Genomic DNA, 115343 nt, shown 5'->3' on the forward strand with positions numbered 1-115343 from the left:
TATTAATTGCTTCTGCAGTAATCGTTTTATACGTAAGTATTCGTTTCCGTCTTACGTACGCAGTATCTGCAGTAATCGCATTATTACATGATGCCTTCGTTATGATTGTTGTATTTAGTCTTTTCCGAATAGAGGTAGACTTAACGTTTATCGCTGCGGTATTAACCATTATTGGTTACTCTATCAATGACTCAATCGTTACGTTTGATAGAAACCGTGAATTATACAAACAGAAAAAACGAGTTCGCGATTTAAAAGATTTAGAAGAAATCGTAAACTCAAGTATTCGTCAAACAATTGGTCGTTCAATTAATACTGTTTTAACAGTGTTGTTCCCAGTAATTGCACTACTTATTTTCGGTAGTGAATCACTGCGTAACTTCTCACTTGCGTTATTAATTGGATTAGTTGTAGGTACGTACTCTTCTATTTTCGTTGCTTCTCAAATTTGGTTAATGCTTGAAAACCGTCGTTTGAAAAAGGGCAAAAACAAGAAGAAGGTTGAGAAAGAAGTATCTGAACCACAAGTATAGAAAGGTGATGCCTCATTAGGAGGCATCTCTTTTTTCGTTTGTGGATACAATAAGATAGCAACTTTTTACAGAAGAAAGATGGAAGAAAGATGGAAGAAAGTGGTGATGTTATCGTTGTTTTTGATACAATAAATCGGGATAACAAGATAGGTTAAGAAAAGAAGGGATTTTAATTATGGAAAAAGATGAACGTTTTAAACAGGCCGAGTTTGGTGCTATTGTCGGAATCGTTGGTAATATTATATTAGCGATTGTAAAGGCGGTAATTGGTTATATCGGGAACAGTAAAGCACTATTAGCGGATGCTGTGCATTCTGCATCAGATGTAATTGGTTCGCTAGCTGTACTTTTTGGATTGCGAGCAGCAAAGCAACCACCAGATGAAGATCACCCGTACGGTCATGGTAAAGCGGAATCGATTTCAGCGATTATTGTTGCAGTATTATTATTTATTGTGGGCATCGAGATAGCGATTTCGTCTATAAAAGCTTTTTCGCAAGAACTAGAACCACCGAAAGGAATTACGATTTTTGCTGTTATTCTTTCGATTGTCGTGAAAGAAGGAATGTTTCAATATAAATTCCGATTAGGGAAGAGGGTAAATAGTGATGCAATTATTGCAAATGCATATGAGCACCGTTCGGATGTATTTTCTTCAATTGCAGCTTTAATCGGTATTTGTGCAGCTATTATCGGTGGTAAGCTAGGTTTAGATTGGCTTGTATATGCGGATCCGGTTGCGGGGTTATTTGTTTCACTCCTTGTTGCAAAGATGGCGTGGAGTATTGGGGCGGAAGCGATTCATGCAACGCTTGATCATGTACTTCATGAGGAAGATGTTATTCCGCTTAGAGAAGCTGTCCTGCAAGTAAATGGTGTGAAAAAAATCGGTTCTTTATATGCGAGAGAACATGGTCACTATGTTATTGTCGATATTAAAGTTTCTGTAGATCCATACATTACTGTAGAAGAAGGACACCGCATTGGAAAACATGTGAAAGAAATGCTTATGAAACAAGATAATGTACAAAATGTGTTTGTACATATAAATCCGTATTCTCCAAATTAAATATCATTAACATTTTAGTATATAGATATTGCATCGTAGTTTGCATTATATTGTCACCCCTTAATCTGTCTTGTATAATAAACAGGTTAAGGGGTGATTTCGTGTTACAACCGAAGACGCGTTGGAAAGAAAAAGAATATAATGAAGAGCGAGTGAGTGAATTAGCAAAAAAGTTACAACTATCACCACTTGTCATTTCGTTATTCCTCGGTAGAGGATTAGATACAGAAGATAAGATTTTAGATTTTTTAAATACAGAAAATCAAGAATTTCACGATCCGTTTTTATTAGAAGGAATGGATAGAACGGTAGAACGTGTAAATAAGGCGATTCAAAATGGAGAGCAAATATTAATATTTGGTGATTATGATGCGGACGGAGTAAGTAGTACAACGGTTTTATATCTTGCTCTGCAAGAATTAGGTGCAGAGGTAGAATTTTATATTCCAAACCGTTTTACAGAAGGTTATGGACCGAACGAAGAAGCGTTTCGTTGGGCGCATAGTGCAGGGTTCTCACTTATTATTACTGTCGATACTGGTATCGCAGCGGTACATGAAGCGAAGGTAGCGAAGGAACTTGGAATAGATCTTATTATTACGGATCACCATGAGCCACCGCCAGAATTACCAGAAGCACTCGCGATTATTCATCCAAAACTAGATGGCGGTGTGTATCCGTTTCATTATTTAGCCGGTGTAGGTGTTGCGTTTAAAGTTGCACATGCACTATTAGGTCGTGTACCAGAACATTTATTAGAAATTGCAGTAATCGGTACGGTAGCCGATTTAGTATCACTTCATGGCGAAAATAGATTGCTAGTGAAGCGCGGTTTAAAACATATGCGAATGACGAAAAATATTGGTTTAAAGGCATTGTTTAAAGTTGCTAACGTTTCGCAAAGTGAAATTACAGAAGAAAGCATTGGATTCTCAATCGCACCGCGTATTAATGCAGTTGGGCGTTTAGAAGATGCTACGCCGGCTGTACACCTATTATTATCAGATGACCCAGAGGAAGCGAAAGAACTGGCTGAAGAAATCGATGAGCTGAACAAACTTCGAAAAGATATTGTAAAGCAAATTACAGAAGAGGCTATCGCTGAAGTGGAAAATAAATTCCCGCCAGAAGAAAATAAAGTGTTAGTGCTTGCAAAAGAAGGCTGGAATCCAGGTGTAATTGGAATTGTCGCTTCTAAATTAGTTGAACGTTTTTATCGTCCAACAATTGTATTAAGCATTGATCCTGTCAAAGAAACAGCAAAGGGTTCAGCACGTAGTATCGCGGGATTTGATTTGTTTGCAAACTTGTCGGATTGTAGAGAGTTATTACCGCACTTCGGAGGGCATCCGATGGCCGCAGGAATGACGCTACATATGAATGATGTAGATGAGTTACGTCGCCGCTTAAATGCGCAAGCGGATGCAATTTTAACAGAAGCGGATTTTATTCCAATCACAGCAGTTGATACATTTTGTAAAGTGGAAGATGTAACGCTTGCAGCAATTGAGGATATGCAAAAGTTAGCGCCATTTGGTGTTGGAAATCCGAAACCACGTCTTGCAGTGAAAAATGCTGAATTAGAAAGTATTCGTGCAATCGGATCAGATGGTTCACATTTGAAAATGGCACTTCGTGACGGACAGGCAACACTGGATACAATTGGATTCGGATTTGGTGCGTATGCAAAAGAAATTTCTCCAGTTGCTAAGGTATCTGTAATAGGAGAGGCATCCATTAATGAATGGAATAATTTTAAGAAGCCACAATTAATGGTACAAGATATTGCTGTAGAGGCATGGCAATTATTTGATTGGCGTAGTATGCGTAATGTGGAAGCAAATTTAGCAGAACTTCCGAAAGAAAAAATAACAATGGTGTATTTTTCTGAAGAGGTATTGAATAAGTTTTCTTTAGAAGACTATAAAGAACATCTTGTGCATGCATCAGAGGTAACTCATTTAGATGATCAATACATCGTGTTACTCGATTTGCCAAAAGGAACAGATGAATTGCGTGATTTATTTAAAGTAGGATTCCCATCTAGAATCTATACGTTATTTTATCAAGAGAACAATCATCTATTTAGTACAGTCCCAACGAGGGAACATTTTAAATGGTACTATTCTTTCTTAAACCAAAAATCACCATTTTCTTTAAGACAATATGGGGAACAACTATGTCGCCATAAAGGTTGGTCAAAAGATACAGTAAATTTCATGACACAGGTGTTTTTTGAGTTAGAATTTGTTACAATAAAAGACGGTGTCATTTTTATGGCCGAACAAAAACAAAAGCGTGATTTAATTGAATCGAACACATATCGTGAGAAAATGAACCACTTACAATTAGAAAAAGAATTGGTTTATAGCACATATCAGCAACTATATACATGGTTTGAAACGATTCGTAATCATAAATAAGTAGAACAGTTAGGGTAAAGGATTTGTATTTACAAACCTTTTATATCTGAGGAGGATTCAGAAATATGGATTTCAAGCAACATATCGCAATTGTACCGGATTATCCGAAAGAAGGTATTGTGTTTAAAGACATTACACCTTTAATGAACGACGGTAAAGCATACAAAGCAGCAACAGATGCAATCGTTGAGTATGCAAAAGAAAGAGATATCGATGTTGTAGTAGGACCAGAAGCTCGTGGTTTTATTATCGGTTGCCCAGTTTCTTATGCATTAGAAGTAGGATTTGCGCCAGTTCGTAAATTAGGAAAATTACCACGTGAAGTAATTACAGTTGACTACGGCAAAGAATATGGTACAGATGTTTTAACAATCCATAAAGATGCAATTAAACCAGGTCAACGCGTATTAATTACTGATGATCTATTAGCTACAGGTGGAACAATTGAAGCAACAATTAAGCTAGTTGAAGAACTTGGCGGAGTTGTAGCAGGGATTGCATTCTTAGTAGAGCTTACTTACTTAGATGGTCGTAAAATGTTAGATGGTTACGATGTATTAGTATTAGAAAAATACTAATCACTATATAGGTAAAACTACGGTGATAAAAAGTACCCGTGAATCTCTTGGAGAGGAGCGGGTACTTTTGTATAATTGAACAAAAAAATAAGGTGAAATGTCAGTAAAATCTTTTCCTTTTCACAATTCACAATCATTGGGTTATAATGATAGAATATAATTTATTCTATTTAATAAATACAAAGTCAATTTTCAATAAAAGGTGATTCGATGGCAAATGAGCAAGTACTAACAGCTGAACAGGTACTCGAGAAAGCAAGTCAATATTTAGCGGTTGAAGATATTGAGCTAGTGGCACGTGCTTATGAATATGCACGCGATGCACATAGCGAACAATATAGAAAATCGGGTGAACCATATATTATTCACCCAATTCAAGTTGCAGGTATTTTAGTTGATTTACACATGGATCCAGCTACAGTATCGGCAGGTTTCTTACATGATGTAGTGGAAGATACAGAGATTACATTAGAAGATATTGAGCGAGAATTTAATAAAGAAATCGCTATGCTTGTCGATGGTGTTACAAAGCTCGGAAAGATTAAATATAAATCTCATGAGCAGCAACAAGCAGAAAACCATCGCAAAATGTTTATCGCAATGGCTCAAGATATTCGAGTTATTTTAATTAAACTAGCTGATCGTCTTCATAACATGCGTACATTGAAACATTTGCCTCAAGAGAAGCAGCGTCGCATTGCTAATGAAACGTTAGAAATCTTTGCACCTTTAGCACATAGACTCGGAATTAGTACTATTAAATGGGAGTTAGAGGATACGTCACTTCGCTATTTAAATCCGCAACAATATTATCGTATTGTAAATTTAATGAAGCGTAAACGTGCAGAGCGTGAAGAATATTTAGATGAAGTAATGACTGGTATTCGTGAGAAATTAAAAGAAGTTTCCATTCAACCTGAGATTTCTGGAAGACCAAAACATATTTACAGTATTTATCGTAAAATGGCATTGCAAAATAAACAGTTTAATGAAATTTACGATTTACTAGCTGTACGTGTCGTTGTAAATAGTATTAAAGATTGTTACGCGGTGCTTGGAATTATTCATACTTGCTGGAAGCCAATGCCAGGTCGTTTCAAAGATTATATTGCAATGCCGAAAGCAAATCTATATCAATCTCTTCATACGACGGTAATTGGACCGAAAGGTGATCCGCTAGAAGTGCAAATTCGTACGAAAGAAATGCACGAAATTGCAGAATTCGGTATCGCGGCACATTGGGCGTATAAAGAAGGAAAGACCGCAGAAACAACAGGTACATTAGAGAAGAAACTAACTTGGTTCCGTCAAATATTAGAATGGCAAAATGAAGCTTCTAATGCAGAAGAGTTTATGGAGTCATTAAAAATTGATTTATTCTCTGACATGGTATTCGTCTTCACACCGAAAGGCGATGTAATGGAATTACCACTTGGATCTGTTCCAATTGACTTTTCTTATCGTGTCCATTCAGAAATCGGGAATAAAACAATTGGTGCAAAAGTAAATGGGAAAATGGTGACCCTTGATTATAAATTAAAAACGGGTGACATCATTGAAATTTTAACATCAAAACATTCGTATGGCCCAAGCCAAGATTGGGTGAAACTTGCTCAAACATCTCATGCGAAAAATAAAATACGTCAATTCTTTAAGAAACAGCGTAGAGACGAAAATATTGAAAAAGGCCGTGAACTTGTTGAAAAAGAAGTACGTGGTCTAGAGTATGAGATGAAAGAAGTGTTAGCTCCTGACAATTTAAAACGTGTTGCTGAGAAGTTTAATTTTGCAAATGAAGAAGATATGTTTGCAGCAGTTGGATATAGCGGAATTACAGCGTCGCAAATTGTTACGCGACTAACGGACAAGTTCCGTAAGCAGCGTGAAGAAGAAGAAATTGTTGAAGTTAAAGAAGTTCGTAAACCGATGAAAATTCGAAAATGGGATTCTGGTGTAAAGGTAAGTGGTGCTGACAATTTATTAATTCGTTTGTCAAAATGCTGTAACCCAGTTCCAGGTGATGATATCGTTGGGTATATTACGAAAGGTCGGGGCGTATCGATTCACCGTCGTGATTGTGTAAATATTCATACAGAAGAAGCTGTAGAGCGCTTATTAGAAGTAGAGTGGGAAGGTAGCCCTGAAAAAGAAATTGAATACAACGTTGATATCGAAATTTCAGGCTATGATCGCCGTGGTTTATTAAATGAAGTATTGCAAGCTGTTACAGAGACGAAAACATACATTTCAGCTGTTTCTGGTAGAAGTGATCGTAATAAGATGGCAACGATTAATATGTCGATCTCGATTCGTAACTTACAACACTTGAAAAAAGTAGTAGAACGCATTAAACGTGTTCCTGAAATTTATGCAGTACGACGCATGATGCATTAATAGGGAGTGTAGAAAAGATGAGAGTTGTTTTACAACGATCAAAAGAGGCGTCTGTCACAGTAGATGGTGAGATTGTAGGACAAATTCCATTCGGTTTAACATTACTAGTTGGCATTACGCATGAAGATACTGAAAAAGATGCAACATACATTGCGGAAAAAATCGCGAACTTACGCATCTTTGAAGATGAGAGCGGAAAGATGAACCATTCTGTACTCGATGTAGAAGGACAAGTTCTATCAATTTCGCAATTCACATTATATGGCGATTGCCGCAAGGGAAGACGTCCAAACTTTATGGATGCTGCGAAACCTGACTATGCAGAGCATTTATACGATTTCTTTAATGAAGAAGTTCGTAAACAAGGATTGCATGTAGAAACAGGGAAGTTCGGTGCAATGATGGACGTTTCTTTAATCAATGATGGTCCGGTGACCTTAATTGTAGAAAGTAAATAGTATGGCCCAAGAAGAGAGGATTATATAATCCTCTCTTTTTTATACTTTGTTGTATGTTTTGTTCATTTATCCCGCTATTTGTGGGCAGTAAGAACCCCACCTCAAAATTCAGCGGAAGCAAAGAAGTTAGGTGGGGGTCGGGCTGCCCGTAAAAGCCCGATTGGTGAGGGCTGATAATCAGTGGGGGATGAACAAAACCCCCACTGATTAAAGTTTCACTTTATCATAGGATTAATTCGAAGGGGAATAAAAGGAAAAGAAGGTGTAGCATGCTTCAAGAATTCAATATAACTTTACGTTGTATGCTAGAGTTATGTGTTCTTGGGATTGTTGGATACTGGGGATTTCGGGTAGGAACAATAACGGCTATAAAAATTACACTTGCTATTATTTTTTCGATTGTTGTTGCAGTCATTTGGGAGCTATTTGGAGCTCCGCATGCAGAATGAGAAGTACAAGGTATATTGCATGTATTGTTAGAGATTATCATGTTTGAAGCGGATGTTGCAGCGTTGTATCATTTGAAGCATCCTATGCTGGCGAGTGGATTGGTAACTATTATTGTTATAAATCGAATGCTGATGTTGATTTGGAATCAATAGCTTGGGTTATCCATTATATAGTATAATGTAAAAAATGGTAAAAACATTCGGATGTATGTGTGAAAAGGGGAGATAGTATATGAATTGGTCAATCTTTAAAGATTTGAAATTTTCATTGCGATTTAGCTTAGCTATTTTTTTACATGCATTAGGAGTTACTTTCGCAGTGCTAAGTTACAGTACTTGGGCAGTATTTGTAATAGCAGCAATGGTTGTAACAACCTTTATGATTCAAAGAGCGGATTATTTATATAAAAGTGGTATGGAATAACGTTATTCGTTTATACGTATAACTACCTCATCAATATGGAACAATAAAAAGTAAAACATCCATATTGAATGTGAGGGATATACGTATGCGTATGAATGAAAAAGGGCATTCTGTTACAAACGGTGCAAATCAACTGTTTAACGTGAATTTTCATGATTTTATTTCAAAAGAACAAAACAATACTTCGATGGAGCTTGCTTCTGAGTTTGGAATTTCTCTTCAAGATGTAAAGCGTCTTAAGAAGCAGATTGAACGCTCTTAGAACACTTGACAATCGTACTCAACAAACGTATAGTAATTTTATATTTACATATGAATATAACCGTTGATAGAGAAGAGTAAATGAGATACACATGGAAAGAGAAGAGATGTCTTAGGCTGAAAACATTTCTACATGATGACTGATTGAATGACACTCTAGAGGTTTCAACTTGAACGGCATATATGCTTAGTAGGGATGAACGCACATTTAAGCGTTATTAAAAAAGTGGAAGCATACGTGCTTCAATTAGGGTGGCACCACGGGTATAATACTCTCGTCCCTACTGTTCAAACAGTAGAGGCGGGAGTTTTTTTATTTTTATTAAGATTAAAACAATTTGAGGAGGAACTGAATATGTCTATTCAAATCCCACGCGGAACGCAAGATATTCTTCCAGGCACTGTTGAGTTATGGCAGTATATCGAAGGGCAAGCACGCGAAATTTGCCGTCGTTACAATTATAAAGAAATTCGCACACCAATTTTTGAACACACTGAGTTATTTTTACGTGGTGTTGGTGATACGACAGATATCGTACAAAAAGAAATGTATTCATTCCAAGATCGTGGTGAGCGCAGTTTAACATTACGTCCAGAAGGTACTGCACCTGTTGTACGTTCTTACGTTGAAAACAAAATGTTCGGTGACGCAACGCAACCAACAAAGTTATACTATATCGGTCAAATGTTCCGTTACGAAAGACCACAAGCAGGTCGCTATCGTCAATTCGTACAATTCGGTATTGAAGCAATCGGTAGTAACGACCCTGCAATTGATGCAGAAGTAATTGCACTTGCTGTAGAGTTTTACCGCGGCATGGGCTTAAAAAATATTAAAGTTGTATTAAACAGCTTAGGTGATGCAGCGAGCCGTCAAGCGCACCGCGATGCATTAATCGCTCATTTTGAGCCACGCATCGGCGAGTTCTGCTCTGATTGCCAATCTCGCTTAGAAAAGAATCCACTTCGTATTTTAGACTGTAAGAAGGACCGTAACCATGAATTAATGGGTACAGCACCATCTATTACAGAATACTTAAACGAAGATTCAGCAGTATACTACGATAAAGTTCAAGAACTATTAACGATGATGGATGTTCCATTTGAAAAAGATCCAAACTTAGTGCGTGGTTTAGACTACTATCAACACACTGTTTTTGAAATTATGAGTGAGGCAGAAGGTTTCGGTGCTATCACTACATTAAGCGGTGGTGGCCGTTATAATGGACTTGTACAAGAAATCGGTGGACCAGAAATGCCAGGTATCGGTTTTGCGATGAGTATTGAACGTCTAATTATGGCGCTAAAAGCTGAGAACATTGAGTTACCAATTGAACATAGTATTGATTGTTACGTTGTAGCTCTTGGTGAAAAAGCGAAAGACCATGCTGCGAAAGTTGCGTTTGATCTTCGTAAAGCTGGATTATCAGTCGAAAAAGATTATTTAGATCGCAAAATGAAAGCACAATTTAAATCAGCAGATCGTTTAAATGCGAAATTTGTAGCTGTATTAGGGGAAGATGAGCTAGATAAAGGCATCATTAACTTAAAAGATATGGCAACAGGCGGACAAGAAGAAGTAGCATTAGATGTATTTGCTTCATACGTAGCAGAGAAATTAATATAGGGGGAACTTACAGTGGCTGAAAGAACACATGCATGTGGAAAAGTAACAGTAGAAGCTGTTGGACAAACAGTTCAATTAAAAGGTTGGGTACAAAAACGTCGTGACTTAGGTGGATTAATCTTCATCGATTTACGTGACCGTACAGGTATCGTGCAAGTCGTATTTAACCCAGAAACATCAAAAGAAGCGCTAGAAGTAGCAGAAACGATTCGTAGTGAATACGTATTACACGTAGAAGGTACAGTTGTTGAACGTGGTGAAGGCGCAATTAATGACAATATGGCAACTGGTCGTATTGAAGTACAAGCAACGAGAGTAAACGTATTAAATGCAGCGAAAACAACACCAATCATTATCGCTGATGATACAGATGCATCAGAAGATGTGCGTTTAAAATATCGTTACTTAGATTTACGTCGTCCTGTAATGTTTAACACATTCAAAATGCGTCACGACGTAACGAAAACAATTCGTAACTTCCTAGATACAGAAGACTTCTTAGAAGTTGAAACTCCAATTTTAACGAAGAGCACACCAGAAGGAGCTCGTGACTATTTAGTACCAAGCCGTGTACACGACGGTGAATTCTATGCATTACCACAGTCACCACAATTATTTAAACAACTTCTTATGGTCGGCGGATTTGAGCGTTACTATCAAGTAGCACGTTGTTTCCGTGACGAAGATTTACGTGCGGATCGTCAACCAGAATTCACGCAAATTGATATCGAGGCATCATTCTTAACACAAGATGAAATTTTAGAAATGATGGAGCGTATGATGACGAAAGTCATGAAGGATGCAAAAGGTGTAGAAGTTAGTGCACCATTCCCTCGTATGAAATATGCTGATGCAATGGCTCGCTACGGTTCTGATAAGCCAGATACACGCTTTGAAATGGAACTAACAGACCTATCTGAATTTGCAGCAGATTGTGGATTTAAAGTATTTACAAGTGCTGTAGAAAGCGGCGGACAAGTAAAAGCAATTAATGCAAAAGGTGCCGCAAGCAAATACTCTCGTAAAGACATTGATGCATTAACTGAATTCGTAAAAGTATACGGTGCAAAAGGTCTAGCTTGGCTTAAAGTGGAAGAAGACGGCTTAAAAGGACCGATTGCGAAATTCTTCGGCGAAGAAGATGCAAAAGCGTTAATGAGTACATTAGAAGCTACTGCTGGCGATTTATTACTATTCGTAGCAGATAAGAAAAGCGTTGTTGCAGATAGCTTAGGTGCACTTCGTTTACGTTTAGGTAAAGAGCTTGAGTTAATAGATGAAAGTAAATTTAACTTCCTATGGGTAACTGATTGGCCACTTCTTGAGTACGATGAAGATGCAGATCGTTACTTCGCAGCTCACCACCCATTCACAATGCCATTCCGTGAAGACGTTGAGCTATTAGAAACAGCACCAGAAAAAGCACGTGCACAAGCATATGACCTTGTATTAAACGGTTATGAGCTTGGTGGCGGATCACTTCGTATTTACGAGCGTGACGTACAAGAAAAAATGTTTAAAGCACTTGGATTCTCACAAGAAGAAGCGCAAGAACAATTCGGATTCTTATTAGAAGCATTCGAATACGGTACACCACCACACGGCGGAATCGCATTAGGTTTAGACCGTCTTGTTATGTTACTTGCAGGTCGTACGAACCTTCGTGATACAATTGCATTCCCGAAAACAGCAAGCGCAAGCTGCTTATTAACAGAAGCTCCAAGCCCAGTTGCAGAAGCTCAGCTTGAAGAACTGAACTTAAAATTAAGCTTGAAAGAAGAGAAGTAAGAATAGGGTCTAGATGGTTATACTATAGCCGTCTAGACTTTTTTTGAGAGGAAGTTTAAAAAGTCCGGTTTAGATAACTGTCGCATTTCGTCGTTGCTTCGCCAGTCCGGTGCTCGAGTAGTAAAGCTACACTGCGCTCCTCCTGGCATCAGCGCCTCGACCTGCTCGGTTATCTAAATCCTCCTTTTTAAACGTATATTGAGAGGAAGTTTAAAAAGGTCCGGTTCAGATGGCAGTTGCATTTCGTCGTTGCTTCGCCAGTCCGATGCTCGAGTAGTAAAGCTACACTGCGCTCCTCCTAGCATCAGCGCCTCGATCTGCTCCGCCCTCTGAATCCTCCTTTTAAAACGTGTATGTAGGAAGAAATAAAAGTCCAGTTTATATTATGTTTTTGTTTGAAATATGTATTTTTAGGAATTCTATAACTTTTTCTATACAAATAGTCGGAAAAACGCTAGAATACATGGTAGACCATTTTTGTAATAGGAGTGTAGAGCTGAATGTTACATCAATTTTCACGTAATGAATTAGCCTTCGGTAAAGAAGGACTTGAAATATTAAAAAATAGTACAGTCGGTATTTTAGGAATTGGCGGCGTAGGATCATTTTCAGCTGAAGCGTTAGCGCGTTCTGGTGTAGGACGTCTCGTATTAGTTGATAAAGACGTTGTAGATATTACAAACGTAAACCGTCAAATTCACGCTTTAGTATCTACTGTAGGGCGTTCAAAAGTAGAATTAATGAAAGAGCGTATTGCAGACATTAATCCGGAATGTGAAGTAATTGGATTAGAAATGTTTTATACAGATGAAACATATGAAGAGTTCTTTAAACACGGTTTAGATTTCGTAGTGGATGCATCTGATACGATTACGTTCAAAATCCATTTAATTAAACAATGTTTACGTCGTAAAATTAAAATTATCTCATGTATGGGTGCAGCAAATAAAATGGACCCAACTCGTTTCCGTATTGCGGACATTTCTAAAACACATACAGATCCGATTGCGAAAGTAATTCGTACGAAGCTTCGTAAAGAGGGTATTAAAAAAGGTGTAAAAGTTGTCTTCTCTGACGAAAACCCAATCGTAATTCGTGAAGAAGTACGTAAAGAAATCGTACCAGACGAAAATGCAAAAATTCGTAAGGCGAAATTACCACCTTCTTCAAATGCATTCGTACCATCTGTGGCAGGCTTAATTATGGCAAGTCACGTTGTACGTGAGCGTATTAAAAATGTAGAAGTGAAGCGTGTAGGGCAAGAATAAAAGGAAAGCATATATCCATTTCGGATATATGCTTTTTCTATGTTTTAAAGAATTATTGATATTTGCATCACTACTAGTTCAAATGTAAGTAAGGTTAATAAGTAATGATCATATTTATCTGATTTATAGGCGGATGTATTTTTTAGACTGTTAATGGTGAAAAGAGCTAAAGTCAGGACGAGAAGGCCAAGAGTTATTTTGAAAATTATTAATGAAATAGCAATCATATCCCTTTAAAGGGATATGGTTATAATGACATTACAGTAAAAATTATCTAATATATTTTGGGAGTTTCCTTGTATGACAGGGAGAAATGTTATTGTCAATTTTTGTCGTTAAATCGATATTTTTTGTCGAATCGTTGATATATTGCAAGTTGTGATAGATATATTTGAAAAATCGTTGATATATTGCAAGTTACGATAGATATATTCGAAAAATCGTTGATATAATTTCATTTACCGATATATCTATATACGGTTCACCGAAAACAAACAAGGATGTCACTTAATCAAAAAAGTGACATCCCTGTTTTTAATTCTCTGCAGAATAAATAATATCTAAATTCCCGTTTTGATCGGTTTTGAAAATGGGAGCAATTTGTTCTTCTTGTTCTTCAACTGAAACAAGTTTTCGAGCACGATCCATAATTCTAACAAGCATTGCATAATCTTCTTCGATTGCTTGTTGTTTTTTTGTGAGTACCGCTAATTTTGCTTCAAGTTCATGATTCGTTTTTTGCAAGGAAGTAAGCTGATCTTGTAATACCTCATTTTCAGTTTGCAACTTTGCGGTTGAAGGGTTATTATGTTCCATGTTTTGCAAAAATGAGATGACATTTTGCATTGTAAGTTCCTGTTGACTTGGCGTGATATTTTCTGAAAACTCGGCATCGATTACGAGCTGCCGAGTTTGTGTAAACTGCTCTTTTTCTATTTTAGCTTCAGAACGTTTTAATTCTTTACGTTGTTTTTTTGCAATCTGTACCGCATCTTCGTAATTCGCTCGTACTTCAGCATTCCATCTAAAACCGCAAGCTGCTGAAGTGCGGTTCAAAGCATCGCCAACTTCATCGAATGCTTTGATTTGTGTACTGCCGCTACGAATATGTCGTAAAACAGTTTCTGCTAAAAGGAGATCGTCTTCTCTTGTCCATGCATCTTGACGTGTTTTCATAAGCGAAGCCTCCGTAATGGTGACGTTTTCGTTTATGTTACCCTTTATTTTTCGTTTTATTCGAACTTTGTAATCTTTCATAAACAGTAGAAAGTGCTTGCTCAAATTTCCCTGTTGTTTTCGGTTTATAATATTGCTTGTTTTTTATTTTATCAGGTAAGTATTGTTGGTGTACCCAGCCATTTGGATGGTCATGTGGATATAAGTATCCAATGCCTCGACCTAACGATTCAGCGCCTTTATAGTGACTGTCTTTTAAATGACCTGGAATGTCACCTGTTTGACTGTTACGTAAATCGTGCAATGCAGCATCAAGTGCTTTATAAGCTGAATTTGATTTTGGTGATAAGCATAGCTCGATAACGGCATTTGCAAGTGGTATGCGTGCCTCTGGGAATCCAACTCGTTCAGCTGACTCGATCGCTGCAAGTGTGCGCGGTCCAGCTTGCGGGCTAGCAAGTCCGATATCTTCATATGCCATAATAAGAAGGCGTCTACCGATACTTTGTAAATCACCTGCTTCAATAAGGCGTGCTAAATAATGAAGTGCTGCATTTACATCACTTCCGCGCACTGATTTTTGAAATGCCGATAATACGTCATAATGAGCATCTCCACCTTTGTCATGAACGAAACTCTTTTTTTGTAAGCATTCTTCTGCGATTTCTAGCGTGATTTCCGCACCTTTGTCGTCAGTTGTAAAGCTAGATAAAACAGCTAATTCAAGTGCATTATAAGCTGAACGCATATCTCCGCCTGATGCATTTGCAAAGTGATGTAATGCTCCATCCGTAACAGTTACATCATATTCCCCAAGCCCTTTTTCTTTATCTTCAAGAGCTCGTTTTAAACCAATTAAAATATCATCTTCTGTTAGTGCGTGTAACTCGAAGATTTGACATCTGCTTCGGATAGCAGAGTTTATCGCATGGAATGGATTACTCGTCGTTGCACCGATTAAAGTAAGGAGTCCACTTTCTAAATGAGGTAATAGAAAGTCTTGTTTCGCCTTATCTAACCTGTGAACTTCATCTAAAATTAAAACGAGGTGTCGATGCATCTTCGCTTCTTGTACGACAACTTCCATATCTTTTTTATTGTGAGTAACAGCATTTAATAGGCGAAACGGTGTTCCAGTACTTCCCGCAATTGCGCTAGCTATTGATGTTTTTCCTGTACCTGGAGGACCGTATAAAATCATAGATTGAAAATGATTTGCTTGGACCATTCGCCATAAAATCTTTCCTTCACCAACTAAATGCTGTTGTCCAATAATTTCTTGAATATTTGTAGGGCGCATTCGATGTGCGAGTGGTTGTTTCATTTTTACCGTCTCCCTTACTATATAATTTCATTCTATCGTATCATTTTTTTTAGTGGAATTTGAAATAGGATGCTGTTTTATGGGAAAGATGAATATGAATATGAATATTTTCATTTTTCTTTCAATTTTAATAATTTCCGAGTTTTTCAATGCGATTTTATGTTATCATTTTGATACACAAGTTGAAATTTCTTATAATACTATATTATGCTATAATTTCATAGGATTTTAAATTGTGTTCTTTTATAAGGTGAAACTTTAATCAGTGGGGGTTTTGTTCATCCCCTACCTAACTTCTTTGCTCCAGCCGAATTTTGAGGTGGGAGTTTTACTGCCCGCAAATAGCGGGATAAATAAGATATAACCAATAGAAGTGAAAATTTGAAAAGAGGTGCAAAATAGATGAAGATTTCAACAAAAGGCCGCTACGGCTTAACAATTATGATCGATCTTGCAAAAAAGTTTGGTGAAGGTCCGATTTCATTAAAATCAATCGCACAGGCACATGACTTATCGGAACATTACTTAGAACAATTAATTTCACCACTTCGTAACGCTCGTCTTGTAAAGAGTACGCGTGGTGCATATGGCGGATATGTATTATCTGATCAACCGGCTAACATTACAGCTGGGGATGTAATCCGTGTACTAGAGGGTCCAATTAGTGTTGTAGAAATGATAGAAGAAGAAGAACCAGCACAGCGTCAATTATGGATGCGTGTTCGAGATGCGGTGCAAGAAGTATTAGATAGTACAACTTTAGAAGATTTAGTGCGTTATGAGGAAGAAAATCACGGGGGCTATATGTTTTACATTTAATTCCTTGTGAAACGATTTGGAAAGAAGGAGATTTAATGGAACGCATTTACTTAGATCATGCTGCGACATCTCCGACTCACCCAGAAGTGGTCGAAAAGATGATTCCATATATGACAGAAACATTCGGAAACCCGTCTAGTATTCACTTTTATGGACGTCAAGCGCGCCATGCAGTAGATGAGGCGAGACGCGTGTGTGCAAAAAGCATCCATGCGAAACCGAATGAAATTATATTCACGAGCGGTGGTACAGAAGCTGATAATTTAGCGCTTATAGGTGTAGCACGCGCAAACCGTCATAAAGGTAACCACATTATAACGACGGAAATTGAACATCATGCGATTTTGCATACGTGTGAATTGCTTGAGCGTGAAGGGTTTGAAGTGACATATTTACCTGTCGATGAAACGGGGCGTGTTCAACTTTCTGACATACAAAAGGCATTAACAGAAGAGACAATTCTTGTATCTATTATGTTTGGGAATAATGAAGTAGGGACGATGCAATCGATTGCGGAAATAGGAAAACTGCTAAAAGAGCATCAAGCTTATTTCCATACAGATGCGGTACAAGCTTACGGTTTAGTAGAAATAAATGTGAAAGAGTTTGGGATTGATTTATTATCAATTTCAGCGCACAAAATTAACGGGCCAAAAGGCGTAGGGTTCTTATACGCTAGTGCAAATTTGAAATTTGAACCGTTATTAATAGGCGGAGAGCAAGAAAGAAAACGCCGTGCTGGTACTGAAAATGTACCTAGTATTGTCGGACTTCAACATGCGATTCTTTTAGCTGAAAAAACTCGTGAGCAAAAAAATGCCCAATATGAAGAGTTTAAAGATATAATGGTATCTGTCTTCAAAAATGAAGGCATTACTTTCGAGGTAAACGGAAACTTGGAATATCGCTTACCACATGTGTTGAATATCAGTTTTACAGGAATGAACATTGAACCATTTCTTGTGAACTTAGACTTAGCTGGCATTGCAGTATCAAGTGGTTCTGCTTGTACAGCTGGTTCGATTGATCCATCACATGTATTAGTGGCGATGTTCGGAAAAGACTCCGATCAAATACGTTCATCCGTACGCTTTAGTTTCGGTCTTGGAAATACGAAAGAGCAAATTGAAAAAGCGGCGTACGAAACAGTGAAAATCGTGAAGCGATTAACACAAAATTAGCATGGGAGGTGACATGATGAACAAACTACCTCACGAAACACGCGTTGTCATCGGGATGTCCGGTGGCGTCGATTCATCTGTAGCAGCTCTTTTATTAAAAGAGCAAGGTTATGATGTGATCGGAATTTTTATGAAAAACTGGGATGATACAGATGAGAATGGTGTCTGCACAGCAACAGAAGATTACAATGATGTAATTGAAGTGTGTAACCAAATCGGTATTCCGTATTATGCAGTAAACTTTGAAAAACAATACTGGGACAAAGTATTTACGTACTTCTTAGATGAGTACCGAGCTGGTCGTACACCAAACCCAGATGTAATGTGTAACAAAGAAATTAAATTTAAAGCATTTTTAGAGCATGCAATTGCGCTTGGTGCTGATTATGTAGCGACAGGCCATTATGCACGTGTTGCTTATATGGACGGCGAATATAAAATGCTTCGCGGCGTTGATGACAATAAAGACCAAACGTATTTCTTAAATCAATTAAGCCAAGAGCAATTATCAAAAACAATGTTCCCATTAGGTGAATTAAAGAAACCGCAAATTCGCGAAATGGCGACAGAAGCTGGTTTAGCGACAGCGGCGAAGAAAGATAGTACTGGTATTTGCTTCATTGGCGAGCGTAACTTTAAAGATTTCTTAAGTAACTATTTACCAGCGCAACCAGGTGTGATGCAAACGTTATCTGGTGAAGTGAAAGGAAAACATGACGGTTTAATGTACTATACAATTGGACAACGTCATGGCCTTGGTATTGGTGGTAACGGTGATCCATGGTTCGCTGTTGGGAAAAACTTAAAAGACAACATTTTATATGTTGATCAAGGATTCCATAATGAACTTCTATATGGTGATGAAGTTATCGCTACGAATGTAGGATGGGTAAGTAACAAAGCAAAAGAAACAGAATTTAAATGCACAGCGAAATTCCGCTATCGTCAAGCAGATAATAAAGTAACGGTTCAAATTGTTGATGAAAATACAGTTCGTATTCTTTGTGATGAGCCAATTCGTGCGATTACGCCAGGCCAAGCAGTTGTTTTCTATGATGGAGATGAGTGCTTAGGCGGCGCTACAATTGATGAAGTATATCATAGTGGTAAGAAATTAGATTATTTAGGATAAAACGAGAAGCCTCTGCCGATTAGCGGTTAGAGGTTTCTTTTACATAAAGCGAATTTTCGTTCGCTTGGAAAATACATTCTTTGTTATAATTTGTTGTAGAGGTGAAGGACATGTCAAACAAACTTGAAACAGGTATTCAATATATGCAAGAAGGAAACTGGGAAGAAGCAGCTAAAAATTTTACAGAAGCAATCGAAGAAAATCCGAAAGATGCGCTTGGATATATTAACTTTGCGAATTTATTAGATGTATTAGGTGATAGTGAACGAGCAATTTTATTTTATAAGCGTGCATTAGAGTTAGATGATAAATCTGCGGCTGCTTATTATGGCTTAGGAAACGTATATTACGGTCAAGAGCAATTTGCAGAGGCAAAATCTGTATTTGAACAAGCAATGCAATCGGGCTTACAGTCAGCTGATGTAACATTTATGTTAGGTATTACACATGTGCAACTTGGAAATGATCGTCTTGCATTACCGTTTTTACAAAGAGCGACGGAATTAGATGAAGACGATGTAGAAGCTGTTTTCCAATGCGGACTTTGCTTCGCGCGACTAGAACATATTCAAGAGGCAAAACCTTATTTTGAAAAGGTATTAGAAATGGATGAAGAGCATGCAGATGCGTATTATAATTTAGGTGTTGCGTACGTATTTGAAGAAAATAACGAGAAAGCTCTTACTTTATTTAAGAAAGCAACTGAAATTCAGCCAGACCACTTTTTAGCTGGTAATGGTATTCGTTTATTAGAGCAAGAAGCTGAATAAAGTGAAATGATAGTTTAATGCGCAGTTACCCCTCATCTAAAGATTGTGAAAGAGGTGGGGGATGTACTGCTCATTAAGGTGAAAAGAACTCGGGAAGGAGAGGAAAGATGGGAAATCAACATGCCATGGATTTGTTTGAGGAAGAGAAAAAATTTATAAAAGCGCAAGTTCTTCATACCATTTTCCACAACGAAGAAAACCTCTATTCCGTTGTCAGTATGAAAATCATTGAAACGAATGAAACATACGACGAAAAAAAAGTAATGATAAACGGTCATTTTCCCCGTATGCATGAAGATGAAGTGTTTACATTAACAGGTCACTTTAAAGACCACCCGAAGTATGGGAAACAATATTTAGTTGAAACGTTTAAGAAAGAATTGCCGCAAACAAAAGCAGGTATGGTGCAATATTTAGCGAGCGATTTATTTAAAGGGATTGGAAAGCGTACGGCTGAAAAAATCGTAGATCACCTTGGTGAGCATGCCATTTCTAAAATTATGGATGATCCTGATGCGTTAAATGGTGTTGTTAACAAACAAAAAGCACAGGAAATATATGAGACAATTGTGGAGCATCAAGGGTTAGAGAAAGTAATGAGCTTTTTAAATGGTTACGGTTTTGGAACGAAGCTTTCTATTAAAATTTATCAGCAATATAAAGAAATGACATTAGAAGTGATTCGTAATAATCCATATCAACTTATTGAAGAAGTGGACGGGATTGGTTTTGGACGAGCAGATGATATAGGACGTGCGTTAGGTATATCGGGTAATCATGATGACCGTGTACGTGCGGGATGTTTTTATACGTTAGAGAATGTTTCACTGCAGCTCGGCCACGTTTATATGGGGAAAGATCAACTTGTAAGAGAAACGATGTCACTTTTAAATAATCAAGAAGGTAGAGTGACTGAGGAAGACATTATAGGCTGTGTTGAAATGATGCAAAGTGAAGGGAAAGTCATCATTGAAGGAGAACGAGTGTACTTAGCATCGTTATTTTACTCTGAAAAAGGTGTTGTAAAGTCTATTCGTAGGCTTATGAATCAAGAGGAAACCCCTTCATTTCCTGAAGCAGAAATGTTAAAAACATTAGGTGAAATTGAAGAACAGCTGAAGGTGCAGTATGCACCGTTTCAGCAAGAAGCAATTCAAACGGCACTTCATAAGCCGATGATGTTATTGACAGGTGGACCAGGAACGGGGAAAACAACAGTTATTAAAGGAATTGTTGAAATGTACGCGTCCTTGCATGGGGTATCATTAAATCCGAATGAATACAGTGATGATAATCCATTTCCAATATTATTAACGGCTCCAACAGGAAGAGCAGCGAAGCGAATGAGTGAATCTACCGGGCTCCCTGCTTGTACAATTCATCGTCTGCTTGGTTGGACGCCAGAAGGGTCTTTCCAGCGTAATGAAACCGATCCAGTTCAAGGGAAGTTACTCATTATTGATGAGTTTTCGATGGTAGATATTTGGCTTGCAAATCAGCTATTCAAGTCACTTCCGACAAATATTCAAGTTATCGTTGTAGGTGATGAAGATCAGTTGCCATCTGTAGGACCTGGACAAGTGTTAAAAGATTTATTAAATGCAGGAGCCATTCCAACGGTAAAACTTACAGAAATTTATCGTCAGGCGGAAGGTTCGTCTGTTATTCAGCTTGCCCATGCGATAAAAGACGGAACACTTCCACCGGATTTAGCGCAAAATAAAAAAGATCGTTCATTTATCAGCTGTGCAGGGGCTCAAATTGTTGAAGTTGTAAAAAAAGTATGTGAAAACGCGAAGACGAAAGGGTTTAGCGCAAGAGATGTCCAAGTGTTGGCACCTATGTACCGCGGACCAGCAGGTATTAATGTGTTAAATGAAGCTCTTCAAGAAGTGTTTAATCCGAAAAAAGAAAAAAGTAAAGAAATTGCCTACGGTGACGTTGTGTATCGAAGAGGTGATAAAGTACTTCAATTAGTCAATCAGCCGGAAAGCCAAGTATTCAATGGTGATATTGGAGAAATTGTTTCGGTGTTTTATGCAAAAGAAAATGTTGAGCAACAGGACATGATTATCGTTTCATTTGATGGAATCGAAGTAACGTATACAAAGCCGGATTTAAATCAAATTACCCATGCATATTGCTGCTCGATTCATAAATCACAAGGTAGTGAATTTCCAATAGTTATTATGCCGATTGTAAAGAGCTACTACCGTATGTTACGTCGTAATTTAATTTACACGGGCATTACAAGAAGTAAGAAATTCCTTATTATTTGTGGGGAGGAAGCGGCTTTTCAATCCGGTGTAAATCGCCTTGACGATGCAATGCGTCAAACGACTTTAGCTGGTCGTTTGCAAGAATCGCAAGGAGAGGTGCAGATGGTAACGGTTAATGGCGAGGAAATGGACGTGGAAAACATTTCACCGTATGATTTCATGTAACGAGGTGAAATTATATAGTGAAACTTTCAAACGTATAACGTTGAAAGGCTCCAGCAATGTATAAATGAATACGGTTTGGACATAATGGCGAATAGAATCTGGGAGACTGTAAGGAGATGAAAGCCATATGTTTATTTGTCCAAATTGCAAAGGGAAAGACATCGGAAAAATAGGTGTCAACCAATTTTATTGCTGGAATTGTTATATCGAATTATCGGTTTCAAAGGGGAAAATCCATACGCATCAAGTAGAGGAAGATGGTTCATTAAGCTCTCTTGATGATTTATTTGATGAGAACGAAAGAACGATCGGATAACGAAAAGGGGGATTTACTTTGAATCTACGCAATTCATTAATCGCATTAGGTGTTGGAGCTGCAGCATATCAATATGCTCGCAAGCAAGATGTATTTTCAAAACGCAATATGAAAAAAGCACGTAAGATGATTAAATCTTATTTATAAACGTAAAAAACTCCCTTCATGATAAGGGAGTTTTTTTATGCGCTCGTATGCAAATATAAAAGTCCAATTTCAGAGAAGAGATAAGATAGGCCGTAACACCCAACACCAAGCATTCCGTAATGAAATAATTGCTTCGCCCTCTCTTTTCGTGAGGAACGAATAAAGAAACCTTTCCAAATACCAAATCCGATACAAACCCATTCAAGAATCATAAAAAGTGCTGATAATACGAGCATAAATAAAACCATTATGAGTCCTCCTGATTATATTGTTTCATGCTGCATTCTCAGGGATGGTTGTCCTTGTTATGTTATGTATATGTACGTCTTTACAAAACAGTATGGTCTGTATGAAAAGATTTTAAAAGTTTTGCACATAACCTACCCTATTTATTTTCAAAATAAAGGTGGAGGAGGTTTTTCGTGTGAAGAATCTTAAAATCATTTGGATATACCGTTTAGGATTATTGTTACTTGTATTTCTTTGTTTGCTTGTCTTCTTAAAGATCAAGCCACTATGGGCGCCGATTATTTTTGTATGTAAAGTGGCGATTACACCGTTTCTTATCGCTTGTTTTATTGCGTATTTATTGCATCCTTTAATTGAAAAAATTCATAAGGAAGGGATGCCGCGCACACTCGCCATTTTGCTCATTTACATCCTGTTCTTTGGCGGGATTGGCTATGGGATTTATAAAGGAACGCCAGTTGTTATTAAACAGTTACAAGAAATTAATGAACAATTTCCGCAGTTTACAAAAATGTATGATTCTTGGATGGATGGCGTTACAGAACAAACAGCGAATTTCCCATCATTTATTCATGAAAAGGTAAAGCAAATTTTCGTTGGTGTAGAAATGAAGATACAAACGCTTTTAAATAAAGTTATGAGCACAGCCCGTGGTGTACTGGATTCATTGCTCATTATTTTCTTGATTCCGTTCATTGTATTTTACATATTAAAAGATTACGGTGAGTTTTATCATATCTTTTGGAAACTAGTTCCGAGTAAGTGGCGTAGTACGGGTCAAATGCTTGCGAAAGAAATTGATAAATCACTCGGAAGTTATATTCGAGGACAGTTATTTGTTTGCTTAGTATTAGGGGGAGTATCTGTTCTTTCCTTTTGGTTTATCGGTATGAAATATCCATTGCTGCTCGGCATTATTATTGGGGTAACGGATATAATCCCATACTTTGGTCCTATTTTAGGGGCGATTCCCACGTTGATGATTGCGGCAACGGTATCAACGAGTTTACTCATTAAGGCGGGGATTACAATTGCTATTTTGCAATTTTTGGAAAGTAACATTTTATCGCCTTACATCGTTGGTAAGTCGCTTCGTATGCACCCCGTTATTATTATGCTTGCATTACTAGTTGGAGGAGAGATAGCCGGGATTGTAGGATTGCTAATATCGGTTCCGATTTTAGCAGTTATTCGTACAGTGATTGTTCATGTGAGGCCTCTTTGGAAAAGAGAAGATGTTTAAAATGAAGCCCTCTATTTAAAAAATAGAGGGCTAATCATATGATTATTTAGGGAGCTGATTTTTTATTTTTTGAACAAAAGAGCTCACATCAGTTGTTTGAATATGTTTTATTCTTTTCCATTCCGTATCATACATAAATACAATTTGATTGCTGAAAAGGCGCTTCTGTTCTTTTAGATTAGAAATTTTTGCGAAAGAGTACTCTTCAAATATTGGTTTTTTGCTTACGCCAGGACCATAAAAGAAGAGCCTTTTGTTCGTTAAGATTAACAGTCCTGGCCTTGCGACGGAATGATATATAAATATATTTAATGAGCATGCTGCATAAAAAAGGATTTTTTCATCAGTTGTTAGCATTTCTCTAGCTTGATTCAATAAAGTTGTCATTGTAATCGCTCCTTTATTGTTAATAATTTAATTATAACAAATAATGTAATATTTAGAAATTTGTATAAAGTATTTTTTGTGAGGAGATTCCTATTTAGTAATAAATGCATAATATATTGAAAGGCTGTTAAGAATGAATAGTAGAATAACTATGAGTAATAAACAATTGATACAATATAAATGATTATCTACATTGACAAACTTAAGAGAATTCTATTATATTTAGTCATATAATACATTAAATCAATGACGGAACAAGTACGTTACAGTCCATTTGTAGAGAGAAGCTTCCACTGGCTGAAAGGAGCTTTAAATGAAGGGTAACAGAAAGCTAATCCTGAGAGCAGCTAATCACTGCCGTCTTGCCACGTTACGGCACCATGAGGTGATGAATTGATTGTTATAATAATCAATTCATAATTAGGGTGGTATCGCGAGTTAACTCTCGTCCCTTTTATAGGGGCGGGAGTTTTTTATATTTAAGGAGGAAAATACAATGAAACAACTAACAGGCGCACAAATTCGTCAAATGTTTTTAGACTTTTTCCAAGAAAAAGGACATGCAGTAGAACCTAGTGCATCACTAGTTCCACATGAAGATCCATCTCTTCTATGGATTAACAGTGGTGTAGCAACATTAAAAAAATATTTTGATGGACGCGTAATCCCGCAAAATCCACGTATTACAAATGCTCAAAAATCAATTCGTACAAACGATATTGAAAACGTAGGGAAAACAGCTCGTCACCATACATTCTTTGAAATGTTAGGGAACTTCTCGATCGGTGATTACTTCAAAGAAGAAGCAATTACTTGGGCTTGGGAATTTTTAACGAGCGACAAGTGGATTGGATTCGATAAAGAATTACTATCAGTTACAATCCATCCGGAAGATGAAGAAGCATTTACAATTTGGAATGAGAAAATGGGTGTTCCAAAAGAGCGCATCATCCGCTTAGAAGAAAACTTCTGGGATATCGGTGAAGGACCAAGTGGACCGAATACAGAGATTTTCTATGATCGCGGGGAAGCTTACGGTAATGACTTTAGTGACCCAGAATTATATCCGGGCGGAGAAAACGAGCGTTACTTAGAAGTATGGAACCTTGTATTCTCTCAATTTAACCATAATCCAGACGGTTCATATACACCACTTCCTAAGAAGAACATTGATACAGGGATGGGTCTAGAGCGTATGACATCTATCGTTCAAGATGTACCTACGAACTTTGATACGGATCTATTCATGCCAATGATTGGTGCAACAGAATCAATTTCTGGTGAGAAGTATCGTAATGGAGACTTAGAAAAAGATATGGCGTTTAAAGTCATTGCTGACCATATTCGTACAGTAACATTCGCTGTTGGTGACGGTGCTCTTCCATCTAACGAAGGCCGTGGTTATGTATTACGTCGTTTATTACGCCGTGCTGTTCGTTATTCTAAGAAATTAAACATCAACCGTCCATTCATGTTTGAATTAGTACCGGTTGTTGGAGAAGTAATGAAAGACTTCTATCCAGAAGTACTGGAAAAGAAAGATTTCATCGCAAAAGTTGTGAAAAATGAAGAAGAACGCTTCCACGAAACACTTCATGATGGTGAAGCAATTTTAGCTGAAGTTATTGCAAAAGCGAAAGAAGAAAAAACAACTGTTATTTCTGGCGTAGATGCGTTCCGTTTATACGACACGTACGGTTTCCCAATTGAATTAACAGAAGAATATGCAGAAGAAGCTGGTATGACAGTTGACCATAAAGGTTTTGAAGCTGAAATGGAAAAACAACGTGAGCGTGCACGTGCTGCTCGTCAAGACGTTGATTCTATGCAAGTTCAAGGCGGTGTACTTGGTGAAGTTAAAGTAGGGAGCGAATTCGTTGGTTACGGTACAGTTGCAACAGAAAGTAACATTGTTGCACTTGTGAAAAACGGTGAGTATACAGATAGCTTACAAGCAGGTGAAGAAGGGCAGTTAATGCTTGATGTAACACCATTCTATGCTGAGAGCGGCGGACAAATTGCAGACCGTGGTTACCTTCTTGCTGATGGCGTGAAAGTTGTTGTAAAAGATGTACAAAAAGCACCAAATGGTCAAAACTTACACAAAGTAGTTGTGGAAGAAGGTACATTAACGAAAGGTGCGGCTGTAAAAGCTGTTATCGATACGAAAAACCGTAGTAGCGTTGTGAAAAACCATACAGCAACTCACTTACTACACCAAGCGTTAAAAGATGTACTTGGAACGCATGTTAACCAAGCAGGTTCTCTTGTAACTTCTGAACGTTTACGCTTTGACTTCTCTCACTTCGGTCAAGTACAAGCTGACGAATTAGAAAAAATTGAGCGTATCGTAAACGAGAAAATTTGGGAAAGTATTAACGTTGAGATTTCTCAAAAATCAATCGAAGAAGCGAAAGAAATGGGTGCAATGGCATTATTCGGTGAAAAATACGGTGATGTTGTACGCGTTGTACAAGTAGGCGATTACAGCTTAGAGCTTTGCGGTGGTTGTCACGTTGATAACACAGCTTCTATCGGTATTTTCAAAATCGTTGCTGAGTCTGGTATCGGTGCAGGAACTCGTCGTATTGAGGCGGTAACTGGTAAGTCTGCATACGAATTAATGAACGATCAAGTAGGTTTATTAAAAGAAGCAGCAGGAAAAATGAAAACAAATCCGAAAGATATTTTAACGAGAGTTGATGGCTTATTTGCTGAAGTGAAACAACTTCAAAAAGAAAATGAATCTCTTGCTGCAAAATTAAGCAATATCGAAGCTGGAAACTTAACTGATTCAGTAATGACAGTTGATGGCGTAAACGTATTAGCAGCGAAAGTAAATGTTGCAGATATGAACAACTTACGTACGATGATGGATGACCTTAAAAATAAATTAGAGTCTGCAGTTGTTGTATTAGTGTCTGTAAATGACGATAAAGTAAACATTTTAGCTGGCGTAACGAAAGATTTAATTAGCCAAGGTTACCATGCTGGTAAACTTGTGAAAGAAGTAGCTTCTCGTTGTGGCGGTGGCGGTGGTGGCCGTCCTGATATGGCTCAAGCGGGCGGTAAAAACCCAGCACAAGTTGAAGAAGCTTTAGCATTTGTACAAGAGTACGTTAAATCTGTTTCAAAATAAAGAGATAGTAGTGTACAATGGTAGGGAGAGGAGAAGTTCTTCTCCCTATACTTACTATATAAGTGAGGTGCTTGAAATGGACGGTTTTGATAAAACAATGAAGTTTAGCATTCAAGATGAAAAACAGAGTGTCCATGTAAATGATGTACTTTTAACTGTGTATGATGCACTTCAAGAAAAAGGCTATAATCCGATTAACCAAATCGTCGGTTATTTATTAAGTGGAGATCCAGCATACATACCTCGCCATAAAGATGCACGAAGCATCGTTCGCAAACTTGAACGTGATGAGATAATTGAAGAGCTTGTGAAGTCTTACTTGAAACATCATCGTGAGGAGTAGTTTATGCGGATATTAGGTTTAGATGTAGGTACAAAAACAGTCGGAGTTGCAATGAGCGACGAAATGGGCTGGACAGCACAAGGATTGGAAACAATTAAGATTAACGAAGAACGAGGTCACTTTGGTTTTGACCGTATTTCTGAGTTAGTAAAGCAGTACAATGTGGACAAAATAGTAGTAGGTTTACCTAAAAATATGAATGGTACAATTGGCCCACGTGGTGAAGCGTGCCAGCAATTTGCAGAAAACCTACGAGAGCTGTTACAATTAGACGTTGTAATGTGGGACGAGCGTTTGTCGACGATGGCGGCGGAGCGTCTACTCATTTCAGCTGATGTAAGCCGTAAGAAGCGAAAGCAAGTAATCGATAAGATGGCTGCAGTCGTAATCTTACAAGGATTTTTAGATAGTAAATAAGAGGTGACCAAAATGGAAGAAAATCAAATTACAATTGTAGACGAAAAAGGTAACGAACATTTATGTGAGATTGTTTTCACTTTTGATGCTGAAAAATTTGGCAAAAAATCATATGTAGTCTTCTCTCCAATCGGTGAAGTAGACGAAGATGGAGACCAAATTTATGATGCAATGGCTTATGAGCAAAATGAAGAAGAGGGCGGAACTTTACTTCCAATCGAATCTGAAGAAGAGTGGGAAATGGTACAAGAAATGTTCAACACTCTAGCTGATGAGCAAGAAGCTGAATAATAAGTACTGAGAAGATGGACGATATATAGTCCATCTTTTTTTATATGTAAAATGAAAGATTTTTTGTCGAAACTGTGTAATCCTTTGTAGTATAATGAGACGGATTGTAGAAAAATAAAATATCTGTCAAAAAATGATAGGTAAGTTTATTGTGATTTTTCATCGTGTTGTATAGAAAGACGTACATATGGCCTACAATTGAATAAGGAGGAAGAGTTTTGATAGAGAATCAAGTGAAAAAGAAGCGTAGACGCATTTTTTTATTTTCGATTATTGCACTGCTTTTAGTTTGTGGTTCAGTCTATGCGTATATTTCATCGGCATTAGGACCAGTTGATAGCGGGAATAAAAAAGAGATTGAAGTAGAAATTCCGAAAGGATCATCTACTAGTAAAATTGGTGAAATTTTAGAAGAAAAGGGTGCTGTGAAAAACGGTACAGTTTTTAGCTTTTATACAAAGGCTAAATCAAAAAACTTACAAGCTGGTACATATTTATTAAATCCTTCAATGAGTGCCTCAGATGTCATTGAACAAATGTCATCTGGTAATGTACATCGTCCAGCTCTGTATAAAGTGACGATAAAAGAAGGAGCGCAAGTAACTGAAATTGCAGAAACGGTTGCGAGTGAATTAAAGTGGAATAAAGATGATGTTACGCGTCAATTAAACGATAAAGCATTTATTCAAAAAATGCAGCAAAAGTATCCGAAGTTATTAACGGATAAAATCTTTGATAGTAATATTAAATATCCATTAGAAGGGTATTTATATCCTGCGACGTATTCGTTCTATAAGAAAGATACAACGTTAGAAGAAATCGTAATTCCAATGCTTGAGAAAACAAATGCAATCATTGTTCAAAACGAGGCGAAAATGAAAGCGAAGAACTGGGATGTTCATCAGCTTTTAACATTGTCTTCACTGATTGAAGAAGAGGCGACTGGTTTTACAGATCGCCAAAAGATCTCTAGTGTCTTTTATAATCGCTTAGCAAAAGGTATGCCGCTTCAAACAGATCCAACGGTATTATACGCGCTTGGAAAGCATAAGCAACGTGTATTATACGAGGATTTAAAGGTGAATTCACCGTATAATACGTATGTTGTAAAAGGATTACCAGTTGGACCGATTGCGAACTCTGGTAAACATTCAGTGGAAGCTGCGTTAGAACCTGCGCAAACAGATTATTATTATTTCTTAGCTGCACCAAGTGGTGAAGTGTACTATGCGAAAACATTAGAAGAGCATAATGCATTAAAGCAAAAATATATTACGAAAAAACAGTGAAATGGGGAGGGATAGCGAAAAAGGTCGCACATCCCTCTTTTTTGTGGTAAAATATATCGGGTTAAAAACTGGCAGAAGAATCGTTTTTAATATCAAAACGGGACGTACAAGCTAAGGGTAAAGCTGGCTTGTATTTTTATTGCATTCTATGTGTGAAAAGACGTCATAGAGGCACTTCTCCATGTAAATAAGGAGGACCATTTATGGAGGATGCAGTTAACGAGTACCTATTATCATTTATTGATCCAAAAGATAAATTAATTCTTGAAATGGAAGAATATGCAACAGAAAATCATGTGCCGATTATGGATAGACTTGGAATGGAATTTATGCTGCAATTTTTACGTTTAATTGGACCGAAAAGCATTTTAGAGCTTGGTACAGCAATTGGCTATTCTAGTATTCGTATGATGCAAGCTATTCCAAATTCACGTATTGTGACAGTTGAGCGCAATCGTGAACGATATGAAAAAGCACTTGAATATATAGAACGTTCCCCAGTAAAAGAACGTATTTCAGTTATATACGGTGATGCGTTAGAGACGGGTGAACAAGTAAAAGAACACGGAACATTTGACGTTATTTTTATTGATGCAGCAAAAGGACAATATCGTCGCTTTTTTGACTTATATGAACCGTTATTAAACCCTGGTGGCGTAATTATTTCAGATAATGTTATGTACCATGGTCTTGTAACGACAAAAGAGAAAATTGAAAATAGACGTACACGTGGTTTAATCCGTCGTATTAAGACGTACAATGAATGGCTTATGAACCATGAAGGATATGATACAACGATTTTCCCAATTGGAGATGGAGTAGCTGTTAGTAAAAAGAGAGGGTGACCAAGGTATGAAGAAACCTGAATTGTTAGTAACGCCAAGAGCGGTGGCGGATATCGAACCTCTTGCGAAAGCAGGAGCAGATGCAGTAATGATCGGTGAACAAAAGTTTGGTTTACGTTTAGCAGGGGAATTTTCACGTGAAGATGTAAAAAAATCTGTTAAAATTGCACATGAAAATGGTGTGAAAGTATACGTAGCAATGAATGCTATGTTCCATAATGATAAAGTAGAAGAATTAACAGATTACGTTGCATTTTTAAACGAAGTACATGTAGATGCAATTGTCTTCGGAGATCCAGCGGTATTAATGGCTGTTCGTGAAGTAGCACCAAATATGCAACTGCACTGGAATACAGAAACGACAGCAACAAATTGGTTCACTTGTAACTACTGGGGTCAAAGAGGAGCGAAGCGTGCTGTATTAGCTCGTGAGCTTAGCTTAGATGAAATTGTTGATTTAAAAGAAAATGCTGAAGTGGAACTTGAAGTGCAAATTCACGGTATGACTTGTATGTTCCAATCGAAGCGTTCGTTAGTAGGAAACTACTTTGAGTATCAAGGACGTAATCTTGACGTTGAAAAGAAAAAATATGAAGAGAATATGTTTTTATATGACCCAGAGCGTAACAATAAATATCCAATTTATGAAGATGAAAATGGTACTCACATTATGAGTCCGAATGATATTTGTTTCATCGATGAATTAGAGGAACTAATCGAGGCTGAAGTTGATAGCTTAAAAATCGATGGTGTACTAAAAAGCTCTGAATACATTATTGAAGTAACGAAGAAATATCGTCAAGCGATTGATTTGTGTGTGGAAGATCGTGATGCGTATTATGACGTGAAAGATGATCTATATAAAGAAATAGAAGAAATGCAACCAGTAAATCGTCCATTAGATACAGGATTCTTCTTTAAAGAAACGGTTTACTAAACGAGGAGGGTGTAGGAAATGACTGTACAAGAAATTTCACGAGTGATCGATGGTAAGCGCGTTATTGTGAAGAAACCTGAACTGTTAATCCCTGCGGGTAACTTAGAAAAATTAAAAGTAGCTATCCATTATGGGGCAGATGCTGTATATTTAGGTGGACAAGAATTTGGTCTTCGTTCTAATGCAGGTAACTTTACGCTAGAAGATATGGCAGAAGGCGTTGAATTTGCAAAGAGATATGGAGCGAAAATATACGTAACAACAAATATTTTCGCACATAATGAAAATATGGACGGGCTAGAGGAATATTTAAAAGGGATTGAAAAGGCTGGTGTAACGGGAATTATCGTTGCAGATCCGCTTATTATTGAGACGTGTAAACGTGTAGCGCCTTCTGTTGAGGTGCATTTAAGTACACAACAATCGCTATCCAACTGGAAAGCAGCACAGTATTGGAAAGAAGAAGGTTTACATCGTCTTGTATTAGCTCGTGAAGCAAGCTATGAAGAAATGAAAGAAATTAAAGACAAAGTGGACATTGAAATTGAAGCATTCGTCCATGGTGCAATGTGTATCGCATATTCAGGAAGATGTACATTAAGTAACCATATGACAGCGCGTGACTCTAACCGTGGTGGTTGTTGTCAATCTTGTCGCTGGGACTATGACTTAGTTCAAACGGTATCACAACATAAAGATGCAAAAGAGCTTCCTTTATTCCAAGAAGAAGATGCTCACTTTGCGATGAGTCCAAAAGATTTAAATTTAATCTTGTCAATTCCGAAAATGATTGAAATTGGAATTGATAGCTTAAAAGTTGAAGGACGTATGAAATCTATCCATTACGTAGCGACTGTAGCAACTGTATATCGCAAAGTAATTGATGCGTATTGTGCGGATCCGGATAACTTTGAGTTTAAACAAGAATGGTTAGATGAGCTTGATAAATGTGCAAATCGTGATACAGCTCCTGCATTCTTTGAAGGGGTTCCAGGACATCAAGAGCAAATGTTTGGAAATCATAGTAAGAAAACAACGTATGATTTTGCTGGTTTAGTGTTAGATTATAATGAAGAAACGGGCATCGTAACGCTTGAGCAACGTAATCACTTCAAACCAGGACATGAAGTGGAGTTCTTTGGACCAGAAATAGAAAACTTTACGCAGACGGTGGAGAAAATTTGGGATGAGGATGGAAACGAATTAGATGCAGCGAGACATCCGTTGCAAATCGTAAAATTCAAAGTGGATCAACCAGTGTATGTGAATAATATGATGCGCAAAAACATACTTCAATAAGAAAGAGTGGTAGTCGAATGGGGACGAATAAGCCTGTTGTAATTGGAATCGCTGGTGGTTCAGGATCAGGAAAAACAAGTGTAACGAAAGCGATTTTTGACCATTTTAAAGGTCATTCCATTTTAATCTTGGAGCAAGATTATTATTACAAAGATCAAAGCCATTTACCGATGGAAGAGCGTTTAAAAACAAATTATGATCATCCGCTTGCGTTTGATAATGATCTGTTAATTGAACATTTGCAGCAGTTGCTTGCATATGAGCAAATTGATAAGCCTGTATATGACTATACATTGCATACGCGTTCAGAAGAAATTATTCCAGTTGAGCCGAAAGATGTAATCATTTTAGAAGGAATTCTTATTTTAGAAGATCCACGTCTTTGTGAGTTGATGGACATTAAGTTATTCGTTGATACAGATGCAGATCTTCGTATCCTGCGCCGCATGCAGCGTGATATTAAAGAGCGCGGTCGTACGATGGATTCAGTTATTGATCAATACGTAACTGTTGTGCGTCCAATGCACAATCAATTTATTGAGCCTTCTAAGAAATTTGCGGATATTATTATCCCTGAAGGTGGACAAAACCATGTTGCAATTGATATTATGGTGACAAAAATTGCAACAATTCTTGAACAAAAAGTAAATTTGTAATAGCATAGTAAAAGATATACGATAGGAAGGGATTTTTTCCCTTCCTATCGAATACAATGAAGCATGCAACCTCATCTATATATAGGTGAGGGCATATTTATATCAACTTTCCATACATATCTTCTTTAAAAGAAGAATTGGAAATACGGGGTTGTATGTGACAACTCCGCTAGTGCAAGGGTACTAGAAACCTCCGCTAACAATGGAAGCGGAGGAGTTTTCATATGGAACTCCTCTTTTTTCGGGGGATTGGTATATAAAAGGAGTGGAAAATATGTCAACAGAAAAAACATACCCTATGACGCAAGAGGGTAAGCAAAAATTAGAGAACGAAGTTGAGCAATTAAAAACAGTAAGACGTAAAGAAGTAGTAGAGCGTATTAAAATCGCGCGTAGCTTCGGCGATCTTTCTGAGAACTCTGAGTACGATGCAGCGAAAGATGAGCAAGCGTTCGTAGAAGGACGTATTACACAATTAGAAAACATGATTCGTAACGCAGTTATCATCGAAGATAATGGCGAAGAATCTACTGTCGTTACATTAGGTAAAACAGTAACATTTAAAGAATTACCAAATGGAGATGAAGAAGCTTACACAATCGTAGGTAGCGCGGAAGCTGACCCATTCGAAGGAAGAATTTCTAACGATTCTCCAATCGCAAAGAGCTTATTAGGTAAGCAAATTGGTGAGAAGGTAGCAATTCAAACGCCAGGCGGAGAAATGCAAGTAGAGATTATCTCTGTTAAATAATAAAAATCACTCGTGTAAAAACGAGTGGTTTTTTTATTTGTATAAAAGGTTAAACACCTCGTCCAAACTATAATAGACGAGGTGTTTTTTTATGAAAATAAGACAGAGAATTACAGTTGTTTTAATTTGTTTTATATGTGTGATGTTTTTATTACTTTGTCGTTTACTCCAAATACAGATTATAGATACTGAATCTTTTACTGATCGAAATATTAATTTAATCGAAAGAAGCGTTACACAACGAACACAATCACTTACAGTAGATAATGGAAGAGGACATTTTACAGATCGGAATGATAAAGAAATTGGTGAAGAGAAATACCCAGTTTTAATTATTTTTCCTTTTTTACAAATAAAAAATGACATGTTAAAGAAAATTGCGCATATCATTGGTGTGTCGAGACAAGAGATCAAAATACAAATGAAAGATAAAAAAAATGCATTTATACTCCAAAGAGGAAATGAGCCATTTCCTTTAGTACGAGAGCAGATGGAGAAGATTAATCAATTAAATGTATTGGGCATTGTAGCGGCTGAAGTTCGATTAAAACAAACTGGAGGGACAAATCATTTAGTGGGTGAAGTGGGGGAGAATGAACGAGAATTCCAAAAGCGATATGGAGAAGTAGAAAAAATTTCAAAACAAACCCCAATTGGTATTTCCGGATTACAGCAATCTTTTGATGAATTTTTATTAACTGATGGAGAGGCAAAAGTATTGTATCAAGTGGACCGGCAAGGAGAACCGATTTTTGGAAAACAGGCGAAATACACTTCGCCAGGAAATCCATTTTATCCAGTTACAATTCAAACTACTTTACATAAAGAGTTGCAGCAAGAAGCAGAAGAGACAATTGAAAAAAGTGAAATAAAGAAGGGGGGATTAGTATTACTTGATGTAAAAACAAATGAAATACTAGCGATGGTTAGCAAACCATCTTTACAGGTTAAAAACGAAAGATTATATAAAGCTACACTTGAAAATCAAATGTTAACACCGCATTTTCCTGGTTCTGTCTTTAAAACAGTAGTTGCAGCGGCAGCGATTGATCAAAATATAAATGTATTGAATCGCACATTTAATTGTAATAAAGATTTATATGGTGAAAACGACCCACAAGTTTTGATGGGAACACTTAGTTTTAAAGGGAGCTTTGCTAGAAGCTGTAACAGGGCATTCTCACAGTTAGGTAACGAGCTAATACAAAAGGATAAGATGGTGTTAGAAACGTACGTAGCGGCTTTAGGAGCAGTTGGAAAGGTTGGTTGGAACGGTTCGGTATTTCATACATCGCGTTTCGAGCAAATGCCAGAGGAGAAGAGTGCTATTATCTGGGGGAGTGAGGAAAATAAGACTAGTAAAAAAGCGGTAGCGCAAACAGCAATTGGACAGAAAGATGTACGTATATCACCTCTAGCAATCGCTAATATGATGGCGACGATTGCTAGGAATGGAGAAAAAATGGAAGTGAAAGCTGTTAAAAAAATAGTGTATAAAAATGGAAGTGACTTTTTTACATTTGAAAACCATAAATTAAATGGAAAACAGCTTTCTTATGAAACAGTAAAAACATTACAAGAGTTATTAAGAGGCGTTGTAACAACAGAGAAAGGAACAGGAGCAGCATTCAAGTCGTTGCCACTAAGTGTCGCTGGAAAATCTGGGACAGCACAAACAGGAAAAGGGATGAAGGTCAATCGCTGGTTTGCAGGTTATTTTCCATATGAAAATCCAAGATATGCTTTAGTTGTCGTTGATATAGAAACGGACAGCAGTGTAAATAAAGTCACATCCATTTTCAAAGATATCGTAGAAGAAATCCATCGATTAGAGAATGAAAAGTAATCTTGCAATTCATAGTGAAATGTTTTCATTTCATGAAAATATTATTGTAAATGTTCAACCTTTCTAGATTTAATGTTACAATAGCAAGTATGAAAAACTGCATGGAGGTTTGAAGAATGGCAGGAGGATCTAGATTCCAACAGAAACAACAAAAACGTCGTCAAAACGGTGTTTTAAATATTGCAATCGCTATTGTATTAGTGGCAGTAGCTATTGTAGCATATCAATTGTTCGTTCCTGACACAAAAGAGCAAGCGTCTTCTAATGATAAAAAGGTAGCTCAGCAAACAACAAAAGAAAATAAAGCTGAGAAAGCTAAAGGTAAAGAAGAGACGAAGAAGGACGAACAAGAGAAGGCAGAGGCTAAGAAGAAGGAAGAAGAAGAGAAGCAAAAGGCTGAAGAAGAAAAGCAAAAAGCTGAAGAAGAAGCGAAAGCTAATGAGAAAGTGGCAGCTGAAAAAACACAGCCAAAGGCAACAGATGCTTATACGAAACCTTCTTGGAAGCCAGTAGGTACAGAGCAAGGTGCAACACCTGCGATGACGTTTAACAAAGGTACAGCAGATTGGAATGAGATGAATCAAGCGATTTCCGCTGCAATTGACGTTCCGGTAGAGCAATTAGTTATTCATAGAATCGGAAATAACGGTAAGAATAAAGCTTACGGAAACGTACAAGATAAGCAATCAGGTAAAAAATATTATGTAAATATTGATTGGGTAGAAAATGAGGGCTGGAAACCAGTGCTTGTTCAAACTCTAAACTAAAAAAGAGAAGCTCCTAGGAGCTTCTCTTTTTTAGTTAGCGTAATTTCTTTAATTTAAAATGAACAACCGCGCTGTAATACGGTCTTTTGCTTTCGGGATCCATAACCATTTGATGCGAGATGTGATGAACTTCAAGCATAAGTGCTTTATTATTATCAATTTGTTCACTAATTTTTCTTTCTAAGGAAGCTAAGTCTCCCGCTTCAAAAAATTCTATTTTATCTTCTAACATTTCAAAGGTAAATGACATGAAGATGCCCCCTCTCCTATGTAATCAACTACAGTGTAACAAAGAAAAGAAGGAAATACCATGTGCATTTCAATTGACATTTTTAGAAAGAGGGAATATCATACTGATAAAACCGATAAGAAAAAGGGGAATTTTTATGGGCACAGAATTTAATGGTTTATTTGATGAGTGGGCTCATACGTACGACTCATTCGTACAAGGCGAAGATATACAATATAAAGAAGTTTTCGCCCATTATGAGGACATTTTAGAGGATGTAGTTAACAAGTCATTTGGTAACGTATTAGAATTTGGTGTTGGTACTGGCAATTTAACAAATAAATTATTACTTGCCGGTCGTACAGTTTACGGTATAGAACCGTCGCGTGAAATGCGCATGATTGCAAAAGAGAAATTGCCAAAGGAATTTTCTATTACAGAAGGTGATTTTCTTTCGTTTGAAGTTCCGAATTCAGTTGATACCATTGTAAGCACCTATGCATTTCATCATTTAACAAATGATGAAAAAAATGTAGCTGTTGCGAAGTATAGTCAATTGCTAAACAAAGGTGGTAAAATAGTGTTTGCTGATACGATATTTGCAGATCAAGATGCATATGATAAAACTGTTGAAACAGCAAAACAAAGAGGTTTTCACCAGTTAGCAAACGATTTGCAAACGGAATACTATACACGTATTCCGATCATGCAGACTATATTTGAAAACAATGGCTTCCATGTAACGTTTACGAGATTAAATCATTTCGTTTGGGTAATGGAGGCAACTAAGCAATAGAAAGAGGGATTAGATTGAGAATTGCTGTAATTGGAGCAATGGAAGAAGAAGTACGTATTTTACGTGACAAATTAGAACAAGCAAAAACAGAAACGGTTGCGGGTTGTGAATTTACGAAAGGACTATTAGCAGGACATGAAGTAATCTTGTTAAAGTCTGGTATTGGTAAAGTAAATGCAGCGATGTCAACGACAATTTTATTAGAAAAATATAAGCCTGAAAAAGTAATTAATACTGGTTCAGCTGGTGGATTCCATCATTCTCTAAATGTTGGAGATGTAGTTATTTCAACAGAAGTTCGTCACCATGACGTAGATGTAACAGCATTTAACTATGAATATGGTCAAGTACCAGGAATGCCACCTGGATTTAAAGCTGATGAGGCATTAGTTGCATTAGCTGAGAAATGTATGCAAGCTGAAGAGAATATTCAAGTTGTAAAAGGTATGATTGCAACAGGTGATTCATTTATGAGTGATCCGAACCGCGTTGCAGCAATTCGTGATAAATTTGAAAATCTTTATGCAGTAGAAATGGAAGCGGCAGCTGTTGCACAAGTGTGCCACCAATACGAAGTTCCGTTTGTTATCATCCGCGCACTTTCCGATATTGCTGGTAAAGAATCAAATGTTTCATTTGATCAATTTTTAGATCAAGCAGCCCTTCATTCTACAAACTTTATCGTAAAAGTACTAGAAGAGTTAAAGTAATGTAACAAAAAGGCAACTGTCTCATATAAAGAAAATACATACAGTTGCCTTTTCTTTATTGGCAAATAAGGGGGAGAACACGATGAATGTATATCGTGGAGTTCATGAGTTAATTGGTCATACACCAATTGTAGAAATTACTCGGTTTTCACTTCCAGAAGGGGTCCGTTTATTTGCGAAGCTTGAATTTTATAACCCAGGCGGAAGCGTTAAGGATCGTTTAGGAAGAGAATTAATCGAAGACGCGCTAGAAAAAGGGCTTGTCACGCAGGGTGGAACAATTATTGAACCGACTGCTGGAAATACTGGTATTGGACTGGCACTTGCAGCGTTAGAACATGATTTACGCGTTATTGTTTGTGTACCAGAGAAATTTAGTATTGAGAAACAAGAATTAATGAAAGCGCTAGGCGCAACAGTCGTGCATACACCGACTGAGCAAGGAATGACCGGAGCAATTGCAAAAGCAAAAGAGTTAGTAAATGAAATACCGAATTCATACTCTCCAAGTCAGTTTGCGAATGAAGCAAACCCACGTGCTTATTTCAAAACATTAGGTCCTGAACTTTGGAATGCATTGAATGGAGAGATTAACATATTTGTTGCTGGAGCAGGAACCGGCGGTACATTCATGGGAACTGCGTCTTATTTGAAAGAAAAAAATATAGATATTAAAACAGTTATTGTAGAACCAGAAGGATCTATTTTAAATGGTGGTAAAGCTGGTTCACATGAAACAGAAGGAATTGGTCTTGAATTTATTCCACCATTTTTGAAAACATCTTATTTTGATGAAATTCATACGATTTCTGATCGAAATGCATTTTTACGAGTAAAAGAATTAGCCCAAAAAGAAGGACTTTTAGTTGGGAGCTCTTCAGGAGCAGCATTTCATGCAAGTTTACTGGAGGCAGAGAAAGCAACACCAGGTACAAATATTGTAACGATTTTTCCTGATAGTAGTGAGCGCTATTTAAGTAAAGACATATACAAAGGATGGGAATAAAAAATGAGAGCAAAGACAAAGTTAATTCATGGTATTCGCATAGGAGAACCTTCAACTGGATCTGTAAACGTACCGATTTATCAAACAAGTACGTATAAACAAGAAGCAGTTGGTAAGCATCAAGGATATGAATATTCACGTACAGGCAACCCAACACGAGCAGCTTTAGAAGAAATGATTGCCGTATTAGAAAACGGTCATGCTGGATTTGCATTTGGTTCGGGAATGGCTGCTATTACAGCAACAATTATGTTGTTCTCAAAAGGTGATCACGTTATTTTAACAGATGATGTTTATGGGGGAACGTATCGTGTTATTACGAAAGTATTAAACCGCTTCGGTATTGAGCATACATTTGTAGATACAACAAACTTAGAGGAAGTTGTAGAAGCAATTCGTCCAAATACGAAAGCGATCTATGTGGAAACACCAACGAATCCACTACTAAAAATTACTGATATTAAGAAAATATCTACTCTTGCTAAAGAGAAAGATTTATTAACAATTATTGATAATACATTCATGACGCCATATTGGCAGTCGCCGATTTCTTTAGGAGCAGACATTGTACTTCATAGTGCAACGAAATATTTAGGAGGTCATAGTGACGTAGTTGCAGGTCTAGTAGTGGTAAATAGCCCACAACTAGCAGAAGACCTTCACTTTGTACAAAACTCAACGGGAGGTATTCTTGGACCACAAGATAGCTTCTTACTACTTCGCGGTTTAAAAACGTTAGGAATTCGTATGGAAGAACATGAAACGAATTCACGCGCAATTGCTGAATTCTTAAATAATCATCCAAAAGTAAATAAAGTATATTATCCAGGCCTTGAATCACATCAAAACCATGAATTAGCAACAGAACAAGCAAACGGATTTGGTGCTATCATCTCATTTGATGTAGATAGTGAGGAAACATTAAATAAAGTACTTGAGAAACTGCAATACTTTACACTTGCTGAAAGCCTAGGAGCAGTCGAAAGTTTAATTTCTATCCCATCTCAAATGACACATGCATCAATCCCAGCAGATCGTCGTAAAGAATTAGGAATTACAGATACATTAATTCGTATCTCTGTCGGAATTGAAGATGGTGAAGATTTAATTGAAGATTTAGCACAAGCGCTAGCATAATAAAAATGCACTGCTAATGTGGAGCAGTGCATTTTTATTATGTTTATTTGTGAAATATTTCACAAATTAGACATACACAAATGAAATGATTTCATGTATATTGAATTCATGAAATGTTATTCACGAATAAATTTGTGAAATATTTCACAAACAATGGAATTCATGTAGGACGGTAACTCTATTTTTTTTCGCTAATCGGGACTTCTTATGACCTATAGGGACTTATAAAGACCGTGATAACAGAATAGGAGGAAATTTACATGGTAGTCAAAGAGAAAGTTGTAAATGAAATGCAAGAGGTAAAAGAGATGATTGATACGTTAGTAAATAACGGTCAAGAAGCTTTACAAGCATTAGAAAGTTTTACACAAGAACAGATTGACAACATTGTTCATGAAATGGCACTAGCAGGTGTTGATCAACATATGTCGCTTGCAAAATTGGCTGTTGAAGAAACAGGCCGTGGTGTCTATGAAGACAAATGCATAAAAAATATTTTTGCCACTGAATATATTTGGCATAGCATAAAGAAAGATAAAACGGTAGGAGTTATTCATGAAGATCCTCATGAAGAAATAATAGAAATCGCGGAACCAGTCGGTGTAGTAGCTGGAGTAACGCCAGTAACGAATCCAACGTCAACAACAATGTTTAAAGCATTAATTGCGATAAAAACGAGAAATCCAATTATTTTCGCATTTCATCCTTCTGCACAAAATTGTTCCGTTGCAGCGGCCAAAACAGTATATGATGCAGCGGTGAAGGCGGGTGCGCCAAAGCATTGTATTCAATGGATTGAAAGACCATCTGTCGAAGCGACGAAACAATTAATGAACCATGATGGTGTCGCACTCGTTCTAGCAACTGGAGGCGCTGGTATGGTGAAATCGGCTTATTCTACTGGTAAACCAGCACTAGGTGTAGGTCCTGGTAATGTACCGTGTTATATAGAGAAATCAGCACATGTAAAACGAGCTGCTAATGATTTAATTTTATCGAAAACATTTGATAACGGTATGATTTGTGCATCGGAACAGGCAATCATTATCGATAAAGAAATTTATGATGATGTTAAAACAGAAATGATTGCAAATAATTGTTACTTTGTAACAGAGGAAGAGAGAAAGAAATTAGAAAAGCTCGTTATAAATGAAAATACATGTGCAGTAAATAGTGATATTGTAGGGAAATCTGCACAGTATATTGCCGAATTAGTTGGGATTACTGTGCCTGAACATACAAAAATACTTGTAGCTGAAATTAAAGGAATTGGGGCAGCGTATCCACTATCTCGTGAGAAACTGAGCCCAGTATTAGCTTGTGTAAAAGCGAATTCATTAGAAGAAGGATTTACATATTGCGAAGAAATGTTGAATCTTGGAGGTTTAGGGCATTCAGCAGTCATTCATTCTACAAATAAAGAAGTACAAAAACAATTTGGTTTACGTATGAAAGCTTGCCGTCTTATTGTAAATGCACCTTCATCACAAGGCGGAATAGGTGACATATATAATGGGTTTATTCCATCGCTTACACTTGGTTGTGGTTCATACGGGAAAAACTCAGTTTCTCAAAACGTAACAGCGACTCATTTATTAAATATAAAAAGGCTGGCAAATAGAAAAAAGAATATGCAGTGGTTCAAGTTGCCACCAAAAATTTATTTTGAAAAACATGCTACGGCGTATTTAGCAAATATGCCTAACATTTCACGCGCATTTATTGTAACGGATCCAGGAATGGTTGAGCACGGCTATGTAGACACAGTTACGCACTATTTACGTAAGCATGCAAATGATGTGAAAGTTGAAGTGTTCTTTGAGGTCGAGCCAGATCCGTCAGATGAAACTGTTTTTAAAGGTGCGGAAATGATGAGAAGCTTTAAGCCTGATGTAATTATTGCACTTGGTGGCGGTTCAGCTATGGATGCGGCAAAAGGGATGTGGTTATTCTATGAGCATCCAGAAACATCATTCTATGGCATTAAACAGAAATTTTTAGATATAAGAAAACGTACATGTAAATATCCGGAATTAGGAAATAAAGCGCAGTTTGTTGCCATTCCAACAACATCAGGAACAGGGTCAGAAGTGACACCATTTGCGGTTATTACAGATAAGAAAAATAATATAAAGTATCCGCTTGCAGATTATGAATTAACACCAGATGTAGCGATTGTTGATCCGCAATTTGTAATGACAGTACCACCACATGTAACAGCAGATACTGGTATGGATGTTTTAACACATGCAATTGAGGCGTATGTGTCTGTTATGGCAAATGACTATACAGATGGATTAGCATTAAAAGCTATTGATCTCGTATTCAAATATTTACCGAGAGCATATAAAGATGGAAATGATGAAGAAGCAAGAGAAAAAATGCATAACGCTTCTGCAATTGCAGGGATGGCATTTGCAAATGCTTTCCTCGGTATTAATCACAGCTTAGCACATAAGATTGGACCAGAATTCCATATTCCGCACGGACGCGCAAATGCCATTCTAATGCCGCACGTAGTCCGCTATAATGCTATTAAGCCAAGAAAACACGCATTGTTCCCAAAATATGAGTACTTTGTGGCAGATGAAAGATATGCACATATAGCGAGAATGCTCGGGCTTCCAGCAAGTTCGGCAGCAGAAGGGGTGGAATCACTTGTCCAAGCAATTATTAAGCTTGGAAAAAGCTTGAATATTAATATGAGTATTATGGGGCAAGGAGTCGATAAAGAGAAATTTGAAGAGGTTGTTGGAGTATTAGCAGAACGGGCTTTTGAAGACCAATGTACAACAGCTAATCCGAAATTACCGCTCATTTCAGAGTTGAAAGAAATTTATATGGAAGCATATAAAGGTGTGGAATAGATAGGAAAGAGTCGCAATTAAGCGGCTCTTTTTCTTTTGGAAAACATCTCCCCGAATGGCTGCATTTACTTGTCTTTCAGTTTCATAGAATATGATACAGTGAAATGGAGGAGTGAGAATATGATGAAAGAATTACAAGGGAAAATAGAAGATTATACTCGGTTCGGACAGATCCTTCTCGCTGTAAGCACATTGTTAATGGTTGGCTTATTGATTCCGAATGGAGCAAAAGAAACGATACAATTTTTTGTTATGATGGGGAGCATCGTTATATTTTTAAGTTTATCGTTCTTTTTCTTTCAGCGTGTAAAAGTGATGCGTGACCAGTTGGAGGAAAATGAATGTGAGTAATAGTATTAAATAGAGCGCTACAAAAAGAAAGGATCTTTTTGTAGCGCTTTTTGTTTTTTTTGAAGAAAATGTATGCGTTTTTTTGTTGACAATGATAATCTTTATCAATTAAAGTAGAATAGTGGTTAATGATTATCATTATCAATTAGAGGTGGAAGAATGAAAAAGTCTATTACGCTATTTACAGCGATTTTATCTGTTTTTTTCTTATTAATAGGTTGCAATGCAAAGGAAAACGACAAAGCATCTGCAACCAAAACAGAAAAAGGAAAAGAAAAAATCGAAATTACCGACCTATCGGGAAGAAAGGTAACATTCGATAAAACACCAGAGAGCTTTGCAACATTAAGTATGGGTGATATGGATATTATTCATGCTTTAGGCGGAAAGATTATAGGTCGTCCAGATACGAAATTAACTCTTCCGGAGGAGTTAAAGAAAGCGCAAGTAATTGGGAATGCACATCAGCCGAATTTTGAGCAAATTGCTAGCTTAAAGCCAGATGTACTTGTTGCTAACAATGGATTCCAAAAGAGTGTTCCAACGGTTGAAGGTCAAGGGACGAAAGTAGTCATTTCTACTGCAAATTCTGTACAAGATATTCAAAAGAATATTGAAATATACGGAGCAGTAATGAAGAAAGAAGATAAAGCAAAAGAACTGAATCAAAAAATGAATGATCAAATGAAGAAATATGAGAAAAAGAGTGATGTGAAAGCATTGCTAGTGTATGGAGCACCAGGAACTTATTTAGCGGCATTACCAACATCTCTGTCAGGTGACATTTTAGAGAAAACGGGCGGAAAAAATATTGCAGCTGGTTTTCCAGAAATGAAAGAATATCCGCAATATGCACAGCTAAGTGTAGAACGTATTATTGAGGCGAATCCAGATGTAATTTATTTAATTACACACGGAGACCCGAATAGCGTGAAAAAAGCATTTGAAGGCGAAATGATGAAAAATGAAGCGTGGAAAAATTTAGATGCAGTAAAACAAAATCGTGTAGTTATTTTACCACCAGACTTATTTGGATCAAATCCTGGAACAAAAGTAACAGAAGCTATGGACTTTATGTATAAAAGTATACAAGATGTAAGGAAATGATAAGTATGGAGAGTAATGAAGTAGTAAGAGAAAAGGAACATCCTTTTGCGAAAAAAAGATGGGGAATAGCAGTTATTTTAGTCGTATTAACGATTCTAGGTCTTTTTTACGGTCTTTTCGCGGGAAGTTTATCCTTTTCTTTACGAGACATCCTAACAGGGATGCAAGATGAAGGTTCGATAGTTCATCGAATTGTATGGGATCTTCGTATACCAAGGGTGCTCGTTGGATTTATAGTAGGAACGTGTTTAGCGGCATCAGGTGCATTATTGCAAGGGGTTATGAGAAACCCTCTTGCAGACCCTGGTATTATCGGGGTTTCATCTGGAGCGGGTCTTGTAGCAATTATAATTATGATTTTATTTCCTCAGCACATGGCTTTTTTACCGCTAGGGGCGTTTTTAGGAGCTTTCATCACAGCAATGGTCATCTATGCTTTATCATGGCAAAAAGGGGCACCACCTTCAAGAATTGTCTTAGTAGGTGTGTCGATTAATGCATTGATTGGTGCAGCAACGTCAGCATTAATGTTATTACATAGTGACAAAGTACAATCTGTTTTACCGTGGTTAGCTGGTGGCATTGGTGGTGTAAGCTGGGCACATTTAAATATGATTATTTATTATGCGATATTTGCTATTATATTAGCCTTCTTTGGTATTAAGCATATTCGAGTATTAATGCTTGGAGATGAAATGGCAAAGTTATTAGGACATAACGTGGAAAAAAGTCGTTTTTATTTAATCGTAGTAAGTACATTATTAGCTGGAATAGCAGTTAGTGTTTCTGGACTTATTGGGTTTGTCGGTCTTGTTGTACCGCATATGCTACGTTTATTAGTTGGAAATGATTATAAATATTTGCTGCCTCTATCATGTCTTGGCGGCGGGGTATTACTTGTTTTTGCGGATGCGATAGCTCGAAGTTGGTTCGATCCAATCGAATTGCCTGTTGGTATTTTATTAGCCTTCTTAGGTGGTCCGTTCTTCTTATATTTAATTCATAGAGGAGGAAAACAACGTGATTTCCGTTGAAAAAGTGTTTTACGCACATTCTGAAAGATTTCAAATGCAAAATATGAATGTACATATTAAAGCTGGAGAAGTTGTTAGTTTAATTGGACCGAATGGATCGGGGAAATCTACTTTGCTTCGTTTAATGGCAAGGCTACTTAAACAAAGCGAAGGGGAAATCATTTTAGATGGGAAAAATATTCATACGATGAAGAGTGCCGATGTAGCGAAGCAATTAGCGATGTTACCACAAATGCATGATCATCAATTAGATTTAACAGTGAAAGAATTAATTGAATTTGGAAGAGGCCCCCATAAATCATGGAGTGTTCGCTTAAATAAAGAAGATGAAGAAATTGTTAATTGGGCATTGTCTGTTACAAATCTTGAAGGGTATGAATATCGTCTTTTACAATCTTTATCAGGAGGAGAAAGGCAGCGTGCTTGGATTGCAATGACGCTAGCACAACGCACGAATGTTTTATTATTAGATGAGCCAACAACTTTTTTAGATATCGTTCATCAGTTGGAAGTAATGGAACTTGTGAAACGATTAAATGAGGAGTTTGGTATGACAATTGTAATGGTTTTACATGACATTAACCAAGCTACTCAATATAGTGATCGTTTACTCGTATTAAAGCGAGGGAAGATTCAGTATGACGGTGTACCAGAAGAAGTATTATGTCATGAAATGTTTCAATATGTATTTGGTATAGAAGTGGATATTTTTCAAGGAAGTGACAAACCATTTTTTACACCGAAACGAATTTCAAAAAAAGGAGAAGAGCGATGCATACAGAAGAGCGTATTACCACTGAGTTAGTAAGAGAATTTGTTATGGCAGCTCACGGAAATTTAGAAAAAGTACAGGAACTGTTGGTTGAATCGCCCAGCTTACTTCATGCCTCTTACAATTGGGGCGGATCAGATTGGGAAAGTGCCTTAGGAGCATCGGCACATGTAGGTCGTAAAGATATTGCTCTTTATTTACTGGAAAAGGGTGCTCGCATGGATATTTTTGCTGCAGCTATGCTTGGAGAGTTAGAAGTTGTACAAGCTATTTTAGTAGCACAGCCAGAAGCATTACGTGCATCTGGCTCACATGGTATTTCCCTTCTTCAACATGCGCGAATGGGTGGAGAAAAAGCACAGCGTGTGTTTGATTACTTAACAGTGCTCTCTTAATGACCGCAAAAGTTCTTATGTGCGGTAAACTTTTCACTTTCAAATAATTGAAAAGTTTACCGCCCGTTAGAACGGGATAAGTATCTAGTATATTTGAAAATCCTACACCCCCCTCAATTGTAGTTTTCTTTGTGCTAGTTATGATATGGATGCAGTAGACAATATTTGTCTACTGCTTTTTTTATCGGGTAAAAGAATGAACATTCTGCATTTTTTGTTTCGTTCATTTATAATAGGTAGTAATACTTATTATACATGTAAAATATGGTCGTGAAATAAAGAACACATTAGTGGGAAGGAGTGCAGAAATGTTTCATACAGATCGTTTACAAGTTCGCAAATATACAATGGATGATTTACAGTTCTACGCTTCACTATGGGGAAACGAGAAGGTAATGCGCTATATTGGAAATGGGACGTTAAAAACATATATGCAATGCAAAAAAAGCTTGGAGGAGTGGGTAATTCCTAATTATAAAAATGGTCTCGGTTTATTTGTAATGATTGAAAGGGAAACGGGAATACGAATTGGTCATGCGGGACTAGTAAAGCAGAAGATAGATGGAAAAGAGGAAATTGAAATTGGTTATTGGTTACTTCCTCAGTATTGGGGAAAAGGGTATGCGAAAGAAGCAGCTGCGGCATTTCGAGACTACGGTTTCCAAGCATTACAAATGAATAAATTAATTTCTCTTATTAATCCGAACCATCCCGCCTCAATATTTGTTGCTAGAAAAACAGGGCTTAGTTATGAGAAAACAACTTCATTTCAGGGGATGGATGTTCTTGTTTATTCGATTAAGCGAGTTGGATGAAAAAAGGTAAATTGCATCTTTTGAAGAATGGTATATAAAAATAAAGGGGGGATTACATGTATATTTACCATAATGGGCTTATTATCCGTGAAGGAACGAATGGAGTACCAGCATATGCAATTAAAACTTTATTTGAAGATGCCGGTTGGAGTAATGATAATATCCCTTCTTGGCAAATTGAAAAATTTACGCTTGCATTTGAAAATTCAACATGGGCTTTCACAATTTGGGATGAAGAAGAAATGGTTGCGATGGTTAGAGTGATTTCTGATCAAATGATGGTTGCTAACATAGTAAATTTGGTTGTGAAGTGTGAGTATAGGGGGAAAGGATTGGGTAAGAAACTTGTAGCTCTTTGTTTACAAAAGCTTCCCCATGGTGATTGGTTTGCACATACATCTGCGAACAATTTTGATTTTTATAGAAGTTGTGGATTTGAAGTTAGAGAGTTATCCAGAAATGGTACATGTGCGTATTATGGATACCAAATCGCAAAAAGAGATGGTCATCGGTAAATGGGTGAAAAGTAAAGAAATACAGTTATAAGTATTTCTAATTATTTTTTGTAATAGAAAATGAATTAAGACTCATTTCATGATAAAATGAAAGGAAATTCAGTTTATTATTAGGGGGATAAAAATGAGTATAAAAGTTGGGGAAGTATTTAAATATGAAAGAAGATTTACTGAGGAAGAAGTTTTCGAATTTGCAAATATTACAGGTGATAAAGGGAGACATCATATGGAATATGATGAGAATGGCCGATTAATGGTTCATGGTTTATTGACTGCTAGCATTGGAACGAAAGTAGGCGAAGAGTTACATTACATAGCAAGAGAATTAGTAAGTGAGTTTATTAGACCAGTTTTTACAGGGGATACGATTACTTGTGAATTAACTTTAACAAATATAGAGCAAATGGAAGGGTATAAAAAAGTTTCAATCGAATCAGTTTATCGCAATCAACATGAAAAGACGGTGCTAGTTGGGACAAGTTACGGGATTATACGAGAATAAAAAAGAAGCCTGTTTGAAGCAGGCTTCTTTTTTATTGATTAGTAAACGCGTTTTCGATTCTCCGCATGACTAGAGATAAGTAATAGTGCGGATTCTTTTCCTACATTACGAACAATATGTGGAACGCATGCATTCCAAGAGAAAGAATCACCTTCTTCTACAATTGCGATATCTTCACCATGTTGAACTTCTAGCTTTCCGCGTAATACAAGATGACACTCTTCACCTTCATGGGCATTTGGTGAGTTTTCTTTCGGAAACCCGGCAGGAATTTCTACGAGATTCAGGCGAAGGCCACCTTGCTCCGCAACATGTTCAATTCTTTGCTCATCTTTGCCGTATACACTGTATTTTCGTTCTTCTTTTTTGACAATTTTCAATCGATCTTTTTGTTCTAACAATAAATAGGGAAGGGGAACGTTTAAAAAATTTGAGATCGTTTCTAACGTTGAGATAGATGGTGATGTCTTATTATTTTCAACCTGACTCATAAAGCCTTTAGAAAGACCTGTTCCTTCACAAATTTGTGCAATTGTTATGCCTCTACGTTGACGAATTTCACGTATTGCAGAACCAATATTCATAAAATCAAGCTCCTTTTTGTAAACAACTATTTGTATCATAGCAAAAAAAATATATTTTTTCCCAATGAAAATGAATTGACGAATAAAAAAAATTAGTGTATGTTTTGTAATGTAAATAAAAGTTTTGTATAAGAAAACTATAAAGGAGAGAAAGAAATGAATCAACATATTGGTAACTTAATTATTCGTATCGTGTTAGGGGTAACGTTCTTTATGCACGGTTTAACAAAATTCCAATCAGGAATTGACAATATTGCAGGGTGGTTTACAAGCATTGGTTTACCAGGAGGACTGGCATACGGTGTAGCAACATTTGAATTAGTTGGAGGCCTATTATTAATTCTAGGTTTAGGTGTAAGATATATTGGATTATTATTTGCACTTGTTATGGTTGGGGCAATCGTAAAAGTGAAATGGTCAGCTGGTTTATTGGGAGATGGAAAAAATCCTGGTTTCGAATTAGAACTTGCATTATTAGCAATGGGTGCATACTTATTTGTTGCAAAAGCTGATGGTTTTGTAGATAATTTCTTAAAAGAAAAAATGTCAAAGAAGAACTAATTTAAATGGGGGGCTAACAAGATGAGTTTTCAACTTCATCCCGATACAACACTTGATGTAGTTCATTTATACGTATCTAATGTAAAGAAATCACTAGAGTTTTATACGGAAGTACTAAGTATGAAGGTGCTAAAAGAAGAAGAAGCAGTCGTTACATTTGGGAATGAAAATGATGAACCACTTCTTATCATTGAAGAAAAGAAAGAAGCTTTTCCGAAGCAAAGAGCAAGAACAGGGTTATATCATTACGCAATTTTATTACCAAGTAGGCAGGATTTAGCGAATGTTCTTCGTCATCTTGTAGAGATGGTATATCCACTACATGGTGGAGCCGATCATTACTTTAGTGAAGCTCTTTATTTAGCTGATCCAGATGGAAACGGGATTGAAATTTATCATGATCGACAAAAAGAAGTTTGGCGTGATGAGAATGGAGAACTCCCATTTGTTAGTAACCCGTTAGCTGGTGAAGAATTATTACAGCAAGGAAGTACATGGAATGGATTTCCAGCTGGTACTGTGATGGGGCATATTCATTTCCATGTAGCTGATTTAGAGGAAGCGAAACGTTTCTATGTTGATGGTCTTGGTTTTGAAATAACGATCCCAGCTCGTAATGGAGCGTTGTTCGTATCAGCAGGTGGCTATCATCATCATATCGGTTTAAATACGTGGCAAGGTGAAGGGGTACCACCGCAAATGCCAGGTTCTGTTGGTTTGAAATATTTCACAATTGTACTAGCGGATGAAAAACAAAAAGAGCAAGTATGTGAAAGCTTAAAAAATATTGGCAAAATTGCTACGTACAAAGATGGAATATTACAAGTCGAGGATCCATTTGGACATTGTATCCATTTCAAAATAAAAAGAGAAGCCTAAAAAGGCTTCTCTTTTTTTATTTTCTTATAATTGCATTTTCGTTTTGTAAAAATAGTTCATCAAATTGTTTTGCAAGCTCAAAATCTAGTTTCGTTAAACCTTTTGCATTCCAAGATGACAAAGTAATAATAACTGCTTTATACTGGATAAGGATAAATGGATGGTGATTATGTTCTTCTGATAGTTTGGCGGCTTCAGAGACAAATTCGACTCCTTTTAAGTAGTCGGAAAACATATATTTTCGTTCAATCCATTTCTCATCTTTTACCATCCATTTATCTACCTTCAATAACTCCTCGCGAACTTCTTCTTCAGTTAATCTTAGCATCATTTTTCACATCCTTTACCTGCAGTAATGCAAGACCATTGTTAATAAGGCGTGTTACAGCTTCGTCAGTTGTGAAAGTAGAAAGTTGATGTAGTAATGCTGCAGATGTTTCATGCCCTTTGTTATGCTCTAAAAGTAACTCTAATACTTCAAGGCGCAGCAACCATTCTTTCGCATAAAATGTATTTAATACTTCTTGAATTGCTACTAATTGATCGATATGGACGTCGTGTAAAATACCTTCGTTTCGAATATCTCGAACTGTTTGATACATACGTTCAAGTTCATTCAGTACAAGTGGAGCAGGAATTTCTTGTACTTCGTCATCCATTGGGAAAAATGTTGCGGCATCTGCGGCACCTGGGAATACGGAAGTAATTGTTGAACCAACAGCCATATCAAATGCGCCCCATGAAGCATCAAATAGTAAACGATCTTTATAAGTAACTGTACAATCTATAAACGAGATAAGGGCAATTTTATTACCATTCTTTACAATATCAGTTACTGTTCCTTTTACATGAATATCACTTGCAAAAGTAAAATCTGCACCGTTTCCAATTGTAATGCCTAATGAATGTAACTTTTCTTCTGTACAATCTTCTAGTGCGATATTACCATTTAGTAATCCGATCGGTGTCCCGAATCCATCACTGTGTACAGAGGTAGAATGATTTGCCAACTGCTTATTATGAATTGCTAATGCAGTTGGAGAGCTTGTTCGCATGTAAATGACTTCGTCAGCATCATTTTTAATTGTTTCTGTAAATGTACCTGTAATTTGTAATCCGCTACTTAACTCAGTTGTGGCATGATTTTCAGAGTGAATTGCTTTTTCTAATCCTTCTGTGCCACCTGTTTTGAATGCCATCGTTTCAGAGAACGTCTCAAGCGCCTCAGTTAACTCTTCAAATGATTGACAAACAAATAGCTGTGGTTGCATTTTTGTCACATCATAAGTTGTCCCTGTGCAAGCTTCAATTGAGAAAGGAACTTTTTCTACAGCATCTGTTAAGCAATGTTTGCTTTCGCCGACAGAGGAAAGAAGACCAGCACCGTAAATTTTTGGATCGTCAATATTTCCAATTAATCCGTACTCCACTGTCCACCAGAAAAGACGTGAAATTTGTTCAGCTTCTGATAAACCAGAAACTAAGTTTTGTTTTTCAATTACAGTATTTTCAGCAGCCTTAACTTCATCAGGAGTAGAAGTAGGGCTTTCTTTGACAATCGTTAATGTACGAACAGCTTCAAATGCATCATGTTCTTCTTTTGTAGAGAAAGCTTTTGCACCAATTTGCCCAAAACGTTTCACATATTTTGCATATGTAGGATCAAGTAAAATCGGTGCGTGTCCTGCCGCTTCGTGTACAATATCTGGAGCTGGTGTGTACTCGATATTTTCTACTTTACGAATATCTGTTGCAATTGGTAGTAATCCGTGCCCCTGAAAATCGAAAAATGCGACGCCAGGAATAAGGCCATCAATTGTTACAGCTCCCCAGCCGCTTGGTGCTAAGCATTCATTCATTTCTTCTACCTTTGGAATTGCATCTATATTAATACCAGATGATTGTAGTCCATTCACATAGGCTGGATGGGCAACGTCTTTTAAGAAGCTATGATTTTGTCTCATAATGTAACGCCACACAGCGTGATTCACCGGTGTGTATTGATCATAATGTTGTGTGGATACGAATGGTTTTAAATGCGATGGGATTTCTGTTTTCTTTGTCATTTAGACATCCTCCTTGTTTTCTATAAAATTGAATATGAGTTTCGTATAGCTTATATCACCCCCTTTCAAATTGTAAGCGCTTATAAAATTTTATCATAAGATTCGGAATTATTTAACATTTGTTTCTTTGAGAAATAGAAAAAGCCCCTATCGGAACATCCGATAGGGGCGAAAGAATCGCGGTACCACCCTATTTGTAAGTGAAAATACACTTACATCTCAATTCATGATAACGGAAAAACTCCGTCTTTTCCTTCATGCATAAAAGCACTACGAAAAAGAAGCTCCAGAATTGTAATTCGTACTTATATATGTGCTAATTTCCACCGACCACTAGCTCTCTGTAACAGGGATATAATATACTACTGCGATTCTTTCAATGCGTATATATGAAGTTGTATAAAAGGGAAGGACGCAAAAAAGCCCCTATCGGAAAATCCGATAGGGACGATAAAAATCGCGGTACCACCCTAATTGTAAACATAAAAATTGTTTACCACTCACTTTAAGATAACGGAAAGATCCGTCTTCCTCTTCATGCACTATGTGCACTACGGGAAAGAAGCTCCAGAATTGTAATTCACGCTTGTATATGTACTGATTTACACCAACCATCAGTTCTCTGAGACAGGGATATAAGTCGCTACTAGTATTCCTTCAAAGCCGATATATAATTCGTTCAACTAAACTATGTTTCGTATTATAAAACTATTTTTAAAAGATTGTCAACAATAATTTAATTATTTCACTTCTAAATCAACATTCAAATTAGATGTATTTCCAGCGGCATCAGTTGCTACAATGTGAATTGTATTCTTTCCTTGCTGTAATTGACTACGATCGAAATAAATTTCGTAGTTTTTCTCCCAATGGTTCAGGAATGCATTTTCCCATGTACCATTCCCGTTAATTTCATACTGTATCGTGACAGGATGCCCTGGAGCAACCCATCCGGATTCTGTCATCCAATCTAACAGTATATCAGTTACTTTCCCTCTAATTATGAGATTTTCTTGATCAACTTCGTGTGTTAATTTAGGTGCAGTGCGGTCGACAAACACAGCCCCTGTTTGTTTCGTTTCTCCACCAGAATTAGAAGCAACAGCTTCAATTTGGTATAAGCCGTCAGGCAGAGGGGATCCGCCAACTTTTGTACCATTCCATTTGAAAGATTTATAACCTGGTGTTTCATTTTTACCTTGATAAACGATACCTTGATAGGTTACTCGGTCTTTCGTAATTAAATTAGCGTGAAACGTTACATCCTCAACGGGTGTAACTAAATAGTAATTGATAAGGTTGTCATCTAGTATTTGGTCATTATTTGGACTGAAAGTAGAATTAACAATTTCAAGGCCATCAATACGTTTGTATTCTTTTGGATCAATGCTAAATGTAAATGGAATACGTATTTCTTCTGTCTTACCTTGTTCTTTTACATATACATTCCCTGTATATACACCTTGTGGCAAAGAACTATCCACAGTAATGGTAAAAGGTTTTTCTATGTTACTATTCGGTTTTACGCTCACAGAAGAAGCGAAAGAAGTTTGAACTTTCGTTTTTGTATCTAATAGTTCAATGCGAGTTGAAAAGTTTTTCTTTTTGCTAGAAAGATTTTGTAATGTAATATTTTGTGTTAATTTTACTTTCCCGCTATTTGGTTTAATTAGACCGAAACTTACATTGTTTAGTGTAACTAATGCGTCCGCTTTTACTGCTTTTGGAATATTAATTAAGCCCGATCCTTGTGTCATAACAGGATATGTGTTTTCATTTACGTCTTTTAATGTTTCGGCTGTATTGGCAAGAGATGATTTTAATTGTTCTGTCGTCCAATCAGGATGCATTTGACGTAATAGAGCAACGGCTCCAGCTACTTGCGGCGCAGCCATACTTGTCCCATTGTGAGATTCATAGCCACCTCTTGGTACTGTACTTGTAATTTGTACGCCAGGTGCAACAACATCAGGCTTTATAAGCCAACTTCCTTGTGATGGTCCCCTTGAACTAAAATTACCAATAAGTTCTGTTTGTTTTGGTTGTCCAATTTTTATATTTTTCTTGCGTTTTGTAATTAAACTTTTCAACTCTTCGCCATTCGTATTGGATAGCTGCATAACAGGAAGAGCTACTTCTTCACGACCCAAATATTCTGGCATAATATTAATTTCTTTTTCGTTAGAAATTAGTAGCACGCCGAGAGCGCCAGCTTGTTTTGCTTGTTCTGCTTTTACTAACGTGCTCGAAGTCCCTTGTAAGACAAGCGCGAACTTACCTTTTACATCTTGTTTAGCGTAATCACTTGGATTACCGTATCCAACATATACAAGCTGGGCATCGTTTCCTACTTGGAAATCCGATTTTGATAACGGTAATCCTTGGTAAGATTTATTGGAACCAGCTACTTGGAATGTTGGAAATGGAATAGAAACTGTAGATGCTCCAACAGAGATGACACTACTTGCATTCCCAGGTGCATCTACAGACCAAGGTTTGGGTCCATCATTTCCATTTGATACGACCGCAGTAACACCAAGTTTCGCCGCACGTTCTAGCGTCATTGTTACAGGTTGATCGGGTACATTTAAATCTTGACCAAGAGATAGATTTAAAACATCGGCACCATCTTGAATAGCATGCTCAATACCTTGAATAATATCTTCGGTTGTACCAGTACCCCCATTATTCATGACACGGTAAGCAAGTATAGAGGCATTTGGAGCAATCCCTTTTATTTTTCCATTACCAGCGATAATTCCAGCAACATGAGTACCGTGTACGTTTCCGTCCATCGGATCATTATCTTCATCGACTGTATCATAGCCGCCGATATAATTTGCTTTTAAATCAGGGTGTGTATAGTCTACACCTGAATCGATAATAGCGACTTTCATTCCTTTTCCATCAAGTGGTTTGCCAGTCGGATCTTTTAAATTCCAAGCTTCAGGCGCACCAACTGTCGGTCCTCCAATATTTGGTGTTTCTTGATTAGCCGGACTTTTTGACGTTTCATGTAATTTGTATGTTAAGTTTGGATAAATTGCTTTTACTTCAGGTAAAGAAGCTAGAGCGGTAATTTGATCCCCTGGGATAGAGATAGAAAACCCAGAAAATAACGTACTATACGTTTCTTTTATCGTTGCTTTCGGTGCTTTTTCTTTTATTTTCTTAGTAGTATCTTCTTGTGCTTTTTTTAGTTGCGCATGATAAGACTGGGCATTATTATTTTGTAAATCTGGAGCATGTTGAATGTTACTTTGTGAAGCGAGTGGAGCATGTTGCAATTCTACAATGACAGATATTTCTTTTGATGTTTTTGTTTCAACATTTTGCGCAATTTTATTTTCTCCCCATTGTGTAATGTTTGCTTTTAACTGTGGACTAAATTGCTTCTCTTTTTGCAGTGATTCAGCATGGGCGCTTAAAGCTCCAAAACTGGAAAAGACGAGCGCCATACTCAGTAGTGTAGATGTAGTTTTTTTCATAGAAACTCCCCCTGATAAAAAGTGTCAATATTCCGAAAAAAAATCTTACAAATTTATCTCGAATTACATAATCGAATGTTAGATAAACTATATTTTCGACATAATTCATACCAATCCTCTATGAATTTAAAATTTCAAGGCAAATTTTTTCTGATTATGTCGAATGGGTATTTTTTACATATTGTAGGTGGACATTGAGGAATGCTATGAGGGAAATGGAGGGGTATTATGAAACGGTTCATAGTAAGCGTTGGTACAATGTTAGTCTTATTTTTATGTTCAATCATTAATAGTAGCGCAGAAAATAATGAAGCGAAAATTGCTTTTATTCGTCATCATGACCTCTGGATTAAAGTTGAGGGGAAAGAGAAACAACTTACAAAAGGAGAGTATATAACAGGGCCAAAGTGGTCTCATGATGGAGAGTGGCTGGCATATGTAAAAGGAAAGAAAGAAGGTAGTCTTGAGTTATATCGGCTGAAAGATGGAAAGAAAGTTACGCCGTTTCACTCAGAAGCATCGAATTATCAATGGTCACCAACAGAAAATATAATTGCATTTATATTTACAGGTACATTAAATACATTTGATGTAGAAAAAAAGAATACAGATTTTGAAAATGTATCGGCAGGTGTAGGAGATTATGCATGGTATCCTGATGGAAAGAAGTTTTTTGTATCATCTGAAGCACATTTACTTCCAACAGGGTGGACAGGAGCCCAGCTATATGAAGTACAAAAAGATGCACATATGAATCCTCATAAAATGAAGCATTTGTATGCATTACCAAATGAACATGATGATTTCCTAGCATTAGTTGCAAGTGGCTTTCAGTGGTCGCCAGATCAAAAGTGGATTTCATTTTTAGCAGTACCGACAGCTTCATGGTCAGCTGATAGCAATACGCTTTGCTTAGTTCGTGCAGATGGTAGTCGTTTTGAAAAGGTAGATCAAATGTTATTAAACACACAATGGTTCAAATGGGCGCCAGCCAACAATATATTGGCCTATATTGAAGGAAGCGGGAGAGTTGCGTTAGAGAATAAACATTTAAAAGTAAAAGAATTGCCAGCACTTCAACAGAACACATTTACACCGAAAGGATATGTCGATTGGGATTTTACATGGAAGAATGATAACGTAATTATCGTTTCACGAGCAAAAGAGGCGGGGATAGAAACTCCACCAGAAAAAAGACCACTACCATCTTTATATGAAATCGATAGTACAAGCGACGAACAACATCGAATCACAAAGCCACCTCATAGGCAAGGAGATTATCATCCGCTCTTCATGAATAAGAGTAATCAATTAATATGGATACGTTCAGACCGTAAGAAAGCGGATGTATGGCTTGCTCATAAAGATGGAAAGCATGAAATGAAGTGGATTGAAAATATAGATGTACCAGAGTGGTATTATGAGAAATGGAATTGGGAAAATGTTATCTCGGTGAAAGAAGAATAAAAAACCTGCCTAAAAGATAATTTTAGGCAGGTTTTTTATTGTTATTTATGTGTTTTATTTGGCTTCTTTTTCGCTGGGTTTCCGTTCCCCTGACGTTTTCTATTTTGTTCATCTTTTGCTTGTTTTTCATGCAGTGTATCTAAAAAATCATTCGAGTTACTCATTTTTCTATCGCTCCTTTCATTTCGTCCTAATTACTATAACCATTTAGGAGGATAATCATGAGATAAAAAGTTAAGCGCTTAATTTTCTTCGGTAGTATATGTAAAAGATGCCATACGTAATAAATAGCATAAATAAAATTTGTAACTCTATATTTTCTTTTAAAATAGTTGCGATAGAAGATGGTAAGTAAGGTGATGTATTGTTTGTTTCTACACCTAACCATTTGTTTAAGAGGTTAATGGTACAAAACATAAAAACACCGGACCAGCTTGCAATAATTGCTTTCTGTTTAATTTTTGTTTCTCGTTCATCATCTGTAATCCAAGGATTAGCAGTTTTATCACTACTAAAAAATCCGTTTATATATCCCCATATAATCATTCCAATTAAGATGGTTATCCATTTCATATTTATAATTCCCCTCTTCCTTGTAAAAAGTATTTTACATATGCGATTGTAATATTTTCCTGTTATTTATGTCAAATACTTTTTACATATTGTTTTTTTATAGCAGGAATAATGAATGAGATAGGGAAGAAATTATGTTGAAGGATTTCATGGAGAGAGGAGGATGGGTATGAAACTCGTCTTTGTTCGGCACGGTGAAGGAGAACATACAAAGGATTTGCCGGCAAGTTTACAAATGTTGAATCCATCATTAACGGATGAGGGAAGGAATCAGGCTGGATTCATTCAATTCAATGTACCATTACAGAAAACAGATATATTAATCGCTAGCCCTACACTTAGAACTTTACAAACGGCGGCGATATGGAGTGAGAAAGTAGCTTGTCAAAAAATCGTTCATCCATATGCATCCCCACGTATTTTTCCTTATCGAGAAGGAGCGAAAACATTACCATGTGATCACATAGTAGATCAAGGAATAATAACAAATTTATTTCCACATTTTTCGATTGCGAAAAGTACAAATAAGCAGTTATGGACGGAAGGTATAAATACTATTTCAGAGAATCGTTTTCAGCAAATAGTAGATGAATTTCTTCTTTGGTGTTATGAGCTGGGGGCGGAAAGAATTTGCATTGTATCTCACGACGGGACAATTACAGCGTATCGGCAATATTTACAGAAAGTCGTTTTAACTAGATCTGATTTTTTGAAAGAAACGGGTATATATAAAATGGATGTATCCCTTAATAGTTTGATTGAGGAGATCTAATTATAGGATGGAGGGTGTATGTTGAATGTTGCACTAGTAGTTGGCTTTAATTCTGATTTAGAGGCACAATCAATCCGAGCATCGCTTGAATATTTTGGGGCAAGAGTTGTGACATATTGGATTGGTAGGCCGAATGATTTCGTGGAAATTCTTTCTGGAAAGAACTTATATAACGATATCAATTATGTTGTTTTTTGCTTTCATGGTGAGGAAGGAAAGTTTGTCATGGAAGAGTTAGGTGAAGATATTTACGGACAAGATGAACCGAGAGGGAACTTTGGAGCGAAAGAAATTTATAAATATGCAAAATTGCATAATACACATATTGTAAATAGTGGGTGCACGTTAGGGGAGGGGAAATTAGCAGAATCATTTTTATATAGTGGTGCGAAATCGTATATTGGGTCGATAGATTACGTAGATGGGAATGCAGCGCTTATGTTTACAATACGCTTATTTTACAGTGTTATTAACCATGACAAAACGTTAGAAGAAGCCTTTCAAGAAGCGAGATTAATTGATGAAGAGACCGATACTTTTCGATTATATAAGTAGTGCGAGACGTGTTTATTTAAATATAGAATAAACACGTTTCACATTTAGCACACATTTTTTTTACAATTTTTTCAATGAAAATGATTATCAGCTGTGGTATGATATGTTCAAGTTTTTATAGGTAATAAAAGTTACTATATAAACGTTAGTTTTTAATGTTTAATATGTATGACACAAATTATTCATAATTAACGTTTGAAAAATAAGTAACTAATGTTATTATATTATCTGTAACTGACTTAATTACACCTTTAGGAGGAAGATATGGTTATTCAATTTTTAAGAGAAAACAAAGCAGTTTCTTTTGTATTAGCAGTAATTCGAGTATATCTTGGTTACACATGGTTAATGGCTGGAATTGGTAAACTACAAGGAAAAGGATTCGATGCAACGGGTTATTTACAAGGTGCAATTGAAAAATCTAAAGGAGCACAACCGGCTGTTCAATCTTGGTGGGCATCATTTTTACAAGAATTTGCAATTCCAAATGTAGATTTGTTTAATACACTTGTAACATGGGGAGAAATTTTAGTTGGAATTGGTTTAATTGTAGGCTGTTTAACAAAAACAGCGGTCTTTTTTGGCCTTGTAATGAACTTTTCCTATATGTTTAGTGGGTCAATCGGTGTGAACCCTGAGATGGTTATCTTATCTATGTTTGTTCTTGTTTCCGGTATGAACGCTGGGAAATTTGGAATGGATGGTTTCATTATCCCGAAAGTATTGGGATCAAAAACTCAAAAACGTCAAAAGCAAGCTGCTTAATATATGAAAACGGGTATCTCAAAATGAGATACCCGTTTATGTTATTTTTCAAATTGGATCGGATTATTGTTAAAGAAGTCTTTTACATACCCTACAAATTCTTGTGGTTCTTGGCGAAATGGTGCGTGATAACCTTTTTCAATAATATGTAAAGTGCTGTTTGTTAAGAATTGGTGATACGTTTCTCCTTCTTTCCAAGAAACGCTACTATCATTTCTTCCCCATATAATTAAAGTTGGTTGTTTCATTTCATTTGCATTGATTTTAAGTCGTCTAGGCCATAACTTCATTTTATTATAATGCTCTTCATCATTACGCTTGAATTTCACTTTGCTCTCATCATAATCTGCAATTGAAGAAACGGCACTTAGATCAGTCGACAACTGTGGCTTTGGTGATCCTTGTTTATGAACGAATGTATGAGGGCCACCTGTAGCGTCAGTTAAAATAAGGTGGGTAACCGCTTCAGGGTATAAATATGTTAAATTAAGAGAAATTTCTCCACCCATCGAATGCCCCAATATTGCGAATGAATCATACCCTAGTTTTTTCATTAACTTATAATACAAATTTGCATGAGTTGGGAAAGAATAATAAAAATCCATCGGCTTAGATGAACGCCCGAATCCTAAAGCATCTACAGAAATAATCGTATGATCTTTTGCTAAATCGGAATAAATCTTTTGGAAACCATCTGATGATCCTCCAAATCCATGGATCATAAGTAAAGGTGGTTTTTCATTACCGATTTTTTTAAAGTAAATCGTTTGACCGTCTATTTCTACCATTTTTTCCTCGGTAGCTAGTTTTGCTGTAATTGTATTTTTAACTTGTTTTACTTGTTCTACTGGCTTTTCTGCTGCACTACATCCTACTAATAGTGTAAGAGTAAGACAACCTACCATAAAATAGCTAAACTGCTTCAATTAGTTGTCTCCTTTCTAACATAATGCTGTATCTATCACAGCAAATAGCATATTACGATTTCCAGGAAGTTGGCTACCATTTTTTATCATAAGAGGTGAAAGGAGCGTTTCTTGGAAATTGTCTGTTTGAAGAAATTTACGAAATGTAAATTGTGAATGCGGGACATCAATTCGTACGATACCATGCCAACACTCACAAATCTTTTTTAATAATCGAATAGCATCTTCCTCTTGTTTTGCGATAAGTGGATTGATACATAAAATATTCCCTTTCTGTATACAGAAGGAAAAAGCTTCTATACAGTTATTTCTCTCAATTTTAAAAGAGTGTACAGCTCTTGGTAATAATAATGAGTAGAGTAGAGAGCGATTGGCACCAGTTACAATTTCATCGAGAGAGGTAATAGAGATAAGGTCTTTTTCTTTCACTTGTTGTGTTTGAACGGTATTCGTCTTAGTAGTTTGTTTTTCAAAACGATGTATCGTCGTTACTGTTTGAAATCCGCATGATGTGTATAAGGGCTCGCCAGCTTTTGTTGCAATAAGTGCAATTGGTTGTTTTGAGTGAGCGTGTTTCAAACAGCTATCTAGTAACATACGTCCAATTCCTCGTCCTTGAAAATGAGGATGAACGATTAACATGCCAATGGAAGAAAAGCTACTTGTAAAGGGAAATACACCTCCAGTTGCAATGAGTTTATTTTCATGAATATAACCTACAAGTGTGCCAATAGAGAGGTACATTTTGAATTGTTTTTTCATAAAGATTTCATCTTGTAACCATCCAACAGATTTGCAAAGATTGAGTAATTCAAAAATGAAAGATTCATTTAGCTTTACTATTTTCATAAAAGTACACCACATTTCTATTTGTTTTCATAAAAATAGATTCGAAATGTAAAATAAGAGGTTTACGTTAAAGGAAATCCAACTTGTTTATATTTAGATTGTAAAGGGAACGATGCTTGATATGAAAAGACAAACTTATACAAATTATAACTGATATTTACATAAGTTAACAAAAAATTTACATATAACTAATTTTCCCTTAACAGTCTTCTATTAAATTTGATAGTGGGAAATGAATAACCTAATTAGGGGGACAAGACAGTGAAAAAGTTTGTAAAAAAAGCATGGCCATTTGCAGTTGTGGCGTCGTTAGCAGTTACTTCGGTAGCAACATGGAATTTTACACGTTCTAGTGAGGTTAATGCAGATGAGAGCGGAAACAATGCAAAGATTAAAAATGTTATTGTGTTAATTGGAGATGGCATGGGTCCTTCATATATGACGGCTCATCGTTATATGAAGGATAATCCAAAAACATTCGAGATGGAATCTACAGAATTTGATAAGCATCTTGTAGGAACACAAAAAACATATCCGGAAGATGAACATGAAAATATTACAGACTCTGCATCAGCGGCAACAGCTATGTCAGCAGGGATTAAAACATATAATGCGGCAATTGCGGTTGATAATGATAAAGCAGAAGTGAAAACTGTTCTTGAACAAGCGAAAGAAAAAGGGAAATCAACGGGACTTGTTGCGACTTCTGAAATTACACATGCAACACCAGCTGCTTTCGGTGCTCATGATATTAGCCGTAAAAATATGGACGCAATTGCAAATGATTATTTTGATGAAAAAATTAAAGGGAAGCATAAAGTTGATGTTATGCTTGGCGGCGGTGTAAAGAACTTTGTTAGAAAAGATCGTAATCTTACAGAAGAGTTTAAGAAATCTGGTTATAGCTACGTAACAGATCGAGATCAATTGTTAAATGATAAAAATGATCAAATCCTTGGTTTATTTGCACCAGGCGGTTTAGATAAAATGATTGATCGCAATGAGAAAACACCTTCACTAGAAGAAATGACGAATGCAGCAATTGAACGTTTAAACAAAAACAAAGATGGTTTCTTCTTAATGGTTGAAGGAAGTCAAATCGACTGGGCTGGGCATGATAATGATATTGTCGGTGCAATGAGTGAAATGGAGGACTTTGAAAAAGCATTTAAAGCAGCGATTGAGTTTGCGAAAAAAGATAAAAATACGTTAGTCGTTGCAACCGCAGACCACGCTACAGGTGGATTATCTCTAGGTGCGAATGGTGAGTACAACTTTAAAGTAGATCCAATTAAAGCTGCAAAACGTACACCAGACTTTATGGCAAATGAGATTGCAAAAGGTGCAAATGTGGAAGAAACATTGAAAAAATATATCGATTTACAATTAACACCAGAAGAAATTAAAGCTGTAAATGATATAGCTCCATCAAAAGATGTAACGAAGATTGATAATGCGATTGAAGATATCTTCAATAAGCGTTCGGTTACAGGGTGGACAACAGGTGGACATACAGGTGAAGATGTAAACGTATATGCATTTGGACCAGGTAAATACTTATTCTCCGGTGTTCAAGAGAATACAAATATAGCGAAACGTGTCTTTGATATTGTTGGCGGTGGCGACCCGAATAAAGGAAGACGCTAATTATGAACGAAAGTGAGGCAAAATGCCTCACTTTTCTTTTTAGGAGATGGACAGATGAGATTTTTTTTACGGAATTTAAGTTTTCTTCTATTCTTTGTATTATTGCTAGTTGGATGTCAACCTCAAGAGAATAATATAGAACAAAAACCTACTACGAAAAAAACTGAAGAAAAAGTACAGATAACGAAAGAGGAAGAACAGTCTATTCAAGATGTTATTGAGGCATTTGTACGGACGACGAATGAACGAAAATTTGCTGAACATATGGAGTTATTTTCAAAGAAGCTACCTAGTGCCGAAGACTTAAAAACACAAAAAGAAGCAGCTTTTCAAAAGGGAAATAAAAAAATTGAATTGGAACATATAGATATGAAAGCTAGTAAAGCAGGATATATCATTGTTGAAACAAAGGAAAAAGAATTAGATGGGGAAATTGCTATTCAAAAGAAAGTACAGTATGCGCTTGGAAAAGAAGATGAGACCTGGAAGATCGAAGAGGTCCGCACGATAGAGAAGAAATAAAAAAGGTTCTCCTTGAAGAGAACCTTTTTTATAGTGGTAACAGAATTTGATTTGAGCATGCTTCAATGTCATCAATATCTTGGCGAATGGTTGCCATTTTATTATCAAGATCTTCAGCTTTCATTGCTGCATCATGTAGTTCATCTTTTAAATATTCAGGTATATTTCCTTCATATTTATAATAAAGTTTATGTTCTAAACTTGCCCAAAAGTCCATTGCAAGTGTACGTAACTGAATTTCTGCAAATACATCTTTTGTACCAGAATTTAGTGATAAGGGATACTTAATAATCATGTGTAAACTTTTATATCCGTTTCCTTTTGGGTTAGCGATATAATCTTTTACTTCTATGACTTCCATATCCTCACGCTTTTGAATTACTTCTTTTAAATGATAGATGTCTTCTACGAAGCAACATGTAATACGAATACCAATGATATCTTGCAAATTTGTTTGAGCATTTTCAATTGTTGGCAATAAATTTTTTCGCTCTAGCTTTTTTATAATACTTTCAGGTTGTTTTAGTCTAGTTTTTATATGTTCAAACGGGTTGTAATCCTCTAAAAATTGAGCTTCCCGGTTCATAATTTCAAATTTTGTTTTTAACTCTTCTAAAGCAAATGTATACGGTAATACAAAAGCTTTCCAGTAGTTAACTGTTGATTGATTATATTCCATTTATATACACACCTTTTCCTATTTACAAGTGAGGTTGTTATTTATACTAAATACCAAATCATATAAGCGCAAGCAGCAAATGATGAGATCATAAAACGATATTTAGTTTTCATACTTTCAACTCCTTTCGAGTGAGATTCTATATGAGTAAACGTGATTGTTAATAAATTCACTATGTACAACTTCTATAGTAATAGATTCATGTGAATTTCGTATGAACTAATTGTTTCAGCTTTTTGTCTTTTTTTTTGTAAATCATAATTATTATCTGTAATTTAAAGTGTTTTAATTTGATTTATTCATTTGTATAAATTAATGTATATTTAAATTTATAGTTATTAAGGAGGATATATGTTGAACTTTGAAGAATTGGCAACTGCTAGGCGTTCCGCAATGAAATTTATACAAGGCATAGAAATCCCTGATGAGGATTTTAAAAAAATATTTGAGTTAACAAAGCTTTCCCCCTCTTGTTATAATTTGCAACATGCACATTATGTCGTAATTCGTGATCAAGAGCGAAAAGAAAAATTAAAAGAATTAGCTTTCGGACAATATAAAGTAGCGAGTGCATCTGCTGTAGTGCTTGTTTGTGGTGATAAGAGAGCGTATCAAAATGTTGAAAATATTTATTTTGGTATGAAGGTTTTAAAAATGATTGATGAATGTGAATATGAAGATACAATTAGGCAAACGAAAGGGTTATATGAAAGAAAAGGAGAGCGCTTCATGGAAGAGGAAGCGATTAGAAATGCTTCGTTAAGCGCAATGACTTTTATGTACGCTGCTAAATATTACGGCTATGATACGTGTCCAATGATTGGTTTTGATGAAAAAGCAGTACAAAATGAGTTGAATATGCCAGGGCATATAGTACCTGTTTTAATGGTTACGATAGGGAAAAGTGATACTACTAAAATTCGTCCTAGAGGATATCGAAAGCCAATTAGCGAGTTCGTTACATACGAATCGTTTTAATCAAAATGATAGATTACTAAAAACAAAAGGGTTCTATTTAGAATCCTTTTGTTGTGTGATTGACAAATAGAATGAAGTTATATAATATATAAATCGTAATCATTACGTTTTAGTTGCAATCTTTGAAAGAGAGGAGAATTACATATGCGTGTAAATATTACATTAGCTTGTACGGAGTGCGGTGATCGTAATTACATTTCTAAAAAAAATAAACGAAACAATCCCGAGCGCATCGAACTAAAAAAATATTGTCCACGATTAAAGCGAGTAACGTTACATCGTGAAACGAAGTAAAAGACTAGAGATTTCTCTAGTCTTTTTTTATTAATAAGTTTTGGATTTGTTTGTTATAATTACCTTAAATTGTAACGCAAGGAGAGGTATGATGAATCAAAAAGATAAAGAAAGAAAAGAGCAAGTGGCTCATATGATTGACATTCCAGATGAATATAGGCTTGTTGTAGATGATCAAGAAGGTGTGGATGACCCATATCATCTAGTATGGTGGGAGCATAAAGAGGATGAGGAGAGAACGATACAAATTACGTTGAATAGACATACTGGTAATTTAATTGAATTTAGTATAGATGATGAAATTTATTTTTCGAGTGGTAAGGAAGCGATAGATGAGAATAAAGCAAGAGAGATTGCAAATGCATTCTTAAAAAAATATACAAAAGAAGGATATGAGTTTTATACATATATAACGGTTAAGGATGACAGGCGTGGGTGGAAAGAAGTAAATTATATGCAAGAAGTGAATGGCTACCCATTACCGAATGCAGGGTGTGTTGTGCGAGTTCATCCTTCAGGCAATGTTGTACATTTTCGTTATAATGGACAAAAAGCTATTGAGAAAAAACCGTTATGGCCAAGTGAAATTGTTGAGGAGAACGTCGTTTTAGAAAATCTGAAAGCTAGACAAGATATGAGACTTGTATTTGTAGATTTAACACATTCTTCATGTAAATATGAAAATGGTGAGGAAGTAAAAGGGTATCATCTTGTATATGAACCAGAACCTAGTCATGCGTTTATTGATGCAAGTACAGGTAAAGATTTGTTTGGAACAGATCATTATAAATTGCCTCTAACTGTAGCTGTTGAAAACCCGAAAAAAGGTATTCGACAAGATGATATATTCGATTTGTTTGATTGGGATAAAGAAAATTTTACAAAAGTTGCTGAGAAGGAAAATGATTATGAAATAAGGATGAAATTTGTTCCGAAAGAGGAATTACAGAAACAGAAAGAAGAAAAGAATCCATATTTAATGAATGAATTTTTTAAAAAGCATTTACCGATGTTAAAATATAATAATTTTGTTGGCATTATGATTGATAAATCTACCAATGAATTAACTGGTTTTATAAAACTGACAGACGATAATGAAGTAAAGCAAATACTGTCTAGAGAGGAATGCATACAAAAAGCACTTCAATTTTTGGAACAAGTTATTCCAGATGTCACACAATATCTACGTCTTTGGGAAGAACGTGAAGAAGCAGAAGATGGGATTGAAAGGTTTACCTTTTCCGTATATGTGAATGGTATTCCAGCAGAGTATAACCAATTTAGAGTCAATATCAATGCAGAAAATGGTGCTGTGATGCACTACTCCGGAGAGTCTAGCAACTTTATAAAAGAATTACTTACATATGAAACAACAATAAAAATAACAAAAGAAAAAGTGCTAGAAATATACAGAGGGGCCATGCGAGTGAATTTAGAATGGTTTTTAGAAAATGATGTAGAGGAAACGAACTACGTACTACTGTATAAACAAACAACGGATGAAAATCATAAAGAATCCTTCGATTGTAGTCGAGAAATTCGTTATATTGATGCGCATACTGGGGAGAAAATTTGGAGTGAATAAGGAAAAGGTCTTCGAGAGAAGACCTTTTTTTAGAAATAACGATTTATTCTTCGTATATATCGATTTTGTATAACCACTTTTGTACACTAGCAGGTGGTCCTTCTGTTCTCCACTTTGTTGTGCACATTCCACAGGAACAGTGAATTTTTCTTTTTGCAAAAATACCAGCTGTTTTAGGTGTATGTCCTCATGCATGTTTTACGATAATCATCTTTCGGCGCATCGTACGCTGACGTTGGTGCCTTGTATAAGCACGTGTTCTTTCAAATTTCATATTTGTATAATCACTCCTTGTAGTACAAGTAGCTTGCAAGAGCGTACAAGGAGTTCATCTCTTACAAGCTACTTATGAACAAGAGGGTAATGAAATGTTTCATATTCCACTCTCCAATCTGTTGTTTAAGTATATGTAGCAAAGCTTTTTGAGACAAATATTATGTGTAAAAACATATTGGAATGATATCGTACAGACACAAACAACCTCACGCCCACATACACATAATAAAGACCACTATTTTGGCGGAGGTGAAAGGTTTGAGTCTATTCGCCGCAATTGGATATATGGTTCGAGAAGTGTTTGTCTTTGTTTCTTATGTGAAGAATAATGCGTTCCCGCAGCCGTTATCATCAGATGATGAGAGAAAGTACTTAGAGTTAATGGAGCAAGGTGATGCTCAAGCGAGAAATCTTTTAATTGAACATAATTTACGGCTTGTAGCTCATATCGTTAAAAAATTTGAAAACACAGGAGAAGATGCAGAAGATTTAATTTCAATTGGTACAATTGGGCTCATTAAAGCAATTGAGAGTTATTCAGCAGGGAAAGGAACAAAGCTTGCGACGTATGCAGCACGCTGTATTGAAAACGAAATTTTGATGCATTTACGTGTACTAAAGAAAACGAAAAAAGACGTTTCACTTCATGATCCGATCGGGCAAGATAAAGAGGGGAATGAAATATCGCTTATTGATATATTAAAATCTGAGTCTGAAGATGTAATTGATATGATTCAGCTTAGTATGGAGTTAGAAAAGATTAAAGAGTATATCGATATTTTAGACGAACGAGAGAAAGAAGTTATCGTAAAGCGTTTTGGACTTGGGCTTGATAAGGAGAAAACGCAGCGGGAGATTGCGAAGGCACTTGGTATTTCAAGGAGCTACGTATCAAGAATTGAAAAGCGTGCGTTAATGAAAATGTTCCATGAATTTGTAAGAGCAGAGAAAGAGAAAAAAGCGAAAGAATAATGTGCATTGCAAGCAGCCAAATTTTAAAATGGGCTGCTTTTCTTTTTGTAAATAAGGAAAGAAAACGAGTTGTATTAAGAAGAAATACATGTTCACTGTTGAAAATGACGGATTCTATCTGTAATATTAGAGGGTGCTAAACAATTTAAGAATAATACCATACTTAACTTAGTTTTCGATTTGCATAATGAACAGTTCTATATGATATGTGGGAATAAGAACCAGTTTTACATATGATATAGAAAGAAAATAAGGGAAAACTAAAGTTATAGACTGGTTAGGAGGTTTCGCAATTTGCGACGTACATTATATCGACTTATGATAGAACTTACAAATGGTCGCTTTACTTCTTATATATTACGTAAATTTGCACAATCTCGTTTGAGCTCCATCATAATTCCATCATATGCGAAAGTTTTTCAAATTAATCAAGATGAGATGGAAAAGGGTTTGAAGGAATATAGAACATTGCATGACTTATTTACGCGTAGGCTAAAAGAAGGAAAGCGTAGTATTGATACAGATACATCGAGTATCGTTAGCCCTGTTGATGGTGTTTTTGCTGACCACGGTCCTATTGAGGATACAAAAACATTTGATATTAAAGGTAAGCGTTATTCAATTGTGGATATGCTAGGTAATGAAGAACGTGCAAAGCGATATGCAGGCGGTACATACATGGTCATTTATTTGAGTCCAAGTCATTATCATCGCATTCATAGTCCACTTTCTGGGGCTGTGACTGAAAGATTTGTACTCGGTAGAAAATCATATCCGGTAAATGCAGCTGGTATGGAATACGGTAAAGAACCACTGTCAAAAAATTATCGTTCTGTTACAGAAGTGAATAGTGACGGCGAACATATGGCACTTGTAAAAGTAGGAGCTATGTTTGTTAATAGTATTGAGCTTTTGCATGAAAGAAGTACTGTTCAAAAAGGTGAAGAAATGGCATACTTTACATTTGGTTCAACAGTTGTATTATTGTTTGAAAAAGATATGATAGAAGTAGTGCAGAATTTGAAGAGCGGACAAGAACTTCGTCTCGGTGAAAAAATTGCTACTCGATTAACTCACAAGTAAAGAGAAGATTTTATAATCGTAAATAAGAGTTATGGACAAAGATGCTTAATGATGAAATCCCCTAGATGGGAGTACTTGTTTATTCGAGAGCCATCGTAGGATGGCTCTTTTTACAGGTTATTAGTAATCTATATGTACTCAAGAAGATTTGGCAAGCTTGTCCTCTAATGAGCGTCTAATAATTTCTTGTTTTATAAGTAAAATGAAGTCGGGATTTAATTTTAGTTCTTTTGCTTTATAATAAGACTCAGTGAGTAACTCAGTAGATAACTGTTCCATATGTTTTGTTTTCAAGGTGAGTCACCTCCTAATAATATAAGGATTGATTCGTTGTTGCATTTAATGTACCAAAAAAATATGACAGTCACAAACAAGTGGTTATCCACATACCACAGTGGATAAATTGTGTATAGATTGTTAGTAAATTCCAAATTGACTGAAAAATTAATGTGGAAAGTGTGTACAATTTTATCCACAGGTTGTATATCGAAAAATGTTGTCGAAAAATTTTATGAAAAATCCTCAAAGAGGTGAAAGAAATTGAAATTATTTTTACCAAATGAATATGTGAAAAATGTATATCATGTTCAACCAGAAGATTTGAAAAAACGTGGAATTAAAGGAGTTATTACTGATTTAGATAACACGTTAATTGAATGGGATCGTCCAAATGCAACGCCGCAACTTGAAGAGTGGTTTTTAAAAATGAAAGAGCAAGGCATTCAAGTAACGGTCGTTTCGAATAATAATGAGCAACGTGTGAAAGACTTTGCTGATCCATTAAATATTCCATTTATTCATAGTGCACGTAAACCATTTGTTCGTGCATTTAAGCGTGCGATACAAGAGATGCACCTGCAGCCGGATGAAGTTGTAGTAATTGGGGATCAGTTGCTTACAGATGTGCTTGGTGGAAATCGTGTAGGACTTCATACAATCTTAGTTGTGCCAGTAGCGCAAACGGATGGATTGGTGACTCGCTTTAATCGAAAAATTGAACGAAGAATTATGAAAAATATGAAGAAAAAAGGTTTAATTAACTGGGAGGAATAAAGTTTGACTGAAACAATTAAATGTATTGGTTGCGGTGTAGAAATTCAAACAGAAAATAAAAATGAAGTTGGGTATGCGCCTGCCTCATCTTTAGAAAAAGAGCAAGTGATTTGTCAACGCTGTTTTCGCTTGAAACATTACAATGAAATTCAAGATGTATCGCTAACAGATGATGACTTCCTACGCATTCTAAATGGAATTGGAAGGTCAGATGCATTAGTAGTCAAGATTGTAGATATTTTTGATTTTAATGGTAGCTGGTTACCTGGCTTACATCGTTTCGTAGGAAATAATAAAGTATTACTTGTAGGAAATAAGGCGGATTTAATTCCTAAGTCAGTAAAACATGATAAAGTAAAGCATTGGATGCGCTATAGTGCAAAGCAGTTAGGATTAAAGCCAGAGGATGTCTTTTTAATTAGTGCAGCGAAGGGACAAGGGATTGCTGAATTAGCGGATGCTATTGAGTATTATCGCGACGGCAAAGATGTTTACGTTGTTGGATGTACGAATGTAGGAAAATCTACATTTATTAATCGTATGATTAAAGAATTTAGTGATGAGACTGAAAATGTAATTACAACATCTCATTTCCCAGGAACAACACTTGACTTAATTGATATTCCATTAGACGAAGAATCTTCTTTATATGATACGCCAGGTATTATTAACCACCATCAAATGGCTCATTATGTTGGAAAGGAAAGCTTAAAGCTTATTACACCAACAAAAGAAATTAAGCCGATGGTATTCCAATTAAATGAGGAACAAACATTATTCTTTAGTGGATTGGCACGCTTTGATTATGTAAGTGGTGGTCGTCGTGCGTTTACTTGTCACTTCTCAAATCGTTTAACAATTCATCGTACAAAGCTTGAGAAAGCAGATGAATTGTATAAAAATCATGCCGGAGATTTACTAAGCCCGCCAACACCAGAAGAATTAGAAAATATGCCTGAGCTGGTGAAATACGAGTTTAATATTCGTGAACCGAAAACGGACGTTGTATTCTCTGGATTAGGATGGGTTACTGTAAACGAATCAGGAGCAAAAATTGTTGCTCACGTACCAAAAGGAGTAAGTGTTTCATTGCGTAAATCTTTAATTTAATATGGAGAGGGATTTATGAAACAATTATATGGTGTAATCGGAAATCCAATTGGACATTCATTATCGCCTGTTATGCATAACGATGCATTTGAACACTTGAATATGGATGCCCATTATCATGCGTTTCTTGTAGAAGAAGGGCTAGGGGAAGCAGTAAGAGGTTTAAAAGCGTTAGGTATTTCAGGATTTAATGTAACAACTCCGCACAAAGTTGCTATTATGGATTATTTGGATGAGATTGACCCACTAGCAAGGCAAATTGGTGCAGTAAATACAGTGGTTCATAAGGATGGAAAATTAATTGGCTACAATACAGATGGAATCGGTTTTGTCCGAGCCTTACAGTCAATTAGTAGTGAACCACTTCAAGAGAAACGTATTTTATTACTTGGCGCTGGTGGTGCTAGCCGAGCTATTTATTTTTCTCTTGCTGATGTAGGTGTGAAAGAAATTGATGTAGCAAATCGTACAGTCGATAAGGCGAAAGAACTTATTGCTGCATGTGCGGCTGATGTTCATTCTGTTGCTTTATCGTTAGAAAAAGCGACAGAAGAACAAGGGAATTATGATATTATCATTCAGACGACAACAAGAGGTATGCATCCGCATGTCGAACATACGCCATTACAAATTTGTTCGTTAAAAGAAGGAACAATTGTATCAGATATAATTTATAATCCATTTGAAACGAAAATTTTATGTGAGGCAAAAGAGCAAGGTGCAATCATTCAAAATGGTATTGATATGTTTGTTTATCAAGGAGCACTTGCATTTGAAATGTGGACAGGACGCGTGCCAAATATTGATAGAATGAAACAATTAGTAATGAGAAAGCTTGGAGGCTAATTATATGTTAACAGGAAAACAAAAAAGATTTTTACGTGCACAGGCACATCATTTAACACCAATTTTTCAGGTTGGAAAAGGCGGCGTAAATGAAAATATGGTGAAACAAATTGGAGAAGCATTAGAGGTTCGTGAATTATTTAAAGTGAGCGTGCTACAAAATTGTGAATTCGATCGTCGTGAAGTTGCAGAAGAACTTGCACAAGGTGCACGTGCTGAAATCGTTCAAGTAATTGGAAGCACAATTGTTTTATATAAAGAATCAAGAGAAAATAAACAAATTAAGCTTCCTCGATAAAAAGATTAGCATGCGGTACTTTTATTGCTAGTGCTTAATGATGTAGAGAGCGAAACCAATTGAACTTTTATTAACAGTGAACTCTCTTCGAATTGATAGGAAGAGAGTTGCTGTATGTAAAAGGAAGGGGCGTTTCTTTTGAGAAAAATTGGCATCATTGGCGGTACATTTGATCCGCCTCATTATGGGCATTTGCTAATTGCAAATGAAGTATATCACGCTTTGGACTTGGAAGAAGTATGGTTCCTGCCAAATCAAATTCCGCCACATAAACAAGGGCGGAATATTACAAGTGTAGAAAGTCGTTTAAAGATGTTAGAGCTTGCGACTGAGGAAGAAGCATACTTTTCAATTTGTTTAGAAGAGCTAAACAGAGAAGGCCCATCTTATACGTATGACACTATGTTACAATTAACGGAAAAGTATCCGGATGTGCAGTTCCACTTTATTATTGGTGGAGATATGGTTGAGTATTTGCCAAAGTGGTATAACATTGAAAAGTTACTTACACTTGTAACTTTCGTTGGAGTTACGAGACCAGGTTATACATTGCATACGCCTTATAATATTGTAAAAGTGGAAATTCCAGAGTTTGCAGTTTCTTCTTCTTTGTTACGTGAGAGGTATATGGAGAAGAAAACGTGCAAATATTTACTTCCGGAAAAAGTACAGGTATATATCGAGAGGAATGGGTTGTATGAATCGTGAGGAAGCACTTCATATTGTCAAACAACAAATGCATGAAAAGCGTTATGTACACACAATAGGTGTAATGGAAACAGCGATTGAACTGGCTCGTTTATATGATGTAGATGAGAAAAAGGCAGAAACAGCTGCTATCTTTCATGATTATGCAAAATGTAGAGCGATTTCAGAAATGGAAGAGATTATTAAGAGGGAAGGTTTGCCGAAGGATCTACTTCACTATAACAAAGAGTTATGGCATGCACCTGTTGGGGCATACTTAGTAGAAAAAGAAGTAGGCATTACGGATCCTGAAATTTTGCAAGCTATTACATACCATACAAGTGGTCATGAGAAAATGACGATGTTAGATAAAGTGATTTATGTAGCAGATTACATTGAGCCGGGGCGTAAGTTTCCTGGTGTAGAAGAAGCGAGAAAACTCGCATATAAAGATATAAATCAAGCGTTACTGTTTGCTTTAAAGCGAACAATTCAATTTTTAATGGAAAAAGATCAAACGATTTATCCATTAACATTCCAAACATACAATGCAGTTATCAAGGAGGAAATTATTAAATGAAAGATAAAGATTTATTAGTATTAGCAGCAAAAGCAGCTGATGATAAGAGAGCAGAAGATATGGTTGTACTAAATATGCAAGGGATTTCACCAATTGCAGACTATTTCATTATTTGTCACGGAAACTCTGATAAACAGGTGCAAGCAATTGCGCGTGAAATTAAAGCGAAGGCGCATGAATTCGAAATTAATGTACAACGTATGGAAGGTTTTGATGAGGCTCGTTGGGTATTAGTAGACCTTGGTGATGTGGTTGCTCATGTATTCCATAAAGATGAGCGTGATCACTACAATTTAGAGCGTCTATGGGGCGATGTACCACGTGAAGATATTACTGAAGAGTTAGATCAATGAAATACGAACAATTTGCATTACTGTATGACGAACTGATGAATGATGTCCCGTATGATAAATGGGTAGAGTTCACAGAGGAAAGTTTGCAGCATGCGGGCATGAAAGAGGCAAAAATTCTTGATGTAGCATGTGGAACTGGTAACGTAACACTACCGCTTATGCGAAAAGGTTATGATTTAACTGGTGTCGATCTTTCAGAAGAAATGTTAACTGTCGCACAGCAGAAATTAGGAGGAGAAGGTTATTTTCTTCCTTTTTACCAACAAGATATGAGAGAACTTGATGTTCCTGGTGAATTTGATTGTGTAACAATCTTTTGTGATTCGTTAAACTATGTATTGCAAGAAGATGGAGTGCAAGAAACGTTTAGAAGAGTCTTCCATCATTTACGTCAAGATGGCTTGTTTTTATTCGACGTACACTCTTTATATAAAATACATCACGTATTTCAAAATGAAACATATACAGTGAATGGCGAGGAAATATCACTTATTTGGAACTGTTTCCCTGGAGAAGAATCCAATAGTGTGGAACATGATTTGACATTCTTTGTACAAGATCCAGAAGAAGATGTATATCATCGTTTTGATGAATGTCACGTGCAACGAGCATATCCGGTTGAAGAATTAACGAAATGGCTTGAAGAGGCTGGATTTACAGTGCTTCGCGTCACAGGAGACTTTGAACGAATTGAAGTGACAGAACAAACAGAGCGCATCTTTTTTATGGCGAAGAAGAATGGATAAAACAAAAGCAACCGATAAGGTTGCTTTTGTTTTTTAGAAAAGATTTGATTTTATTTCTAGAATATTAAAAAGATGATACATGTAAAGTACAAAAATGCTAGTTTTAGTGAAAATGTAGCATAAAAAAGATACGTATTAATAAAAAGGATTTGGAATGGCGATGGCGTATTTATTATGTGTGTTTATTGAATTGCTGATCAACGTATTTTAAATCTTCATCAAACTTCTCGTGTGTCCGTTCGATTAATTTATGAAACATATCTCCAACATGTTCTTCTAAAACTAGAATACCTTCTCCTGTAACGCCGCCTTTGACACATACCTTTTCTTGTAAGGTAGGTAATGTGAAAATCTCTTTTTCAAGTAATTTCCCCATTCCAACGACCATTTCACTTACTAAAGTAGTAGCTTCTTCATGTGTAATATTTGTTTTATCTACAGCAGCGTTAATGAAACATTGTAATAAATAACTAAAGAATGCAGGGCCGCAGCTTGCTATATCAGATGAAACGCGCGTTATATCTTCTTCTATTACAAGTGGAGTAGAAATTTTTTTGAATAGCCGAAGTAGTTTTTGTTGCCACTCTTCAGAGCATTTACTTCCAAATGTAAATAATGATGCGCCAGATAGGGCGCGGTTTGTAATGCTCGGAATGATACGTGCGACGTGGCAAGGTACAAGTGTCTCTAATTGTGATGGAGATATTGGACTTGTGATAGAAACTAAGCACTTTTCATCAGAAAAATATTCAGCATATTTTTGTAGGATAGGGTATATATCTTTCGGTTTAACGCAAATAAAAATAAGTTGTGATTGTTCGAGTACTTCTGGGATTGTTTTGGCTATATGAATAGAAGGGTATTTTTCCTTTATATGATATGCTTTGGCAGGCGTCCGATTAATGATTGTAAGGCACGAAGGTTTGACAGCACGGGTCTCTAAAAATGCATCGATTAGTATATTCCCCATGTTTCCTGTCCCTATAATTCCTATGTTCAATGTTTCATCCCTCCTTCGTAACAGCTTTCTCCTAAACAATATGAATGATGTTATAAATTTATGATTAGAGGTGTAAAATGATGTGGGATTTTCCGAAAAAATGGTTGGGGTTAGTAGCTATTATTGTAACTGTACTTTTTCTTTTTTTCTGGAAAACAAACCAGCATACAGAGCGATTGGTCATTGCAACGGATGTTCAGGCGAAAGATGTAGAGAAAAAAAGTAAACCGAAAATATTAGATGCAAAGGAACAGAAAAAAATACTAATTGACATGAAAGGGGCCGTTGTTAAAGAGGGGGTGTATGAAATGAAAGAAGGAGATCGATTCAAGGATGCGGTTGAAAAGGCGGGTGGTTTTTTGCCCGAGGCAGATATAAAGAAGGTGAATTTAGCACAAATTGTACAAGACCAAATGATTCTTTATGTACCCAATAAAAATGAGCAAGTGCAAGATGTGGCTACCTCTTCAAAGGGGGAAGGGAAAGTTCAAATAAATGCAGCTTCTAAAGAGCAACTTGAAAAAATCACAGGCATTGGCTCTCGAAAAGCGGAAAGTATTTTGAAATATCGAGAGGAACATGGTCCGTTTCAGAAAATAGAAGATTTATTAGAGATTGATGGGATTGGTGTGAAGTCTTTGGAAAAAATAAAAGATCAAATTATTATTCCGTAAAAGATTGACGAAGTTTTTCTTCATTCGCTACACTACAAGTAGACAAAAAAGAAGGTGAAAAATATGGAACGAATTTCGTGGGATCAATATTTTATGACGCAAAGTCATTTGTTATCTTTACGTAGTACATGTACAAGACTTGCAGTAGGGGCAACAATCGTTCGTGACAAGCGGATTATTGCTGGCGGCTATAATGGTTCAATTAAAGGTGGGGTGCATTGTATCGATGATGGATGCTATGTCATTGATAATCATTGTGTTCGTACAATTCATGCAGAAATGAATGCTTTATTACAATGTGCCAAGTTTGGTGCGAAAACAGAGGAAGCAGAAATTTACGTTACGCATTTCCCTTGTTTACAATGTTGTAAGGCAATTATTCAAAGTGGTATTACAGCGGTTTATTATGCGCAGGATTATAAAAATCATCCATACGCCATAGAGTTATTTGAACAAGCGAATGTAACAGTGAAGCACGTTCCACTAGAATATGATATTGCTGCATTAGAGGAGCAAAAACGTTATACGGAGTTAAAAGAATTATTTGCGTCTTTCGAAAAAGATAATTTATCAATGGAAGAATTACAACATGTATTCACGAAAGCAAAAATGATGCTATAAGGAGTGAGTATAAGTTGCATGAACAATGGGGCTATATTGCAATCTCTTTTATAATGGGGATTGCAATCGCCTTTTCCTTGTCATTTTTATGGATTGCTTGTTGTTTCGTTTTATATGTTTTCTTCTGTTTATATCGTACTTCGCATAAAACCTTCATTTTTTGTATGATAGCGTGTTTTAGTGGTGCTATGTACACTTCGTATGTTCAAGGACAAAATAAGCCTCTAGGGGAGCCCTATGAAGCTACAAGAGGGGTGATACAAAATACACCTCTTATTAATGGGGATCGCCTATCTTTTCAATTTGAAGATCAGAATAAAAATACAGTGCAGTTAAGTTACAAAATGAAATCAGCCTTGGAAAAGAAACAATTACAACAATTATATGCGGGAGTATCCTGTGTATTCAAAGGTGAGAGGAAAGAACCGCAAACTGCTCGGAATTTTCATGGTTTTGATTACCGAGATTATTTATATAAACAAAATATTCATTTTATATTCCATGCTACATATATTTCTGAGTGCCAAAAAACATCATTATCATTTGTGCAATGGATTCTTTTTTATAGGCAGCACATAATCTTTAAAGTTACAGAAATGTTTCCAGAGCAATCAGGTGCTTTTATGAATGCATTATTATTTGGTGACCGACAACAAATGACGTTTGAAGTTGAAGAACAGTATCAGCAATTTGGTCTTGTGCATTTATTGGCGATTTCAGGGTCGCATATTGTTCTGTTAATGGTGATAGTTTACTTTGTTTTACTGAGAAGTGGTGTGACGAAGGAGATGGCGACAGTATTTCTAATTGTTTGTATTCCAGTGTACATGATTATAGCAGGCGCATCACCGTCTGTTATAAGAGCTTCTATAACAGGTGTTTTATTGTTGGTTGCTTTCATTTGTTCTGTTCGCTTATCTAGTTTAGATGCCTTAAGTATAACGGCTATATGTATGCTTATATACGACCCATATCTTGTTTTTAATATAGGATTTCAATTTTCATTTGTAGGTAGTTTCGCTTTAATTTTATCTGCTCCGATACTACTAAGGCATAGTAATGGAGTAATTCGAAATGCTATTTATATTTCTATTATCTCGCAGCTCGTTAGTACCCCGATTTTGTTATATCATTTTGGTTATTTTTCTCCATATAGTATTTTCCTCAACTTCATATACGTTCCATTTTTATCTATAATTGTATTACCATGTAGTATTATTATTCTGGTATTTATACCAATTATCCCATTTCTCGCAAAAGGACTTGCGAATGTACTGTCAGTAGGTTTAATTATTTCTAATAATTTACTAAGTTACTGTGAAAGCTTACCGTTTACCCGCCTAGTTTTCGGGCAAACACCCATACTTCTTATAGTTGTATATTGTGTGATAATTATTAGTATATTGATCGTCTTGGAAAGAGGGATGCCGAAAAAAATTGTGTTCATAGTCATGAGTGGCTTTCTTTTTATTAGCACGTGTCATTATGTATACCCGTATTTTCGCGAGAGTGGGAGTGTGACATTTATTGATGTTGGACAAGGTGATGCAATATTAATTCGACTTCCATATGATAAAGGGGTTTATCTTATTGATACAGGTGGAACACTTCGGATAAATAAAGAAGAATGGCAACGGGAAAAGCATGAATTTTCTGTTGGTCACGATATTCTTGTTCCTTTTTTGCAAAAGGAAGGTGTGAAAACAATTGATAAATTAATCATAACGCATGGAGATGCGGATCATATAGGTGCCGCATCGGATTTATTATCGTATATAACTGTAAAAGAAGTTGTATTTGGTCAAAAGAAACAAGAGACAGTATTAGAAAAGGTGTTAAAGAAAAAGGCATTAGAAAAAGAAGTGAAAATAAGTATAGTGGAAGAAGGGGAGTGTTGGAGTATAAATGGAGCGGAATTTTTTATACTAGCTCCGAAAGGGAAAGAAAAAAGTGAAAATAACTCTTCAATTGTAATATGGGCCAAATTAGGAGGATTAACATGGCTGTTTACAGGTGATTTAGAAGAAGAGGGAGAGGAACTTTTAGCATCGACATATCCATATTTACGGGCGGATGTTTTAAAAGTTGCGCATCATGGGAGTAAAACGTCATCTACAGCACCTTTTTTGAGGCTTATACAGCCTAGTATAGCGATTGTTTCTGTGGGAGAACGGAATAGGTATGGACATCCGGATAAGGAGGTGATAGAGCGTTTTGAGAAGATGGGTACTGAAATATGGCGAACAGATAAACAAGGTGCTATTTCCTATGTTTTTAAAGGGGAAACCGGAACCTTTAAAAGTAAAATCACATATGATGAAATACATAATAGATGAAAAAGAGAAGACTGCCATGAAATGGCAGCCTTTAAGAACCGATGAATTTAATAACAGTTGCAATAATGAAAAGTGTTGCGAAAAAACCAAATGAGACGATAAATCCTACCCCTGAATCAATAGCGTCATTGCGTTTACTTTGAACATTTTGTTCAAAATCATTCATTTAGAATCCCTCCCCAACATTCCACTTTAGTATAAAATATTGTCAGAAAAAAATCTACAATTTCCATATGAAGAGGAACCGAGTATTTTTACTACTTTCTAGTTGGTTAAGTGACATGAGTTTTTCGTTTCCAAGCATGTTAAGAGTTGGCACTTATACTCGGATTTTTATTGTGAATAATAAAGGGAAGGTGATTACCGCACACCAATAAGAAACCCGGGACTTATTGCGTGGCGTTTAATATAAATAAAGGGGCGGGTTGTAAAGCCTGTTCCTTTGTACTTGTAAAACAAAAGCTAGGGCATTAGTATAAATATATATTGCCAAGTTAGGGAGTAGGAAAAAAATATGAGTGATATACATAAAAAAATTAAAAAGAAGCAGTTTGCTCCGTTATATTTACTGTATGGAACGGAAGCGTTTTTTATAAATGAAACGATAAAGCTTATTACAACAGAAGCACTTGAAGAGGAAGATCGAGAATTTAATGTTGTGACATACGATTTGGAAGAATCCTATTTAGAAGATGTGGTTGAGGATGCGCGTACACTTCCTTTTTTTGGGGAACGGAAAGTACTATTAATGAAATCACCACTTTTTTTAACTTCACAAAAAGAAAAGTTAGAACAAAATATAAAAATTTTAGAAGAATATATTGGTGAACCTTCTCCATTTTCTATTCTTGTTTTTGTTGCGCCTTACGAAAAACTCGATGAACGAAAAAAAATTACAAAACTATTAAAGAAAACAGCGGATGTAGTAGAAGCGAATGCGATGCAAGTGCAAGATGTTCAGAAATGGATTGGTGCTCGTGCTGATGAAGTACATGTGCATATTGATAATGCAGCTGTTAGTTTGTTATTAGAGCTTGTGGGAAGTAATGTAACGATGTTGGCGAAGGAAATGGACAAGTTAACGTTATACGTTGGTATGGGCGGAGAGATTACACCAAAACTTGTTACAGAGCTTGTGCCGAAGTCTGTGGAGCAAAATGTATTTGCTTTGACAGAAAAAGTAGTGAAAAAGGATATTGCGGGTGCAATGCAAATTTTAGATGGATTATTTACGCAGCAGGAAGAACCGATTAAATTGCTTGCGTTATTAGTGAGTCAATTCCGCTTGCTGCATCAAGTGAAAGAGTTGCAACAACGTGGTTACGGACAAAATCAAATCGCGTCTCATATTGGTGTACATCCGTATCGTGTAAAGTTGGCGATGAATCAAACGAAGTTTTTCTCTTTTGAAGAATTAAAAAAAGTTATTATAGAATTAGCGGAAGCTGATTATAGTATGAAGACGGGGAAAATGGATAAGAAACTTGTGCTTGAGTTTTTCCTGCTGCGGCTAAATCATATGTAGTGATACAAAAAAGTTCATGTACTTGTTACGTGAACTTTTTTGTATATAAAAAAACGATCCAAATGGATCGTTTTTTAAACGCCTTACGCGTTTACTTGTTTCGCTAAGCGAGATTTTTGACGAGCTGCAGCGTTTTGGTGGATAAGACCTTTACGAGCTGCTTTGTCAAGTTTTTTAGAAGCAGTTTTGAAAGCTTCTTTAGCATTTTCAAGATCGTTATTAGTAACTAAAGCTTCTACAGTTTTAACAGCAGAACGCATGTCAGACTTGATAGAAGCGTTATGTGCACGACGCTCTTCGCTAAGTTTAGCGCGTTTGATAGCAGATTTGATGTTTGCCATACTTTTCACCTCCCTGGTGCAATCGAATGACTCGATTCTTAACATAGAACAAGTGATATTCTATCAAACGGTGAAGAGAATTGCAATAGTATATCAATGAAATTTCACGTAAAGGAAAGAATGACCTTATATAACTTTGGGAAATCTAACGATATTTACTATGAATTACGGAGGAGATACGATGAAAGAACCATTAGATTTAAGTAAATATAGTGTTAGAACTGACCTTGCTGTAGAAGCGCATCAATTGTTGCAAGAACGCCAAGAAGAACAAAAAGGGGTACAAGGAGTTATTGTAAAAGAGAGGGAAGAAGAGGGTATTACAATTACAAAAGTCACAATTGATGAAGTTGCATCTGAATCGATGGGTAAAAAACCTGGAAATTATTTAACGCTTGAAGTGCAAGGTATACGTCAACAAGATACGGAACTGCAACAAAAGGTAGAGCGTATTTTTGCGAAAGAATTTTCTTATTTCTTAGAAGAGGTTGGCGTTACAAAAGAAGCGAGCTGTTTAATTGTTGGTCTTGGGAATTGGAATGTAACACCGGATGCACTTGGACCGATAGTTGTAGAAAACGTATTGGTAACGAGACATTTGTTTCAATTGCAGCCTGAAAGTATAGAAGAAGGTTTTAGGCCTGTTAGTGCAATTCGTCCGGGAGTAATGGGGATTACAGGAATTGAAACGAGCGATGTTATTTATGGAATCATTGAGAAGACGAAGCCAGACTTTGTAATTGCAATTGATGCGTTAGCTGCACGCTCTATTGAACGTGTAAATAGTACGATACAAATTTCGGATACAGGGATTCATCCTGGATCTGGTGTTGGGAATAAACGTAAGGAGCTAAGTAAAGAAACATTAGGAATCCCTGTTATTGCGATTGGTGTTCCAACTGTAGTAGACGCAGTTTCTATTACGAGTGATACGATCGATTTTATTTTGAAGCACTTTGGAAGAGAGATGAAAGAGGGACATAAGCCGTCACGGTCTTTGTTACCAGCGGGATTTTCATTCGGAGAAAAGAAAAAATTAACAGAAGAAGATATGCCGGATGAAAAAAGTCGGAATATGTTTTTAGGTGCTATTGGTACGTTGGAAGAAGAAGAAAAAAGAAAATTGATCTATGAAGTACTGTCTCCTCTCGGTCATAATTTAATGGTGACCCCAAAAGAAGTAGATGCTTTTATAGAGGATATGGCAAATGTAATAGCGAGTGGGTTAAATGCAGCGCTGCATCATCAAATTGACCAAGATAATACAGGAGCATATACACATTGAGGGGGAGAGACGATGATAGTTTAAGTCGTTTTGCACTTCTGTGTATATGTAGTGCAGTTTTATGTTTACTTATGATGATAGCAGGAGTTGCGCTTGCTAATCATGGTTTGAAAAGTATGAAAGGTTATCAGCAGCTGTCGTATGAACAAATAGCTCATATGACAGGGACAGAGGGTGCGAGTGCTGAATCAGAAATTTTGGGAAGTTCGTTTTCAACTATTGAGAAACAAAAACAATTAGAAAGTTTAAGAAGTTTTAATGTCGTAGAAGGAATTGGTATGGCGATAGCAAGTGTTGCTTATGAAATAACAAAGTTTGGAACGGATATAGTTGTTGGGAAAGTGAAAGAGATTTTTAGCTAAGAGTAGCAGGAAGAACGGTTGTCTTATCGTTTTGTACGACAGCCGTTTTTTAATTTGAAAAAGGTTTGTCTCTTATGGTTTGTTCGCATAAGATATAGATAGAATGATTTGTCTTGTAAGCAGCACGAGTTTTCATTGAATCTTTGCTGCTCTATTGATATAATCAGTGCTAGTGTATATTGGCGAGACTATTAGGAGTTGAGAACATAGATGAATAAAGAAGAAAGAGCAAAAAGACAGTCCAAAATTCGTAACTTCTCCATCATTGCTCACATTGACCACGGGAAATCAACGTTGGCAGACCGTATTTTGGAGAAAACAAACGCGTTAACACAGCGCGAAATGAAAGCTCAGTTGCTTGACTCTATGGATTTAGAGCGTGAGCGCGGTATTACAATTAAATTAAATGCAGTACAATTAACGTATAAAGCGAAAGACGGTGAAGAGTATATTCTTCACTTGATCGATACGCCAGGACACGTCGATTTTACGTACGAAGTATCTCGTAGTTTAGCGGCTTGTGAAGGTGCAATTCTTGTTGTTGATGCAGCGCAAGGGATTGAGGCGCAAACATTAGCAAACGTATATTTAGCGCTTGATAATAATTTAGAAATCTTACCAGTTATTAATAAAATCGATTTACCAAGTGCGGATCCAGAACGCGTACGTCAAGAGGTAGAAGATGTAATCGGTTTAGATGCATCGGAAGCTGTACTTGCTTCGGCAAAAGCAGGCATTGGTATTGAGGACATTTTAGAACAAATCGTTGAAAAAGTACCAGCTCCGACGGGTGATTCAGAAGAGCCGTTACAATGTATGATTTTCGATTCCTTATATGATCCATATCGTGGTGTAATTGCATATATCCGTGTTGTAAACGGAACGGTAAAAGTTGGCGATAAAGTACGTATGATGGCAACTGGTAAAGAGTTTGAAGTAACAGAAGTAGGTGTATTTACACCGAAAACAACGCAGCGTGATGAGTTAACTGTAGGTGATGTAGGTTTCTTAGCAGCATCTATTAAAAACGTAGGTGATACACGTGTTGGTGATACGATTACACATGCGAAACGTCCGGCTGCAGAGGCGTTACCAGGTTACCGTAAATTAAACCCGATGGTATTCTGTGGGCTGTATCCAATTGATTCTGCTCGTTATAACGATTTACGTGATGCGTTAGAAAAATTAGAGTTAAACGATTCTGCTCTTGAGTTTGAACCAGAAACATCTCAAGCGCTAGGATTTGGTTTCCGTTGTGGATTCTTAGGTTTACTTCACATGGAAATCATTCAAGAACGTATTGAACGTGAATTTAAGATTGACTTAATTACAACAGCGCCAAGCGTTATTTATAAAGTTTATTTAACAAACGGTGAAGATGTTATTGTTGATAATCCATCTAATATGCCAGATCCACAGTCTATCGATCGTGTAGAAGAGCCGTTTGTTAAAGCTTCAATTATGGTTCCGAATGACTATGTTGGAGCTGTAATGGAAATTTGCCAAGGTAAACGTGGAACGTTTATTGATATGCAATATTTAGATGAAACGCGTGTTACATTAACATATGAAATCCCGTTATCAGAAATCGTATATGACTTCTTCGATCAATTGAAATCAAATACGAAAGGATATGCATCATTTGACTACGAGTTAATTGGTTATAAACCGTCTAAACTTGTGAAAATGGATATTCTTTTAAATAATGAACAAGTGGATGCTTTATCATTCATTGTGCACCGTGATTCAGCGTATGACCGTGGTAAAGTAATCGTAGAGAAATTAAAAGAATTGATTCCAAGACAACAGTTCGAAGTGCCAATTCAAGCTACTATTGGAAACAAGGTTGTAGCACGTTCTACAATTAAGGCGATGCGTAAAAACGTACTTGCAAAATGTTACGGTGGTGACATTTCTCGTAAGCGTAAACTTCTTGATAAGCAAAAAGAAGGTAAAAAACGTATGAAGTCTGTTGGTTCTGTAGAAGTACCGCAAGAGGCATTCATGGCTGTACTGAAAATGGATGACAACTAATATAAAATAAAGAAGGAGTCGTTTATGCGGCTTCTTTTTTTCTGTATCATTACTTTTTAGACATCTTAGTATCTCTCATTTACAATAGTGAGAGAGCTTTTTAGTTCATACAGAGTTAGGAGATTATTAATGTCCGAAAATATTCGAAAAGATATTCAAGAGAAACTACAAAATGGTAATTTTAATTGTGAAAAGGAATTGACGCTTTCTATTATTAGTGGAAAGTGGAAAGTTGTGATACTGTGGCATCTTGGTGTGGAAGGGCCTCATCGTTTTAGCGAATTACAACGGTTATTCCCAAGCATTTCTCATAAAGTTTTGTCGAACCAATTAAAAGAGTTAATGGAAGATGGGATTGTTGATCGAACAGTATATCCCGAAATTCCTCCTCGTGTTGAGTATTATATGACGGAACTAGGCATGTCACTTTTACCAATCGTTGAAATGATGTATGATTGGGGAAAAATGCGAATGGAACAAATCCGTAATACGTTAGAGAAGTAGAGAACCCTCCGGAGTGCGGAGGTTTTCTTTTTAGAAAGGTAGGAGTTATATTTGGTACAAGCTGCATATATTCATATTCCGTTTTGTCAGCATATTTGTCACTATTGTGATTTTAATAAAGTGTTTATTGAACGCCAACCGGTAGATCAATATTTAGAGTACTTAGAGAAAGAAATAATAAATACGGTTCAAAAAGTACCGTTTGATAGTATGAAAACGATTTTTGTTGGTGGAGGAACGCCGACAGCATTAAATATGGAACAGACAAAAAAATTACTCGAGATTATTAATCGTCATTTGCGTCCGTTTGCTCCGAATTGTGAATTGACATTTGAAGCGAATCCAGGAGATCTGCCGAAAGAGAAGTTGAATGTACTGCTAGAAGGTGGAGTGAATCGAATTAGTTTTGGTGTGCAAACGTTCCGTGATGAACTGCTGGAGAAAATCGGGCGCAAGCATACGAGGGAAGATGCATTCCTAGCGATTCGAGAAGCTCAAGAAGTAGGCTTTAAAAATATTAATGTAGATATTATTTATGCTTTGCCAGGACAAACGATAGAAGATGTGAAGGAAACATTAGACATTGCTTTTACGCTTGGTGTACAACATTTCTCGGCATATTCATTAATTGTGGAACCCAAAACAGTGTTTTATAACTTAATGAATAAAGGGAAATTGCGTCTTCCGGGTGAAGACCATGAAGCGAAAATGTATGAAATGGTAATGGATGAAATGGAGAAACACGGTTATAGCCAGTATGAAATTAGTAATTTCTCAAAAGGTGACAATAAAAGTAGACATAATCTCACATACTGGAATAATGAAGAGTATTATGGTTTTGGAGCTGGAGCTCATAGTTATGTAAATGGGGAACGTATTCAAAATGTAGGTCCGCTGAAGCAATATTTTAATAAAATTGATGAAACAGGATTTCCTTATTTAGATGTTCATGAAGTGACTGAGAAGGAAAAAATGGAAGAAGAGTTGTTTTTAGGACTTCGAAAAACAAAAGGTGTTTCTAAAATAGCATTCCAAAACAAATTCAATATGGAGATGGATCAAGTTTTCGCGAAGCAGTTACAAGGCAATCAAGAACAAGGGTTGCTTGAAGAAAGAGATGGATATGTGCGTTTAACACGAAAAGGGAAATTATTAGGGAATGAAGTGTTCCAGTCATTTTTGATTGACTAATTAAATGTTTCATAAACGTGAAAAAAATTCATTATTTCGTGACGTTTTCGTTGACAATTGAATGTCAATTTTGGTAAGTTATTAATAGATTTAGCACTCGAAGACAAAGAGTGCTAACAGAGGTGATGATGAGATGCTTACGGAACGTCAGCTCTTAATTTTACAAACAATTATTGATGACTTTATTGGATCAGCGCAGCCCGTTGGGTCTAGAACGTTGGCTAAAAAAGAAGAAATCACATTTAGTTCAGCTACTATTCGAAATGAAATGGCTGATTTAGAAGAATTAGGTTTTATTGAAAAAACACATAGTTCTTCTGGACGGGTTCCTTCTGAGAAAGGATACCGATTTTATGTAGACCATCTTTTAGCGCCGCAAAACTTACCGAACGATGAAATTGTACAAATTAAAGATTTATTTGCTGAAAGAATTTTTGAAGCAGAAAAAGTTGCACAGCAATCTGCTCAAATTTTATCAGAGCTTACGAGCTATACGGCGATTGTTCTAGGGCCTAAGTTAAGCACAAATAAACTTAAAAACGTACAAATTGTGCCGCTTGATCGTCAAACAGCAGTCGCTATTATTGTAACGGATACAGGGCATGTACAAAGTAAAACGATTACCGTTCCGGAATCTGTTGATTTATCAGATTTAGAAAAAATGGTTAACATTTTAAATGAAAAGCTATCTGGTGTACCGATGGCAGAACTTCATAATAAAATCTTTAAAGAGATTGTTACAGTTTTACGTGGGTATGTTCATAATTACGATAGTGCGATAAAAATGTTAGATGGTACATTTCAAGTTCCGTTATCGGAAAAGATATACTTTGGAGGGAAAGCGAATATGCTTTCGCAACCGGAGTTCCATGACATTCATAAAGTAAGATCTTTGCTGACGATGATTGATAATGAGGCTGCGTTTTATGACATTTTGCGTCATAAACAAGTCGGAATTCAAGTGAAAATTGGTAGAGAAAATTCTTCTACGGCAATGGAGGATTGCAGTTTGATTTCTGCAACGTATTCGATTGGAGAAGAGCAACTTGGAACAATTGCAATTTTAGGTCCGACGAGAATGCAATACTCTCGTGTAATTAGTTTACTGCAGTTATTTACAAGACAGTTTACAGACGGACTTAAAAAGTAAATGAGAGTAATACATTCGCTCAAGTGATGAAATTTTCATTGCTGTGTGTAATATATAATGCTTAGGTAATCATGCTAAGCATGATACCTAATACCTTTTAAGGAGGTGAAAATTGTGGAAGAGCGTAACGAACAAGTGGTAGAAGAAGTGAAAGAAGCGCAAGTTGAAGAAGCTGTCACGCCAGAAAACAGTGAAAAAACTGTAGAAGAAAAAAGTGAGGCTGCTCTTTTACAAGAAAAAGTAGATGAGTTACAAGCGAAACTAACGGAAACGGAAGGTCGCGCATTACGTCTACAAGCTGATTTTGAAAATTATAAGCGCCGTGTCCAAATGGATAAACAGGCTGCTGACAAATATAGAGCACAAAGTCTAGTTTCAGATATTTTGCCAGCTCTTGATAATTTTGAAAGAGCGATGCAAGTGGAAGTGACTGACGAGCAAACGAAATCCTTGTTACAAGGTATGGAAATGGTGCATCGTCAATTGCTAGAAGCGTTGACTAAAGAAGGTGTGGAAGCGATTGAAGCTGTTGGTAAACAGTTTGATCCGAATGAACACCAAGCTATTATGCAAGTGGAAGACAGTGAATTTGAATCAAACGCGGTAGTTGAAGAATTCCAAAAAGGTTATAAACTAAAAGACCGTGTGATTCGCCCATCAATGGTAAAAGTAAATCAATAATTTACATAAAAGTAGGAGGATTCGCCATGAGTAAAATTATCGGTATTGACTTAGGTACAACAAACTCTTGTGTAGCTGTTATGGAAGGTGGAGAACCAAAGGTTATCCCAAATCCAGAAGGAAACCGTACAACACCTTCTGTTGTAGCTTTCAAAAATGAAGAGCGTCAAGTTGGGGAAGTTGCGAAGCGCCAAGCAATTACAAACCCAAATACAATCATGTCTGTTAAACGTCATATGGGTACAGACTACAAAGTAGAAGTTGAAGGTAAAGATTTTACACCTCAAGAAATTTCTGCAATCATTTTACAAAACTTAAAAGCTTCTGCTGAAGCATACTTAGGTGAAACAGTAACGAAAGCTGTTATTACAGTACCTGCATACTTCAACGATGCAGAGCGTCAAGCAACGAAAGATGCTGGTCGTATCGCTGGTTTAGAAGTTGAGCGTATCATTAACGAACCAACAGCAGCAGCACTTGCTTACGGTTTAGAAAAACAAGATGAAGAGCAAAAAATCTTAGTATATGACTTAGGTGGCGGTACATTTGACGTATCTATCCTTGAGTTAGCAGACGGCACATTCGAAGTTATTTCAACTGCTGGTGACAACCGCCTTGGTGGAGATGACTTTGACCAAGTTATCATCGATCACTTAGTAGCTGAATTCAAAAAAGAAAATAACATTGATTTAAGCCAAGATAAAATGGCACTTCAACGTTTGAAAGATGCAGCTGAAAAAGCGAAAAAAGATCTTTCAGGTGTAACACAAACACAAATTTCATTACCATTCATTAGTGCTGGAGCTGCTGGCCCATTACACTTAGAATTAACGTTAACAAGAGCAAAATTCGAAGAGCTTTCAGCAGGTCTTGTTGAAAGAACATTAGAGCCAACTCGTCGTGCATTAAAAGACGCTGGCTTTGCTCCAAGTGAATTAGATAAAGTTATCCTTGTTGGTGGATCTACTCGTATCCCAGCTGTTCAAGAAGCTATTAAACGTGAAACTGGTAAAGAGCCATACAAAGGCGTAAACCCTGATGAAGTTGTAGCATTAGGTGCTGCGGTTCAAGGTGGTGTACTTACTGGTGATGTAGAAGGCGTACTATTATTAGACGTAACTCCACTTTCTTTAGGTATTGAAACTATGGGTGGTGTGTTCACGAAATTAATCGAGCGTAACACTACAATTCCAACAAGTAAGTCACAAGTATTCTCAACAGCTGCTGATAACCAACCGGCAGTAGACATTCATGTACTACAAGGTGAGCGTCCAATGTCAGCTGACAACAAAACATTAGGTCGTTTCCAATTAACGGATCTTCCACCAGCACCACGTGGTATTCCACAAATCGAAGTAACATTCGATATTGATGCGAACGGTATCGTTAACGTACGTGCAAAAGACTTAGGAACAAGCAAAGAGCAAGCTATTACAATTCAATCATCTTCAGGTCTTTCTGATGAAGAAGTAGATCGTATGGTACAAGAAGCAGAAGCAAATGCTGACGCTGACCAAAAACGTAAGGAAGAAGTTGAACTTCGTAATGAAGCTGACCAACTTGTATTCCAAACAGATAAAGTTGTAAAAGATTTAGAAGGTAAAGTAGATGCGGCTGAGGTTGCAAAAGCGACAGAAGCGAAAGAAGCGTTGCAAGCGGCAATTGAGAAAAACGATCTTGATGAAATCCGTGCGAAAAAAGATGCTTTACAAGAAATCGTACAACAATTAAGCGTTAAATTATACGAGCAAGCTCAAGCAGCTGCAGGGCAAGCAGAAGGTGCACAAGGAGCACAAGACGCTGGCGCGAAAAAAGATAATGTAGTAGACGCTGAATTTGAAGAAGTAAAAGAAGACAAGTAATTTAAGTACAAACATAATAAGTAAGATGACAAAAAGTCAAAGTCAAGCGTGCCTTGGCTTTGGCTTTTTTCATAAATGAGGAGAAATGTGTGAGGATCTTAAGTTTTTTAGCTTGCATACTGTAAGTGAGGAAACTTTGTTGCAAAGCACTTTCTTTCGGTGTTAAAATTACGTTTATGTGAAAGATTCGGGGGTTGCAAATTTATGAGTAAACGAGACTATTATGAGGTCCTTGGACTTAGCCAGGGCGCTTCAAAAGATGAAATTAAAAAAGCGTATCGTCGTTTGGCTAAAAAATACCATCCAGACGTAAGTAAAGAAGAAAATGCAATTGAAAAGTTTAAAGAAGTACAAGAGGCATACGAAGTGTTGAGCGATGATCAAAAGCGTGCGCAGTACGATCAATTTGGTCATGCTGGTGCAAATCAAGGCTTCGGTGGCGGAGGAGACTTCGGCGGTGGCTTTGGTTTTGAAGATATCTTTAGTTCGTTCTTTGGCGGCGGTGGCGGCAGACGTCGTGATCCAAATGCTCCGCGCCAAGGTGCTGACTTACAATATCAAGTCACTTTAGACTTTGAAGAAGCTATTTTTGGTAAAGAGTTAAACGTTGAAATTCCAGTAGAAGATCCATGTGATACTTGTAAAGGTAGCGGGGCAAAACCAGGAACTTCAAAAGAAACATGTAAACATTGTTCAGGATCAGGTCAAGTAAGTGTAGAACAAAATACACCGTTTGGTCGTATTGTAAACCGTCAAGCTTGTGGTCATTGTTCAGGAACTGGTCAAATGATTAAAGAAAAATGTACGACATGTCACGGTTCAGGTAAAGTACGTAAGCGTAAAAAAATTAACGTTAAGATTCCAGCTGGTATTGATAATGGCCAACAAATTCGTGTATCTGGAAAAGGTGAAGCGGGCGTAAATGGTGGACCGGCAGGAGATTTATATGTAGTTGTTCATGTAAGAAATCATGAATTCTTCGAGCGTGAAGGTGATCATATTATTTGCGAAATGCCATTAACATTTGCGCAAATGGCACTTGGTGCTGAAGTAGAAGTTCCTACTGTTCATGGGAAAGTGAAGCTGAAAATTCCAGCAGGAACACAAACAGGAACAGAATTCCGCTTAAAAGGAAAAGGTGCTCCAAACGTACGTGGATACGGTCAAGGAGATCAATATGTAGTCGTTCGTGTTGTTGTACCAACAAAATTAAATTCACATCAAAAAGATTTATTACGTGAATTTGCAGGGCAAGAAGAGCAGGATGATAGTTTATTCGGAAAGCTTAAACGTGCTTTCAAAGGGGAATAATGGAAATAAAAAATGGAGTTGGTAAATTGTGAAATGGTCAGAAGTTAGTATTCATACAACAGAAGAAGCAGTAGAAGCTGTCTCTCATATTTTACATGAAGCTGGTGCTAGTGGAGTTGCAATTGAGGATCCAGCAGAGTTGACGAAAGAGCGCGAGCAACAATATGGTGAAATTTATGCGTTGAACCCAGATGAATACCCGGCAGAGGGGGTATTAGTAAAAGCATATTTCCCACAAACGGATTCTTTACAGGAAACGATTGCGGGTGTAAAATCATCTATTGATGTGCTTCCATCTTACGACATTGAAATTGGTACTGGAAATATTACCATTAACGAAGTCAATGAAGAAGATTGGGCTACTGCTTGGAAAAAGTATTACCATCCAGTACAAATTTCTGATACATTCACAATCGTACCGACATGGGAAGAATACACACCATCTTCTCTGGATGAAAAAATCATTGAATTAGACCCGGGTATGGCGTTTGGTACAGGAACTCATCCAACAACAACGATGTGTATTCGTGCTTTAGAAAAAACAGTTCAATCAGGTGATACTGTCATTGATGTAGGAACGGGTTCAGGTGTACTTAGTATTGCAGCGGCAAAATTAGGTGCGTCTTCTGTTCAAGCATACGATTTAGATCCAGTTGCAGTGGAAAGTGCGGAAATGAATGTACGTTTAAATAAAACAGATGATATCGTATCTGTTGGACAAAATAGTCTTTTAGAAGGTATTGAAGGACCTGTTGATTTAATCGTAGCGAATTTATTAGCAGAAATTATTCTTCTATTCCCTGAAGATGCAGCACGAGTTGTAAAATCAGGTGGATTATTCATTACATCTGGTATTATTGCAGCGAAAGAAAAAGTAATTTCTGAGGCGTTAGAAAAAGCTGGATTTACAATTGAAGAAGTATTACGAATGGATGATTGGGTAGCAATTATTGCACGAAATGCGTAATATAGATTTTAGTTTATAATGAAAAGGGGGAGTCTCTCACTATAAGGTGAGGGACTTGCCGTTTGTTATATGAAAAATGATAACGTTTCGTTCTTTTCGTAAGTGTTGACTTACGAAAGGAACGAAACTCTACTAAGGTGATTATATGCAACGTTATTTTGTAGAAGAAAAACATGTAAGTGAAGCAAAGATTCGCATTGTAGGTGATGATGTACATCACATTGCGAGAGTAATGCGTATGTCAGCTGGTGATCACATTTATTGCTGTGTAAACGGAAAAACAGCAGTATGTTCAATTGATGAAATTACCAGTGAATTTGTTGAGACAGCTATTGTAGAATGGGTAGAGGCATCAAGTGAACTTCCTGTGTTCGTGACGATTGCAAGTGGACTGCCAAAAGGAGACAAGCTAGAGTTAATTTTTCAAAAAGGAACCGAGCTTGGGGCAGCCGCATTTTTACCATTTCAAGCATCTCGCTCTATCGTAAAATGGGATGCGAAAAAAGCTGATAAAAAAGTTGAGCGTTTAAGAAAAATTGTGAAAGAAGCTGCGGAACAATCGCATAGAAGTGAAGTTCCAGAAGTACATGCTCCAGCATCGTTTAAGCAATTGCTTTCAATGAGTGGTGAGTATGATGTTTGTCTTGTTGCGTATGAAGAAGAAGCAAAACAAGGCGAGAAATCTAATTTTGCGAAAGCTTTAACGACAATGAAACCAGGTCAAAAGCTATTAATTGTATTTGGCCCAGAAGGCGGTTTAGCTGAGGAAGAGATTACAGCGCTTCGTGAACATAAATTTGTACTATGTAGTTTAGGACCAAGGATTTTAAGAACGGAAACGGCACCGCTTTATGCGTTAAGTGCTGCTTCTTATCATTTTGAATTGATGGGGTGATGATCAATGTCAACTGTTGCGTTCCACACGTTAGGTTGTAAAGTAAACCACTATGAAACAGAAGCTATTTGGCAATTGTTTAAACAAGGTGGTTATGAAAGAACTGAATATGAAAAGAAATCTGATGTATATGTTATTAATACATGTACAGTAACAAATACTGGAGATAAAAAAAGCCGTCAAGTAATTAGACGTGCTGTGCGTCAAAATCCAGATGCGGTTATTTGTGTAACGGGATGTTATGCGCAAACATCTCCAGCTGAAATTATGGCAATTCCAGGTGTAGATATTGTAGTTGGTACACAAGATCGTGAAAAGATGTTAGGATACATCGAAGAATTCCGTAAAGAGCGTCAACCAATTAATGCTGTCCGTAACATTATGAAAACACGTGTATACGAAGAACTTGATGTACCATATTTCACGGATCGTACACGTGCTTCATTAAAAATACAAGAAGGTTGTAATAACTTCTGTACGTTCTGTATTATTCCTTGGGCGCGTGGTTTAATGCGTTCTCGTGATGGAAAAGAAGTTATTAAACAAGCGCAGCAATTAGTGGATGCAGGCTATAAAGAAATCGTATTAACTGGTATTCATACAGGTGGATACGGTGAAGATATTAAAGATTATAACTTAGCTGGATTACTTCGTGATATGGAAGCAGAAGTAGGTGGATTAAAACGTCTTCGTATTTCTTCTATTGAAGCGAGTCAAATTTCAGATGAAGTAATTGAAGTGTTAGACAAATCTGAAGTAGTTGTACGCCACTTGCACATTCCGTTGCAATCAGGATCTAATACTGTATTAAAACGTATGCGTCGTAAGTATACAATGGAATTTTTCCAAGAGCGTTTAGATCGTTTGAAAGAAGCGTTACCAGGTCTTGCGATTACATCAGACGTAATTGTTGGCTTCCCAGGTGAAACAGAAGAAGAATTTATGGAAACGTACAATTTCATTAAAGAGAATCGCTTCTCTGAGTTACACGTATTCCCTTATTCAAAACGTACGGGAACACCTGCAGCGCGTATGGAAGATCAAGTTCCTGAAGATGTGAAGAATGATCGTGTTCACCGTCTAATTGAACTATCTAATCAATTAGCGAAAGAGTATGCTTCACAGTTTGAAGGAGAAGTACTTGAAATTATCCCGGAAGAGCAATTTAAAGATGGCGACCGTGAAGGGTTATATGTAGGTTATACAGATAACTATTTGAAAATTGTCTTTGAAGGGTCAGAAGAATTAATTGGTAAGCTAGTGAAAGTGAAAATTACGAAAGCTGGTTATCCATATAACGAAGCGCAATTTGTTCGTGTTATTGAAGATGATGTGAAAAAAGAATCAGCGAGCGCGTAAAAAAAAGCATGCAAACGGAAACGGTTTGCATGCTTTCTTTTTTCATGGAAAAGTTAAGTGTTGAAAAGGTGCAATGATAAAAATATAGTTGTTTTCAGTGAAAAAGGATGATAGCTATTTGCATAGCTTTAAAAAAGGAAGAGCATCTATTCCTCTTTTATTCTGTCAAATAGTTGACCTGAAGTGATAAAATGTATTATAATCGTAAAAGACATGCTGAAGAAGTGTTTCTTTTTGCATGCTGAAGTTAGTATGTAAGTGTGATGTTTCGGAGGGAGGGAAAGAGAATGTCAAAAACAGTCGTTCGTAAAAACGAGTCTTTGGAGGATGCACTTCGCCGTTTTAAAAGATCGGTTTCTAAAACTGGTACACTTGCTGAAGCAAGAAAGCGCGAGTTTTATGAAAAACCAAGTGTAAAACGTAAGAAGAAATCTGAAGCGGCAAGAAAGCGTAAATTCTAAGAGAGGGTGTAAGTTATGAGTCTTCTCGGTCGTTTAAACGATGATATGAAACAAGCGATGAAGAATAAACAAAAAGAAAAATTAACCGTTATTCGTATGGTTAAGGCTGCTTTACAAAATGAAGGTATTAAACTGCAACATACTCTTACTGAAGAAGAGGAATTAACAGTTTTAGCTCGTGAAGTAAAACAGTATAAGGACTCCCTCCTTGAATTTAAAAAAGCTGGTCGTGAAGACCTTGTTGATAAACTGCAAAGTGAAATTCAGATTTTAAGCGCATATTTGCCGGAGCAATTAACTGAAGAAGACCTGATTGATGTAATCAAGCAAGTTATTTCTGAAGTTGGTGCGACATCAAAAGCAGATATGGGTAAGGTGATGACTGCTGTTATGCCGAAAGTAAAAGGTAAAACAGACGGATCACTTGTGAATAAGCTGGTTATCCAGCTATTAGCATAAAAAAACGTCTCATTTCGTATGAGACGTTTTTTTATGCTTTTTTTCAGTTTGGACGTGATATTACAAGCTCTTTTTTCATACATATGGGATGAGAGGAGGTCTTTTAAGATGAAAAAATTAGAACAAATGAAGAATTGGTTAACGAAGCAAATAGACCTGCCAGTGGATGTGCTAATGGATCTACCTCGGATCACGCTTGTTGGGCAAGTGCATATCTATATAGAAAATCATCAAGGTTTATTAGTGTTTTCAGATAAAGAAGTAAGATTGTTGCTAAAACATGGTCAATTATTAATTAAGGGGCAATCCTTCGTTATTAAAACAATCCTTCCAGAGGAGCTTTTACTTGAAGGGATCATTGAGCAAGTGATGTTTTTAGAAAGTGAAAAGCAAAAAGAGTGAGGGAAACTTCCGTATGTGAAGTTTTTCTTCTTTATTCTCGTGATTCGACCTTACTATTCAGTTATCTCGCTATTTATGGGCAGTAAAACTCTTTATTTCATTTTCGTACGAGCTATTTTGCTAATTAAAGTGAAAAGTAGTATGTCTACTTTTGGGAAAGGTAGTGGAGGTAGTAGATGAAAAATAAATGGTTTATAAAGTGGCTTGGATATGTAAAAGTACGAATTGAAGGTAGAGGAGCGGAACGGTTCGTTAATGAATGCGTACGTAGAAAATTATTAGTTTGGGATGTTAAGAAGATTGCTGATGAAACGTTAGTTTTTTGTATGTTGTTACGCGATGTGAAAAAATTAAAACCAATTTATAGAAAAAATGAATGCAAATTATATTTCATTGGACGCTACGGTTTTCCTTTTTGGAATAAGCGTTTAATTAAAAATAGTGGGTTTTTAATCGGTTTTTTAATTTTCTTTTTTGGTATGATTGCAATGTCAAATATGGTTTGGAAAATTGAGATTACAGGAGCGAAACCTGAAACAGAATATATATTGATGAAAGAATTGGATAAAATGGGTATTAAGAAAGGAAAACTACAGTTTCAAATGCCTAGTGTAGAAGATGTGCAACGCCATTTGACGGACAATATTAATGCGATTACTTGGGCGGGGCTGGAAGTAAGAGGGACCACCTATCATTTTAAAATTGTGGAAAAAAATGAGCCGAAAAAAGAAAAGGAACAGCATCCGCAAAATTTAGTGGCAAAAAAAGAAGCAATTATTACAAAAACGTTTGTAGAGGTTGGGAAACCAGTCGTTATGAAAAATGACCATGTTGAAAAAGGACAACTTCTTGTATCAGGTATATATGGTAATGAGGAAAACCCGTCAGTTGTTTCGGCGAAAGGTATTGTATATGGAGAAACTTGGTATACATCCGAGGTGAGTGTGCCGCTGAAAACACAATTTCAAGTGTATACTGGTAATGCGTATAATGAATACTTTCTTCAGTTTGGGAGTGCAAAAATAAAAATATGGGGATTTCAACATGATAAGTATAAACGCTCTCGTACTGAACATGTAAAACATGATGTGAAATTATTTGGTTTTACATTACCGATTGCATATGAAAAAGATATTGTACGAGAAGAGGAAGAAGCGAATCGAGAATACACAGAAAAACAGGCATTGAAAGTAGCGAAAGAGATGGCTGAAAAAGAACTAAAGAAAAAATTGGATGAACATGCTATGATTGTAAGTGATAAGATTTTGAGTAAAGAGGTTGAGGCGGATCAACTAAAAGTTACATTGCATTATACTGTAATTGAAAATATTGCAGAGTCACAACCGATATCCGAATCCGATATTCAAGGAGACTGAGTAATGGCAGAACAATTAGTAGAAATGAACCAGCAATTGGAAAATACTAACGAAGCAATCGCTCTTTTTGGAGTCAATGATGCTCATTTAAAAGTAATGGAACGAGAACTTAATGTATCTATCGTAACTAGAGGTGAAACAGTTCATGTGTCTGGGGCAGATGAAAACGTGACACTCGTAGAAAAAATCTTACAGCAATTACTTGTTGTTATTCGTAAAAGTGTATCCATTACAGAAAGAGATGTTGCGTATGCAATTCAGCTCGCACAACAAGGGAAAATTGCTCAATTTGAAGAGTTATATGAAGAAGAAATTTTTAAAACGGCAAAGGGTAAATCTATTCGTGTAAAAACAATGGGACAAAGACGATATATTCATGCGATGAAGAAGAATGATATTGTATTTGGGATAGGACCTGCTGGAACTGGAAAAACGTACTTAGCTGTAGTAATGGCTGTAAGAGCGTTAAAACAAGGGTATGTAAAGAAAATTATTCTAACAAGGCCTGCTGTAGAAGCTGGAGAGAGTTTAGGTTTTTTACCAGGGGATTTAAAAGAGAAGGTAGATCCATATTTACGTCCATTGTATGATGCACTGCACGATATTCTTGGACAAGAATATACGCAGCGTATGATGGAGCGAGGTGTAATTGAAATCGCGCCTCTTGCTTATATGAGAGGGCGTACGCTTGATGATTCATTTGTTATTTTAGATGAAGCGCAAAATACAACTGGTGTCCAAATAAAAATGTTTTTAACAAGATTAGGTTTTAGTTCTAAAATGGTTATAACAGGGGATCCTTCGCAGGTAGATTTGCCAAAAGGGGCAAAATCAGGTCTTTCTATTGCTACAAATGTTTTATCTGGTGTATCGGGACTTTCGTTCATTACATTAGAGCAAAGCGACGTTGTGAGACATCCGTTAGTGCAACGTATTATTGAGGCGTATGATAAAATGGAATGATCCTATTTGTCAGGATCATTTCTTTTTGTATGATAAGGTTGGCGAATAGCAATTTTTTTACTATCATGAAAGAAGAAGAGTATAAGCGATAAATGACGTATGATTCTAAAAGTGTCGCTTGTTAGAAGAAACGAAAGCTATAAATAGTTTCACTTTATTTCTGGAGAGGAGAAGGTATTGAAATCATGTCAAGATCTCAAGAAATTTCTAAGTGGTTTCGTAATTTACAACATTCGAAAAAACTAAGTTGGATTTCTTACGTTTTATTAGGAGCAGTGCTGTTTTTTGCACTTATGAATAATGTAAAACCAGAGCAATTAGATGTTACAACATATTCTATTGCGAAAAAAACAATCCATTCTCCTATTAAAATTGAAGATAAAGTTACAACGGACAAAAAGAAAAAAGAAGCCGCTACAAAAGTTGAAGATCAATATACATATAAAAGTGAGTATAAACAAAATAAAGTGGATATTGTGAATGACGTCTTTGCTAAAGTAGATGAAGTGATACAAGAGATTAAAGCGGTTGGGCCGGATGAGCAAAAAAAGATTACTGATGCTGAAAAAGTGGACAAGTTGAAAAAAAAATTGCCTACTGATTTAACGAAAGAATTATCTGATTTAAACTTACTAAACTTAATTAATGCAGATTCGAACCAATTAGTATTAGCAAAAGATGCAGCAGTTACAGCTATTAATAGTATCATGACTGAGCATATTAAAATGGACGAATTGAAGGATGCGAAGGAACGATATGTAAGTGAGATGAATAGTGTTAATGTTGATAATGGTTTAAAGGAATCTATTAAGGCGTTAGGGAAATATGCGATTTCTGCAAACTATTTTTATGATCCGACCCTAACAAAAGAGAAGAGAAAAGCGGAAGAAGATTTAGTTCCACCTGTTTATATTCTTCAAGGGCAAGTCCTTGTTAGAGAAGGTGAAACGATTTCAAGTGATATGTACAATCAGTTGAAATTAGTTGGTCTGTTAGAAAAAGGGAACAGTTTTCAACCCTATGTTGGATTAGCGGTACTCATTGGTGTGCTATTGTACTTTATGCATAAGCAATTTGAAGTATTTTTACAACGGAAAAGGGAAGATAGACCGTATATTTTAGCGTACATTACCATTTTGTCGATCACGATCGTTTTAATGAAAATCATTAGCTTGTTCCAAAAGCTTGAATATGCAGGGATCGCGTATGTCGTTCCAGTTGCAATGGGAACAATACTTGTAAAACTAATGATTGGTGATCGATTTGTTTTTTTAACAAGCATGATTTTTTCTGTATGCGGAAGCATTATGTTTAATGAAGGAGTAACGAGCACCCTGAATTATAGTGTGGGGATCTATGTGTTACTAAGTTCACTATCAGTTAGTATTTTCTTGAGAGAAAAAAATCGTCGTACGATGATTTTACAAGCGGGTATACTCGTTTCTGTGTTAAATGTGGTCGTATTGGCAGCGTTATTATTGTTGCGTAATGGGAATTTTTCGCCTCTTGAAATTGGTACACAATTATTGATGGCTTCTGTTTCAGGGATTATCTCTTCGGTGTTAGCTATGGGGATTTTACCATATTTAGAGAGTGGACTTGGCATTGTATCAAGTATGAAGCTTATGGAACTATCAAGTCCAAATCATCCGCTTTTGCGTAAGATTTTGCTAGAAGCGCCAGGGACATATCACCATAGTGTAATGGTAGCGAATCTTTCTGAAGCTGCTTGTGAAGCAGTCGGGGCAAATGGTGTATTAGCCCGTGTAGGGGCGTATTATCATGATGTAGGAAAAACGGTACAACCACAGTTCTTTATTGAAAATCAGATGGGGATTGAAAACCCACATGATAAACTCGCCCCTGTAACGAGTAAAGATATTATTATCGCTCATGTAACGGACGGGGTGAGGATGCTAGAAGAGTACCATATTCCGCAAGAAATTATTGATATTGCTGGACAACATCATGGTACAACGTTACTTAAATATTTTTACTATAAGGCGATTAAAGAAGATAAAGAAAAATATACAGAAGAGATGTTCCGTTATCCAGGATCCAAAGCAACTTCTAAAGAGTCGGCGATTGTTGGTATTGCTGATAGTGTAGAGGCCGCGGTGCGTTCTATGAATCATCCAACGCCAGATCAAATTAATAATTTAGTGCAAAGTATTATTAAAGATCGTTTGCAAGATGGACAATTTAGTGAATGTGATTTGACATTTAAAGAGCTACAAATCGTTGGAAAAACGTTATGCGAGACGTTAAATGGTATTTTCCATTCGCGTATTACATATCCGGAACTACCGGAAGAGAAGGAGAAAGAATGAGTTTATTAATTGATTTTATTGATGAAACAGAAGAAGTGAAAGAAGATTATATAAGTTTGATTCGAGAGCTGGTAGAGAAAGCAGCTCAAATGGAAAACATAGAAGAAGGGGCAGAATTATCGGTTACGTTTGTAGATAATGAACGTATTCGTGAAATAAACCGTGATTACCGAGATAAGGATCAGCCTACGGATGTTATTTCTTTCGCTATGGAAGAAATGGGAGAAGGTGAAATGGAAATTGTCGGTGCGGAGATGCCGCGTATGTTAGGAGATCTTATTATTTCTATTCCAAGAGCGAAAGAGCAAGCTGAAGAATATGGACACTCTTTTGATAGGGAACTTGGGTTTTTAGCGTTACATGGCTTTTTACATTTGCTTGGTTATGATCACATGACAGAAGAAGATGAAAAAGAAATGTTTGGAAGACAAAAAGAAATTTTAGAAGCATTTGGATTAGGACGATGAAAAAAGGAAAACTTTTAGATAGTTTTGGATATGCTATAGCTGGTATATTCTTTTGTCTTCGTCATGAAAGAAATATGAGAATTCATTATTTAGCCGCAGTCATTGTTATATGCTGCGGCTTTTATTTCCATATTACGAAAATAGAGTGGGTGGTATTACTTATTGTAATAGGGATTGTAATGGGTTTAGAGATGGTAAATACGGCTGTGGAAAAAACAGTAGACTTAGTGACTGCTGATATACATCCATTTGCGAAAATTGCAAAGGATGTCGCAGCAGGAGCGGTTTTACTCTTTGCAGTTATAGCCGTTATAATTGGTGCTATTATCTTTGTACCGTATGTGGTATAGTTGCATTCCGAAGCTTTTATTAAGCCTTGGAAGTGCTATAAAGGCCTTTAGTGAGATAGTGTATCTATTCACAGCTGTGAACAGGAAGGATGCGGGATATGAATAGTAAACAATTAATTCAAGAAGCAATCGAAGCGCGTAAACAAGCGTACGTACCATATTCAAAATTTCAAGTAGGTGCAGCATTATTAACGCACGATGGAAAAGTATATCGTGGCTGTAATGTTGAGAATGCATCATATGGCTTATGCAACTGTGCAGAAAGAACTGCTTTATTTAAGGCAGTTTCTGAAGGGGATAAAGAGTTTGTAGCTATTGCGGTTGTAGCAGATACAAAACGCCCAGTACCTCCTTGTGGAGCATGTCGACAAGTTATGGTAGAATTATGTAAACAGGATACGAAAGTATACCTATCAAATTTACATGGTGACGTTCAAGAGACGACAGTCGGAGAATTGTTACCAGGAGCATTTTTAGCGGAGGATTTACATGAATAGAAAAGGTTATAAATCAGGTTTTGTCTCTATTATTGGCAGACCGAATGTTGGGAAATCTACATTTTTAAATCGTATTATCGGCCAAAAAATTGCCATTATGAGTGACAAGCCACAAACGACTCGTAATAAAATTCAAGGCGTATATACAGAAAATGATTCACAAGTAATTTTCATTGATACACCAGGAATACATAAACCGAAACATAAACTAGGTGACTTCATGGTGAAGATGGCTCAAACGACATTGAAAGAAGTTGATATTGTTCTGTTTATGGTCAATGCAACTGAAGGATTTGGTCGTGGTGAGGAATTCATTATTGAGAAATTACAAGAAACGAAACAACCGGTATTTTTGGTAATTAATAAAATTGACCAAGTTCATCCAGAGCAATTATTAGAGTTAATTGATCAATATCGTAAACTACATGAGTTTGCAGAGATTGTACCAATTTCTGCATTAGACGGTAATAATGTAGAAGCGTTAATTGGAGCAATTAAAAAATATTTACCAGAAGGACCGCAATACTACCCAGATAATCAAGTAACGGATCATCCGGAGCGATTTATTATTGCAGAGCTTATTCGTGAAAAAGTACTACATTTAACACGTGAAGAAGTGCCACATTCTGTAGCGGTTGTTATTGATGCAATTCAGAAGCGTGAGGGCGGTGCAGTTTATATAAATGCAACGATTGTTGTTGAACGTGCGTCACAAAAAGGAATTATTATTGGGAAACAAGGGAAGATGTTAAAAGAAGTCGGGAAACGAGCTCGTTTTGATATTGAAGCACTTCTTGGTTCTAAAGTATTTTTAGAGGTATGGGTAAAAGTACAAAAAGATTGGCGCAATAAGATGTCTCAGCTTCGTGATCTTGGTTTCCGCGAAGACGAGTACTAAAATAAAGTAAGGTTGTAATCAGTGGATGTTTGCTCATCCGCTGATTATTGGTTTTTGTAAACTTTAATAAATTAGGAAAAATTTTTCTCACATGAAAATGGACAAAATGGGTCAATTTAATAACAAAGGAAATTGGTTTATAGGCTACGCTTATTGAGAAAGGTGGATTCTTATGCTAGATTTTACCTGGAAGTTTTTCTCCAAAACAGGAAGCATTGAAACGTATTTGCTTTTAAAAGAGATGGAAAAAGACGTAAACGATGAGATGGATCAACATGATGAGGAGCTAGCGCATCTAGACTCTCCAATTTCTTGACCCGTTTTGTTCAAACCTTGGATGGTGACGAACATGTTTCAAAAAGTTGAGGGCATCGTTATCCGTACGACAGATTACGGAGAAACGAATAAGATTGTTACAATATTTTCAAGAGAATTCGGTAAGATAAGTGCAATGGCAAGAGGAGCGAAAAAACCGAAAAGTCGGTTAGCATCTGTTTCGCAACTTATGACACATGGGCATTTTCTTATTCAAGTGGGATCTGGGCTTGGAACTTTGCAACAAGGCGAGATTATTTCAACTATGAAAGAAATTCGCGAGGATATATTTTTAACTGCTTATGCATCATTTGTTGTTGAGTTAACTGATAAAGCAACAGAAGATAAAAAACATAATCCGTACTTATTTGAAATGTTATATCAAACGTTGCATTATATGTGTGAGGGTGTTGATCCAGAAGTATTATCATTAATTTATCAAACGAAAATGCTTCCTGTATTAGGGATGCGCCCGTATTTTGATACATGTGCGATTTGTCATCAAGAAACAGATTTTGTCGCCTTCTCTGTCAGGGAAGGCGGTTTTCTGTGCTCACGTCATGCGGAGCAAGATCCGTATCGTATACCGGTGGGAGAAGCTGTACATAAATTGTTACGTCTTTTCTTCCATTTCGATTTACATAGGCTCGGCAATGTATCAGTGAAGGATAGCACAAAAAAACAAATGCGCTTAGTATTGAATACATATTATGATGAATATTGCGGAATTTATTTGAAATCAAGACGTTTCCTAGAGCAACTTGATAAGTTTCAAATATAATTTGGGGCCGTATACGGTCCTTTTTACATACTTTCTTTTTCGAATAGCATATTTAGTATATAATATTTAAGAGATAGTATAACTTTTTTCGTTGTGCATTAAAGGTGGTGATTATCATAGAGCTGAATAAACGGCAAGAACATATCATTCAGATTGTAAAAGATCACGGTCCTATTACAGGGGAGTCAATTGCTGCGCAATTGGGTTTAACACGTGCAACGCTAAGACCAGACTTAGCAATTTTAACGATGGCTGGTTATTTAGAAGCGCGTCCACGCGTAGGTTATTTTTATACGGGGAAAACTGGGGGGCAGCTATTATCTGAAGCTGTTAAGAAAATTAAAGTGCAAGATTATCAATCTAGACCGGCTGTAATTGATAAAAATGTATCAGTATACGATGCAATTTGTACGATGTTTTTAGAGGATGTTGGTACATTGTTTGTTGTAGATCAATCTACACTATTAGTTGGTGTTGTGTCTCGAAAAGATCTATTAAGAGCTAGCTTAGGGAAGCAGGATTTAACCTCTCTTCCGGTTAATATTATCATGACAAGGATGCCAAACATTGCCATGTGTCGTAGAGAAGATTCTTTATATGATATTGCGATGGAATTAATAGAAAGACAGATTGATGCGATGCCGGTTGTGAAAGATACGAAGCAAGGTTTAGAAGTAATTGGACGAATTACAAAAACAAATATTACACGTGCGTTTGTAAACCTAGTAAATAACGAATAAGTGTAATTTGTTTAAAGTGAGGTAATGTAATGGATAATAAAATCGTATATGTCGTATCTGACTCTGTAGGAGAAACGGCTGATTTAGTTGTTCGAGCAGCAATGGGGCAATTCCCATTTGCTCCTGATATTAGACGTGTACCGTATGTAGAAGATACAGGGACATTAAAAGAAGTGATTTCGATTGCTAAGAGTAATCAAGCGCTTATTTGTTTTACGTTAGTAAAGCCGGAAATGCGCCAGTATTTAGTGAAAGAGGCTGCAAAAGAAGGGGTAGAGGCATACGATATTATCGGACCTCTTATCGATCAAATTGAAGAAATTACAGGGCAAGTGCCGAGATATGAGCCGGGTGTTGTTCGTAGATTAGATGAAGAGTACTTTAAAAAGATTGAAGCAATTGAGTTTGCTGTAAAGTACGATGATGGTAGAGATGCACGAGGTATTTTAAAAGCGGATATCGTGTTAATTGGAATTTCACGTACATCAAAAACACCACTTTCTCAATACTTAGCTCATAACAAACGGTTGAAAGTTGCCAATGTGCCGCTTGTACCAGAAGTGGATCCACCTGAGGAATTATATCAAGTGGCAAAAGAGAAATGTTTCGGTTTGAAAATTACACCGGATAAATTAAATCATATTCGAAAAGAACGATTAAAATCACTTGGATTAAGTGACGGCGCAACATATGCCAATATTAATCGTATTCAAGAAGAGATTGATCACTTTGAAGCAGTAATTAGTAAAATAAATTGTCAAGTAATTGATGTATCGAATAAAGCGATTGAAGAAACAGCAAATATTATTGTGAATGCAGTGCAAAACCAAAAAATGTTTTAGCACATTTACCGAAGGTGAATGTGCTTTTTTCGCTCATATGAAATACGATACTTGTTGGATTAGTAATAGATTATAGCGGAGTGGTTATACTTATATTCTTCTGTTTTTTTATTATGTGAAAAGCATGGTTTAGTTATCCTAAAGTAGAAGATGAAAAAATAAAGGGATATGTAGCGTAGTTGAAGAAAATATATTATAATAAAAAATTGTGATAAAAACCTATATTTTACGTTTAGACTTTAATTTTTCAGAATAAACTAGGGATAGGATTTACAAAAAAGACATGTAATTACATTAAATCGACAAAATCTATACAAGAAAACGCACATTATGGAAGGATTCACAGAAGGGATGTAGAATACAGAAATATGCAAAACATCAATAACGTATTAGTTGATGCAGATGCATATCCCGTGAAGGATGAGATTGTGCAAGTTGGAACTGAATTTCATGTCGAAATTGTGTTTGTCGCATCGTATACTCATCGTTCAAGAAAACAGCAAGGCAATTGGATTTATGTAGATTCTGGACAAGATGAAGTTGATTTATATATATCAACTTGCAAAGGTAACAGATCTCATGATCATACAGTATATGAGGCTTGCTAGTCTTCTTGTAAAAAAGGTGTATATGTATTGTCTTCAAGAGGTGCATTTGTAATAGATGAGCATATGAATACAATTTTATATAGTAGTATGTATCTGCGAAGTTACGCAGACAAAGGGCCTATATAAGAGGTCCGAAGTCGTTTACACAATGTGATCGACAATACTTTCTAACAAGTTTAGAAAAAATATTGTCGAATTATAAAGGAATTTTTTAATTTATATCGAATACAAAATACGACACGGAGATGGAGTTATGGGCAACAGAATTCCCGAAGAAGTTGTTGAACAGATTCGGACGTCATCCGATATTGTAGAAGTGATTGGTGAATACGTTCAACTTAGAAAGCAGGGACGTAACTATTTCGGCCTTTGTCCATTTCATGGTGAGAATTCTCCTTCATTCTCTGTTTCATCTGATAAGCAAATTTTTCATTGCTTCGGATGTGGAGAAGGTGGAAATGTATTTTCCTTTCTAATGAAAATGGAAGGACTTGCTTTTACCGAGGCTGTTCAAAAGTTAGGTGAAAGAAATGGAATTGCGGTTGCAGAGTATACATCAGGGCAAGTACAACAAGAAGACATATCTGATGACACTGTCATCATGCAACAGGCTCACGAACTTTTGAAAAAGTATTATCATCATTTATTAGTAAATACGGAAGAGGGAAATGAAGCACTTTCATATTTATTAAACCGTGGTATTACGAAAGAGATGATTGAGAAGTTTGAAATTGGTTATGCATCACTTGCTTGGGATGCTGCAACGAAAATTTTACAAAAAAGAGGTTTATCGCTGTCTAGTATGGAACAAGCCGGTCTTCTAATAAGAAGTGAGAAGGATGGTAGTCATTATGATCGCTTCCGTGGAAGAGTTATGTTTCCAATCCATACGTTACAAGGTAAGGTGATAGCGTTTAGTGGAAGGGCTTTAGGAGATGACACTCCGAAATATTTAAATAGCCCTGAAACACCGATTTTTCACAAAAGTAAATTGTTGTATAACTTCCACCAAGCAAGGCCGTTTATTAGAAAGCGTGGGCAAGTAGTCCTTTTTGAAGGGTATGCCGATGTGCTAGCTGCGGTAAAGAGTGGTGTGGAAGAAGCTGTTGCGACAATGGGAACAGCTTTAACTGAAGAACAAGCAAAACTTCTGCGACGTAACGTTGAAACTGTTGTTCTTTGCTATGATGGTGATAAAGCAGGACGAGAAGCGACGATGAAAGCAGGGCAATTACTGTTAAAAGTTGGTTGCCAAGTGAAAGTCACATCCTTGCCAGATAAGCTTGATCCTGATGAATATGTGCAACAATATGGGACAACCGCTTTTGAAAATCTTGTGAAATCAAGTATAAGTTTTGTTGGTTTTAAAATAAATTATTTGCGTTTAGGGAAAAATTTGCAAGATGAGTCTGGCAAAGAAGAATATGTGAAAAGTGTTTTAAAAGAGTTGTCGTTGTTACAAGACGCGATGCAGGCAGAATCATATTTGAAGTCGTTATCGCAAGAGTTTTCTTATTCAATGGAAACACTTTTGAATCAATTGCACCAATATCGCAAAGAACAAAAGGTACAGCAAAAACAAATAAAGCAGGTTTCTAAGCCGTCTCAAGTTGTTCAAACAAAACCGAAGTTAACAGGTTTTGAAAGGGCAGAAAGAGAAATTATTTATCATATGTTGCAAAGTGCAGAAGTAGCCGTTCGCATGGAATCCCATATAGAAGATTTTCATACAGAAGAACATAAAGGGATTTTATATGAACTATACGCATATTATGAAAAGGGAAATGAACCTTCAGTCGGAACATTTTTAAGTTGGCTCTCTGATGAAAAGTTGAAAAACATTATCACTGATATTTCGACGGATGAATTTATTAATCCAGAATACACAGAAGAAGTGTTACAAGGCCATTTAGAGACGCTTAGACGTCATAAGGAAAAACTTGTAAAGATGGAAATCATCTTTAAAGTAAAACAGATGGAAAAAACAGATCCTGTAGAGGCTGCTAAATATTATGTAGCATATTTACAAAATCAAAAAGCGAGAAAATAGCTTTTTTGGTAAAGATTTAGTATAATGAATGTTTGTATCTCGCGTAAGGAGGGGAACAGATGGCTGACAAACCAGCTCGTTCTAAACAAATTGAAACTGAAATGACCCTTGAGCAAGTGAAAGAACAACTCACTGAGGTCGGAAAAAAACGTGGCGTTCTTACATATGAAGAGATCGCAGAACGCATGAATGGATTTGAAATTGAATCCGATCAAATGGATGAATACTATGAATATTTAGGTGAACAAGGGATTGACTTAGTTGGCGATAACGACAACGAAGAAGGTCCTAATAATCGCCAAATTACAAAAACGGAAGAAGAATTCGACCTTAATGATTTAAGTGTGCCACCAGGTGTAAAAATCAATGATCCTGTTCGTATGTACTTAAAAGAAATTGGTCGCGTTGACTTACTATCCGCTGAAGAAGAAATTCGACTTGCGACGCGTATTGAAGAAGGCGATGAAGAAGCAAAACGCCGTCTTGCGGAAGCGAACTTACGTCTTGTAGTAAGTATTGCAAAGCGTTACGTGGGCCGTGGTATGCTTTTCTTAGACTTAATCCAAGAAGGAAATATGGGTCTAATTAAAGCGGTTGAAAAGTTCGATTATCGTAAAGGTTTCAAATTTAGTACGTATGCAACTTGGTGGATTCGCCAAGCAATTACACGTGCGATTGCAGACCAAGCGCGAACAATTCGTATTCCAGTTCATATGGTTGAAACGATTAATAAGTTAATTCGTGTACAACGTCAATTGTTACAAGATTTAGGACGCGAACCATCTCCTGAAGAGATTGGTGAAGAAATGGATCTTGCGCCAGAAAAAGTACGCGAAATCTTAAAAATTGCACAGGAGCCAGTTTCTCTTGAAACACCAATTGGTGAAGAAGACGACTCCCATTTAGGTGACTTTATTGAAGACCAAGAAGCAACATCGCCTGCGGACCATGCAGCGTATGAATTGCTAAAAGAACAATTAGAAGATGTGTTAGATACACTAACAGATCGTGAAGAAAATGTTCTACGTCTTCGTTTCGGTTTAGATGATGGACGAACTCGTACGCTTGAAGAAGTTGGGAAAGTATTCGGCGTAACGAGAGAACGTATCCGTCAAATTGAAGCGAAAGCACTTCGCAAATTAAGACATCCAAGTCGTAGTAAGCGTCTTAAGGATTTCTTAGAATAGGCTAACTTTAAGTTTACTTCACTTTTGTGAAGTAAACTTTTTTGTTTTTGTTAAATTTTGTTAAAATTTAGCTATCGGCAACGATTACAATTTCTTGTAATTTATTTTACAGAATTGTCTTTTGATTTGCAAATGCTCATTTTTCGATTTTTCGATTAATTTTGTTTATTCTATACAAAAAAATATGTAGAAAAGCGAAAAATATGATGAGAAACGTTAATAATTATCGAAATAATAAGCGATATAACAATAAAAAACAATAAACTGAATTTATGGAATATTTTCAACAAGTGATAGTTTACTCTTTTCGGATAGAGCGTTTTCAAGTACAATGGAAATGACTGAATCATCTAACTATTTAGGGGTATAGAGGGGGGAGAAGAGATATGAAACGTAATCCGCTGATTCCGTTCGCTCTTATTGCAGCATTAGGTATTATCGTTATGTTTGTATTTTCATTTCAGGGGCTAAATAAATCTAAAGAGTTAGCTGATACAAAAAATGGCGGGAAGCCAGCGCAAACAGCATCAAAGCCAGAGGATATTGTGAAGCAAAGCTGTACGAGCTGCCATGGCGATCAGTTACAAGGGGCGGTAGGGCCTAATTTACAAAAAATTGGTGGAAAACTTTCAAAGGATGAAATTAAAGAAATTCTTTCGAAAGGAAAAGGAAATATGCCGCCAAATTTAGTTCCAGCTGATCAAGCGGCTAAAGTAGCTGATTGGCTATCTAAGAAAAAATAAGGTTCCATAAAACAAGCCTTTTGCTTTTGCAAAAGGCTTGTTTTTCTATACTTTCTAAAATACGATGAGTAATAGAGAATGGAATTGTTGTTATGGGCTTGCAACAACTACTATAAATTCATTATCATGGAGACAGACTGACAAGAGAAGGAGTAATGGAAATACATGAATGAAGTAAAGCTTTCAAAACGATTAGAAGAAGTTGTGCGCGAGATTCCAGTAGGATCTACAGTAGCTGATATTGGATCGGATCATGCGTATTTACCGTGTTATACAATTATAAATAATATTGCTACAAAAGCAGTTGCAGGAGAAGTTGTAGATGGGCCGTTTCGTTCTGCGCAAGCAACTGTAGCTGAAAGTGGCTTACAAGATAAAGTGGACGTTCGTAAAGGGAATGGATTAGAAGTAATTACACCAGGGGAAGTAGATGTAATTACAGTTGCTGGTATGGGTGGAGCACTAATTCGTGACATTTTAGAAAGTGGTAAAGAAAAGTTAGAAGGTGTAACACGTTTAATTTTACAGCCGAACATTGCAGCACATCACATACGTGAATGGTTTATTGAAAATGGCTGGGAGCTTATCCGTGAGAAAATCGTAAAAGAAGACGGGAAAATTTACGAAATTTTAGTTGGGGAACGAGGAAATATTGCAGCACCTTACTCGGATAATAAACAAGCTGAATTATTTATGGGTCCATTTTTAATAAAAGAAAAAGGTGAGGCTTTTGTTGAAAAGTGGGAAGGAGAATTGAAAAACTTCCAAAATATCTTAAAACAATTAGAACGTGCAGCAGATTCTGAAGAGACAAAAACGAAACGTGTAGAAGTAGAAGCGAAAATGAAAATGATAGGGGAGGTTTTATCATGAGTAAAATTCCAAATGGCCATGAGGTTATTTCTTTATTTGAAAGTATGTACCCGAAGCATTTAGCGATGGAAGGGGATAAGATTGGCCTGCAGATCGGGGCGCTTAATAAACCCGTGCAGCACGTATTGATTGCTTTAGATGTAACGGAGGAGGTTGTAGATGAAGCAATTCAATTAGGAGCGAATGTCATTATTGCGCATCACCCTTTAATTTTTAATCCGTTAAAAGCGATTCATACAGAGAAAGCGTATGGGAAAATTATTGAAAAGTGTATTAAGAATGATATTGCCGTTTATGCCGCTCATACAAATGTAGACGTTGCTAAAGGTGGAGTAAACGATTTACTCGCTGATGCGTTAGGATTACAAAATACAGAAGTATTAGCTCCAACATACGCAGAAGAAATGAAAAAAATTGTTGTGTTTGTGCCAGTAACTCATGCAGAAGAGGTTCGTAAAGCATTAGGAGACGCAGGTGCGGGTCATATCGGCAATTATAGCCACTGTACGTTCAGTAGTGAGGGAGCAGGCGCGTTTGTACCTCAGGAGGGAACAAATCCTTATATCGGGGAAACTGGGCGGTTAGAACGTGTGGAAGAGGTACGTATCGAAACGATAATTCCAGCTTCACTACAAAGAAAAGTTATGAAAGAGATGTTGGTAGCTCATCCATACGAAGAAGTGGCATATGATGTATATCCTCTTGATAATAAAGGTGAAACGTTAGGGCTTGGAAAAATAGGCTATTTACAAGAAGAAATGACACTTGGCCAGTTTGCTGAACATGTGAAACAATCATTAGACGTGAAGGGCGCAAGAGTTGTCGGCAAGTTAGGTGATAAAGTGCGTAAAGTTGCTGTACTTGGTGGGGACGGTAATAAATATATAAACCAAGCGAAATTTAAAGGGGCAGATGTATATGTAACAGGTGACATGTATTATCATGTCGCTCATGATGCGATGATGCTCGGTTTAAATATAGTTGATCCAGGACATAACGTTGAAAAGGTAATGAAGCAAGCTGTGCAAAAGCAACTGCAAGAAAAAGTAGATGCGAAAAAATTCAATGTACAAATTCATGCTTCGCAGTTACATACAGATCCATTCACATTTGTATAAGAAAAATAAAAACCGTTGCTCATGTAGGCAACGGTTTTTATTATTGTTCTTTTTTCACTTTTACACGAGGTAAGATTTTTTGAAGTGGTACTTTTCGAATTCTTTCCCACGTAGCCGGATTCATTGGGTCATATTGATCTAAGAAAGCGATAACCTCTTTTGTAATTGGTGTTGGAGTAGAAGCACCTGCTGTAACAGCTACGTTTTCTACACCTTGTAGCCATTCTAATTGAATTTCACTTACATCCGCAACACGGTAAGCTTTCGTACCAGCAATTTCTTGTGATACTTGCGCTAAGCGATTCGAATTGTTACTTTTTGGATCACCAACAACGATTGTTAAATCTGCAACATCCGCTTGTTTAGCTACAGCTTCTTGACGAACTTGAGTTGCTAAACAAATTTCCTTATGGAATTCTGCTGTTGGAAATTTTTTCCGAATGTCCTCCATTAAATGTTGAACATCCCATTGACTCATCGTTGTTTGATTCGTAACTAAAATTTTATCCGTTGGGATTTCTAATGTTTCTAAATCATCCGCTCTTTCGATAAGGTGAACGATATCAGGTGCAATACCAACCGCGCCTTCTGGTTCTGGATGGTTTTTTTTGCCGATATAAATGACATGATATCCTTCAGCTTTTTTTGCTTCAATAAGGTCATGTGTTTTTGTAACATCTGGACAAGTTGCATCGATTGTCGTTAAACCTTTTTCTTTTGCACGTTGTTTAACTTCAGGAGAAACACCGTGAGCAGTAAATATAACAGTACCAGAATCGATTTGATCTAAAATATCTAAGCGACTTGGTCCGTCTAACGTAATGATTCCATCTTCTTCAAAAGCGTCTGTAACATGTTTATTGTGAACAATCATACCTAAAATATAAATAGGTCTCGGTAATGATTTATCTAATGCAGCGTTACGTGCAATTACCATTGCATCGACAACACCGTAGCAATAACCACGAGGGGAAATTTTAACAATTTTCATATGAGTAATCCTCTCCTTCTAAACAAGGGATACTTTTGTGCATAGTCCTTTACATTATAAAGGAGGAGAGGATAGAAAACAAAGGATTGTTACACATATAGTTTTGGTTTTGTTGCTATTTTTTGAACAGGCTCCTCTCGTACTTCTGTTTCTATGGCTGGCTCAATCACTATTTTTTTTCTTTTTCTTTTTTTTTGTGGAGGAGGGGGAGTTGCTACCTCAACCTTTTCTGTTAGATCTTCAGTTTGATCTTCTTCCGTACTTTTTCCAGAGGTGAGGATTTTAACAATGCTTGGTAGGTTACGCATAATGGGACCGTACTGT

121 protein-coding genes, 2 pseudogenes and 4 other annotated features (2 of these 127 running past the window's edge) are annotated in these 115343 nt (G+C 36.5%); of the genes and pseudogenes, 102 read left to right on the forward strand and 21 right to left on the reverse strand.

Features of this window, described 5'->3' with window-relative positions; genetic code table 11:
- The 12 genes and pseudogenes from secDF to JDS81_RS01580 all read left to right on the forward strand — a co-directional run.
- A protein-coding gene (gene secDF / locus JDS81_RS01525; protein ID WP_097952877.1) for a protein translocase subunit SecDF crosses the window boundary here: on the forward strand, positions 1-533 show its end. The gene continues 1732 nt to the left of window position 1, outside the view; 533 of the gene's 2265 nt are visible here — the last part of the coding sequence; its start codon lies beyond the left edge, outside the window; the stop codon is at positions 531-533.
- Between the two features lie 175 nt (positions 534-708).
- The gene (locus tag JDS81_RS01530; RefSeq protein ID WP_000409731.1) at positions 709-1602 is read left to right on the forward strand and encodes a cation diffusion facilitator family transporter; all 894 of its coding nucleotides are present in this window, start codon (positions 709-711) and stop codon (positions 1600-1602) included.
- A gap of 101 nt (positions 1603-1703) precedes the next feature.
- On the forward strand, positions 1704-4025 hold the full coding sequence (gene recJ, locus JDS81_RS01535) for a single-stranded-DNA-specific exonuclease RecJ (protein ID WP_000941246.1): 2322 nt from the start codon (positions 1704-1706) through the stop codon (positions 4023-4025).
- A gap of 65 nt (positions 4026-4090) precedes the next feature.
- Entirely contained in the window at positions 4091-4603 is a 513-nt protein-coding gene (locus JDS81_RS01540; protein WP_000346217.1) for an adenine phosphoribosyltransferase, read from the forward strand.
- A 210-nt stretch (positions 4604-4813) separates the two neighbouring features.
- Entirely contained in the window at positions 4814-6997 is a 2184-nt protein-coding gene (gene relA, locus JDS81_RS01545; RefSeq protein WP_001262805.1) for a GTP diphosphokinase, read from the forward strand.
- A 17-nt stretch (positions 6998-7014) separates the two neighbouring features.
- The gene (locus JDS81_RS01550; protein ID WP_001266954.1) at positions 7015-7455 is read left to right on the forward strand and encodes a D-tyrosyl-tRNA(Tyr) deacylase; all 441 of its coding nucleotides are present in this window, start codon (positions 7015-7017) and stop codon (positions 7453-7455) included.
- A gap of 269 nt (positions 7456-7724) precedes the next feature.
- A pseudogene (locus tag JDS81_RS01555) lies at positions 7725-8057 on the forward strand (YrdB family protein).
- 79 nt (positions 8058-8136) lie between these two features.
- Positions 8137-8328, forward strand: coding sequence for a hypothetical protein (locus JDS81_RS01560; protein ID WP_001104578.1), 192 nt, complete (start codon positions 8137-8139; stop codon positions 8326-8328).
- 85 nt (positions 8329-8413) lie between these two features.
- Positions 8414-8590: a hypothetical protein gene (locus JDS81_RS01565; RefSeq protein ID WP_001242605.1), complete on the forward strand. Its 177-nt coding sequence runs from the start codon at positions 8414-8416 to the stop codon at positions 8588-8590.
- 54 nt (positions 8591-8644) lie between these two features.
- Positions 8645-8875: a binding site (T-box leader), on the forward strand.
- Between the two features lie 69 nt (positions 8876-8944).
- Complete coding sequence (hisS, locus tag JDS81_RS01570; RefSeq protein WP_033657340.1) at positions 8945-10216, forward strand: histidine--tRNA ligase; 1272 nt, start codon at positions 8945-8947, stop codon at positions 10214-10216.
- A 12-nt stretch (positions 10217-10228) separates the two neighbouring features.
- Positions 10229-12004 (forward strand): aspartate--tRNA ligase, encoded by a 1776-nt coding sequence (aspS, locus tag JDS81_RS01575; RefSeq protein ID WP_097952879.1) that lies wholly within the window; start codon positions 10229-10231, stop codon positions 12002-12004.
- A gap of 500 nt (positions 12005-12504) precedes the next feature.
- Positions 12505-13272 carry a tRNA threonylcarbamoyladenosine dehydratase gene (locus tag JDS81_RS01580; protein ID WP_000903182.1) on the forward strand — a complete coding sequence of 256 codons (768 nt, stop codon included), beginning with the start codon at positions 12505-12507 and terminating at the stop codon, positions 13270-13272.
- 534 nt (positions 13273-13806) lie between these two features.
- Here the strand turns inward: JDS81_RS01580 and JDS81_RS01585 are convergent.
- The gene (locus JDS81_RS01585) at positions 13807-14448 is read right to left on the reverse strand and encodes an RsfA family transcriptional regulator (protein WP_000857727.1); all 642 of its coding nucleotides are present in this window, start codon (positions 14446-14448) and stop codon (positions 13807-13809) included.
- Between the two features lie 37 nt (positions 14449-14485).
- The gene (locus JDS81_RS01590; protein WP_097952883.1) at positions 14486-15772 is read right to left on the reverse strand and encodes a replication-associated recombination protein A; all 1287 of its coding nucleotides are present in this window, start codon (positions 15770-15772) and stop codon (positions 14486-14488) included.
- A gap of 402 nt (positions 15773-16174) precedes the next feature.
- Between JDS81_RS01590 and cymR the strand changes: the two genes are divergently transcribed.
- From cymR to JDS81_RS01625, 7 genes are all read left to right on the forward strand, one after another.
- Positions 16175-16591, forward strand: a complete 417-nt coding sequence (gene cymR, locus JDS81_RS01595) for a cysteine metabolism transcriptional regulator CymR (RefSeq protein WP_000704116.1) — start codon at positions 16175-16177, stop codon at positions 16589-16591.
- A 35-nt stretch (positions 16592-16626) separates the two neighbouring features.
- On the forward strand, positions 16627-17772 hold the full coding sequence (locus JDS81_RS01600) for a cysteine desulfurase family protein (protein WP_097952885.1): 1146 nt from the start codon (positions 16627-16629) through the stop codon (positions 17770-17772).
- Positions 17773-17788: 16 nt separating this feature from the next.
- Positions 17789-18904, forward strand: a complete 1116-nt coding sequence (gene mnmA, locus JDS81_RS01605) for a tRNA 2-thiouridine(34) synthase MnmA (RefSeq protein ID WP_001038014.1) — start codon at positions 17789-17791, stop codon at positions 18902-18904.
- 110 nt (positions 18905-19014) lie between these two features.
- Positions 19015-19674, forward strand: a complete 660-nt coding sequence (locus JDS81_RS01610) for a tetratricopeptide repeat protein (RefSeq protein ID WP_000066402.1) — start codon at positions 19015-19017, stop codon at positions 19672-19674.
- Between the two features lie 107 nt (positions 19675-19781).
- Positions 19782-22118, forward strand: a complete 2337-nt coding sequence (gene recD2, locus JDS81_RS01615; protein ID WP_097952887.1) for an SF1B family DNA helicase RecD2 — start codon at positions 19782-19784, stop codon at positions 22116-22118.
- 127 nt (positions 22119-22245) lie between these two features.
- Positions 22246-22434, forward strand: a complete 189-nt coding sequence (locus JDS81_RS01620) for a hypothetical protein (protein ID WP_000469281.1) — start codon at positions 22246-22248, stop codon at positions 22432-22434.
- Between the two features lie 18 nt (positions 22435-22452).
- Positions 22453-22581, forward strand: a complete 129-nt coding sequence (locus JDS81_RS01625; RefSeq protein ID WP_001053553.1) for a YrzQ family protein — start codon at positions 22453-22455, stop codon at positions 22579-22581.
- A 35-nt stretch (positions 22582-22616) separates the two neighbouring features.
- Here JDS81_RS01625 and JDS81_RS01630 read toward each other — a convergent pair whose 3' ends face one another.
- Complete coding sequence (locus JDS81_RS01630; RefSeq protein WP_000242555.1) at positions 22617-22829, reverse strand: hypothetical protein; 213 nt, start codon at positions 22827-22829, stop codon at positions 22617-22619.
- Between the two features lie 176 nt (positions 22830-23005).
- Here JDS81_RS01630 and JDS81_RS01635 point away from each other — a divergent pair, with 176 nt between their 5' ends.
- On the forward strand, positions 23006-24073 hold the full coding sequence (locus tag JDS81_RS01635) for an AI-2E family transporter (protein WP_000793112.1): 1068 nt from the start codon (positions 23006-23008) through the stop codon (positions 24071-24073).
- A 42-nt stretch (positions 24074-24115) separates the two neighbouring features.
- Here JDS81_RS01635 and JDS81_RS01640 read toward each other — a convergent pair whose 3' ends face one another.
- Positions 24116-24460 carry a PH domain-containing protein gene (locus JDS81_RS01640; RefSeq protein WP_000209543.1) on the reverse strand — a complete coding sequence of 115 codons (345 nt, stop codon included), beginning with the start codon at positions 24458-24460 and terminating at the stop codon, positions 24116-24118.
- 237 nt (positions 24461-24697) lie between these two features.
- Positions 24698-24916: a binding site (T-box leader), on the forward strand.
- Positions 24917-24956: 40 nt separating this feature from the next.
- On the opposite strand from JDS81_RS01640, the gene alaS reads away from it, so the two are divergent.
- The 12 genes from alaS to JDS81_RS01700 all read left to right on the forward strand — a co-directional run bounded on the left by alaS (position 24957) and on the right by JDS81_RS01700 (position 37040).
- Positions 24957-27599, forward strand: coding sequence for an alanine--tRNA ligase (gene alaS / locus JDS81_RS01645; protein WP_097952889.1), 2643 nt, complete (start codon positions 24957-24959; stop codon positions 27597-27599).
- 76 nt (positions 27600-27675) lie between these two features.
- A complete protein-coding gene (locus JDS81_RS01650) occupies positions 27676-27942 on the forward strand; it encodes an IreB family regulatory phosphoprotein (protein WP_000348591.1) in 267 nt (88 codons plus the stop codon).
- 3 nt (positions 27943-27945) lie between these two features.
- Positions 27946-28359 carry a Holliday junction resolvase RuvX gene (ruvX, locus tag JDS81_RS01655; RefSeq protein ID WP_001221202.1) on the forward strand — a complete coding sequence of 138 codons (414 nt, stop codon included), beginning with the start codon at positions 27946-27948 and terminating at the stop codon, positions 28357-28359.
- A 12-nt stretch (positions 28360-28371) separates the two neighbouring features.
- The gene (locus JDS81_RS01660) at positions 28372-28650 is read left to right on the forward strand and encodes a DUF1292 domain-containing protein (RefSeq protein WP_000392249.1); all 279 of its coding nucleotides are present in this window, start codon (positions 28372-28374) and stop codon (positions 28648-28650) included.
- Between the two features lie 218 nt (positions 28651-28868).
- Positions 28869-29939: an endolytic transglycosylase MltG gene (mltG, locus tag JDS81_RS01665; protein WP_000572128.1), complete on the forward strand. Its 1071-nt coding sequence runs from the start codon at positions 28869-28871 to the stop codon at positions 29937-29939.
- 203 nt (positions 29940-30142) lie between these two features.
- Positions 30143-30784, forward strand: a complete 642-nt coding sequence (locus JDS81_RS01670) for an O-methyltransferase (RefSeq protein WP_000389100.1) — start codon at positions 30143-30145, stop codon at positions 30782-30784.
- A 7-nt stretch (positions 30785-30791) separates the two neighbouring features.
- The gene (locus JDS81_RS01675; RefSeq protein ID WP_097952891.1) at positions 30792-31721 is read left to right on the forward strand and encodes a peptidase U32 family protein; all 930 of its coding nucleotides are present in this window, start codon (positions 30792-30794) and stop codon (positions 31719-31721) included.
- A gap of 18 nt (positions 31722-31739) precedes the next feature.
- A complete protein-coding gene (locus JDS81_RS01680; protein WP_097952893.1) occupies positions 31740-33020 on the forward strand; it encodes a peptidase U32 family protein in 1281 nt (426 codons plus the stop codon).
- Between the two features lie 17 nt (positions 33021-33037).
- Positions 33038-33676 carry a uridine kinase gene (udk, locus tag JDS81_RS01685; protein WP_000537080.1) on the forward strand — a complete coding sequence of 213 codons (639 nt, stop codon included), beginning with the start codon at positions 33038-33040 and terminating at the stop codon, positions 33674-33676.
- 274 nt (positions 33677-33950) lie between these two features.
- Positions 33951-34427, forward strand: a complete 477-nt coding sequence (gene greA, locus JDS81_RS01690) for a transcription elongation factor GreA (RefSeq protein ID WP_000102593.1) — start codon at positions 33951-33953, stop codon at positions 34425-34427.
- Positions 34428-34518: 91 nt separating this feature from the next.
- Positions 34519-36273 (forward strand): peptidoglycan D,D-transpeptidase FtsI family protein, encoded by a 1755-nt coding sequence (locus tag JDS81_RS01695; RefSeq protein ID WP_097952895.1) that lies wholly within the window; start codon positions 34519-34521, stop codon positions 36271-36273.
- A 116-nt stretch (positions 36274-36389) separates the two neighbouring features.
- On the forward strand, positions 36390-37040 hold the full coding sequence (locus JDS81_RS01700; RefSeq protein WP_000897105.1) for a YrrS family protein: 651 nt from the start codon (positions 36390-36392) through the stop codon (positions 37038-37040).
- Positions 37041-37074: 34 nt separating this feature from the next.
- Here the strand turns inward: JDS81_RS01700 and JDS81_RS01705 are convergent, their stop codons facing one another.
- A complete protein-coding gene (locus JDS81_RS01705; RefSeq protein WP_000010979.1) occupies positions 37075-37290 on the reverse strand; it encodes a YrzA family protein in 216 nt (71 codons plus the stop codon).
- 136 nt (positions 37291-37426) lie between these two features.
- Here JDS81_RS01705 and JDS81_RS01710 point away from each other — a divergent pair, with 136 nt between their 5' ends.
- The 13 genes from JDS81_RS01710 to JDS81_RS01770 all read left to right on the forward strand — a co-directional run bounded on the left by JDS81_RS01710 (position 37427) and on the right by JDS81_RS01770 (position 49276).
- Positions 37427-38065, forward strand: coding sequence for a class I SAM-dependent DNA methyltransferase (locus JDS81_RS01710; protein ID WP_097952897.1), 639 nt, complete (start codon positions 37427-37429; stop codon positions 38063-38065).
- A 14-nt stretch (positions 38066-38079) separates the two neighbouring features.
- Entirely contained in the window at positions 38080-38775 is a 696-nt protein-coding gene (gene mtnN, locus JDS81_RS01715; protein WP_001217044.1) for a 5'-methylthioadenosine/S-adenosylhomocysteine nucleosidase, read from the forward strand.
- 82 nt (positions 38776-38857) lie between these two features.
- Positions 38858-39781, forward strand: a complete 924-nt coding sequence (locus tag JDS81_RS01720) for an O-acetylserine dependent cystathionine beta-synthase (RefSeq protein WP_001103866.1) — start codon at positions 38858-38860, stop codon at positions 39779-39781.
- Positions 39782-39784: 3 nt separating this feature from the next.
- Positions 39785-40918 carry a bifunctional cystathionine gamma-lyase/homocysteine desulfhydrase gene (locus JDS81_RS01725; protein WP_001201921.1) on the forward strand — a complete coding sequence of 378 codons (1134 nt, stop codon included), beginning with the start codon at positions 39785-39787 and terminating at the stop codon, positions 40916-40918.
- A 260-nt stretch (positions 40919-41178) separates the two neighbouring features.
- Positions 41179-43785, forward strand: a complete 2607-nt coding sequence (gene adhE, locus JDS81_RS01730; RefSeq protein ID WP_097952899.1) for a bifunctional acetaldehyde-CoA/alcohol dehydrogenase — start codon at positions 41179-41181, stop codon at positions 43783-43785.
- A 123-nt stretch (positions 43786-43908) separates the two neighbouring features.
- A complete protein-coding gene (locus JDS81_RS01735; protein ID WP_033657341.1) occupies positions 43909-44136 on the forward strand; it encodes a YrhC family protein in 228 nt (75 codons plus the stop codon).
- A gap of 159 nt (positions 44137-44295) precedes the next feature.
- Positions 44296-45243 (forward strand): ABC transporter substrate-binding protein, encoded by a 948-nt coding sequence (locus JDS81_RS01740; protein WP_097952901.1) that lies wholly within the window; start codon positions 44296-44298, stop codon positions 45241-45243.
- A 5-nt stretch (positions 45244-45248) separates the two neighbouring features.
- Positions 45249-46277 carry a FecCD family ABC transporter permease gene (locus JDS81_RS01745; protein ID WP_141559822.1) on the forward strand — a complete coding sequence of 343 codons (1029 nt, stop codon included), beginning with the start codon at positions 45249-45251 and terminating at the stop codon, positions 46275-46277.
- Entirely contained in the window at positions 46264-47082 is an 819-nt protein-coding gene (locus JDS81_RS01750; RefSeq protein ID WP_000626362.1) for an ABC transporter ATP-binding protein, read from the forward strand. The genes JDS81_RS01745 and JDS81_RS01750 overlap by 14 nt, the downstream gene beginning before the upstream one ends.
- On the forward strand, positions 47049-47444 hold the full coding sequence (locus JDS81_RS01755) for an ankyrin repeat domain-containing protein (protein ID WP_097953037.1): 396 nt from the start codon (positions 47049-47051) through the stop codon (positions 47442-47444). Before JDS81_RS01750 ends, JDS81_RS01755 begins: the two co-directional genes overlap by 34 nt.
- Positions 47445-47752: 308 nt before the next feature.
- A complete protein-coding gene (locus JDS81_RS01760) occupies positions 47753-48259 on the forward strand; it encodes a GNAT family N-acetyltransferase (protein WP_000469138.1) in 507 nt (168 codons plus the stop codon).
- A 56-nt stretch (positions 48260-48315) separates the two neighbouring features.
- A complete protein-coding gene (locus tag JDS81_RS01765; protein WP_000276121.1) occupies positions 48316-48774 on the forward strand; it encodes a GNAT family N-acetyltransferase in 459 nt (152 codons plus the stop codon).
- Positions 48775-48898: 124 nt separating this feature from the next.
- Positions 48899-49276: a hotdog family protein gene (locus JDS81_RS01770; protein ID WP_000025016.1), complete on the forward strand. Its 378-nt coding sequence runs from the start codon at positions 48899-48901 to the stop codon at positions 49274-49276.
- A 38-nt stretch (positions 49277-49314) separates the two neighbouring features.
- Here JDS81_RS01770 and JDS81_RS01775 read toward each other — a convergent pair whose 3' ends face one another.
- The gene (locus JDS81_RS01775; protein WP_001020691.1) at positions 49315-49860 is read right to left on the reverse strand and encodes a helix-turn-helix domain-containing protein; all 546 of its coding nucleotides are present in this window, start codon (positions 49858-49860) and stop codon (positions 49315-49317) included.
- A gap of 156 nt (positions 49861-50016) precedes the next feature.
- Between JDS81_RS01775 and JDS81_RS01780 the strand changes: the two genes are divergently transcribed.
- A complete protein-coding gene (locus JDS81_RS01780) occupies positions 50017-50421 on the forward strand; it encodes a DoxX family protein (protein ID WP_001071553.1) in 405 nt (134 codons plus the stop codon).
- 21 nt (positions 50422-50442) lie between these two features.
- Positions 50443-51300, forward strand: coding sequence for a VOC family protein (locus JDS81_RS01785; protein ID WP_000009832.1), 858 nt, complete (start codon positions 50443-50445; stop codon positions 51298-51300).
- 16 nt (positions 51301-51316) lie between these two features.
- Here JDS81_RS01785 and JDS81_RS01790 read toward each other — a convergent pair whose 3' ends face one another.
- The 3 genes from JDS81_RS01790 to JDS81_RS01800 all read right to left on the reverse strand — a co-directional run bounded on the left by JDS81_RS01790 (position 51317) and on the right by JDS81_RS01800 (position 56854).
- Positions 51317-51631, reverse strand: coding sequence for a 4a-hydroxytetrahydrobiopterin dehydratase (locus JDS81_RS01790; protein ID WP_000979552.1), 315 nt, complete (start codon positions 51629-51631; stop codon positions 51317-51319).
- Positions 51612-53366: an aromatic amino acid hydroxylase gene (locus JDS81_RS01795; protein ID WP_097952905.1), complete on the reverse strand. Its 1755-nt coding sequence runs from the start codon at positions 53364-53366 to the stop codon at positions 51612-51614. The genes JDS81_RS01790 and JDS81_RS01795 overlap by 20 nt, the downstream gene beginning before the upstream one ends.
- Positions 53367-53527: 161 nt before the next feature.
- Positions 53528-53755, reverse strand: a binding site (T-box leader).
- A 51-nt stretch (positions 53756-53806) separates the two neighbouring features.
- Positions 53807-54036, reverse strand: a binding site (T-box leader).
- Positions 54037-54106: 70 nt separating this feature from the next.
- Complete coding sequence (locus JDS81_RS01800; RefSeq protein WP_097952907.1) at positions 54107-56854, reverse strand: S8 family serine peptidase; 2748 nt, start codon at positions 56852-56854, stop codon at positions 54107-54109.
- Positions 56855-57082: 228 nt separating this feature from the next.
- Here JDS81_RS01800 and JDS81_RS01805 point away from each other — a divergent pair, with 228 nt between their 5' ends.
- Positions 57083-58321, forward strand: coding sequence for an eIF2A-related protein (locus JDS81_RS01805; protein WP_000819442.1), 1239 nt, complete (start codon positions 57083-57085; stop codon positions 58319-58321).
- Between the two features lie 41 nt (positions 58322-58362).
- Here the strand turns inward: JDS81_RS01805 and JDS81_RS01810 are convergent, their stop codons facing one another.
- The gene (locus tag JDS81_RS01810) at positions 58363-58485 is read right to left on the reverse strand and encodes a DUF4023 domain-containing protein (RefSeq protein WP_000071861.1); all 123 of its coding nucleotides are present in this window, start codon (positions 58483-58485) and stop codon (positions 58363-58365) included.
- A gap of 70 nt (positions 58486-58555) precedes the next feature.
- Positions 58556-58894, reverse strand: coding sequence for a hypothetical protein (locus JDS81_RS01815; protein ID WP_000871278.1), 339 nt, complete (start codon positions 58892-58894; stop codon positions 58556-58558).
- A 169-nt stretch (positions 58895-59063) separates the two neighbouring features.
- Here JDS81_RS01815 and JDS81_RS01820 point away from each other — a divergent pair, with 169 nt between their 5' ends.
- The 3 genes from JDS81_RS01820 (at position 59064) to JDS81_RS01830 (ending at position 60986) form a co-directional block, all read left to right on the forward strand.
- Entirely contained in the window at positions 59064-59666 is a 603-nt protein-coding gene (locus JDS81_RS01820; protein ID WP_000779723.1) for a histidine phosphatase family protein, read from the forward strand.
- 18 nt (positions 59667-59684) lie between these two features.
- Entirely contained in the window at positions 59685-60221 is a 537-nt protein-coding gene (locus JDS81_RS01825) for a delta-aminolevulinic acid dehydratase (protein WP_097952909.1), read from the forward strand.
- Between the two features lie 264 nt (positions 60222-60485).
- Positions 60486-60986 (forward strand): DoxX family protein, encoded by a 501-nt coding sequence (locus JDS81_RS01830; protein ID WP_000236610.1) that lies wholly within the window; start codon positions 60486-60488, stop codon positions 60984-60986.
- A gap of 41 nt (positions 60987-61027) precedes the next feature.
- Here the strand turns inward: JDS81_RS01830 and JDS81_RS01835 are convergent, their stop codons facing one another.
- Together JDS81_RS01835 and JDS81_RS01840 are read right to left on the reverse strand one after the other, a co-directional pair.
- Positions 61028-61912: an alpha/beta fold hydrolase gene (locus tag JDS81_RS01835; protein WP_000808868.1), complete on the reverse strand. Its 885-nt coding sequence runs from the start codon at positions 61910-61912 to the stop codon at positions 61028-61030.
- Between the two features lie 15 nt (positions 61913-61927).
- A complete protein-coding gene (locus tag JDS81_RS01840) occupies positions 61928-62761 on the reverse strand; it encodes a GNAT family N-acetyltransferase (protein WP_097952911.1) in 834 nt (277 codons plus the stop codon).
- Between the two features lie 261 nt (positions 62762-63022).
- On the opposite strand from JDS81_RS01840, the gene JDS81_RS01845 reads away from it, so the two are divergent.
- Both JDS81_RS01845 and JDS81_RS01850 read left to right on the forward strand, forming a co-directional pair.
- Entirely contained in the window at positions 63023-64408 is a 1386-nt protein-coding gene (locus tag JDS81_RS01845; protein ID WP_000714919.1) for an alkaline phosphatase, read from the forward strand.
- Between the two features lie 54 nt (positions 64409-64462).
- Positions 64463-64930, forward strand: coding sequence for a hypothetical protein (locus JDS81_RS01850; protein ID WP_001210411.1), 468 nt, complete (start codon positions 64463-64465; stop codon positions 64928-64930).
- Between the two features lie 28 nt (positions 64931-64958).
- Here JDS81_RS01850 and JDS81_RS01855 read toward each other — a convergent pair whose 3' ends face one another.
- On the reverse strand, positions 64959-65609 hold the full coding sequence (locus tag JDS81_RS01855; RefSeq protein WP_000456209.1) for a GTP pyrophosphokinase: 651 nt from the start codon (positions 65607-65609) through the stop codon (positions 64959-64961).
- A gap of 351 nt (positions 65610-65960) precedes the next feature.
- On the opposite strand from JDS81_RS01855, the gene JDS81_RS01860 reads away from it, so the two are divergent.
- The 3 genes from JDS81_RS01860 (at position 65961) to JDS81_RS01870 (ending at position 68466) form a co-directional block, all read left to right on the forward strand.
- On the forward strand, positions 65961-66587 hold the full coding sequence (locus JDS81_RS01860) for a nitroreductase family protein (protein WP_000931468.1): 627 nt from the start codon (positions 65961-65963) through the stop codon (positions 66585-66587).
- 144 nt (positions 66588-66731) lie between these two features.
- Complete coding sequence (rpmG, locus tag JDS81_RS01865; protein ID WP_001265617.1) at positions 66732-66881, forward strand: 50S ribosomal protein L33; 150 nt, start codon at positions 66732-66734, stop codon at positions 66879-66881.
- 88 nt (positions 66882-66969) lie between these two features.
- The gene (locus JDS81_RS01870) at positions 66970-68466 is read left to right on the forward strand and encodes a YcdB/YcdC domain-containing protein (protein WP_142312421.1); all 1497 of its coding nucleotides are present in this window, start codon (positions 66970-66972) and stop codon (positions 68464-68466) included.
- A 43-nt stretch (positions 68467-68509) separates the two neighbouring features.
- Here JDS81_RS01870 and JDS81_RS30250 read toward each other — a convergent pair.
- A pseudogene (locus tag JDS81_RS30250) lies at positions 68510-68740 on the reverse strand (hypothetical protein).
- Positions 68741-69000: 260 nt separating this feature from the next.
- Between JDS81_RS30250 and sigK the strand changes: the two are divergent.
- Positions 69001-69714: an RNA polymerase sporulation sigma factor SigK gene (gene sigK / locus JDS81_RS01880; RefSeq protein WP_000051382.1), complete on the forward strand. Its 714-nt coding sequence runs from the start codon at positions 69001-69003 to the stop codon at positions 69712-69714.
- Between the two features lie 294 nt (positions 69715-70008).
- Positions 70009-70797 (forward strand): phosphatidylserine decarboxylase, encoded by a 789-nt coding sequence (locus JDS81_RS01885; protein ID WP_001254986.1) that lies wholly within the window; start codon positions 70009-70011, stop codon positions 70795-70797.
- A 138-nt stretch (positions 70798-70935) separates the two neighbouring features.
- Here the strand turns inward: JDS81_RS01885 and sda are convergent, their stop codons facing one another.
- The gene (gene sda, locus JDS81_RS01890; protein WP_000850093.1) at positions 70936-71091 is read right to left on the reverse strand and encodes a sporulation histidine kinase inhibitor Sda; all 156 of its coding nucleotides are present in this window, start codon (positions 71089-71091) and stop codon (positions 70936-70938) included.
- Between the two features lie 246 nt (positions 71092-71337).
- Between sda and JDS81_RS01895 the strand changes: the two genes are divergently transcribed.
- The 8 genes from JDS81_RS01895 (at position 71338) to JDS81_RS01930 (ending at position 76470) form a co-directional block, all read left to right on the forward strand.
- The gene (locus JDS81_RS01895; protein ID WP_000765312.1) at positions 71338-71850 is read left to right on the forward strand and encodes a YqeG family HAD IIIA-type phosphatase; all 513 of its coding nucleotides are present in this window, start codon (positions 71338-71340) and stop codon (positions 71848-71850) included.
- Between the two features lie 3 nt (positions 71851-71853).
- Positions 71854-72960, forward strand: coding sequence for a ribosome biogenesis GTPase YqeH (gene yqeH / locus JDS81_RS01900; RefSeq protein ID WP_000140803.1), 1107 nt, complete (start codon positions 71854-71856; stop codon positions 72958-72960).
- 15 nt (positions 72961-72975) lie between these two features.
- Positions 72976-73806, forward strand: coding sequence for a shikimate dehydrogenase (aroE, locus tag JDS81_RS01905; protein ID WP_000812081.1), 831 nt, complete (start codon positions 72976-72978; stop codon positions 73804-73806).
- Positions 73807-73810: 4 nt separating this feature from the next.
- Positions 73811-74104 carry a ribosome assembly RNA-binding protein YhbY gene (gene yhbY, locus JDS81_RS01910; protein WP_000955228.1) on the forward strand — a complete coding sequence of 98 codons (294 nt, stop codon included), beginning with the start codon at positions 73811-73813 and terminating at the stop codon, positions 74102-74104.
- A gap of 138 nt (positions 74105-74242) precedes the next feature.
- Complete coding sequence (locus tag JDS81_RS01915; protein ID WP_001226034.1) at positions 74243-74812, forward strand: nicotinate-nucleotide adenylyltransferase; 570 nt, start codon at positions 74243-74245, stop codon at positions 74810-74812.
- A complete protein-coding gene (yqeK, locus tag JDS81_RS01920) occupies positions 74802-75371 on the forward strand; it encodes a bis(5'-nucleosyl)-tetraphosphatase (symmetrical) YqeK (protein ID WP_001078252.1) in 570 nt (189 codons plus the stop codon). The genes JDS81_RS01915 and yqeK overlap by 11 nt, the downstream gene beginning before the upstream one ends.
- Entirely contained in the window at positions 75368-75724 is a 357-nt protein-coding gene (gene rsfS / locus JDS81_RS01925; protein WP_000653199.1) for a ribosome silencing factor, read from the forward strand. Before yqeK ends, rsfS begins: the two co-directional genes overlap by 4 nt.
- The gene (locus JDS81_RS01930) at positions 75721-76470 is read left to right on the forward strand and encodes a class I SAM-dependent methyltransferase (protein WP_097952915.1); all 750 of its coding nucleotides are present in this window, start codon (positions 75721-75723) and stop codon (positions 76468-76470) included. The genes rsfS and JDS81_RS01930 overlap by 4 nt, the downstream gene beginning before the upstream one ends.
- Positions 76471-76642: 172 nt before the next feature.
- Here JDS81_RS01930 and comER read toward each other — a convergent pair whose 3' ends face one another.
- On the reverse strand, positions 76643-77470 hold the full coding sequence (gene comER, locus JDS81_RS01935; protein WP_097952917.1) for a late competence protein ComER: 828 nt from the start codon (positions 77468-77470) through the stop codon (positions 76643-76645).
- Between the two features lie 77 nt (positions 77471-77547).
- Here comER and JDS81_RS01940 point away from each other — a divergent pair, with 77 nt between their 5' ends.
- The 3 genes from JDS81_RS01940 to JDS81_RS01950 all read left to right on the forward strand — a co-directional run bounded on the left by JDS81_RS01940 (position 77548) and on the right by JDS81_RS01950 (position 81101).
- Positions 77548-78144: a helix-hairpin-helix domain-containing protein gene (locus JDS81_RS01940; RefSeq protein ID WP_097952920.1), complete on the forward strand. Its 597-nt coding sequence runs from the start codon at positions 77548-77550 to the stop codon at positions 78142-78144.
- Between the two features lie 63 nt (positions 78145-78207).
- On the forward strand, positions 78208-78765 hold the full coding sequence (locus JDS81_RS01945; protein ID WP_000439772.1) for a ComE operon protein 2: 558 nt from the start codon (positions 78208-78210) through the stop codon (positions 78763-78765).
- A gap of 14 nt (positions 78766-78779) precedes the next feature.
- The gene (locus JDS81_RS01950) at positions 78780-81101 is read left to right on the forward strand and encodes a DNA internalization-related competence protein ComEC/Rec2 (RefSeq protein WP_097952922.1); all 2322 of its coding nucleotides are present in this window, start codon (positions 78780-78782) and stop codon (positions 81099-81101) included.
- 31 nt (positions 81102-81132) lie between these two features.
- Here JDS81_RS01950 and JDS81_RS01955 read toward each other — a convergent pair whose 3' ends face one another.
- Positions 81133-81267: a YqzM family protein gene (locus JDS81_RS01955; RefSeq protein WP_000997609.1), complete on the reverse strand. Its 135-nt coding sequence runs from the start codon at positions 81265-81267 to the stop codon at positions 81133-81135.
- Between the two features lie 348 nt (positions 81268-81615).
- Between JDS81_RS01955 and holA the strand changes: the two genes are divergently transcribed.
- Positions 81616-82626, forward strand: coding sequence for a DNA polymerase III subunit delta (gene holA / locus JDS81_RS01960; protein WP_001279927.1), 1011 nt, complete (start codon positions 81616-81618; stop codon positions 82624-82626).
- Between the two features lie 83 nt (positions 82627-82709).
- Here the strand turns inward: holA and rpsT are convergent, their stop codons facing one another.
- Positions 82710-82967, reverse strand: a complete 258-nt coding sequence (gene rpsT, locus JDS81_RS01965; protein WP_001274011.1) for a 30S ribosomal protein S20 — start codon at positions 82965-82967, stop codon at positions 82710-82712.
- 181 nt (positions 82968-83148) lie between these two features.
- Between rpsT and gpr the strand changes: the two genes are divergently transcribed.
- The 32 genes from gpr to JDS81_RS02125 all read left to right on the forward strand — a co-directional run bounded on the left by gpr (position 83149) and on the right by JDS81_RS02125 (position 114028).
- Positions 83149-84252: a GPR endopeptidase gene (gene gpr / locus JDS81_RS01970; protein WP_097952924.1), complete on the forward strand. Its 1104-nt coding sequence runs from the start codon at positions 83149-83151 to the stop codon at positions 84250-84252.
- Positions 84249-84614 carry a YqxA family protein gene (locus JDS81_RS01975; RefSeq protein ID WP_001214892.1) on the forward strand — a complete coding sequence of 122 codons (366 nt, stop codon included), beginning with the start codon at positions 84249-84251 and terminating at the stop codon, positions 84612-84614. The genes gpr and JDS81_RS01975 overlap by 4 nt, the downstream gene beginning before the upstream one ends.
- Before the next feature lie 210 nt (positions 84615-84824).
- The gene (gene lepA / locus JDS81_RS01980) at positions 84825-86648 is read left to right on the forward strand and encodes an elongation factor 4 (RefSeq protein ID WP_001030961.1); all 1824 of its coding nucleotides are present in this window, start codon (positions 84825-84827) and stop codon (positions 86646-86648) included.
- Positions 86649-86777: 129 nt separating this feature from the next.
- Positions 86778-87152, forward strand: coding sequence for a winged helix-turn-helix transcriptional regulator (locus JDS81_RS01985; protein WP_001293547.1), 375 nt, complete (start codon positions 86778-86780; stop codon positions 87150-87152).
- Positions 87153-87203: 51 nt separating this feature from the next.
- A complete protein-coding gene (gene hemW / locus JDS81_RS01990; protein ID WP_097952926.1) occupies positions 87204-88343 on the forward strand; it encodes a radical SAM family heme chaperone HemW in 1140 nt (379 codons plus the stop codon).
- Positions 88344-88476: 133 nt separating this feature from the next.
- Positions 88477-89493: a heat-inducible transcriptional repressor HrcA gene (gene hrcA / locus JDS81_RS01995; protein WP_000954961.1), complete on the forward strand. Its 1017-nt coding sequence runs from the start codon at positions 88477-88479 to the stop codon at positions 89491-89493.
- A gap of 114 nt (positions 89494-89607) precedes the next feature.
- Positions 89608-90174 carry a nucleotide exchange factor GrpE gene (gene grpE / locus JDS81_RS02000; RefSeq protein ID WP_097952928.1) on the forward strand — a complete coding sequence of 189 codons (567 nt, stop codon included), beginning with the start codon at positions 89608-89610 and terminating at the stop codon, positions 90172-90174.
- A 26-nt stretch (positions 90175-90200) separates the two neighbouring features.
- Positions 90201-92036 carry a chaperone protein DnaK gene (gene dnaK, locus JDS81_RS02005; RefSeq protein ID WP_000034694.1) on the forward strand — a complete coding sequence of 612 codons (1836 nt, stop codon included), beginning with the start codon at positions 90201-90203 and terminating at the stop codon, positions 92034-92036.
- Between the two features lie 204 nt (positions 92037-92240).
- Positions 92241-93347 (forward strand): chaperone protein DnaJ, encoded by a 1107-nt coding sequence (dnaJ, locus tag JDS81_RS02010; protein WP_000043956.1) that lies wholly within the window; start codon positions 92241-92243, stop codon positions 93345-93347.
- 28 nt (positions 93348-93375) lie between these two features.
- A complete protein-coding gene (gene prmA, locus JDS81_RS02015; protein ID WP_000872123.1) occupies positions 93376-94314 on the forward strand; it encodes a 50S ribosomal protein L11 methyltransferase in 939 nt (312 codons plus the stop codon).
- A gap of 145 nt (positions 94315-94459) precedes the next feature.
- Positions 94460-95209, forward strand: coding sequence for a 16S rRNA (uracil(1498)-N(3))-methyltransferase (locus JDS81_RS02020; RefSeq protein ID WP_001190139.1), 750 nt, complete (start codon positions 94460-94462; stop codon positions 95207-95209).
- 6 nt (positions 95210-95215) lie between these two features.
- On the forward strand, positions 95216-96568 hold the full coding sequence (gene mtaB / locus JDS81_RS02025; protein WP_000108698.1) for a tRNA (N(6)-L-threonylcarbamoyladenosine(37)-C(2))-methylthiotransferase MtaB: 1353 nt from the start codon (positions 95216-95218) through the stop codon (positions 96566-96568).
- Positions 96569-96855: 287 nt separating this feature from the next.
- A complete protein-coding gene (gene rpsU, locus JDS81_RS02030; RefSeq protein ID WP_000048061.1) occupies positions 96856-97029 on the forward strand; it encodes a 30S ribosomal protein S21 in 174 nt (57 codons plus the stop codon).
- A 15-nt stretch (positions 97030-97044) separates the two neighbouring features.
- Positions 97045-97488 carry a GatB/YqeY domain-containing protein gene (locus tag JDS81_RS02035; protein WP_000054576.1) on the forward strand — a complete coding sequence of 148 codons (444 nt, stop codon included), beginning with the start codon at positions 97045-97047 and terminating at the stop codon, positions 97486-97488.
- A gap of 108 nt (positions 97489-97596) precedes the next feature.
- The gene (gene yqfC / locus JDS81_RS02040) at positions 97597-97890 is read left to right on the forward strand and encodes a sporulation protein YqfC (RefSeq protein WP_000732262.1); all 294 of its coding nucleotides are present in this window, start codon (positions 97597-97599) and stop codon (positions 97888-97890) included.
- A gap of 176 nt (positions 97891-98066) precedes the next feature.
- Complete coding sequence (yqfD, locus tag JDS81_RS02045) at positions 98067-99266, forward strand: sporulation protein YqfD (RefSeq protein WP_097952930.1); 1200 nt, start codon at positions 98067-98069, stop codon at positions 99264-99266.
- A 3-nt stretch (positions 99267-99269) separates the two neighbouring features.
- Positions 99270-100229: a PhoH family protein gene (locus JDS81_RS02050; RefSeq protein ID WP_000840526.1), complete on the forward strand. Its 960-nt coding sequence runs from the start codon at positions 99270-99272 to the stop codon at positions 100227-100229.
- 185 nt (positions 100230-100414) lie between these two features.
- Positions 100415-102559 carry an HD family phosphohydrolase gene (locus JDS81_RS02055; protein WP_000091505.1) on the forward strand — a complete coding sequence of 715 codons (2145 nt, stop codon included), beginning with the start codon at positions 100415-100417 and terminating at the stop codon, positions 102557-102559.
- Positions 102556-103026 carry an rRNA maturation RNase YbeY gene (ybeY, locus tag JDS81_RS02060; protein ID WP_097952932.1) on the forward strand — a complete coding sequence of 157 codons (471 nt, stop codon included), beginning with the start codon at positions 102556-102558 and terminating at the stop codon, positions 103024-103026. Before JDS81_RS02055 ends, ybeY begins: the two co-directional genes overlap by 4 nt.
- Entirely contained in the window at positions 103023-103376 is a 354-nt protein-coding gene (locus JDS81_RS02065) for a diacylglycerol kinase family protein (RefSeq protein WP_000715513.1), read from the forward strand. The genes ybeY and JDS81_RS02065 overlap by 4 nt, the downstream gene beginning before the upstream one ends.
- Positions 103377-103474: 98 nt before the next feature.
- The gene (locus JDS81_RS02070) at positions 103475-103873 is read left to right on the forward strand and encodes a cytidine deaminase (RefSeq protein ID WP_001086291.1); all 399 of its coding nucleotides are present in this window, start codon (positions 103475-103477) and stop codon (positions 103871-103873) included.
- Positions 103866-104771: a GTPase Era gene (gene era, locus JDS81_RS02075; RefSeq protein WP_001080234.1), complete on the forward strand. Its 906-nt coding sequence runs from the start codon at positions 103866-103868 to the stop codon at positions 104769-104771. The genes JDS81_RS02070 and era overlap by 8 nt, the downstream gene beginning before the upstream one ends.
- A gap of 172 nt (positions 104772-104943) precedes the next feature.
- Positions 104944-105087, forward strand: coding sequence for a YqzL family protein (locus tag JDS81_RS02080; protein WP_000883923.1), 144 nt, complete (start codon positions 104944-104946; stop codon positions 105085-105087).
- A 33-nt stretch (positions 105088-105120) separates the two neighbouring features.
- Positions 105121-105867, forward strand: coding sequence for a DNA repair protein RecO (gene recO, locus JDS81_RS02085; RefSeq protein ID WP_000487005.1), 747 nt, complete (start codon positions 105121-105123; stop codon positions 105865-105867).
- 107 nt (positions 105868-105974) lie between these two features.
- Entirely contained in the window at positions 105975-106607 is a 633-nt protein-coding gene (locus JDS81_RS02090; protein WP_000583755.1) for a transcriptional regulator CcpN, read from the forward strand.
- A gap of 29 nt (positions 106608-106636) precedes the next feature.
- Positions 106637-107449 carry a pyruvate, water dikinase regulatory protein gene (locus JDS81_RS02095; protein WP_000368950.1) on the forward strand — a complete coding sequence of 271 codons (813 nt, stop codon included), beginning with the start codon at positions 106637-106639 and terminating at the stop codon, positions 107447-107449.
- 368 nt (positions 107450-107817) lie between these two features.
- Positions 107818-108057, forward strand: a complete 240-nt coding sequence (locus tag JDS81_RS02100) for a DUF188 domain-containing protein (protein WP_002044942.1) — start codon at positions 107818-107820, stop codon at positions 108055-108057.
- 253 nt (positions 108058-108310) lie between these two features.
- Positions 108311-110107, forward strand: a complete 1797-nt coding sequence (dnaG, locus tag JDS81_RS02105; protein WP_000528230.1) for a DNA primase — start codon at positions 108311-108313, stop codon at positions 110105-110107.
- Between the two features lie 59 nt (positions 110108-110166).
- On the forward strand, positions 110167-111294 hold the full coding sequence (gene rpoD, locus JDS81_RS02110) for an RNA polymerase sigma factor RpoD (protein WP_000764067.1): 1128 nt from the start codon (positions 110167-110169) through the stop codon (positions 111292-111294).
- A 386-nt stretch (positions 111295-111680) separates the two neighbouring features.
- Positions 111681-112037, forward strand: coding sequence for a cytochrome c550 (gene cccA, locus JDS81_RS02115; RefSeq protein ID WP_000828151.1), 357 nt, complete (start codon positions 111681-111683; stop codon positions 112035-112037).
- Positions 112038-112202: 165 nt separating this feature from the next.
- Entirely contained in the window at positions 112203-112910 is a 708-nt protein-coding gene (locus JDS81_RS02120; protein WP_097952935.1) for a tRNA (adenine(22)-N(1))-methyltransferase, read from the forward strand.
- Positions 112907-114028, forward strand: coding sequence for a Nif3-like dinuclear metal center hexameric protein (locus JDS81_RS02125; RefSeq protein WP_097952937.1), 1122 nt, complete (start codon positions 112907-112909; stop codon positions 114026-114028). Before JDS81_RS02120 ends, JDS81_RS02125 begins: the two co-directional genes overlap by 4 nt.
- 40 nt (positions 114029-114068) lie before the next feature.
- On the opposite strand, the gene JDS81_RS02130 is transcribed toward JDS81_RS02125, so the two are convergent.
- On the reverse strand, positions 114069-115019 hold the full coding sequence (locus JDS81_RS02130; protein WP_097855041.1) for a 4-hydroxy-3-methylbut-2-enyl diphosphate reductase: 951 nt from the start codon (positions 115017-115019) through the stop codon (positions 114069-114071).
- Between the two features lie 89 nt (positions 115020-115108).
- Positions 115109-115343, reverse strand: the final stretch of a protein-coding gene (gene vrrA, locus JDS81_RS02135) for a VrrA/YqfQ family protein (protein WP_097952939.1). Its footprint extends 506 nt past the window's final position; only the last 235 of its 741 coding nucleotides appear in the window; its start codon lies off the right edge, out of view; the stop codon is at positions 115109-115111.

Source organism: Bacillus cereus group sp. N31, from assembly GCF_016483245.1.
Lineage (GTDB): Bacteria > Bacillota > Bacilli > Bacillales > Bacillaceae_G > Bacillus_A > Bacillus_A toyonensis.

Coding starts and splice junctions, on each gene's coding strand:
- JDS81_RS01745 (WP_141559822.1), top strand. CDS start 45,249: ATGGAGAGTAATGAAGTAGTAAGAGAAAAGGAACATCCTTTTGCGAAA.
- JDS81_RS01600 (WP_097952885.1), top strand. CDS start 16,627: ATGGAACGCATTTACTTAGATCATGCTGCGACATCTCCGACTCACCCA.
- JDS81_RS02070 (WP_001086291.1), top strand. CDS start 103,475: ATGAATAGTAAACAATTAATTCAAGAAGCAATCGAAGCGCGTAAACAA.
- JDS81_RS01540 (WP_000346217.1), top strand. CDS start 4,091: ATGGATTTCAAGCAACATATCGCAATTGTACCGGATTATCCGAAAGAA.
- JDS81_RS02100 (WP_002044942.1), top strand. CDS start 107,818: ATGCAAAACATCAATAACGTATTAGTTGATGCAGATGCATATCCCGTG.
- JDS81_RS01580 (WP_000903182.1), top strand. CDS start 12,505: ATGTTACATCAATTTTCACGTAATGAATTAGCCTTCGGTAAAGAAGGA.
- hrcA (WP_000954961.1), top strand. CDS start 88,477: ATGCTTACGGAACGTCAGCTCTTAATTTTACAAACAATTATTGATGAC.
- JDS81_RS01860 (WP_000931468.1), top strand. CDS start 65,961: ATGTTGAACTTTGAAGAATTGGCAACTGCTAGGCGTTCCGCAATGAAA.
- JDS81_RS02095 (WP_000368950.1), top strand. CDS start 106,637: ATGGATAATAAAATCGTATATGTCGTATCTGACTCTGTAGGAGAAACG.
- JDS81_RS01985 (WP_001293547.1), top strand. CDS start 86,778: ATGTCCGAAAATATTCGAAAAGATATTCAAGAGAAACTACAAAATGGT.
- JDS81_RS01740 (WP_097952901.1), top strand. CDS start 44,296: ATGAAAAAGTCTATTACGCTATTTACAGCGATTTTATCTGTTTTTTTC.
- alaS (WP_097952889.1), top strand. CDS start 24,957: ATGAAACAACTAACAGGCGCACAAATTCGTCAAATGTTTTTAGACTTT.
- JDS81_RS01705 (WP_000010979.1), bottom strand. CDS start 37,290: ATGTCATTTACCTTTGAAATGTTAGAAGATAAAATAGAATTTTTTGAA.
- JDS81_RS02125 (WP_097952937.1), top strand. CDS start 112,907: ATGAGTAAAATTCCAAATGGCCATGAGGTTATTTCTTTATTTGAAAGT.
- JDS81_RS01850 (WP_001210411.1), top strand. CDS start 64,463: ATGAGATTTTTTTTACGGAATTTAAGTTTTCTTCTATTCTTTGTATTA.
- JDS81_RS01680 (WP_097952893.1), top strand. CDS start 31,740: ATGACTGTACAAGAAATTTCACGAGTGATCGATGGTAAGCGCGTTATT.
- JDS81_RS01585 (WP_000857727.1), bottom strand. CDS start 14,448: ATGAAAACACGTCAAGATGCATGGACAAGAGAAGACGATCTCCTTTTA.
- JDS81_RS01795 (WP_097952905.1), bottom strand. CDS start 53,366: ATGACAAAGAAAACAGAAATCCCATCGCATTTAAAACCATTCGTATCC.
- recD2 (WP_097952887.1), top strand. CDS start 19,782: ATGGGAAATCAACATGCCATGGATTTGTTTGAGGAAGAGAAAAAATTT.
- dnaJ (WP_000043956.1), top strand. CDS start 92,241: ATGAGTAAACGAGACTATTATGAGGTCCTTGGACTTAGCCAGGGCGCT.
- JDS81_RS01620 (WP_000469281.1), top strand. CDS start 22,246: ATGTTTATTTGTCCAAATTGCAAAGGGAAAGACATCGGAAAAATAGGT.
- ruvX (WP_001221202.1), top strand. CDS start 27,946: ATGCGGATATTAGGTTTAGATGTAGGTACAAAAACAGTCGGAGTTGCA.
- JDS81_RS02080 (WP_000883923.1), top strand. CDS start 104,944: ATGCTAGATTTTACCTGGAAGTTTTTCTCCAAAACAGGAAGCATTGAA.
- JDS81_RS01725 (WP_001201921.1), top strand. CDS start 39,785: ATGAGAGCAAAGACAAAGTTAATTCATGGTATTCGCATAGGAGAACCT.
- JDS81_RS01810 (WP_000071861.1), bottom strand. CDS start 58,485: ATGAGTAACTCGAATGATTTTTTAGATACACTGCATGAAAAACAAGCA.
- JDS81_RS01675 (WP_097952891.1), top strand. CDS start 30,792: ATGAAGAAACCTGAATTGTTAGTAACGCCAAGAGCGGTGGCGGATATC.
- JDS81_RS01800 (WP_097952907.1), bottom strand. CDS start 56,854: ATGAAAAAAACTACATCTACACTACTGAGTATGGCGCTCGTCTTTTCC.
- JDS81_RS02065 (WP_000715513.1), top strand. CDS start 103,023: ATGAAAAAAGGAAAACTTTTAGATAGTTTTGGATATGCTATAGCTGGT.
- dnaG (WP_000528230.1), top strand. CDS start 108,311: ATGGGCAACAGAATTCCCGAAGAAGTTGTTGAACAGATTCGGACGTCA.
- yqfD (WP_097952930.1), top strand. CDS start 98,067: ATGAAAAATAAATGGTTTATAAAGTGGCTTGGATATGTAAAAGTACGA.
- JDS81_RS02055 (WP_000091505.1), top strand. CDS start 100,415: ATGTCAAGATCTCAAGAAATTTCTAAGTGGTTTCGTAATTTACAACAT.
- JDS81_RS01770 (WP_000025016.1), top strand. CDS start 48,899: ATGAGTATAAAAGTTGGGGAAGTATTTAAATATGAAAGAAGATTTACT.
- JDS81_RS01765 (WP_000276121.1), top strand. CDS start 48,316: ATGTATATTTACCATAATGGGCTTATTATCCGTGAAGGAACGAATGGA.
- JDS81_RS01870 (WP_142312421.1), top strand. CDS start 66,970: ATGATGAATCAAAAAGATAAAGAAAGAAAAGAGCAAGTGGCTCATATG.
- JDS81_RS01760 (WP_000469138.1), top strand. CDS start 47,753: ATGTTTCATACAGATCGTTTACAAGTTCGCAAATATACAATGGATGAT.
- JDS81_RS02050 (WP_000840526.1), top strand. CDS start 99,270: ATGGCAGAACAATTAGTAGAAATGAACCAGCAATTGGAAAATACTAAC.
- JDS81_RS02020 (WP_001190139.1), top strand. CDS start 94,460: ATGCAACGTTATTTTGTAGAAGAAAAACATGTAAGTGAAGCAAAGATT.
- udk (WP_000537080.1), top strand. CDS start 33,038: ATGGGGACGAATAAGCCTGTTGTAATTGGAATCGCTGGTGGTTCAGGA.
- yqeK (WP_001078252.1), top strand. CDS start 74,802: ATGAATCGTGAGGAAGCACTTCATATTGTCAAACAACAAATGCATGAA.
- recO (WP_000487005.1), top strand. CDS start 105,121: ATGTTTCAAAAAGTTGAGGGCATCGTTATCCGTACGACAGATTACGGA.
- JDS81_RS01755 (WP_097953037.1), top strand. CDS start 47,049: ATGCATACAGAAGAGCGTATTACCACTGAGTTAGTAAGAGAATTTGTT.
- JDS81_RS01650 (WP_000348591.1), top strand. CDS start 27,676: ATGGACGGTTTTGATAAAACAATGAAGTTTAGCATTCAAGATGAAAAA.
- JDS81_RS01840 (WP_097952911.1), bottom strand. CDS start 62,761: ATGAAAATAGTAAAGCTAAATGAATCTTTCATTTTTGAATTACTCAAT.
- JDS81_RS01785 (WP_000009832.1), top strand. CDS start 50,443: ATGAGTTTTCAACTTCATCCCGATACAACACTTGATGTAGTTCATTTA.
- JDS81_RS01940 (WP_097952920.1), top strand. CDS start 77,548: ATGATGTGGGATTTTCCGAAAAAATGGTTGGGGTTAGTAGCTATTATT.
- JDS81_RS01590 (WP_097952883.1), bottom strand. CDS start 15,772: ATGAAACAACCACTCGCACATCGAATGCGCCCTACAAATATTCAAGAA.
- rsfS (WP_000653199.1), top strand. CDS start 75,368: ATGAAAGATAAAGATTTATTAGTATTAGCAGCAAAAGCAGCTGATGAT.
- lepA (WP_001030961.1), top strand. CDS start 84,825: ATGAATAAAGAAGAAAGAGCAAAAAGACAGTCCAAAATTCGTAACTTC.
- JDS81_RS01815 (WP_000871278.1), bottom strand. CDS start 58,894: ATGAAATGGATAACCATCTTAATTGGAATGATTATATGGGGATATATA.
- holA (WP_001279927.1), top strand. CDS start 81,616: ATGAGTGATATACATAAAAAAATTAAAAAGAAGCAGTTTGCTCCGTTA.
- JDS81_RS01735 (WP_033657341.1), top strand. CDS start 43,909: ATGAAAGAATTACAAGGGAAAATAGAAGATTATACTCGGTTCGGACAG.
- JDS81_RS01640 (WP_000209543.1), bottom strand. CDS start 24,460: ATGACAACTTTATTGAATCAAGCTAGAGAAATGCTAACAACTGATGAA.
- JDS81_RS01630 (WP_000242555.1), bottom strand. CDS start 22,829: ATGGTTTTATTTATGCTCGTATTATCAGCACTTTTTATGATTCTTGAA.
- era (WP_001080234.1), top strand. CDS start 103,866: ATGAATAGAAAAGGTTATAAATCAGGTTTTGTCTCTATTATTGGCAGA.
- JDS81_RS01710 (WP_097952897.1), top strand. CDS start 37,427: ATGGGCACAGAATTTAATGGTTTATTTGATGAGTGGGCTCATACGTAC.
- JDS81_RS01670 (WP_000389100.1), top strand. CDS start 30,143: ATGGAGGATGCAGTTAACGAGTACCTATTATCATTTATTGATCCAAAA.
- JDS81_RS01825 (WP_097952909.1), top strand. CDS start 59,685: ATGTTGAATGTTGCACTAGTAGTTGGCTTTAATTCTGATTTAGAGGCA.
- JDS81_RS01720 (WP_001103866.1), top strand. CDS start 38,858: ATGAATGTATATCGTGGAGTTCATGAGTTAATTGGTCATACACCAATT.
- hisS (WP_033657340.1), top strand. CDS start 8,945: ATGTCTATTCAAATCCCACGCGGAACGCAAGATATTCTTCCAGGCACT.
- JDS81_RS01855 (WP_000456209.1), bottom strand. CDS start 65,609: ATGGAATATAATCAATCAACAGTTAACTACTGGAAAGCTTTTGTATTA.
- yhbY (WP_000955228.1), top strand. CDS start 73,811: ATGTTAACAGGAAAACAAAAAAGATTTTTACGTGCACAGGCACATCAT.
- adhE (WP_097952899.1), top strand. CDS start 41,179: ATGGTAGTCAAAGAGAAAGTTGTAAATGAAATGCAAGAGGTAAAAGAG.
- greA (WP_000102593.1), top strand. CDS start 33,951: ATGTCAACAGAAAAAACATACCCTATGACGCAAGAGGGTAAGCAAAAA.
- JDS81_RS01955 (WP_000997609.1), bottom strand. CDS start 81,267: ATGAATGATTTTGAACAAAATGTTCAAAGTAAACGCAATGACGCTATT.
- ybeY (WP_097952932.1), top strand. CDS start 102,556: ATGAGTTTATTAATTGATTTTATTGATGAAACAGAAGAAGTGAAAGAA.
- mnmA (WP_001038014.1), top strand. CDS start 17,789: ATGAACAAACTACCTCACGAAACACGCGTTGTCATCGGGATGTCCGGT.
- JDS81_RS01550 (WP_001266954.1), top strand. CDS start 7,015: ATGAGAGTTGTTTTACAACGATCAAAAGAGGCGTCTGTCACAGTAGAT.
- JDS81_RS01660 (WP_000392249.1), top strand. CDS start 28,372: ATGGAAGAAAATCAAATTACAATTGTAGACGAAAAAGGTAACGAACAT.
- JDS81_RS01930 (WP_097952915.1), top strand. CDS start 75,721: ATGAAATACGAACAATTTGCATTACTGTATGACGAACTGATGAATGAT.
- mtaB (WP_000108698.1), top strand. CDS start 95,216: ATGTCAACTGTTGCGTTCCACACGTTAGGTTGTAAAGTAAACCACTAT.
- JDS81_RS02130 (WP_097855041.1), bottom strand. CDS start 115,019: ATGAAAATTGTTAAAATTTCCCCTCGTGGTTATTGCTACGGTGTTGTC.
- JDS81_RS01775 (WP_001020691.1), bottom strand. CDS start 49,860: ATGAATATTGGTTCTGCAATACGTGAAATTCGTCAACGTAGAGGCATA.
- gpr (WP_097952924.1), top strand. CDS start 83,149: ATGAAAGAACCATTAGATTTAAGTAAATATAGTGTTAGAACTGACCTT.
- cymR (WP_000704116.1), top strand. CDS start 16,175: ATGAAGATTTCAACAAAAGGCCGCTACGGCTTAACAATTATGATCGAT.
- aroE (WP_000812081.1), top strand. CDS start 72,976: ATGAAACAATTATATGGTGTAATCGGAAATCCAATTGGACATTCATTA.
- JDS81_RS01780 (WP_001071553.1), top strand. CDS start 50,017: ATGAATCAACATATTGGTAACTTAATTATTCGTATCGTGTTAGGGGTA.
- JDS81_RS01830 (WP_000236610.1), top strand. CDS start 60,486: ATGGTTATTCAATTTTTAAGAGAAAACAAAGCAGTTTCTTTTGTATTA.
- JDS81_RS01700 (WP_000897105.1), top strand. CDS start 36,390: ATGGCAGGAGGATCTAGATTCCAACAGAAACAACAAAAACGTCGTCAA.
- JDS81_RS01820 (WP_000779723.1), top strand. CDS start 59,064: ATGAAACTCGTCTTTGTTCGGCACGGTGAAGGAGAACATACAAAGGAT.
- relA (WP_001262805.1), top strand. CDS start 4,814: ATGGCAAATGAGCAAGTACTAACAGCTGAACAGGTACTCGAGAAAGCA.
- JDS81_RS01790 (WP_000979552.1), bottom strand. CDS start 51,631: ATGATGCTAAGATTAACTGAAGAAGAAGTTCGCGAGGAGTTATTGAAG.
- rpsT (WP_001274011.1), bottom strand. CDS start 82,967: ATGGCAAACATCAAATCTGCTATCAAACGCGCTAAACTTAGCGAAGAG.
- rpoD (WP_000764067.1), top strand. CDS start 110,167: ATGGCTGACAAACCAGCTCGTTCTAAACAAATTGAAACTGAAATGACC.
- JDS81_RS01610 (WP_000066402.1), top strand. CDS start 19,015: ATGTCAAACAAACTTGAAACAGGTATTCAATATATGCAAGAAGGAAAC.
- JDS81_RS01695 (WP_097952895.1), top strand. CDS start 34,519: ATGAAAATAAGACAGAGAATTACAGTTGTTTTAATTTGTTTTATATGT.
- dnaK (WP_000034694.1), top strand. CDS start 90,201: ATGAGTAAAATTATCGGTATTGACTTAGGTACAACAAACTCTTGTGTA.
- yqfC (WP_000732262.1), top strand. CDS start 97,597: ATGAAAAAATTAGAACAAATGAAGAATTGGTTAACGAAGCAAATAGAC.
- rpsU (WP_000048061.1), top strand. CDS start 96,856: ATGTCAAAAACAGTCGTTCGTAAAAACGAGTCTTTGGAGGATGCACTT.
- cccA (WP_000828151.1), top strand. CDS start 111,681: ATGAAACGTAATCCGCTGATTCCGTTCGCTCTTATTGCAGCATTAGGT.
- JDS81_RS01805 (WP_000819442.1), top strand. CDS start 57,083: ATGAAACGGTTCATAGTAAGCGTTGGTACAATGTTAGTCTTATTTTTA.
- JDS81_RS02120 (WP_097952935.1), top strand. CDS start 112,203: ATGAATGAAGTAAAGCTTTCAAAACGATTAGAAGAAGTTGTGCGCGAG.
- JDS81_RS01945 (WP_000439772.1), top strand. CDS start 78,208: ATGGAACGAATTTCGTGGGATCAATATTTTATGACGCAAAGTCATTTG.
- rpmG (WP_001265617.1), top strand. CDS start 66,732: ATGCGTGTAAATATTACATTAGCTTGTACGGAGTGCGGTGATCGTAAT.
- JDS81_RS01565 (WP_001242605.1), top strand. CDS start 8,414: ATGCGTATGAATGAAAAAGGGCATTCTGTTACAAACGGTGCAAATCAA.
- JDS81_RS01560 (WP_001104578.1), top strand. CDS start 8,137: ATGAATTGGTCAATCTTTAAAGATTTGAAATTTTCATTGCGATTTAGC.
- JDS81_RS01530 (WP_000409731.1), top strand. CDS start 709: ATGGAAAAAGATGAACGTTTTAAACAGGCCGAGTTTGGTGCTATTGTC.
- JDS81_RS02035 (WP_000054576.1), top strand. CDS start 97,045: ATGAGTCTTCTCGGTCGTTTAAACGATGATATGAAACAAGCGATGAAG.